Origin of the sequence: Methylophilus sp., from assembly GCF_052437885.1 — a bacterium.
GTDB lineage: Bacteria > Pseudomonadota > Gammaproteobacteria > Burkholderiales > Methylophilaceae > Methylophilus.
The window spans coordinates 1-89653 of the sequence record NZ_JBQVPB010000014.1; the positions used below are offsets into that span (position 1 = coordinate 1).

The 89653-nt window shown below is 53.5% G+C and carries 65 protein-coding genes and 4 tRNA genes; 28 read left to right on the forward strand and 41 right to left on the reverse strand.

Annotated elements, in window-relative coordinates; genetic code table 11:
* Positions 1–216: hypothetical protein (locus ACT6RZ_RS12975; RefSeq protein ID WP_444702518.1), on the forward strand; the 216-nt coding region annotated here is incomplete at its 5' end.
* Positions 217–429: 213 nt separating this feature from the next.
* Here ACT6RZ_RS12975 and ACT6RZ_RS12980 read toward each other — a convergent pair.
* From ACT6RZ_RS12980 to ACT6RZ_RS13005, 6 genes are all read right to left on the reverse strand, one after another.
* A complete protein-coding gene (locus ACT6RZ_RS12980) occupies positions 430–7995 on the reverse strand; it encodes an O-linked N-acetylglucosamine transferase family protein (RefSeq protein ID WP_444702519.1) in 7566 nt (2521 codons plus the stop codon).
* Positions 7996–8343: 348 nt separating this feature from the next.
* Positions 8344–8604 carry a helix-turn-helix domain-containing protein gene (locus ACT6RZ_RS12985; RefSeq protein ID WP_444702520.1) on the reverse strand — a complete coding sequence of 87 codons (261 nt, stop codon included), beginning with the start codon at positions 8602–8604 and terminating at the stop codon, positions 8344–8346.
* 165 nt (positions 8605–8769) lie between these two features.
* Complete coding sequence (locus ACT6RZ_RS12990) at positions 8770–9747, reverse strand: YihY/virulence factor BrkB family protein (RefSeq protein WP_444702521.1); 978 nt, start codon at positions 9745–9747, stop codon at positions 8770–8772.
* 37 nt (positions 9748–9784) lie between these two features.
* Positions 9785–10075: a hypothetical protein gene (locus tag ACT6RZ_RS12995; protein ID WP_444702522.1), complete on the reverse strand. Its 291-nt coding sequence runs from the start codon at positions 10073–10075 to the stop codon at positions 9785–9787.
* Between the two features lie 185 nt (positions 10076–10260).
* Positions 10261–10644 carry a hypothetical protein gene (locus ACT6RZ_RS13000; RefSeq protein ID WP_444702523.1) on the reverse strand — a complete coding sequence of 128 codons (384 nt, stop codon included), beginning with the start codon at positions 10642–10644 and terminating at the stop codon, positions 10261–10263.
* Between the two features lie 143 nt (positions 10645–10787).
* Positions 10788–11174, reverse strand: coding sequence for a hypothetical protein (locus ACT6RZ_RS13005; RefSeq protein WP_444702524.1), 387 nt, complete (start codon positions 11172–11174; stop codon positions 10788–10790).
* A 202-nt stretch (positions 11175–11376) separates the two neighbouring features.
* Between ACT6RZ_RS13005 and ACT6RZ_RS13010 the strand changes: the two genes are divergently transcribed.
* The 5 genes from ACT6RZ_RS13010 (at position 11377) to ACT6RZ_RS13030 (ending at position 16800) form a co-directional block, all read left to right on the forward strand.
* Positions 11377–11607: a hypothetical protein gene (locus tag ACT6RZ_RS13010; protein ID WP_444702525.1), complete on the forward strand. Its 231-nt coding sequence runs from the start codon at positions 11377–11379 to the stop codon at positions 11605–11607.
* Positions 11608–11897: 290 nt separating this feature from the next.
* Complete coding sequence (locus tag ACT6RZ_RS13015; RefSeq protein ID WP_444702526.1) at positions 11898–12620, forward strand: Crp/Fnr family transcriptional regulator; 723 nt, start codon at positions 11898–11900, stop codon at positions 12618–12620.
* A gap of 194 nt (positions 12621–12814) precedes the next feature.
* Positions 12815–15226, forward strand: a complete 2412-nt coding sequence (locus tag ACT6RZ_RS13020; protein WP_444702527.1) for a catalase — start codon at positions 12815–12817, stop codon at positions 15224–15226.
* Positions 15227–15766: 540 nt separating this feature from the next.
* A complete protein-coding gene (locus tag ACT6RZ_RS13025; RefSeq protein ID WP_444702528.1) occupies positions 15767–16411 on the forward strand; it encodes a hypothetical protein in 645 nt (214 codons plus the stop codon).
* 173 nt (positions 16412–16584) lie between these two features.
* Positions 16585–16800: a hypothetical protein gene (locus ACT6RZ_RS13030; protein ID WP_444702529.1), complete on the forward strand. Its 216-nt coding sequence runs from the start codon at positions 16585–16587 to the stop codon at positions 16798–16800.
* 78 nt (positions 16801–16878) lie between these two features.
* Here ACT6RZ_RS13030 and ACT6RZ_RS13035 read toward each other — a convergent pair whose 3' ends face one another.
* From ACT6RZ_RS13035 to ACT6RZ_RS13080, 10 genes are all read right to left on the reverse strand, one after another.
* Positions 16879–17346: a hypothetical protein gene (locus tag ACT6RZ_RS13035; protein WP_444702530.1), complete on the reverse strand. Its 468-nt coding sequence runs from the start codon at positions 17344–17346 to the stop codon at positions 16879–16881.
* Between the two features lie 166 nt (positions 17347–17512).
* The gene (locus tag ACT6RZ_RS13040; RefSeq protein WP_444702531.1) at positions 17513–21613 is read right to left on the reverse strand and encodes a CheR family methyltransferase; all 4101 of its coding nucleotides are present in this window, start codon (positions 21611–21613) and stop codon (positions 17513–17515) included.
* Between the two features lie 546 nt (positions 21614–22159).
* Positions 22160–22244, reverse strand: a tRNA-Leu gene (locus ACT6RZ_RS13045).
* Positions 22245–22323: 79 nt separating this feature from the next.
* Positions 22324–22399: transfer RNA gene (locus ACT6RZ_RS13050), tRNA-Gly, on the reverse strand.
* Between the two features lie 5 nt (positions 22400–22404).
* Positions 22405–22478 (reverse strand) — tRNA-Cys (locus tag ACT6RZ_RS13055).
* 61 nt (positions 22479–22539) lie between these two features.
* A tRNA-Gly gene (locus ACT6RZ_RS13060) sits at positions 22540–22615 on the reverse strand.
* Positions 22616–22722: 107 nt separating this feature from the next.
* The gene (pgsA, locus tag ACT6RZ_RS13065) at positions 22723–23304 is read right to left on the reverse strand and encodes a CDP-diacylglycerol--glycerol-3-phosphate 3-phosphatidyltransferase (protein WP_444702532.1); all 582 of its coding nucleotides are present in this window, start codon (positions 23302–23304) and stop codon (positions 22723–22725) included.
* 51 nt (positions 23305–23355) lie between these two features.
* Entirely contained in the window at positions 23356–25155 is a 1800-nt protein-coding gene (uvrC, locus tag ACT6RZ_RS13070) for an excinuclease ABC subunit UvrC (RefSeq protein WP_444702533.1), read from the reverse strand.
* 53 nt (positions 25156–25208) lie between these two features.
* Positions 25209–25388: a tautomerase family protein gene (locus ACT6RZ_RS13075; RefSeq protein WP_379055124.1), complete on the reverse strand. Its 180-nt coding sequence runs from the start codon at positions 25386–25388 to the stop codon at positions 25209–25211.
* A gap of 46 nt (positions 25389–25434) precedes the next feature.
* Positions 25435–26166, reverse strand: a complete 732-nt coding sequence (locus tag ACT6RZ_RS13080; protein WP_444702534.1) for a cation diffusion facilitator family transporter — start codon at positions 26164–26166, stop codon at positions 25435–25437.
* Positions 26167–26275: 109 nt separating this feature from the next.
* Between ACT6RZ_RS13080 and ACT6RZ_RS13085 the strand changes: the two genes are divergently transcribed.
* Complete coding sequence (locus ACT6RZ_RS13085) at positions 26276–27115, forward strand: 23S rRNA (adenine(2030)-N(6))-methyltransferase RlmJ (protein WP_444702535.1); 840 nt, start codon at positions 26276–26278, stop codon at positions 27113–27115.
* Between the two features lie 3 nt (positions 27116–27118).
* On the opposite strand, the gene ACT6RZ_RS13090 is transcribed toward ACT6RZ_RS13085, so the two are convergent.
* Positions 27119–28249, reverse strand: coding sequence for a DUF2914 domain-containing protein (locus ACT6RZ_RS13090; RefSeq protein WP_444702536.1), 1131 nt, complete (start codon positions 28247–28249; stop codon positions 27119–27121).
* Between the two features lie 291 nt (positions 28250–28540).
* On the opposite strand from ACT6RZ_RS13090, the gene ACT6RZ_RS13095 reads away from it, so the two are divergent.
* Positions 28541–30667, forward strand: a complete 2127-nt coding sequence (locus tag ACT6RZ_RS13095) for an ATP-binding protein (protein ID WP_444702537.1) — start codon at positions 28541–28543, stop codon at positions 30665–30667.
* Between the two features lie 41 nt (positions 30668–30708).
* On the opposite strand, the gene ACT6RZ_RS13100 is transcribed toward ACT6RZ_RS13095, so the two are convergent.
* The 13 genes from ACT6RZ_RS13100 to ACT6RZ_RS13160 form a co-directional block, all read right to left on the reverse strand.
* The gene (locus tag ACT6RZ_RS13100; protein ID WP_444702538.1) at positions 30709–31689 is read right to left on the reverse strand and encodes a crotonase/enoyl-CoA hydratase family protein; all 981 of its coding nucleotides are present in this window, start codon (positions 31687–31689) and stop codon (positions 30709–30711) included.
* 198 nt (positions 31690–31887) lie between these two features.
* Positions 31888–34467, reverse strand: a complete 2580-nt coding sequence (gene acnB / locus ACT6RZ_RS13105; protein WP_444702539.1) for a bifunctional aconitate hydratase 2/2-methylisocitrate dehydratase — start codon at positions 34465–34467, stop codon at positions 31888–31890.
* Positions 34468–34672: 205 nt separating this feature from the next.
* Complete coding sequence (locus ACT6RZ_RS13110; RefSeq protein ID WP_444702540.1) at positions 34673–35005, reverse strand: hypothetical protein; 333 nt, start codon at positions 35003–35005, stop codon at positions 34673–34675.
* Positions 35006–35121: 116 nt separating this feature from the next.
* Positions 35122–36627 carry a fumarate hydratase gene (locus ACT6RZ_RS13115; RefSeq protein ID WP_444702541.1) on the reverse strand — a complete coding sequence of 502 codons (1506 nt, stop codon included), beginning with the start codon at positions 36625–36627 and terminating at the stop codon, positions 35122–35124.
* Positions 36628–36669: 42 nt separating this feature from the next.
* On the reverse strand, positions 36670–38319 hold the full coding sequence (locus tag ACT6RZ_RS13120) for an acyl-CoA synthetase (RefSeq protein ID WP_444702542.1): 1650 nt from the start codon (positions 38317–38319) through the stop codon (positions 36670–36672).
* 194 nt (positions 38320–38513) lie between these two features.
* Complete coding sequence (locus tag ACT6RZ_RS13125) at positions 38514–39644, reverse strand: HpcH/HpaI aldolase/citrate lyase family protein (RefSeq protein ID WP_444702543.1); 1131 nt, start codon at positions 39642–39644, stop codon at positions 38514–38516.
* Positions 39641–39943: an FAD assembly factor SdhE gene (locus ACT6RZ_RS13130; protein WP_444702544.1), complete on the reverse strand. Its 303-nt coding sequence runs from the start codon at positions 39941–39943 to the stop codon at positions 39641–39643. The genes ACT6RZ_RS13125 and ACT6RZ_RS13130 overlap by 4 nt, the downstream gene beginning before the upstream one ends.
* 10 nt (positions 39944–39953) lie before the next feature.
* On the reverse strand, positions 39954–40700 hold the full coding sequence (locus ACT6RZ_RS13135; protein ID WP_444702545.1) for a succinate dehydrogenase iron-sulfur subunit: 747 nt from the start codon (positions 40698–40700) through the stop codon (positions 39954–39956).
* A 1-nt stretch (position 40701) separates the two neighbouring features.
* On the reverse strand, positions 40702–42474 hold the full coding sequence (gene sdhA, locus ACT6RZ_RS13140; protein WP_444702546.1) for a succinate dehydrogenase flavoprotein subunit: 1773 nt from the start codon (positions 42472–42474) through the stop codon (positions 40702–40704).
* Positions 42475–42502: 28 nt separating this feature from the next.
* On the reverse strand, positions 42503–42853 hold the full coding sequence (gene sdhD / locus ACT6RZ_RS13145) for a succinate dehydrogenase, hydrophobic membrane anchor protein (protein WP_444702547.1): 351 nt from the start codon (positions 42851–42853) through the stop codon (positions 42503–42505).
* A gap of 42 nt (positions 42854–42895) precedes the next feature.
* Positions 42896–43285, reverse strand: a complete 390-nt coding sequence (gene sdhC / locus ACT6RZ_RS13150; RefSeq protein ID WP_444702548.1) for a succinate dehydrogenase, cytochrome b556 subunit — start codon at positions 43283–43285, stop codon at positions 42896–42898.
* A 20-nt stretch (positions 43286–43305) separates the two neighbouring features.
* Positions 43306–44505 (reverse strand): malic enzyme-like NAD(P)-binding protein, encoded by a 1200-nt coding sequence (locus ACT6RZ_RS13155; RefSeq protein ID WP_444702549.1) that lies wholly within the window; start codon positions 44503–44505, stop codon positions 43306–43308.
* Between the two features lie 323 nt (positions 44506–44828).
* Complete coding sequence (locus ACT6RZ_RS13160) at positions 44829–45563, reverse strand: GntR family transcriptional regulator (protein WP_444702550.1); 735 nt, start codon at positions 45561–45563, stop codon at positions 44829–44831.
* Between the two features lie 198 nt (positions 45564–45761).
* Between ACT6RZ_RS13160 and ACT6RZ_RS13165 the strand changes: the two genes are divergently transcribed.
* The 6 genes from ACT6RZ_RS13165 to ACT6RZ_RS13190 all read left to right on the forward strand — a co-directional run bounded on the left by ACT6RZ_RS13165 (position 45762) and on the right by ACT6RZ_RS13190 (position 52660).
* Complete coding sequence (locus tag ACT6RZ_RS13165; protein ID WP_444702551.1) at positions 45762–46643, forward strand: HpcH/HpaI aldolase/citrate lyase family protein; 882 nt, start codon at positions 45762–45764, stop codon at positions 46641–46643.
* A gap of 39 nt (positions 46644–46682) precedes the next feature.
* On the forward strand, positions 46683–47741 hold the full coding sequence (locus tag ACT6RZ_RS13170) for a MaoC family dehydratase (RefSeq protein WP_444702552.1): 1059 nt from the start codon (positions 46683–46685) through the stop codon (positions 47739–47741).
* Positions 47742–47743: 2 nt separating this feature from the next.
* Positions 47744–48742, forward strand: a complete 999-nt coding sequence (locus ACT6RZ_RS13175) for an HpcH/HpaI aldolase/citrate lyase family protein (RefSeq protein WP_444702553.1) — start codon at positions 47744–47746, stop codon at positions 48740–48742.
* 198 nt (positions 48743–48940) lie between these two features.
* Positions 48941–49819, forward strand: a complete 879-nt coding sequence (prpB, locus tag ACT6RZ_RS13180) for a methylisocitrate lyase (protein ID WP_444702554.1) — start codon at positions 48941–48943, stop codon at positions 49817–49819.
* A 19-nt stretch (positions 49820–49838) separates the two neighbouring features.
* Complete coding sequence (gene prpC / locus ACT6RZ_RS13185) at positions 49839–51023, forward strand: bifunctional 2-methylcitrate synthase/citrate synthase (protein ID WP_444702555.1); 1185 nt, start codon at positions 49839–49841, stop codon at positions 51021–51023.
* A gap of 176 nt (positions 51024–51199) precedes the next feature.
* Entirely contained in the window at positions 51200–52660 is a 1461-nt protein-coding gene (locus ACT6RZ_RS13190; RefSeq protein WP_444702556.1) for a bifunctional 2-methylcitrate dehydratase/aconitate hydratase, read from the forward strand.
* 117 nt (positions 52661–52777) lie between these two features.
* On the opposite strand, the gene ACT6RZ_RS13195 is transcribed toward ACT6RZ_RS13190, so the two are convergent.
* The 7 genes from ACT6RZ_RS13195 to ACT6RZ_RS13225 all read right to left on the reverse strand — a co-directional run bounded on the left by ACT6RZ_RS13195 (position 52778) and on the right by ACT6RZ_RS13225 (position 69624).
* Positions 52778–60124 carry a retention module-containing protein gene (locus tag ACT6RZ_RS13195; RefSeq protein WP_444702557.1) on the reverse strand — a complete coding sequence of 2449 codons (7347 nt, stop codon included), beginning with the start codon at positions 60122–60124 and terminating at the stop codon, positions 52778–52780.
* Between the two features lie 296 nt (positions 60125–60420).
* Positions 60421–62229 carry a TolC family outer membrane protein gene (locus ACT6RZ_RS13200; protein ID WP_444702558.1) on the reverse strand — a complete coding sequence of 603 codons (1809 nt, stop codon included), beginning with the start codon at positions 62227–62229 and terminating at the stop codon, positions 60421–60423.
* 238 nt (positions 62230–62467) lie between these two features.
* Positions 62468–63148 carry a LuxR C-terminal-related transcriptional regulator gene (locus tag ACT6RZ_RS13205; RefSeq protein ID WP_444702559.1) on the reverse strand — a complete coding sequence of 227 codons (681 nt, stop codon included), beginning with the start codon at positions 63146–63148 and terminating at the stop codon, positions 62468–62470.
* Between the two features lie 5 nt (positions 63149–63153).
* Positions 63154–64566 carry an HlyD family type I secretion periplasmic adaptor subunit gene (locus tag ACT6RZ_RS13210; RefSeq protein ID WP_444702560.1) on the reverse strand — a complete coding sequence of 471 codons (1413 nt, stop codon included), beginning with the start codon at positions 64564–64566 and terminating at the stop codon, positions 63154–63156.
* A gap of 4 nt (positions 64567–64570) precedes the next feature.
* A complete protein-coding gene (locus ACT6RZ_RS13215) occupies positions 64571–66715 on the reverse strand; it encodes a type I secretion system permease/ATPase (RefSeq protein ID WP_444702561.1) in 2145 nt (714 codons plus the stop codon).
* A gap of 153 nt (positions 66716–66868) precedes the next feature.
* Positions 66869–68794, reverse strand: coding sequence for an EAL domain-containing protein (locus ACT6RZ_RS13220; RefSeq protein ID WP_444702562.1), 1926 nt, complete (start codon positions 68792–68794; stop codon positions 66869–66871).
* 155 nt (positions 68795–68949) lie between these two features.
* Positions 68950–69624 (reverse strand): transglutaminase-like cysteine peptidase, encoded by a 675-nt coding sequence (locus ACT6RZ_RS13225; protein WP_444702563.1) that lies wholly within the window; start codon positions 69622–69624, stop codon positions 68950–68952.
* Between the two features lie 214 nt (positions 69625–69838).
* Between ACT6RZ_RS13225 and purB the strand changes: the two genes are divergently transcribed.
* From purB to ACT6RZ_RS13280, 11 genes are all read left to right on the forward strand, one after another.
* Positions 69839–71212 (forward strand): adenylosuccinate lyase, encoded by a 1374-nt coding sequence (gene purB / locus ACT6RZ_RS13230; protein ID WP_444702564.1) that lies wholly within the window; start codon positions 69839–69841, stop codon positions 71210–71212.
* Between the two features lie 221 nt (positions 71213–71433).
* Positions 71434–73170, forward strand: coding sequence for an autotransporter assembly complex protein TamA (locus ACT6RZ_RS13235; protein WP_444702565.1), 1737 nt, complete (start codon positions 71434–71436; stop codon positions 73168–73170).
* Positions 73170–76469 carry a translocation/assembly module TamB domain-containing protein gene (locus tag ACT6RZ_RS13240; RefSeq protein WP_444702566.1) on the forward strand — a complete coding sequence of 1100 codons (3300 nt, stop codon included), beginning with the start codon at positions 73170–73172 and terminating at the stop codon, positions 76467–76469. The genes ACT6RZ_RS13235 and ACT6RZ_RS13240 overlap by 1 nt, the downstream gene beginning before the upstream one ends.
* A gap of 14 nt (positions 76470–76483) precedes the next feature.
* Complete coding sequence (locus ACT6RZ_RS13245) at positions 76484–77272, forward strand: NYN domain-containing protein (protein WP_444702567.1); 789 nt, start codon at positions 76484–76486, stop codon at positions 77270–77272.
* A complete protein-coding gene (gene wrbA, locus ACT6RZ_RS13250; protein WP_444702568.1) occupies positions 77269–77859 on the forward strand; it encodes an NAD(P)H:quinone oxidoreductase in 591 nt (196 codons plus the stop codon). The genes ACT6RZ_RS13245 and wrbA overlap by 4 nt, the downstream gene beginning before the upstream one ends.
* Positions 77860–77880: 21 nt before the next feature.
* Complete coding sequence (locus ACT6RZ_RS13255; RefSeq protein ID WP_444702569.1) at positions 77881–78600, forward strand: HugZ family pyridoxamine 5'-phosphate oxidase; 720 nt, start codon at positions 77881–77883, stop codon at positions 78598–78600.
* Positions 78597–78959, forward strand: a complete 363-nt coding sequence (locus ACT6RZ_RS13260) for a DUF2069 domain-containing protein (protein WP_444702570.1) — start codon at positions 78597–78599, stop codon at positions 78957–78959. Before ACT6RZ_RS13255 ends, ACT6RZ_RS13260 begins: the two co-directional genes overlap by 4 nt.
* 98 nt (positions 78960–79057) lie before the next feature.
* Entirely contained in the window at positions 79058–79807 is a 750-nt protein-coding gene (gene surE / locus ACT6RZ_RS13265; protein ID WP_444702571.1) for a 5'/3'-nucleotidase SurE, read from the forward strand.
* Between the two features lie 5 nt (positions 79808–79812).
* Positions 79813–80487, forward strand: a complete 675-nt coding sequence (locus ACT6RZ_RS13270; protein ID WP_444702572.1) for a protein-L-isoaspartate(D-aspartate) O-methyltransferase — start codon at positions 79813–79815, stop codon at positions 80485–80487.
* Positions 80484–81395, forward strand: coding sequence for a peptidoglycan DD-metalloendopeptidase family protein (locus tag ACT6RZ_RS13275; RefSeq protein WP_444702573.1), 912 nt, complete (start codon positions 80484–80486; stop codon positions 81393–81395). The genes ACT6RZ_RS13270 and ACT6RZ_RS13275 overlap by 4 nt, the downstream gene beginning before the upstream one ends.
* Before the next feature lie 112 nt (positions 81396–81507).
* A complete protein-coding gene (locus ACT6RZ_RS13280) occupies positions 81508–81855 on the forward strand; it encodes a hypothetical protein (protein WP_444702574.1) in 348 nt (115 codons plus the stop codon).
* Positions 81856–81898: 43 nt separating this feature from the next.
* Here ACT6RZ_RS13280 and leuA read toward each other — a convergent pair whose 3' ends face one another.
* On the reverse strand, positions 81899–83599 hold the full coding sequence (gene leuA / locus ACT6RZ_RS13285) for a 2-isopropylmalate synthase (protein WP_444702575.1): 1701 nt from the start codon (positions 83597–83599) through the stop codon (positions 81899–81901).
* 162 nt (positions 83600–83761) lie between these two features.
* Between leuA and ACT6RZ_RS13290 the strand changes: the two genes are divergently transcribed.
* Entirely contained in the window at positions 83762–84226 is a 465-nt protein-coding gene (locus tag ACT6RZ_RS13290; RefSeq protein ID WP_444702576.1) for an Lrp/AsnC family transcriptional regulator, read from the forward strand.
* Positions 84227–84278: 52 nt separating this feature from the next.
* Here ACT6RZ_RS13290 and ACT6RZ_RS13295 read toward each other — a convergent pair whose 3' ends face one another.
* Positions 84279–84650, reverse strand: coding sequence for a thioredoxin family protein (locus ACT6RZ_RS13295; RefSeq protein ID WP_444702577.1), 372 nt, complete (start codon positions 84648–84650; stop codon positions 84279–84281).
* A 227-nt stretch (positions 84651–84877) separates the two neighbouring features.
* On the opposite strand from ACT6RZ_RS13295, the gene sugE reads away from it, so the two are divergent.
* Entirely contained in the window at positions 84878–85198 is a 321-nt protein-coding gene (gene sugE, locus ACT6RZ_RS13300; protein ID WP_444702578.1) for a quaternary ammonium compound efflux SMR transporter SugE, read from the forward strand.
* Positions 85199–85288: 90 nt separating this feature from the next.
* Complete coding sequence (gene yfcF, locus ACT6RZ_RS13305) at positions 85289–85906, forward strand: glutathione transferase (RefSeq protein ID WP_444702579.1); 618 nt, start codon at positions 85289–85291, stop codon at positions 85904–85906.
* A 118-nt stretch (positions 85907–86024) separates the two neighbouring features.
* On the opposite strand, the gene ACT6RZ_RS13310 is transcribed toward yfcF, so the two are convergent.
* A complete protein-coding gene (locus ACT6RZ_RS13310; protein ID WP_444702581.1) occupies positions 86025–86624 on the reverse strand; it encodes a nitroreductase family protein in 600 nt (199 codons plus the stop codon).
* A 24-nt stretch (positions 86625–86648) separates the two neighbouring features.
* Positions 86649–89171: a DNA mismatch repair protein MutS gene (gene mutS, locus ACT6RZ_RS13315; protein WP_444702580.1), complete on the reverse strand. Its 2523-nt coding sequence runs from the start codon at positions 89169–89171 to the stop codon at positions 86649–86651.
* Positions 89172–89653 lie beyond the last annotated feature (482 nt).

The window sequence follows — 89653 nt, forward strand, 5'->3', positions numbered from 1 at the left end:
TTGTGTGGCTTGTCAGGGCGAGTTTCGTTGGACGCCCACGCTGACGAGCAACGCAGGAAACAAGCGGAAGCTAGGGTGCCCTTTCTTTTGGTTACTTATTCTTTGGGCAAGCAAAGAAAAGTAACTCGCCGAGGGGCGAAAAACAACCTGCCAATCATCCAAAAGAATTATCTAATTACAAAGTCCAGCAAGTCCATCATTCGCCCTACTCGGTGAACCAGTTTGGCAAGCAAAAAATTAACCTCGCCTGGGAGCAAAAACAACCTCCCAATCATCCATAGAATTACCTGCCTATGCGATACCTGTTGGTTATTGCAACCAAACTAAACGTGCACCTTCCTTTATCCGCTGAGCTTCATACCCAGCAACCATAAAAAAAGGCCTGCCATTTTGCAACAGCAGGCCTAGCTCACACACACTCTTAATTCATTAAGTGAACAACTGCCTCACCGGCAATGCCGCGCGCGAAAACTCCGCTGTCAAGCCATTCACATGCTGCTCCGGCAAGCCCTGGATCAGGTTCTGCAAACGATTGAATACACTGATGAATGCCTGCAACTCTTGATCCTGGTAGGTATACCCCAGGGTCTCCAGCACAGCCAGTGACAAGCCACCGATATTCGAAGGCGTATTTGCATGCGGCTTGGCGCAGCCCCTGATACGATGCAGGGTCAGGAACAGGCCACGCAAAGCGACGAATGACACCGGCAACGGGATGGCAAAATCCCACTCCAGGTCGAAGAAGTGACCCTGCCCTTGCGCATCCACCACAAAATTGGTCGGGGTGGCGTCAAAATATTGTGAAGGCAACAGATCAGTAGCGCCAGCAAACTCTGGCAGCGTATGCACACCCTGTGTCGTGTTGGCCGCCAGTGCAGTGACCCAGACTTTGGCCCATGCCGAAAGGTCTTCCACACGCCAGTTAGGACGGTTGACCAGCTGTGTCAGCTTGTCCATCCATAAAGTGCCGCCGTGATAAGGAGATTGCTCCCAATCGGCCTGCAACAATTTTGCGGTTTCGCCGGTGCTGCGGGTGCGCGTAGACACAGCCTGGTCAGCATGCACGAATTGAGTCTCTTTGCTGAACACCGCCTGGCGCTGGCAACCATAATGCGCGGCCAGTACATCTGGGTGCTGTTTCGCAGCCTGTTTTTCCGGATAAGCCACAAACATGAACGAGTTGGCCATATCTTCTACCAGGTTGTTACGCGCCAGCACTTTCCAGGCATTTTCCAGCGAGAAGGTAGGATGTCTGGGTGATTGTCTGTCATGCACGACTGAGCCGGCCGCCAGGGCACCGATATCCCAGCCGGCTGCCTTGTGCGCAGTGTTAAAGCCTTCCGGGTAGATCACGGTGACCGGGGTTTTGTAATCCGGCAATGGCACATACAGCTCTGTGGTTTCAAAACCGACGCTGCGGATCAGTGCATCCAGTTCTACGCGGCCGAAAGTGATAGGGCTGGTAGTGCTGTAGGAGTCGTTGATGCCATACATGGCCTGGCCCATATGGTCTTCAGGTGCGCCGTTGAAATATTTCAGGCCCAGCTGGTTCTCGATCGCCACGATCAGCATGCCATCCTCTTTCAGGAAAGCCTTGGCTTTTTGTAGCAGGGTGCGCAATGGATCTGCTTCCTTGACATACACTTGCGCGTATTCCAGCACGCCGATCAAAGTCACGACATCGAATTTTTCATCTGTCTCATACGACTGGATCAGGTCGCAGAAGACGTTGACATTAGGTAATTCGGCGCAGCGCTGGCCTATGATGCGGGCACGGTTAGGGCTGCCTTCGACGACAACGACCTCTCCACCCAGCTCACCGAGGAAGCGCGTGATGGCACCGCAACCGGCGCCCAGTTCAAGTACCTTGCCGCCGGCGATCTTGTCGGCAAAAGGACGCAACAGGTTGGCACGTTGTGAAGTCAGGTGGTAGTAGCTCGGCCAGTCGGTGGCTTTGGCAGCCAGCTCATCGGAAAACACGCTTTTGTCACGCGCCTGGCGGATGATGTCATAAAGGCGCTGCTCGGCATTGCCGGCATCCTGGTAGCCAAAGGCTTCTACCTGCGCGCGCTGGTAGAAGTTATCCTGCGCACGGTAAATATAGCCGCCGACCTTGGCTGGCTTCTGGCTGGCAGCCACAGCCGGGGCCGCGACTGCTGACACTTCGACCGCTGGTGCAGCCTGGGCATAAAATTCCTGGCAGGTCTGGTTCAACTGCTGGATAGCGGTTTCGGCCAGGCCATGCTGCCTGGCGAAGGCGATGACTTCCGTCACTTCTTTCTGGTCTGTAGTCTGCATCAGGGCGTGCACATAGGCGGTCCAGTAATCCTGCGTCTGCGGCGCCAGGATCACAGCCTGCTCCAGCAATGGCACTGCCGTCTTTGCCGATTCCTGCAAGGCGATCAGACCCAGCCCGTAATAAGCCACATCATGTTTGGGGGCGATAGTCAGGATCTCCTGGTATAGCGCAGCAGCAGCGCTGAGCTCGCCTTTTTCCTGGTGTTGTATCGCCAGTTGCAACACTTCTTCAACTGATTGTTCCAGTGTCTGCTGACCTGAAGCTGGTGTGGCTGAAGCTGGTGTGGCTGAAAATGGTACGGCTGTAGCTGTTTCTGCCGGTGCAGGTTTGGTCGCTAAAGTTTCCATGGTGGGTCCTTTTGAGGTGATTTTTTTGGTGCCGGTCATTGGTTTGGCTCCGATTAGTTGTCTGGCAGGCGACGCCATTGCGTCGCTGTCTTCTGCCAGCAATTGCATGTTGAAAGACTGTGCCGGCTGGTGCTGGCACCAGCGTTGCCACATCAGGCGTAATGCATCAGCCAGGGTGGCTGACAATTTGGCAGGCTGTGACAACAATGACTGTTGCAAGCGGTCACGCATGCCGGTACGAACTTGTGCCAGTGCGGCTAGATCAGCGCACAAGGCCGTGCCCTGTTCTACCCAGGCTTGTGCATAGCCAGCGATCCAGTCATGCAAGCCAGCATGCTGCATCAATGCCATGGCACCGCGGCTGCTCAGGCGATCACCACTCAGGCATAAGGTAGGTACGCCCATCCATAAGGCATGCGCGGTAGTCGTCACGCCATTGGACGGGAAAGTATCCAGGCAGATATCCACCTGCTGGTATTGCTGCAGATAGTCAGCCAGGCTGCTGCGCGCAACCAGTGTCAGCCTTGCAGTGTCTATGCCTGCCTGCTCGAACCAGCCATACAGATGGCTGTGATTATCAGCGGCGGCCATGCCACCCAGTAACATGCGGCTATCTGGTACCGCGTGCATGAGTTGCGCCCATAATGCCACCGTCGCCTGCGTGATCTTGTTAGGCCGGTTAAAGCAGCCAAAAGTGATGTAGCCATTGCGCAATGCCGGCAGTGCCGCCACATCAGGCATGCTGGCGTCTGGCATAAATGGCGCATTCACCGGCAGTTGCACCAGCTTTTCGGTGAACTGGGCATCAAACTCACCTGCTGGCGTCAAGGCGTCATCGCTCAGGTAGTAATCCATGGCGCTCAGGCCGGTGGTGTTCATATAGCCCAGCCAGCTGATCTGTACCGGCGCAGGTTTTCTGGCGAAGGTCAGCAGGCGGTTACCTGCGGTATGGCCGGATAGATCGATCAGGATATCGATCGCATCCTGGCGTATGGTGTCGGCCAGCGCCTCATCTGTCAGTGTCGTCACCTCTTTCCAGCTGGCAAAGTACTGGCGCAGTTTGGCGCTGACTTCGTCGCTGAGCGGGTGGTTGTAATAAGCATGCAATTCAAGTTGCTGGTCGCTCGCCAGCCCCAGCAGCAATGGCTTGAGAAAGTGCGGGATAGAGTGTGCCCGCAGATCGGCCGACACGAAGCCTACCCTGATAGGCCTGTCCTGGTCACGGTCATTGTCATGTGGCTGCCAGTGCGCGGCCAACTGTGTCTCATATAATGCAGCATAGGCCTGGTGCGCTTGCAGCAGTTCCTCTGCCGGAATGCCCTGCGCGTGGCTCATGCAAAACAGCAGGTTGCTGAAACAACCGGCATCGCCGGGTTGCAATGCCAGTGCCTGCTTGAAGTGGTCTATGGCTTTATCCACTGCGCCCAGGTCCTTGAGCACTATGCCCAGATTATTGTAGGCAGCGGCGTAATCCGGTTTCAGTGTAATGGCCTGCTCAAAAGCGAGCGCGGCAGCGCTCAACTCACCCTGGGCTTTCAGCACCAGGCCGTAATAGCAATGTTCGACCGGGTCATGCGCATTCAGTGCCAGCGCACGGCTGGCCGGCTCGCGTGCATCCTGTTTCAAAAGCATGCGCACATCACTCAGCATCTTCCAGCCATTCAACCATTCTGGATGCTGTTGCAACAGCTCATCCAGACGTTGCTGCATTTCAGCGTATTGCGCTTGCTCGAACAGTGCCAGCAAGGCGGATTCTTCTGCTTGCAGGGTCTGCACAGCACTGGTGGCTTCGGCCAAGCCCCATGACGACAGCAGCGTATTCAATGCCGGTGTGTGCAGGCCAGTTTGCAATGCCTGCGCCAGCGCGGGCTGTAGGCCAGGGTCAGCTGTAGTGTGCAAGGCATGCAGGTAATTGCTCAGCAATTGCCATTGTTCAGGTGCCAGCGCATAGGCCTGCTCGAATAAGGCGATCGCTGGCGCGTGCTGTTGTTCATCCCAGGCGATCAGACCCAGATTATGTAATGACAAGGCATGCCCGGGATGTATCTGCAAGATCTCCTGGTACAGCGCGCGGGCTGACTGATACTGCCCCTGTTGCTGTTGCTCTGCCGCCAGGTCAAACACCTCGGCGATAGAGGCTTGCAGCGCTGCAGAAGGTGTTTGCTGCGCGGGTTCCCATTTTTGCGCGTATTGCAGGTATTTATCCAGCCAGCGCTGGGTGCCAAACGCACCGCCGCTCTGGTGTGTCATACGCAGCGGCCACACCCCGAGTTGCATTCCGGCAGCCGTGGCAGTACGGCAAAAATCCAGGTCATAAAAGTGAAAGTCAAACTGCGGGTCAAAGCGCACCTGCGTTTCAAGCAGGCGCTTTTTGTATGCAGCCAGAAACACGCCATCCATCAGTTGCGTAGACCCGCTAGCTGCGCCATAGGCTGAAGCAGGGCCGAATGCATGCTGACCGTGGCTGACTGCGCCACGCAGATAAGCGCTGTCATCCCAGGTGAATTTTGTATCTAAAAAGCACCAGCCGGTCTGGCCGGGCTGGATACGCGCATTACCGGCGACACCGATCACGTCATACTGCTGCAAGCCGTCAGCCATGGTTTGCACAAAGGCGTTCTCGTCTATCCACACATCATCATGGATAAATACCAGCAAGGCATCATCGGGGGCAGCGGCAATGGCATCATTGAAGATCTCGGACAGGCCACGCGTATTTTCACAAGCGATGCTGGCGACCAGACGTGCGTCCTGGCGCATATGGCGTTTTAAGGATCTGCCCAGGGCAGCATCACGCCAGAAGGCTGTTTCTGTCATGCGGGTGGCGCTGACTATCCAGACCGGCTGTTCACCGCTGAATTGCGTTTGCACTGGTGCTTGCGCCACCAGCTGATGTTCAGCCAGGCCGGTTCTGGCCTGTTGCCACAGGCTGAATAACAGGGTCTCAAAATCTTGCGCGAAGCGTGCAGCATCCATCAAGGGCGACTGCAGAACTTGTGCGCGCAGGCTTGCGCGTGTGGCAGCCAGAGCCGGCAAGTCGCTGGAAAACACGATTGCTTTTTCTACATACTGCTCGGCACTGCTTGCCACCCAGTCAGCCAGGCCAGCGCAGGTCATCATGCTCGCGCCCTGGCGACCTATCAGGGTATCTCCGAGCAAGGTCAGCGTAGGCACGCCCATCCATAAAGCTTCGCAGGTGGTGGTGCCGCCGCTGAAAGGAAAGCTGTCCAGTATCATATCCACTTGATGGTGGCTGTTGAGGTAAACCTCACGCGTCACCATGCCCAGCAATGCACAACGATCAGCGCTGATGCCTACACTGGCCAGTCTGGCGACGGTTTCTGCCCTGGCGGCATCATCGTTGAATGTCTTGCACTGCCAGCGCAACCTGGCCGCCGGTTGTGCGGCAAAAATGCGACCCCAAAGCGTTAATACTTCGTCGGTCACCTTGGTGTAATTCTGGTAGCAGCCAAAAGTCACTTGCCCGGATCCTTCAGCAGGCAAGGCATTGACGGCAATGTCGAATGGCGGTGGCGTGAAACACAATCTGGTGTGCGGCAGGTAGGCGATCTGCTCGGTAAAGCGTTGTGCCACCTGTGCATTGACGCTGACCGGGTCAGCAATCACATGATCCATGACCGGCAAGCCAGTGGTGCCCCAGTAGCCTAGCCAGGCGGCCTGCACAGGTGCCGGTTTCCAGGCGAACAGTGGCAAGCGTGTGCCGCCGGTCAGGCCGGACAGATCCAGCAGGACATGGATGCCGTCATTGTGTATCAGGCGTGCAGCCTGCTCATCGGTCAAGCCGGCCAGCGAGCGCCATTCGTTGCAATGGCCTTTTAACTCATGGGTGAGCACATCTTCGCGGCCATCGGTGGAATAGCCATACACTTCCAGCTGGCCGGCGTTGAAATGCTTTAGCCAGTTTTCAATAAAATAACCGACCGGGTGGCGTCTCAGGTCTGCCGAAACGATGCCTACGCGCAGGCGCTGGTCATCCTGATGGATGTTCCATGCCTGAAACGGTGTCTTGTCCTGCATCATCAGCTGGCCTAGTCTGGCCACATAACTGTGATGTTTTTCTGGCGTCAGATGATTGACATAGCTGTCCGAGAACAACAGGTTACGCAGCGCCATCACATGCTCAGGGTCTTGTGCCAGCACTTTTTCCAGCAGCTCTATCGCCAGGTCAGCCTTTCCCAGATCCAGGTAGATACTGCTCAGGTTGATATAGGCTGACAGGTGGTCAGGCTTGAGGGAGATGGATTTTTCCAGGCTGGCGATCGCTTCAGGATAGCGGCCCAGCATACGTAAACTGATGCTGTAATTGCTCAGTATCACCTCTGAGTCAGGCAATAACTCCAGGGCTTTTTCAAAATTGAGGCAGGCTTTGTCAAACGCAGAGCGTGCATTTTCGACCAGGCCGAGGTTGCCATAGATATAGGGATTGCCGGGGTCCTGCTCCAGGGCTTTCTTGCAATAGCGCTCAGCCTCGGCATACAGGTTCTGGTCCAGCAACTCGGCCGCCACATTATTCAGCTGCTCGGCGTTAAAGTCCTGCAATTGCATGACCTGATCGACGTAATGCTGATACTCGCGTGTGCGTTGTGTCACCCGGTATAACTTGGCCAGGTTTTTGAGGATGGAAAGCTCTTGTGGCTTGACGGCGTAGCCGGCCAGTAACCATTGCTCGGCTTCAGCGACATTGGCCTTTTTCAGGTAGAGCGCGCCCAGGTGGCTGTAGGCTTCTGCATAATCGGGCTGGTGTGCGATCGCCGTTTCATAGGCCTGTATCGCTTCGCTTTCATTGCCCAGCAGCTCAAGCGCGACTGCCATATTAAAAAAGATGATGGCATTGCCAGGCTCGATAGCCGCTGCCTCGCGATAATACTGTATCGCTTCCAGCGGCTTGTCTGCTTCATGCAGCAAGGTGGCGAGTTCAAAATTGACGCGGCCATCCTGCTGGTGGATATTCAGGCCACGGCGCAATAACTTTTCAGCCTCTTTCAGCTGGCCGGTTTTTTTCAGCACACTGGCCCAGTTGGCATAGGCACGGCTAAACGCCGGGCTGAGTTTGAGTGTGTGGCGGTAATGTCTGATCGCTGGTGCATGCTGCTGCAATTGCGCATGCACATTGGCCAGGTTATAAAACACCTCGGCGTCTTTTTTCAGCAGCCTGGCCGCCTGGGTGAAAGCGTCTACTGCTGCAGTCAACTGATCCTGTTGCTGATACAAGCTGCCCAATAACTTCCAGGCCAGGCCTTCATCGGGGAACTCGGTAGTGATCTTCTGCGCCAGTGTCAGGCACTGGGTCCAGTCGCCCTGTTTCCAGGCTTCCACCAGCTGTTGCATCCAATAGCTACAATCCCTTTGCGGGAAGGGAGCGGACGGCAAGACATCGGACGACTGACGCATAAAAGAAATTCCAAAAAATTTCTCTTATTATTGTGAGTTTGTGCCGTGATGGATTGCAGAAAAAAAGCGGGAAAAACCAGTCAACTTAGCTGTTTCAAACTGGCGGTCATGGTCGACCTGCTCTGCCAGCCCTTGCCTGGCCTCAAAACAAGGCAAAACTGCGGGTCTGCGGACTTTTTATAGCAAGCGCGGCAAGATTAAAGTCAGCCTGAGATCTGCCGTAAACGATAGCGTTTTTGCAAAAACACAGGCGTATGGTTGCCCTGACGGTAATACTAAGGCGGCTTAAGCCACATACTCCTGTAGCGTGGGGCTATCCGGCTCCCAGCGCACCAGGTCATATAATGCGCATTGCAGGTAAGCACATAATTTATTCAGGTGATCAGTACTCGCATTATAGGTCTGATCCTTGAGCATACGGTGCAAGGTCATGCGGCTGATGCCGCTAGCATCGGCGATCTCTGTGATGGTAATGGTTCTACCCCACGCCAATTGTTTTTTAAGAATGACAGATTTTAATTCAACGTAAATCACAAAACTTTCCACTCACTTTAATACCTGGAACGTCCCCGCCAGTTACAGCATAGATCTGTTGCGGTCTGGTCGGCTTGATACAGATCAACCGCCGCAAAGTCATACTCAAGCAGGATAACAGTCCTACATTATACAAGTTTATATAATATTAAAATGACAAAATAACTTCAATCGGCGTTATTTCCTTTTTGCGTATGGTTTACGCGATGGTTTAGTGCTTTTGACGCGTGCGGTTTTAGCCACTGCACTGTCAGCTTGCAGCGACTTGGCGCCATTTTCTGCCAGTGCATCAGTCAGTTCTGGTGGAGTCTCCTTATATTTACGTGAACCGTATATATGCGAATAGGCCCAGGTGAACTCGGCGCCCACCAGAAAGATCTGCGCCGAATAATAGATCCAGATCAACAATGCCAGCAATGAACCGGCAGCGCCATAGCCACTGGAGATGGCGCTTTTACCGATATAGATCCCGATCAGCCATTTACCCACCGTGAACAAGGCGGCAGTCAGCGTAGCGCCTATCCAAACTTCGCTCCAGCGTATGTTCACGCGCGGCATGATCTTGTAAATCATGGCGAACATGCCGGTGGTCAATAAAAAGCTGAAGATAAAGTTAAAGATACTGGCCACCACTATCCAGCCGCCCAGCACTGGCGACCACCATTTACTCATGGCAGATAAACCGGCGCTGAACACCAGAGAGACCATCAGCAAAAAGCCTATGCCCATGATCATGCCAAACGACAGCAACCTCGCCCGAACCAGGTTCCAGATGCCGCTAGTGACCACCACCGGCGCTTTCCAGATGCGGTCTAATGAGCTCTGTAGCTCACCGAATACGGTAGTCGCCCCCACCAGTAACAACACGATGCCGATCACGGTCGCGGTTATGCCCTCGGCTGGCTGGCTGGTGCTTTCGAGCAGGGTCTGCACGGCCATGGCCCCCTGCTCGCCCATCAGGTTATTCAACTGGCCGAAGATCTCGCCACGGGCAGCCTCCTGGCCAAAAATAATGCCGGTGATTGAAATCACGATCAGCAATAACGGTGCAATGGAAAACATGGTGTAATAGGCCAGCGCCGCGCCCATGCTTTGCGCATAATCATCACTCCAGGCGGTGAATGCACTTTTAATCAGTACCCAAACTTCTTTCATGGTCATCTCGGTGTTCGCTTTTTAATGAATGAAGGGATCAAGACTGGTCTGTCGTGATCAATGACGAGGTGCTGGGGGATGAAGTCATGTCTTCCTGCAGAATCAATTCATCCGGCGAGGCTTGCAGCTTGCCTGGCAGCTCGCCATGCAGACAAAGCTCTAAATGCTGCAGGGCGATGACTTTATCGTTGAATACCGAAAATGATCTATCAGGGTGTGTCAGCAGATAGCCCCACTGCGTATAAGCCTGGGGCTCGATTTTGATGAACAACTCAGACAGGGTATAGCCCTGACTTTCAAATAACGGCGTGGCTGATGCTGCAACCATATACGGCTCCTATCCTTGAAACGTAAACGGTGCCATACAGGCACCGTTTGATGCCGCTTTGTCATGAGACCAGCCCATCACAACCAGCAATGTCAGGATAGCGTTTCGCGTGGCACTAAGGCATAAGCCACAGACGTATTCTGTTGTCAGAAATGACTGACGCAACGACTAACAGGATAGTGAAACTAAACCACTGTTGCAGATGCCTGATCAGGCGACTCGATCGCCTTTTTCATTTGCGCTTCCAGCTCCTGCTGCATCTTTTCAACCAGCTTCTGCTTATCTTCACCACTCATGGACTCGAACTCCTCAGGTGAGATGCCATGCTTTTTCAGCCACAGATACTGCATCTTCTGCGCATCTGTCATTTTCATAAAATCACTCAGTTCCTGATACGGGTCCTTGATACTCACTTTTTTGGAAGAGGATTCTGTCAGGAAAGTCTTACTGGCCGGCGTGCCTGGCTCGGTTGCTGGCAGGCCTGCGCTCTCCAGGTCTTTTTTCTCGAACCTGAGCTCGATATTGGTTTGCCCGGCCTTGCCCGCCGCGTTGATATTGTTGAAATTCATGGTCGCCCCCTGTTTTATTTTTTACAGGGTAACTATTTTTCTGGCGATTAAAGCGTTGATTAAACAGGGAAAAACTGTTTATTTATCGCTCAGGCGCAAAGTGGCGAGTGTATGAAAGGCATATCAACTTGAAGACCATATACCTAGAAGATCAGTGTTACCGTCTGCTGATTATCTACAAACACGGTACAGCGCACATCTGTCCATCTATCTGTCACCGCGTAGCCTATGCACGATGCATTGACCTTTTTGTCACGATAAGTGCCGCCACCGATCTCGCCGGAAAAATTGTAGCGGTCTACCGGCCTTCTGACGATCACCTTCTCGTTGCCTATCTGTACCGTCAGAAAAGCGCCGTGATAAGCCCAGTCATTGCCATATTTCTCCAGCAAGCCGGTGATCTTGGTCGGCGCATCGTCACCCTCAAAATGATAACTCTGGGTTGGCGCGACTTCGCGGTTCTTGACCTCAGGCGTGCTGATGCAGGCAGGCAACCACATCGCTAGCAGCAGAATTAAAAGTTTTTTCATAAAGACTCCTGTTGATGAGCTCATCATAACAAAAAAAACCGCAGGTGCAAGGTCGCACGATACTGGTGGTGACCCCCCTTTGATTTAGGAGGATTCCTACATATTTATCAGATATTTCTGTATGGAAATTGCATTTAAAGCGCTCTATTTTTTCAGCTATCAACGCCGCACAGACTGCCATCAAATGTGAAAGGAAAGCTGCATGACTTTGAATCATGATGCACATCACTGCCCTGCACATGCAGACGCTTTTCCTGCGGAATCCGGCAGCCCTGAAACAACGCGTTTCGCTCGCAGGCATACAAATCAAGTCGGGCAACATGCCGAAACCAGCAACCAGGATGCTTACGACCCGGACATCATATTCCCCGCGGCGGAAAGTGTAGAAGAGGACATAGTGTCTGAGTTTTATCCGGCGATATATATCCCTTAAAACAGGGATTTTTTTTAGATAACAGGCCAGATTAAGATCAATAGCGCTTTAAGTCTTGAAGCAAAACAATGAGTGCAGGAAACAGGTCATAAAAAAACTGCCCGAAATGAGTCGATATGCATGTTAACCATTACCGTGAATACTCTCTGAAACATCGATAGACACAGGCGTTTACAGGCATTTTGCAAAAATAAATTCGGGTAACAGCAAGAATCTATTTATGTACGCTATCGCACTTAAGCTGATAGCCGCTTGTAATACTATCGGGTGAAGGGAAAAGGGGGGATACCATGCTGCCATCTCCGCAACAAAACCATTTACTGGAAGCGCTGCCAGAAGCAGAATATGCGCGCATCTACCCTATGCTTGAATATATATGTTTGCCCTTAGGGCAGGCGCTGTATGAGCCGGGCGGCAGTTTGCAACATGTTTACTTTCCCACCACTGCTATCGTGTCACTGCTGAATGTGCTGGAAAATGGCGCCTCCGCTGAAATTGCGGTGGTCGGCAACGATGGCGTACTGGGGGTATCGCTGTTTATGGGCGGTGATACCACCCCCAGCCGCGCAGTCGTGCAAAGTGCGGGTTATGGCTACCGCATGCGGGCAAGCCTGCTCAAGCAGGAATTCAACCGCGGCGGGCCCATGATGCATTTACTGCTGCGCTATACGCAGGCCCTGATCACCCAAATGGCACAAACCGCTATCTGCAATCGCCACCACTCTATTGAACAGCAGTTGTGCCGCTGGTTGCTGCTCAGCCTGGATAGATTAAATACCGACCGTCTGTGCATGACACAGGAACTGATCGCCAATATGCTGGGGGTCAGGCGCGAAGGCGTGACCGAGGCCGCCGGAAAGCTACAGCGCTGCGGCCTTATACGCTACACGCGCGGGCAGATCCAGGTATTAGACAGGTCTACCCTGGAACACAAGGTGTGTGAGTGTTACAAGGTGGTCAAAGCCGAGTTTGACCGTTTACTGCCGCACATGAACAGGCACCATCAGCATTGACTCTGTGCGGCACTAATCATGGCGCGGGCAGATGATCGCTGCCTGAGAAATCAAGGCAGCGATCATCTTGCTTTGTACATCGGCCGGGCTTTATTTCAACGATCTTCCTACAGCAAAATAAGAAAGCACTTATAACTTCAAGCATGCTGCCTCGCCATAATCCCAGCACACTCTTACCACTCTGGAAAAAAATCATGGCAAAAGCAGCGAAGACTCAAGTAGGATCAGGTTCCGTATCATCTACCGTTTCGGGGCCATCTACGCATGAGCCGCCTTATATCGCTAAAGACAATGCGCTGCCTGACGAACTATTAAAAAAATTCGCTGGCTCAGATCAACTGTCCTCCGCCTTCCCCCACAACCAGACCAAAGCATCCGAATATGGCGAAGCGGCACGCTGCCCCCACAGCGGTGCGACGGCTGAAGCGCCGCATGCGAGCGTAGGCGCCAGTACGGTCAGTGAAGCCAACACCAATGAAAAGACCGGGCAAACCCCGCCGGCTGCCGGTGAAAACCGGCAAAAAGGTGAACTGGATAGCGTCAGGGCAGACAGCCAGGGTCAGGTGCTGACGACTAACCAGGGTGTCGCGCTAGGCGACAACCAAAGCTCGCTTAAGATCGGGCTGCGCGGGCCGACCGCGATGGAAGATTTTATCCTGCGGGAGAAACTCACACATTTCGACCATGAACGTATCCCGGAACGCGTAGTACATGCCCGCGGATCTGCGGCACATGGTTATTTCGAGAATTACCAGCCATTATCCGAGTACACCAAGGCCACGCCATTTAGCGAGGCTGGCAAGCAGACGCCGGTGTTTGTCAGGTTTTCTACAGTCGCTGGTGAGCGTGGTTCCAGCGATACGGTGAGGGATGTACGCGGTTTTGCCGTCAAGTTTTACACAGACGCTGGTAACTGGGACCTGGTGGGCAATAATATCCCGGTATTTTTTATCCAGGATGCGATGAAGTTCCCTGACCTGGTACACGCGGTCAAGGCTGAACCGCATCATGCCATGCCGCAAGCGTCATCAGCGCATGACACTTTTTGGGATTTCGTATCGCTGATGCCGGAATCCACCCATATGCTGCTATGGCAGATGTCGGACCGCGCCATTCCGCGTAGCTATCGCATGATGCAAGGCTTTGGCGTGCATACCTTCCGTCTGGTCAACGAAAACAACCAGTCGGTATTCTGTAAATTCCACTGGACGCCGCTGGCAGGCACCCATGCCCTGGCCTGGGATGAGGCGGTCAAGATCTGTGGTGCCGATGCAGACTTTCACCGCCGCGACCTGTGGGAAGCCATAGAAGCGGGGGCCTACCCGGAATGGGAGCTAGGCCTGCAGATCTTTACAGAAGCACAAGCCGCAGAATTCGAGTTTGATGTGCTGGATGCGACCAAGCTGATCCCGGTGGAGCTGGTACCGCTGCTGCCGGTGGGCAAGCTGGTGCTAAACCGCAACCCCGACAATTTTTTTGCCGAAACCGAACAGGTGGCTTTTTGTACCGCGCATATCATCCCCGGTATAGATTTCAGCAATGACCCCTTGCTGCAAGGCCGTATCCACTCTTACCTAGATACGCAGCTCACCCGTCTGGGTGGAGCGAATTTCCACGAGATCCCTATCAATGCGCCATTGCCGCCCGTGCATAACAACCAGCGCGACGGTATGCACAGGCAAAGTATCCCGCGCGGCCGGGTCGCCTATGAACCCAATTCTTTGAGCGGCGGCTGCCCGTTCCAGGCCGGCATGCAGGGTTTCACCAGCTTTCCAGAAACCATCAGCGAGGACAAAGTGCGTGGCAAGCCGGAAAAATTCGCCGACCACTATTCACAGGCCAGCCTGTTCTGGATCAGCCAGTCGCAGGTTGAAAAACAGCACATCATCAACGCCTTCAGGTTTGAGTTGACCCGCGTGCAAGTGCCCGCCATACGCGAACGGGTGGTGTCCCTGCTACTGAACGTGGACAAGACCCTGGCCAGTTCGGTAGCCGATGGCCTGGGCATAGAATTACCTGCCGCCGCGCCATTGGCCAGCGACAGCAAGTTCCCGCTGCTGGACGCATCCCCTGCCCTGTCCGTGACCCATTATCCTGGCGACGGCAGCATTAAAAGCAAGCGTATCGCCATTCTGGCGGCCAACGGCGTCAGTGGCAGCAGCGTCAATGCCTTGTATGACGCCATTCTGGCCCAAGGCGGCGTGCCACGCCTGTTGAGTTGCACACTAGGCAAGATTGAGACCAGTGAAGGTGATCTACTCAATGCAGAAGCAACGCTGGAAACCATGCCTGGTGTATTGTTTGATGCCATGGCGATTGCGGATGGCGAACGCTCTGTGACCAGACTGGCGAGCGATGCTCACACCATTGAGTTTCTGCGCGACCAGTACCGCCACTGTAAACCTATTCTGGTGCCAGCTACGGCAAGCAGCTTACTGGCCAGGGCCGGGATCGAAACCACGCTTGCAGACGGCAGCCAGGATACTGGTTTGATAGTCGCGGATGCCTACGCCGAGGGCAAGGCTACACCAGCCATAGAGGCGTTTATTGCCGCTGCAGGCAAACCGCGTGATCACTCACGCGAGACAGACCCGCCACGGGTTTGACAGCGGCGCCTCCAGTCGCTGTCTGCGATATTGGCTGCTGATAAAAAAATCCCGCCTGAGCGGGATTTTCTCTTTGCGTATGGGTGGGGTGGGCCATCACGCAAGAGTTAACTGATGGTTGGCAACATCACGTGGCTGAACTCAATTGTTGTAAATAAGCACAAGTTTTTTTCCTCTGCCGCAGACGGTTCCGACTTCATGATTGCCTGCTGACCAGAGCTTGTAAGCCGCAGTCTGCGCGGCATGCATGATGTGGTCTGTACGCCAGCACACAAACAATCTGCCTATAGCGCCTGTTTAACGCTTAGGCGCCAGCCAGCAGCCTGTTGCTTGATAATCAGGCGGCATACCTGCAGGTATCAGACCCGCTTGCAGTTTTGTGTATTGCGCAACCAGATAGCATTAGCATAGCCGCCTGATTTGACTAAGTGTCCCAGCGCACAGAATTCGGTTTTTCAATCAGCAATCATGCACTCAGGGCAACTGCCGTCTGATGGGCTGCCCTGCCTAGTCAACCATTCATTTATTAAGGAGCTCGACATGCATTCAAAAGTGAAACTTTCAATGATGGCCCTCGCCTTAGCCGGGGTCATGGGTAATGCGCATGCCACCATACTCGCGGTAGATGTGACAGTGGCGCCGGTGCAGATAGTAGCGAGTTATTTTGGCGGGACCTTGCTTGATAGCGCCACCACAGCCCTCAGCAACCCTGGCTGGAACGGCATAGCCCAAACCGCGGTTTATAAGACAGCTTCTGGCCTGGACTTTTACTATCAGTTCAGCAATGCGGCAGATTCCCATAGTGGCGTCCACAGATTCACTGGCTTTGACTTTAGCAGCCTGGGGGCCTCACTGGTCAATGTCTACCAGACCGCAAACGGCTTTGGCTCATTTGCCAACGGCACGGTAGCCTCGGATAATGCCGACCGCTCACACGGCGGCGTCATCGGTTTCAACTACCTGCCTATCGGGTCTGGAGATGTTCAGCCGGGGACGACCAGCTACATCCAGATCATACGCACCAATGCCACCGAGTATAGCCCCGGCAATTTCGTTATTTCAAACGGGGGTGCAGGCAATGCAGTCGGGTTCGCAACCGGGGTGCCTGAAGCTTCCAATGCCATGATGATGCTCTCGGGGCTGGGCTTGTTCGGGCTGATCGGTGCGCGTCGTTTAAGAAAATAGTGCGTCTGTGGTCTCGTTTCAGCGCTGAGCCTGGCCAGGTAAAACGCCATTCCACCTGGCGTTTTATCTGAGCGCCTCGTGGTCAGCACATTGGTCAGCATGCTGCATACTAGCAGACGGCATGGCATGCTTATCTGAACCTAGCTGCAATATCATGTGTGGAGGCTGCAATCATGGCAAAAGCGCATTCATCAGGCCAGGTACATACCCTTGCTCACCCGGCTGACGACACCAGCCCTGCTGCGCCCAACCCTCCTGAGCCCACCCCTTCTGAGCGCGGGCGCCCTGTGTTATCGGCCATGCTATTGTTGCTGGCCATAGGTGCGATCTCAGTGTTAGTGCCAGCTGTCATTCTGTCACTGATGCTGTTGTTATTGGAATCGGCATGAACAGCGGCCACTGACAAGCGACCGCGACTGTATCATGAGTGCTTCACCTAGGTAGACCAGCCAGCGCCCGCGATAGCGCTACTGTATATACTTGCCTATTTCGCTTTCTTTCCTGATCGGCGTAGTGAAATCCAGCTTCATGGCTGACGGGTTGCTCTGCCAGGCAGGGTTGGAAAAAGTGCGTAAACAGCCCAGTGCATTCGCAATATTGCCAGCGCTATCCTGCTTGCAGATATCCGCTGCGGCGGTCATGCAGCGCGCGCCATATTCAAAACTGGATCTGATCTTGTCTACACATACCGACTCACCTATCAACGGGCTGGTTGCCGGGTCATCCATCTTGTGTTTGATCAGGTCATAGGCATTCAGTTTAGAGGTGACACAGTCTTTAAAAGCGGCGATATTGCCGGCATTGCGGTGATCATGGCAAGTATTCAACTCCTTGGATAACAGGAGTTTTGATGACTTGGCGAACCACGCGCTTTTTTCTGCACTCGCATTGCACGCACAGGTGAGCAAGGTGAGTGCCAGCATCAGAACTTTCATGTTTTACAGGTCCAGACTTGCAGCCATTGGAATCGCCATACTAAAACGCCAACGCTGATTTGTATAGCTCGCAGTGTGCCCGCAGCCGGACAAACACTGTGACTGCGGCAGTTGCGTCAGTGCAGGAATCAACCCGGCAACCACCAGCAGTACAGCCTGCGCGCCATCAGCCAGTGGATAAGATAGCTTGCACTTTTTTCAGCAATTCCGTCATCACCACTGGCTTTCCCAGGTGTGCGGTAAAACCGGCCGCGAGCGCCCTGTTGACGTCCTCTGGCCGGCTGAATCCTGTCAGGGTGATGACAGGGAGGGCCGGCTGTATCTTTTTAATCTCGCCCAGCAGCTGGTATCCGTCCATTTCAGGCATGGCGATATCCGAAATAACCAGGTCAAACTTGTTTTTATGGATCTCCTGCACAGCCTTTTTGCCGCTGTCGACCAGTACGTAATTGGCTTTGTAGGCAGCTAACAGATCACCGAACACCAGCAGGAACAGTTTGTCATCATCTACGATCAGGATATTCCTGCCTTCAATCACACGCTCCAGAGCGTCCACATCAACAGTTTCCATAGGCGAAGGTGCCGGGACCATCTCGGGCACTAACGGTAGCCTGATCATAAACTGGGCGCCTTTGCCCAGGCCGGCCGAAGCAGCAGTGATCGTGCCGCCATGGCTTTCCACCAGTTCTTTAACCAGCGCCAGACCAACGCCCATGCCACCATGGATGCGCGTATTGCCGGTTTCAGCCTGGTTGAACATTTCAAAAATAAACGGCAAATAGTGTTTCTCTATGCCTTTACCAGAATCTTCAACCGTCAACTCGTAGTCGTGTTCACCCTTTAGCAACTGCACATGCAGGTCTCCACCGGGCTGGGTGAACTTGATGGCGTTGCAGATCAGGTTCCAGATGATCTGTTCGAAGCGCGTGCCGTCTGCAAAATAAGGCAGCGAAGCAAGCTGTATGCTTTGCGTCAGCTTGAGATCCTTATTGGCGATGTCTTCCGCAAACGACAGAATGACACGTTGCAAAACCGGCACCAGATCGATCTGTTTTTTATCCAGATGTAATTTGCCGGTTTGCGCACGCGAAAGATCGAGCAGGTCATTGATCAATGTGGCTTGCGTCTGCGCCGCACCGCGTATGATTTCTGCCGCTTCCAGCACTTTTGGCAGCTTGCGCAGTTCGGGAACGCGTTTCAGCATCTCGGCATTCATATTGATCAGATTCAGCGGCTGCTTTAATTCATGCGAAAGTACGGCAAAGAATTCGTCGCGCATTTTGGCGGCGATCTCCATTTTCTTGCGCGTTTCAGATTCCTGTTCCAGCAGGATCTCGCGGCGAGACTCCTCTTCTTTGATCGCAGTCAGATCGCGTGCGATTTTGGCAAAGCCATTGGCCGGGTCTTCCAGTACCGAGGTCACGCCGCTGCAATAGAATTTGCTACCGTCTTTGCGCAGATGCCAGCGCTCATCTTCGGCAGTCCCCTTGCTCAGTGCCGTACGTATCTCTGTTTCCGGGATGCCTTGTAACTGATCTTCTTTGGTAAACAGGATACGTGTAGGTTTACCCAGCACCTCTGACTCGTCATAGCCGAACAGGCTTTGTGCGCCGCAGTTCCAGCTGGTGATGTTGCCGGAAATATCAAACGTGAATATGGCGTAATCTTTTGCACTGGCGGCGATCAGCCGCATGCGCTGCTCTTCTTCCAGCAGCCGTTGCTCAGTGTTGTGCAAGCTGGTGATATCGATAAAAGTCAGCACCAGACCATCAATGCGGTCTTCGTTGGTGCGGTAGGGGATCAGGCGGGCAATAAACCACTCACCCTTGTCGCTGCCAACCTCGCGCTCGATCACGCGCAGTGTTTCAAACACACTGGTAGCATCTGCCACCAGCGACTGATAATGCAGCCTGTGCGTGATGTCTAATAAAGGCCGGCCGATATCAGTGGCGATCAGATTAAAAATGGCGGCGGCATGTGGCGTGAAACGCTTGATACGCAATGAGCGGTCTACAAAGATGGTGGCGATCTCGGTCGATGCGATAAAGTTCTGCAGATCGTCATTACTTTTCCCGGTTTCATCGACCTTGTTCTTGAGCTCCTGGTTCACCGTACTCAGCTCTTCGTTGATCGATTGCAACTCTTCCTTGCTGATCTCCAGTTCTTCAGTGGTAGAACGCAGCTCCTCATTGATCGCCTGCAGCTCTTCATTAGACGCTTTTAATTCCTCTGAAGAGGTCTCATATTGTTCTATGGTTTGCTGTAACTGCTCCTTGGTCAGGGCCAATTCGCCTTCCAGCTGACTGACTATGCTGGATGAGTCGCTGGGCGGCAAGCTGGCAATAGAAGCATCCAGCTCGATCTCATTGAACAGGACCAGGTAGAGCGGGCGGGCTGCATCCTGCTGTTTGATCGCGCGTATGGTCAGCCCTACATGTATCTCTTTGTCGCTTCTGGATAAACGCACCGCCCTGGTTTCGGTGCTGGTCTCAAGTTGAGCCACCTGAAACAGCGCTGTTCTTAACTCTATCCTGAGTTCAGGGATGATCAGGGTTAGCAGGTTGCGTGAGGGCTCTCCGCCGACATAGCGTAAATACTGCCCTGCCCGCTCAGACGAGAAAACGATATTGCCCTCTTTATCGACTAATACACTAGGCGGTGCATACTCCTCCAGCACTTCGCGATGCAATTCTGCGTACCCGGTCGCCGGTTTCGCTTCCTGTTGCGACACTTTTGCCTGAAGAGAAGGCGAGCCGCTGCGTTTGGGCAATGCCGAAGCGTAGTTCAGCACATGGGGAGTGATCAGTGCGCGGTAAATACGGTTTTTCTTATCCACCGCTACAAAATATTTGGATGATACTTCTGCGGACTCTGAATTACCGAGAAAAAGGTAACCGCCTGGTAAGAGCGCGAAATGAAACATCTCGAAAATATGTTGCTGTACATCCCGGTTCAGATAAATCAGCAGATTACGGCAAGTGATCAGATGTACGCGTGAAAAAGGCGGATCACGCAAAATATTATGTGACGCAAACAGCACCTTATCCCGGGTTTCTTTCTTGATCTGGTAATGATGATCTTTTTTGATGAAAAAATTCTTTAACCGGCCTGGTTCTATATCGGCGACTATGGATTCAGGATACAAGCCTTTACGACCCACAGCGATGGCTTGGTCGTCGATGTCAGTGGCAAACACCTGTATATCCACTGACGGTGATTGCTCAGCCCTGTACTCGGCCATCAGCATCGCAATCGAATAAGCTTCCTCACCTGTCGCGCAGCCGGCACTCCAGGCACGGATCTGGGTGCCCGGGTCAGCTTCGGAGAATATTCGCGGAATAATCTCGTGTTGCAGCGCGTCGAAACAATCACGATCGCGGAAAAAGTTGGTGACGCTGATCAGCAAATCCTGCAGCAGATGCCTGGCTTCTTCTTCCTGCTCTTCCAGATATTGCAGATAAGCCGTCAGATTATTCACACAAGTGACTTGCATGCGACGTTCTATACGCCTTAATACCGTGGCTCTTTTGTAATGCGAAAAATCGTGCCCGGTACGCTCTTTCAACAACTCCATGATGGCACTCATGGTGTCATGGCTGTGATCTTCTGCGATCGACTTTTTAGTTAAATGCCTGTCCTCTATCTGCGGCAATTGAATTTTGCTGATGTTTTCTTTTAACTCGATCAGCTTGCGCGGGATCTGTTTCAAAGGCAGGACAAAATCAATGATGCCGGTTTCAACCGCACTCACAGGCATACCGTCAAATTCGGCGTCGCCTGGCTCCTGCACTATGGTGACCCCACCTTGTTCCTTGATGCGCGCGATGCCTACTGCACCATCAGAGCCCGAGCCGGACAGTATGATACCGACCGCATGTTCCATATGCGCATCGGCCAAAGTACGAAAAAACAGATCGATGGCCACATGCTTACCCACAATGCGCGTCAAGTCGCGCACGATCAGCATGCCATCGTCCATCAACAGATCTTTTGATGGCGGGATCACATAGATGGTGTTTTTTTCAATCTTGATCGGTTCCAGGACTTGCCTGACCGGGATATTGGTTGCCTTTTGTAACAGCTGCGGAAAATTGCTTTCGTGCTTGGGAGAAAGGTGCAGCACGATGACAAAGGCCATGTCATTGTTGAGCGGGATAGCAGCAAACAGCTCAAGCAGCGCTTTCAAGCCCCCGGCCGAGGCACCAAGCCCGACAACCGGGAAATCCAGGTGACTCTTTTTAACTGCCTGCAAATTGTTTATGGTCATTTTTGGGATCTTTATTCATTTCAAATCCTAATTTGTCAGATTAAAAATCCAAAAAAATCGAATCAGAAGCTTTTAAATTTGCTAAATCGACGATATTTAGCATGTTTGCTACCATTCGGTGCCTGATGGCCGTGAAAAACAGCAGTGTCATCTATGCTGACGGCAGCCATTCATGTCATTTGCCGCGGAATTCGCATACACAGCGCCTGATGCGATCGCCTACCGCCAGTGTGACATCGAAGGGCTTTGATTGATCAAAACTGCATAAAGCATACTACTTAAAGCTGCATTCGAGAACCATTTACTGCAAACAATAACCGTGAATGTGATGGTCTGGCGCAGTCGCAATCTATGCTGGAGATGTATCAGACCGCTTTATGGCTGGTGTTTCAGATGACTGCCGGCTGACTGTCTGGTAGAAGAATGCAGCAAGCCTGGCAATCACTGCACAGCATGTATGAGAACCCGGGGGAATGCGCTGAATGCTGCTGAGACGGCATGAAAACAAAAAAACCAGCTCAAGAGCTGGTTTTCAAGTAATTGTACTGGTGCCCGGAGCCGGAATCGAACCGGCACACCTTGCGGCGAGGGATTTTAAGTCCCTTGTGTCTACCAGTTTCACCATCCGGGCGGTAGGTCTGACAAGCTGGATATTTTACCACCTTGAAAAGCTTTGCATAGCCTAACAGGCGCCGTGCTTGTGAGAAATTTGGAGCGGGAAACGAGTCTCGAACTCGCGACCTCAACCTTGGCAAGGTTGCGCTCTACCAACTGAGCTATTCCCGCATATCTGGAGGCGCGAGCCGGAGTCGAACCGGCCTAAACGGCTTTGCAGGCCGCGGCATAACCGCTTTGCTATCGCGCCAGAACCAACAACATAAAAACATCTTATGTTAAAAAGGGAAAGCTGTGCTTTCCCCTGAATTTGGAGCGGGAAACGAGTCTCGAACTCGCGACCTCAACCTTGGCAAGGTTGCGCTCTACCAACTGAGCTATTCCCGCGTATTTCCTTGCGCCATGTGTCGTAAGGAAGCTGGCATTTTAATGATTTTTGACCCTGTGTCAAGGAAGATTTATGAAAAAACCAGACTTTATGCAGGGATGCTTTTTTAGATGGTTTCGCGGATGGCAGGCCAGGCTGCGCGCAGGTAATACCCCATGGAAATCAGGGTCAATAATGCAGCGATAACGATCAGCCATTCTCCTAACCACTGGATGTTTAATCCGAACAGCGGGTCGTACCAGAGTAATAAAGTGATAGCCAGCATTTGGGCGGCTGTTTTTACTTTACCCACCACGGCGACGGCGACATTGGCACTTTTACCTATGCTGGCCATCCACTCACGCAAGGCGCTGATGGCGATCTCGCGGCCTATGATGATCAAGGCAACCACTGCCCCTACCCGATTAAGTTCCACCAGTACGATCAGCGCGGCAGCCACCATTAATTTATCGGCGACCGGGTCGAGAAAGGCGCCGAATTTGGACATTTGCTGGTATTTACGCGCCCAGTAACCATCCAGCCAGTCAGTAAAGGCGGCCAGGATAAAGACGGAGGAAGCCGCCAGATTCACCCAGTGCGCAGGCAGGCCCTGCGCTGAGACGGCGTTGGCTGGCAGGTAGAACACGCCTACAAACACCGGGATCATGCCGATACGCAACAAGGTGAGCAGGTTGGGGATAGTCCACATAGATATCTGTTTCTGATTGAAGTCGCTGGTAAGTATGTTGCTTGAAAAGGTTTAATGCAGGCGCTCGTATATGCTTTGTGCCAGCGCCTGGCTAATGCCTTCCACTTGGGCAATTTCATCTATGCTAGCACTTTTTATCCCATCCAGGCCACCAAAACGCATGAGCAGTGCCTTGCGCCGCTTGGCGCCTACGCCTTCTATCTCTTCCAGGCTGGAGGTGATACGCGCCTTGGCACGTTTGGCCCTATGGCCGGTGATGGCAAATCGGTGTGCCTCGTCGCGGATCTGCTGCAACAGGTGCAGGCCTATATTATCGGTGGGCAGATTCAGCATTTCGCCGGTATCGGAAAAGATCATGGTTTCCAGCCCCGGCCGGCGTTCTTCGCCTTTGGCGATGCCTACCAGCAGGATATCGTCCAGGCCGACTTCCTGCATGACTTCTATCGCCACGCCTAACTGGCCCTTGCCGCCATCAATAAACACCAGGTCTGGGCGTTTGCCCTCGCCTGCCGCCACTTTGCGGTAGCGCCGGGTCAATACATCGCGCATGGCGGCATAATCATCGCCTGGCGTGATGCCGGTGATGTTGTAGCGCCGGTATTCACTGTTTTGCATATCGCCGCGATCAAACACCACGCAGCTGCCTACAGTGGCCTCACCCATGGTGTGGCTGATATCAAAACATTCGATACGCTCTGTGGCTTCTGTCAGATGCAGTGCTTCGCGCAGTGCCAGCAGGCGCGCGTGCTGGTTGGCAGAGGTAGCCATGCGTTGCTGCAAGGCCAGTTCGGCATTGGTCTGTGCCATTTTCAGCCAGACTTTTTTGTCGCCTATGGCATTGGTCAGCACACGGATCTTGCGCCCGGCCTGCTCGCTGAGCACTTCCTCGAATTCGTCTTTTTCGACTTCGGCCCCGCATACCAGCAATGGCGGCGTGTTCTGCGAGATGTAATATTGTGTGAGAAAAGCTTCCACGGTTTCTGTCAGCTCGGCATCCTGGCTGTTCTTGGGGAAAAAGCTCTTATCGCCCAGATGGCGTCCGCCACGGATCATGACCAGATTGATGCAGTGCTGGCCTTCCGCTTCGGCACAGGCGATCACATCGGCGTCGCTGACACTGAAATCGCTGACGAACTGCTTGGCCTGCACCTGGCGCAAGGCCTGCATGCGGTCGCGCAGGATGGCTGCGTGTTCATATTCCATGTCTGCGGCGGCCTGATTCATTTCGTCACCGATGGCATCCATCACTTCACTGGTCTTGCCCAGCAGAAACATGGCGGCGTGCCGCACATCATGTGCGTAATTCTCCTGTGAGATCAGGTCTACACAAGGCGCCGTGCAGCGTGCGATCTGGTATTGCAGGCATGGGCGGGAGCGATTGGAGAATACCGTATTCTCACAGGTGCGCAGTTTAAAGACCTTTTGCAATAACTGTATGCTTTCGCGCACCGCCAGCGTATTGGGAAAAGGCCCGAAATACTGATGGCCTTTACGTTGCGTGCCTCTATGAAATGCCAGCCTGGGAAAGGCGTCGCCGGTGAGGCTGATATAAGGGTAGGACTTGTCATCGCGGAACAACACGTTGTAGCGCGGCATCAAGCCTTTAATCATGTTATTTTCCAGCAGCAAGGCTTCTGCCTCCGAGCGCGTCACTGTGGTCTCTATGCCGGCGATCTGCGACACCATCATTTTGGTGCGCGGGCTGTTGAGGTTTTTATTAAAGTAACTGGAAACCCGTTTTTTCAGGTCTTTGGCTTTGCCGACATAAATCACCGTGCTTTCTGCATTGAGCATGCGGTAAACACCAGGCAGATTGGGCAGGTTCTTGAGTATGGGTTTGGAATCAAACATGCGCGTATTTTACACGCATGTGCCGGGGTTTGACGGCGTCAGTGTGAACGGCGTCAGCCAAGCAGCTCGCCACCAATCGCCCAATCTTCGTAGGCGACTTCTTCAAACACGATATAGGTATAGTTGGCAGGTTTCTGGGCGTGCCTGGTCAGGGTTTCGGTGATTTCCTTGGCGATCTGCTTCTTCTGCTCTTTAGTCACTGAACCTGCCAGTTTGATATTCACATAAGGCATGCTGATTCTCCTTCAGATGGATGTGCGGATGGTTAATGAGGGTGATTTAGTGTGAGTGACTTATAGTCCCGCGGCGTATGTCCCTGATCAGATTAAGGGTGACGGCTAGCAGCAAGACTGAGATCACGATAGACAGGATAGGGTCTATGGTCACCCAGCCGGTAAAATAAATCACCACGCCTGCCACTATGGCCGTGACTGAACCCAGCAGGTCGCCAAGCACGTGCAAAAAAGCCGCCCTGTGATTCAGGCTGGCGTCACCACCGTGGTGTGCATGCTGGTGATGCATATGCCTGGCCACATAGATATTCACCAGCAGGCCCAGAACAGCGATGATACTGACGTAGCCACCAGCCACGGGCACGGGATTTCTGAACCGCTCTACAGCTTCTATGATGATCCACACCGCGACCACCAGCATGGACACGGCATTGACCATGGAAACCCGCAGTTCCAGCCGGCTGGCTGACTGACTGTTGCGGGCATGGTGTGCCGCCCACATGGCCAGGCCCAGCGCCAGCACATCGAACAGCATATGCCAGGCATCACTTAACAGCGCCAGCGACTGGGTCCAGATGCCGCCTGCGAACTCAACCACTGCAAACAGGGTGATGGCCAGAAAAGGGATCAGGAACGGGTTGTCAGGTGCATGCTGATCATGGGTGTGCTGATCATGGTCATGCCCATCATGCGAGTGGGCGTGTTCCTCATCATGTGCATGATGCTCTGAACCATCGTGATCATGGCTTTCTGTGTGTTTGGTATGCGCTTTATCCATGTCTGCATGCTAATGCAATTCGGGTGGCCACCACAATAGGCCGACAGAAAAATGCCCGGGGTGACTACCGCATTGTGGCTTATAATAGCGGCTGTTCAAGAGCCATGCCATGTTAAGTTACCGCCACGCCTTTCACGCCGGCAATCATGCCGATGTCCTCAAGCATTGGGTTTACAGCCTGGTGCTGGATTACTTTAACCAGAAAGATAAACCCTACTGGGTGATAGATACCCATGCCGGCGCGGGCATTTACCGCCTGGATAGCGCGGTTGCCAATAAAACGGCCGAGTATCTGGCTGGTATCGCCAAACTGCAGCAGGCCGCTGCGCCCGAGGCTTTTGCCGGCTATCTGCAGGCCATCGCCGCTACGCGTGACACTAGCGGCAAAGATACTTACCCTGGCTCGCCCTGCATTGCCGACCATTTTTTAAGAGCTGACGACAAACTGCGTCTGTTTGAGCTGCACCCTGCGGATGCAGCTTTGCTGGAACAGCAATTCAGCGCGCGAAAAAGGCAGGTGGCCATTCAGGCTAAAGACGGGTTTGAGGGCATTAAAGCCTGCTTGCCGCCACCCAGCAAACGCGCCATGGTATTGATAGACCCGCCTTATGAGGTGAAAGACGACTATCTGCGGGTGGTGGATTGCATCAAAGACAGCCTGAAGCGTTTTGCTACCGGCACTTACCTGATCTGGTACCCGCGTTTACAGCGGCCAGAACCGCAACTCATGCTGGATAAACTGCGCAACCTGAATACCGATTATCTGCATATTTGCCTGGACGTACAACAAGCCAGCGCCGACGGTTTTGGCATGCATGGCAGTGGCATGTGGGTGATCAACCCGCCCTGGACCCTGAGGCGATCAGTTGAACCGCATCTGGACTGGCTGGCACAGACCCTGGCACAGGACGCGCATGCGCGCGCATGGTGTGAAGGCCAGCAACGCTAAGCCTTAATAGCGTATGCGTACGCGGTGATTCAGCGCTGACGGCTCGCCTATACTGACACGAAAGCTACTGACGGCGATGGTCTGCCGGGTGCCAGTCTGTATCCTGACCCGCCACTCGCCGGCGGTGACATTGCTTTTATAGGTATAGCCACGGTAGCCATTATCGCGGCCACCCGCCAGTGAGAACCCCGGCGTAGACACACTGACCCACTGCCCGGCCACTTTTCTCTGCCAGTCATGCACCAGCTTGGTGTGCAAGCCTTGCGGCGCGAACACCGACGAAAAACAGACCAGCTTCTGCCCCGGCGCCAGGTAAAAATGATCATTATCCACCCGCCAGAAATTCCACCACGGCGACTTTTCTACCGTCATCCAGTAGCCCTGCTCCGATTTTTCCAGATCATAAGCGACCACCACCGCCTGCTTGACCAAGGGCACCGGCGGGATCATATCTGCCCGGTAGGCCACCATTAACAGGCCGGCGATCACCCATACCGGCCAAATACGCCCGGCATGGCGCGGTGCACGCTGGTACAGCACATAGGTGATGGTGGCACCCAGCACAGTGCTCAGATAAAACCAGGCGGCATGCACGCTGCCAAACAGAAAAGGGAAAGCAAAATTGCACCAGAGGATGGAACACAGACCGAACATGCTCCAGCATAAACTCAGGCGCCGGTATTCACTTTCCATGAATTCGTTTGCCACCAGCAAGGCACCCAGCAGCAATGTCAGCACCCAGGCCAGGCCGTAACTCGAGCTTTTAAAATAGAGGATGAACAGCGCGCTCAGCACACTGCCAAACAGAAACTGCAGTATCCAGTAAGGCCAGTCATGCACTGCCCAGCTGGATGCCTTGTTCTGCACCCACTGCCAGCCCAGCAACCGCTCACCGACGCGCCGCGCGCCAGAAGAAGGTTCTGCCAGCTGATACATCAGTATCGCCGCCAGCAGCAGATACAAAGCGAAGATCACCATATCCAGCATGGCGACTTTTTTGCCTATGGTGATGGCATCCCATACAAATCCGCCTATGAAAAACGTGATCGGCAGGATCGCCCTGGTGCGGTTCAGACAGCGGGAGAAAAAAGACGCAGGGGCAGTATCAGGGGCGGAGAGTGTGGGATCAGTCATTTTGAGGGCTAAAAATCAGCAAAGCATAGGCTTTTTTACCATATCTCGCAGTTACTGTCACTGCATAGTCTTTATAAAGGTAAACTTTCTTTGATTATCAAATCCAGCCTGTTAAACTTTAAGTTATCTTAAGATGCGTCCGTTATATATCAATAGAAAGATGTCCTGAAGATAGGTATCTGTCCCGATATGACATAACTACGGCCGCCATGAAGCATGCGTGATTTACTCAGACAAATAATTTATAAGTTAAACGAAATCAAATCTGTCAGCAATGAAACTGAACAGGCATTGATACGCGTTACCTTTGTCAGTTTTATCACGCTATACCTGCTATTCAATGGCAGCAGTTTTCAGCCGGTAGGCGTCTGCCTGATCTATCTGTGTTGCGGTTTTTTGATGCTGTTCAATATTCTGCGCAATCCGCAGAAAAATGAAAGACGGCAATGGATCGCCATGGTGATGGATATCACCGCTACCTCGCTGGAACAAATGATCTCCGGCGCCATGGCTGGTGTATTCATAGGCATCTATTTATGGCTGATCATAGGCTATGGCCTGCGCTACGGCACCAAGTTCTTCAAAGGCTGTTATGCACTCAGCCTGATCGGTTTCAGCATCACCTTATACCTCAACCCTTACTGGAACCAGCATCAGCATCTGGCTTATGGCTTCCTGCTGACCTTGTTGCTGATCCCGCCACACACCCTGCGTTTGCAGATCAGCCTGGAAAAAGCCACCAAACAGGCCGGTGAGGCCAACGAGGCCAAAACCAACTTCCTGTCCAATATCAGCCATGAAATGCGTACCCCGCTCAACGGCATTATTGGTGCCAGCGAATTACTGGCGCAATCCAAACTGGATAAAAAACAGTCTGAACTGTTAAAAATGGTCGGCGCTTCTGCCAGCAGCCTGAAAAAACTGATCAATGACGTGCTGGACATCAGCAAGATCGAGAAAGGCAAGATAGATCTGGAAGATATTCCATTCTATCTACCCGACCTGGTCCAGCGCCTGCAATTGATGTTCCAGATCGAGGTCGAGCGCAAACAATTATGGTTACGCTTTAACCTGGACCCCGCAGTTGAACGCCATTATGTAGGCAGCATGCACCATATCGAGCAGGTGCTGATGAACCTGGTGGCCAATGCCATCAAATTCACCCAGCATGGCGGCGTGGATGTGTTGGTCAGTGTGTCACAGCACTATGCCAATATGAGTGTGCTCAAATTCCATATCCGCGACACCGGCATAGGCATCAAGCCAGAAGCGCTGCCGCATATTTTTGACAGCTTCACCCAGGCAGACAGCAGCATCACCAGGCGTTATGGCGGCACTGGCCTGGGCACTTCGATCGCCAAGCAGCTGGTCGAATTAATGGCCGGCAAGATCCAGGTCACCAGTGACGAGAGCAATGGCACCCTGTTTGAAGTGCTGTTGCCGCTGGCTCACGGCGAACCATCTGCACAGCACGTTTCCAATGAGGTCAATATTGAAATGACTTCAAACGTGGTGCCGCTGAGCAGCCATACCCGTTTCCGCAAGAAGATACGCGTGCTGATCGCCGACGACAATGTGGTGAACCGCATGATACTCAATGAAACATTGCAGCGTATGCATTGCGTGGTAAAGGCCGCTGATAATGGCGATGAGGCTCTGGATGCACTGGAACACAACCAGTTTGACCTGATGATACTCGATTACAACATGCCGGAAATGAATGGCCTGGAAGTGTTCAATATCTATCATGCTCTGCCCGGTAGCAAACCGCTACGCACAGTCATACTCACCGCAGATGCCACCAAGACCACCCAGGACCGCTGTCTGAGCGCCGGTGTTTACCAGGTGCTGACCAAGCCGGTGATCTCGCGCCAGATCCAAAGCCTGATAGAAGCCGTTGCGCAAACCATAGAAACAGGCACCAGCGACAAACCGGCAAGTAAACCGGCGACGCGTGTGTCGCGCGCAGCCGCAGCGCAAACTCTGGTCAACACCACCAGCCCGCGCACTGAGCCTGCTACTGAAAAAGTAGCCAGCATGACCCCGCACAGCGAACCGCTGCTGGACAATGACCGCATGGAGCATTTATTGAAACTGGGTGGCAGCGAAGCATTCCTGCACAGACTGATCACCGAGTTCATCGAAACCACCGATGACATGATACGTGCCCTGGGCACCGAATGCCTGGACCTGAAATTTGAACAGGTGCATAAACTGGCGCACACCCTGGCCGGGGAGTCGGCCAATATGGGGCTGATCCCGCTCAGCAAGCGCAGCCGCCGCCTGTTAGGCTTAAGTATGGAAGATGCCCAAACCATTTCCGGCCTTTATCAAGCCGTTGTTGATGTCTATGAAGAAACGCGCACGCAACTGCAGCAGTATCGCAGCAAGCTTTCTTCCAAACGATCAAACAAATGATAGGGCATCGGGTCCTTAAACATCAATAGTGTACGCTAACACTATTGATTCACTGCATGGTGCTGCACCATTTGCATGTCGTTCGCCGGTGATATGTCGTGCCGTTCTGCATCCTGACCCGCCAGTGCCTGTTCAGGGAACAAGCGCGACTGGGCGCGATAAAAACGGTCCATCACTTTCAGGTCGCGCTCAGTCAGACGCAAGGCATTTTCCACCCAGACATTCACGATATCTTCCAGCTCACTATAGGTGAGCGGGTTGATCCTGGCCTTGGCTTTCTGCGCGGATAAAAAGCCTTCTGACTGGCGGCTGTTTTTCTGGATAAAGGCCTGCACTGCCTGTTCGCCCTCTCCTTCATCGACCACCAAATCGATCAGGCCCATTTCCAGGCACTGCTCGGCTGTGAAGCGCTCGCAACCCAGTATCATTTTATCGGCCACTGCCATGCCGGCTTTACGCGCGATAAAGCTATAAGCGCCCATGCCCGGGATCATGTTAAAAAATAATTCCGGGAAGCAAAATACAGCTTGCCGCTCTGCGATCAGCACATCACTGGTCAATGCCGCTTCTATGCCCGCCCCCAGCACTTCGCCCTGCAATAATGATATTTTGGTGACATGCTCCAGGTTGAAGCGGAATGCGCGCTGCGCCACCACATCGATGCTCAGCCTGGCATACGCCTGTAACTGCGCCCTGTCCTGGTTACGTATCGCCAGCGCCATTTTTTGCAGATCGCCACCCATATTGAAATAGCCCGCAGTCGCAGAGGCAAAAATGGAATACTTGATAGGCAACACCTCTTCAGCAGCCGTTTGTACATAGCCGCCGCTGCGCTGTATGTCTTCATGATGGGCATGCAGGTTCAGCAACAACTCGTGGTTGATGCAAGGGATGCGCTGCGGTTGATGCAGATAGCTCCATAAAGCCTGTTGCTTGGCATCAAAACGGCAGAATACCTGACCGTAATCATGTGCCAGTAAACGATGTTGATAATTAACTAATCCTTGGTCAAACGGTGTCATGTGCTTCTCCTTGGCTGTGAAAAAATAGTGAATGAAATCAGCATAATGTGCTGCATAGACAGCAAAATATTTACGCCAATGAACACATCATAATCAAAACTAGGATCAGCACTACAGGTTTTACAGTTGCAAGGATACGTTCTGATAAGAAACAAAAAAGGGAGCCTGAGCTCCCTTTTAATGACCGCACAAAAACGCTTATGCCGTCTCTTGGATAGGAATGATTTTTTTCACATTCTGCAGTGAATCCGCATACTGTGTCATCTGGTCAAAATTGAGGTATTTATAGATCTCGGCGGTATTGGTCAGCCGTGTACCCAGGGTGTCCAGATACTCCTGCACCGTCGGCATCCTGCCCAGCTTGGCGCACACAGCCGCCAGTTCAGCCGAGCCCAGGTAGACGCGGGCATCCTTACCCATACGGTTATCAAAGTTACGGGTAGAGGTAGAGAACACCGTGGCCTTGTCGGCGACACGCGCCTGGTTACCCATGCACAGGGAGCAACCCGGGATCTCGGTACGCGCACCTGCTACGCCAAAGGTGGAATACACGCCCTCGGCGCGTAATTGCGCCTCATCCATACGCGTAGGCGGTGCGATCCACAAACGGGTAGGAATACCGCCCGCTCCTTCAAGCACCTTGCCTGCGGCACGGTAATGGCCGATGTTGGTCATGCAGCTACCGATAAACACTTCATCGATCTTGTCACCCACCACGGCAGATAACGGTTTGATATCGTCCGGGTCATTCGGGCAAGCCACCAGTGGCTCGGTGATATCTTTGAGGTCTATCTCTATGATATGCGCATATTCGGCATCGTTATCCGGCTGCAATAGTTCCGGCTTCGCCAGCCAGGCTTTCATGCTGGCGATGCGGCGCTCCAACGTGCGGGCATCGGCATAACCGTTTTCTATCATGTTCTGCATCAGCACGATATTGGAATTGAGGAATTCGATCACCGGCTCTTTGTTCAGCAATACGGTACAACCATTGGCCGAACGCTCGGCCGACGCATCGGCCAGTTCAAACGCCTGTTCCACTTTCAGGTCAGGCAAGCCTTCGATCTCCAGCACGCGACCATTGAATACGTTTTTCTTGCCTTGCTTGCCTACGGTCAAAGTACCTTCTTTGATCGCCGCGTACGGGATCGCATTCACCAGGTCACGCAGGGTGATGCCAGGCTGCATCTCGCCTTTGAAACGCACCAGTACAGATTCCGGCATATCCAGCGGCATGGCGCCTGTGGCAGCGGCAAACGCGACCAGGCCGGAACCGGCCGGGAAGCTGATGCCGATAGGGAAACGCGTATGCGAGTCACCGCCGGTACCCACGGTATCCGGCAGGATCAAACGGTTGAGCCAGGAGTGGATCACGCCATCGCCGGCACGCAGGCTGACGCCGCCACGGCTGGACATGAATTCAGGCAAGTCATGTTGCAGCTTGATATCGACCGGCTTCGGGTAGGCCGCAGTGTGGCAGAAACTCTGCATGACCAGATCGGCACTAAAGCCCAGGCAAGCCAGTTCTTTCAGTTCGTCACGCGTCATACCGCCAGTGGTATCCTGTGAGCCCACCGTGGTCGCTTTCGGCTCGCAATAGGTGCCCGGGCGCACGCCAAAACCTTCTGGCAAACCACAGGCACGGCCAACCATTTTCTGCGCCAGCGTATAGCCTTTGCCGGTATCCCTGGCCGGGATAGATTTGATGAAAACTTCTGTTTCCGGCAGGTTCAGGGCTTTGCGCGCATTGGCAGTCAGGCCACGGCCTATGATCAGCGGGATACGGCCACCGGCACGTACTTCGTCGGGCAAGGTGATCGGGTTCATTTCAAAAGTAGCAAGCAGCGCCCCGGACTCGGACAATACTTTCCCTGCATATGGCTGGATGACGATCACATCGCCAGTATTCAAGCCGGAGACATCACACTGGATAGGCAATGCCCCGGAATCTTCGGCCGTGTTAAAGAAGATAGGCGCGATCTTGCTGCCTATGACTACGCCACCAGTACGCTTGTTGGGGATAAACGGGATATCGTCACCCATCCACCACTGTACCGAGTTGATCGCCGATTTACGTGAAGAGCCGGTGCCGACTACATCACCGACATAAGCCAGTGGCAAGCCTTTTTGCTTGAGGCTGGCAATGGTGTCCAGACCATCGCTCATGCGATTCACCAGCATGGCTTTGGCATGCAGCGGGATATCCGGGCGGCTCCAGGCGTCTTGCGCCGGGCTTAAGTCATCAGTGTTGGTCTCGCCTTCCAGCTTGAACACCACCAGTTTGATCTCTTCTGCCAGGGCTGGCTTGCTGGTGAACCACTCGGCATTGGCCCAGGAAGTGATCAGGGCTTTGGCGTGCGGGTTACCCGTCTTCATTTTCTCGTCGACGTCGTGAAACGCATCAAACAGCAGTATGGTGCTGGATAAGGCTTTGACTGCATGCGCTGCCATAGGCGTGTCCAGCAATGCCACCAGCGCCTGCACGTTGTAACCACCCAGCATGGTGCCCAGCAGTTGCACCGCCTTTTCAGCGCTGACTAAAGGCGAATTGGCTGTGTTATTCGCAACATCAGCCAGAAAAGCTGCTTTCACATAAGCCGCCTGATCAACACCGGCAGGAATACGGTTTTCAAGCAGATCAACTAGCAAAGCCTCTTGGCCTGCTGGTGGACTTTTCAATAGCTCAACCAATGCGGCAACTTGCTCGGCATTGAGTGGTAAGGGAGGCAGGTTTTGCGCGGCGCGTTCTTTAACGTGGGTATCGTATGCTTGTAACATGTGATCTAGGCTCTATCAATAAAACAAAGTCGGAGGGGATGGGCTGGTGACCTCTTGTCGCAAGAGTGCTATCGTCAACCGAGAGATTTCTTCTCGTTTGATTATAATCCAGTCCATCCGTCAGAATGTTAACTGCTTGTAACATTCCATTAATTGGTCAAAATGACAGCCGTCAACCGCATCAAAACAACACCATGATGCACCATCAGCGTGCACTGTCGCTATATAACTCTTTGGCAAATGGGGTGCTGCAGCTTTTGCCGTAGGCAGCCGATTCCCACTTATCCAGTAATTCTTTCTCGTAGCCTTGACCGTGCTGTTTTTCCAGATACGCACGCACCTCAAACACATCAGCAAAGCCATTGTGATCGGTGTCCATCAAAGCCACCTGATCCTCCAGCGTTGGCCCACTATATCGGCCATTGCTGTCGGTAAAGTACTCCAAGGCTGACTCGGCATGTGCTGGTATACCGGCAACGCATAAAAAGCTGCCATACAGCACTGCCAGCCAGACAACCCCATGCTTTATTTTCATCATACTCACTCCACCTATCCGCTTAGTAGTATGACGAATAATTCATGAATTCGTGCACAGACTCTGTGATTTATCTCACACGAGTGTTAGATGTCTGTATGCATGTCTGTATGCAAGATTCATACCGCCACCAAGGCAATTTTCTTCTTCCATTCTGCCGGGCCGGTGTTATGCACCGATGTACCATCGGCACTGACCGCCACCGTCACCGGCATATCGACCACGTCAAATTCATAGATGGCTTCCATGCCCAGATCTGCAAACGCCAGCACGCGGGATTTTTTAATCGCTTTACTGACCAGATAAGCAGCGCCACCGACAGCCATTAAATACACAGACTTGTGCCTGGCGATTTCTTCTAACGCTTCTTCACCACGTTCAGCTTTACCGATAGAACCCAGCAGGCCGGTACTCAGCATCATATCGGTATAACTATCCATGCGGGTCGCGGTGGTGGGGCCTGCCGGGCCGACGGCTTCATCACGCACGGCGTCGACCGGGCCTACGTAGTAAATAAAGCGGTTATTAAAATCGACCGGCAAGGGCTCGCCCTTATCCAGCATGGTTTTGATGCGTTTGTGTGCCGCATCCCTGCCGGTCAGTATTTTGCCGGTCAGCAGCAAGGTCTCACCGTTTTTCCAGGTGTGTGTGTCTGCGCGCGTCACGCTGGCCAGATCGATGCGTCTGGCTTGCGGGCTGGGTGCCCAGTGCACATCGGGGTAGACATCGGCAGCAGGCGGTGTCAGCTCGGCCACACCAGAACCATCCAGCGTGAAATGCACGTGCCGGGTGGCGGCGCAGTTAGGGATGATGGCGACCGGCAAACTGGCGGCATGGGTCGGGTAATCGAGTATCTTCACATCCAGCACCGTGGTCAGGCCACCCAGGCCTTGCGCACCTATGCCCAGTTGATTGACCTTTTCATAGAGTTCCAGCCGCAATTCTTCGATACGGTTTTGCGCGCCACGGGCTTGTAACTCCTGAATATCGATAGGCTGCATCAATGATTCTTTAGCCAGCAACATGGCTTTTTCTGCGCTGCCGCCTATACCTATGCCCAGCATGCCGGGCGGGCACCAGCCGGCGCCCATTTGCGGCACGACTTGCAGCACCCAGTCGACGATGCTGTCGTTAGGGTTGAGCATGGCCAGTTTGGATTTGTTCTCAGAGCCGCCGCCTTTGGCCGCGATCTGGATATCTACTGTATCACCGGCGACCATTTCTACGTGGGTGATGGCAGGCGTATTGTCTTTGGTATTCTTGCGCGCACCGGCCGGGTCATTGACGATAGAAGCACGCAAGGTGTTCTCAGGATGCAGATAAGCACGGCGCACGCCTTCGTTCACCATCTGTTCCAGCGTCATATCGCCTTCAAACCGTGCCTGCATGCCGACTTTGATAAAAGCCACCACGATGCCGGTATCCTGGCACAAGGGGCGCTTGCCTTCGGCACACATGCGCGAGTTGGTCAGTATCTGCGCGATCGCATCTTTGGCGGCGGCTGACGCCTCTTTTTCATAAGCCGCAGCCAGCGCCCGGATATAGTCTTCCGGGTGGTAGTAAGAGATATATTGCAGGGCATCAGCAACACTCTCTATAAAATCTTGCGTTTTAATCAGGGCCATGGCTTTTGTAAAACAGGCGTTCTTTGAAAGGGTTTGTTATCGTTAGCGGGCATTGCTTTTCATATAGGCAATCGCCGGTCCAACATCTTTACGCAGGATTTTACCATTTTTAGTGCGTGGAAATTCTTTAGCCAGATAAACGGTTTTGGGCGTTTTGTACGCAGCCAGGTGCTGTTTACCAAAAGCGATCAGCTCATCGGCCTGCACTTCGCTACCTGGTTTGGGGATCACATAGATCACCACCAGCAATTTGTCTTTCTCTATCTCTTCACCGATGGCGGCACAATCAGCCACCGCAGGATGGCCTTTGTAAACCCGCTCTATCTCATAAGGCGAGACGCGGTAACCAAAACTCTTGATGATGTCATCCTTGCGGCCCAGGAACCAGATATAGCCATCGGCGTCATATTTGGCATAGTCACCAGTGAAAAAATAGCCGTCATGTTTGTATTTGGCGGTTTCCTGCGGCAGGTTCCAGTAGCTGAGAAACAGGCCAGGGTCAGCCTCAGGCACGCAGATCATGCCCTCTTCGCCGGCGGCTACAGTCGCCAGCGTTTCTGGATTCAATAACAGCAGGTCATGCCCGGGCTGCGGAAAGCCGGCCGACCCGGCACGGATAGGCCGGTAAATACTTTGCGACAGGTAATAGGAGAACTCACTCATACCTACCGCTTCATAGATATCCACGCCAAAACGCTCACGCCATTGCGTCAGCACCTCGTCGGACAAATGCTCACCCGCACTCATAAAGTGGCGCACACTGGGCACATCGGCACTGGTGGCGCTGGTCTTTTGCAATAACTGCCGGTAAATGGTGGGCACACCGATAAAAATCGTGGCCTTATGCTTGGCAATGAGATCCAGCCATTTTTGCGCGTCGTTCCTGCCTTCATGCACGATCACGGTCTTGCCCAGATACAAAGGGTCCATCAAGCCGGTGCCCAGCACATAAGTCCAGTTGAATTTGCCGGAATGCATGATGCGGTCTTGCAGTTCATCACTGTAATTGAACCAGTATTTCGCCGCTGGCTGGCGCCCCAGCAAGGCACGGTGTGCATGCAGCACGCCTTTGGGGTAGCCGGTAGTGCCCGAGGTATACACCAGGTAAGCCGGGTCTTCGGCCCGCGTCGCATACGCAGCCTGCACCTGGCCCACCGCGGCCAGTGCCGCTGGTAATGACAATACATTGACCACGCCAGACACCGGCAGCTCATCACTTAATTGCGTGAGTAAGATATGCTTGAGCTGTGGCGTTTGCGCGATGTTTTCCTGCATCTTTGCCGACATGCCGGCCCAGGCCGCGGCATCGGTCACCAGCACCACGGCGCCGGAATCTCTGGCCAGATAAGCGATCTCCTCCGCGGTCAGCAGCGTCGAGGTAGGCACCGAGATAGCGCCGGTTTTCATCGCACCCAGGAAAGCGATCGGATAATCCAGGCTATTAGGCAAACGGATCAGGATACGGTCACCGGCGCTGACACCCAGCTGCCGCAACACTTGCGCAAACTTATCCGTCTGCGTGGCCAGCTCGGCAAAGGTGATGGTACTGGTGCCAAAGCTGTCATCCTCCACTATCATGGCGATCTCGTCTGCCTTGGCAGTGCCCAGATGGCGGTCGCTGCAAGCGACACCGATATTGAACAGCTCGGGGATATCCCACTGCCATTGAGGGTAAGGCGCTAACTGTGTCATCTCAAACCTTTCTTTCTTTAAGTCAGCACTTGGTAAATTGCTGATTGCAACATTCGCTCTTTTGAAACAAACGTGCCAAAAATTTCAGATTTGCTTTTAAGACTAGGCGCCCGGAACGCAGAAACCGGAATGTACTCAAGTACATGAGGATTTCGAGTACCGCGCAACAACGTATTAAAAGCAAAGATAAATTTTCATAATAGGATGCCGTAGGGCCAGTTTTGGCGGACCACCTGCGCCGGCATCAACTGCAGCACATGCAGTGCAAACTCCATGTCACTGGTCTTCAGTGCCCTTAAGGCATGCGCCCGCAACAAGGTCTGCAACGCCTTGCCGAACATGGGCGGGTCCAGCATCTCGCCATCAAACTTGATCGCCCCGCCGAGCAAGGCATCCGCTTCTATCGCCGCCTGCAAGATCGCCACTTTCTGGTTGATCTCGGTCGGTGACGGCGTATAGGCGGTCTTGCACAAGTGGATATGACCGGGATGTATCACCTGCTTGCCGGTCAGGCCCATGGCGGCTTCCTGGCAGGCATGCTTGTACACCACGCGCGACTCGTTATCACCATGCAGATCCAGCCAGCGACGCACATCGTGTGGCTCGACGAACTTGTCCGGCATGATATTGCTGCCTATCAGCGTTTCCACGCCACCTATCACGCCTTTACCGGCTATCCTGGCTTCAAAGATCAGCTGGTTGATAAAGTAAAACAGCTCTTCTATCCAGTGTTCGGGCGTGATGTGTATGCCCAGCGCCTTGGAGAAGTCGTGAATACCGAAAACCACATGTTTGACGGTGTCGTACTGCATCAGGTCAGGCGCGATCTTGAGTGACTTTGGGTGCTCTATGATGGGCTGTATCGTGATGTGCGGATTCACGCTGATCAAAAAACTGGAAAGGTCGCGCACTTCTGCCGCGCCATACGATTCACCGGCTTTGGCCAGCATCACCACATCGATATATTCGCTCATGTCGCGCACCAGCTTCATGTCCTCTTCGTACTCATCGGTACGGAAAGAGTTGGCACGGATGGCGATAGTCACGCGCTCGTTGACCTTGCGCAGTTTGGGCAGCTCCTGACGCAACAGGGTGCGGCTCATCTCTTTTTGCCTGCAGCCATCTTCGAGGTCAAAGATCAGGGTATGCGCATTAGTGAAATGCGCATGCTTGACCATGCGGTTGGCTGCCTGCTCCATATCTTCATAAATGCCCAGGCTGGGTGCATATTTCACCGGCGGGTAATATAGCTGGATACCCGGCCAGTAATCGCCCAGGGCACTGGCATCCAGCGTGATCGGCTCTTCTCCCATATGCTGAATCATGCTGTTTCCTGTTCTGCCGATGGTCGGCTTTGCCTTAGTTTTTGCAACACTGCCGCGTGCTCTGCCGCCAGCGGTGTTGCCGCTGCTGCCTGCGTGGCCGTCTCTTGTATCAAGTCCCAGAACACGTTATCCGGCAACTCCAGCAACATATCCAGCTGCGCCATCTCCGCCATGGTCAGGCCATTGAAATGCTCGCTGACAAAGCGCTGCAATACGATATCCAGCTCCAGCATGCCGCGCCGGCAGCGCCAGGCCAGTCGCCGTTGCTCTGCTTCGCGTAAGATTTCTGCATTTAACATCATCTACTCCCTACAGCACTTTAATGCCAAAGATCTTTTTACCCGCGGCATCGGGTTTATGTGCTTTGACGTTCTCTATCTTCAGATCCTTGATCGCCGCGATCGCCGCATTCGGGTTGAGTTTTTTCGGGCAGACATCGGTACAGTTCATGATGTTGTGGCAACGGTATAAACGGTAAGGGTCTTCCAGGTTCTCCAGGCGTGCCTGCTGCTCCTGGTCACGGCTATCGGCGATAAAGCGGTAGGCCTGCATCAGGCCGGCCGGGCCCACGAACTTGTCCGGGTTCCACCAGAAGCTGGGGCAAGAGGTGGTACAGGCACCGCACAAAATACATTCATACAGGCCATCCAGTTTGGCGCGGTCTTCCGGGCTTTGTAGGCGCTCGGTCTCCGGCGGCGTGTCATGATTCTGCAGATAGGGCATCACCGAATGATAATGGTCAAAAAACTGCGTCATATCGACCACCAGGTCGCGTATCACCGGCAGGCCAGGCATAGGTCGCAACACGACCGGCTCTTGCAGCGTTTCCAGCTTGGTGATGCAGGCCAGACCATTTTTGCCATTGATGTTCATGGCGTCAGAGCCACACACGCCCTCGCGGCAGGACTTGCGCATGCTTAAGGTGTCATCGACCTGCTTCAGGCGCATCAGCGCGTCCAGCAGCATCTGGTCGCTGTCTTCAAGCGCGATGTCGTAATCCTGCATATAGGGCTTTTTGTCTACGTCCGGATTAAAGCGGTAGATGGAAAAACGCATATCAATACACCCTTTTCTTCAACTCGAAGGACTCAACGCTGAGTGGTTTTAGACGGACAGGCTTGTAAACCAGCTTTTGTTCAGCGGCAAAATACAGTGAATGGCTCAGCCACCTGGTATCATCCCGCTCGGGATGATCTTCACGCGCATGTGCGCCGCGGCTTTCCTGGCGCGCATGCGCGGCATGCATGGTCGCCACTGCCACCTGCATCAGGTTATCCAGCTCCAGCGCTTCCACGCGCGCGGTATTGAACACCTTGCTTTTATCGTTGATACGCAGATCTTGCGCCCGCTCGGCCACCTGGGCGATGGCGCTGACACCGGCTTGCAGCAGATCGGGGAAGCGGAACACGCCGCAATGTTTTTGCATGGCCTGTCGCATGGCATCGCCTGTCAGCGCCACATTCTCACCGGCGCTGCTGCTTTCCAGGCGGTTGACGCGCGCCAGGGTCGCCTCTGCCGCATTCGCCGGTAAGGGCTTGTGCGCTCTGGCGCTGCCTATATCGGCTGCCATTTTGTCACCGGCGGCTTTGCCAAACACCACCAGGTCCAGCAATGAGTTGGAACCCAGGCGATTGGCGCCGTGCACCGAGACACAGGCACATTCACCTACCGCATACAGGCCCTGAATGACACGTTCTGACTGCCCATCATGCACCACCACCTGGCCATCCAGGTTGGTAGGGATACCACCCATCATGTAATGCGCAGTCGGCACCACCGGGATAGGATTGCTGATAGGGTCTACCCCGGCAAAGGTTTTGGCGATCTCGCGTATACCCGGCAGGCGTTTGCTGATGATGTCTTCACCCAGATGATCCAGCTTGAGGTAAACCGCATCTTTATGTTTGCCTATGCCGCGGCCCTGCTTGATCTCGGTCGCCATCGCGCGCGACACCACGTCACGGCTGGCCAGGTCTTTGGCAGTGGGTGCATAACGTTCCATAAAGCGCTCACCTTCGCTGTTGACCAGGTAGCCGCCTTCGCCACGCACGCCTTCAGTGATCAGCACGCCGGCATTGAGCACCCCGGTCGGGTGAAACTGCCAGAACTCCATATCCTGCAGCGGCAAACCGGCACGCGCCGCCATGCCCAGGCCATCGCCGGTATTGATAAAGGCATTGGTACTGGCCTGGAAGATACGGCCGCCACCGCCGGTGGCAAGCATGGTTGCCTTGGCATGGATGACGTGGATATCGCCGGTCTCGATCTCCAGCGCGATCACGCCCAGCACATCGCCGTCGCTGTCACGGATCAGGTCCAGCGCGAACCATTCGATCAAAAACTGGGTATTGGCTTTCACATTGCGCTGGTACAAGGTATGCAGCATGGCGTGCCCGGTGCGGTCAGCCACGGCACAGGTGCGCGAGATCGGCTGCTCGCCAAAGTTGCGTGTCATGCCGCCAAACGGGCGCTGGAAGATACGGCCATTTTCCAGCCGGTCGAACGGCATGCCAAAATGTTCCAGCTCGATAATGGCTTTGGCTGCATTGCGGCACATGAACTCAATCGCATCCTGGTCACCCAGGTAATCCGAACCCTTGATGGTGTCGTACATATGCCACAACCAGTTGTCGTCAGAGACATTGCCCAAGGCCGCGGCGATACCGCCTTGTGCCGCCACCGTGTGTGACCGGGTAGGAAACACTTTGGACAGCACCGCCACATCCGCGCCTGACTCAGCCAGCTGCAAGGCCGCGCGCAAGCCGGCACCGCCGCCACCGATGATGACGGCATCTACCTGGTGATACTGTAATTCGCTAGCTACTGTCATATATTTAAACCGGCCATGCCGCTCACCTTCACTTCATTCCAAACAGAATCCACAAGATCGCCAGCGCATTGCCTGCCACCGCGAGATTCACCAGCCATTGCAGCACAGAGCGGCAGCGCAAATTGGCTACGTAATCACGTAACACATCGCGCACACCCAGCCAGGCATGCATCAGCATGCAGATAAAAAACCACACACTGAGCAGACGCCACCACCAGGGTGAAAATACCGCGACCCAACCCGCATGATCTGCCGGAGCCAGCCACCATACCCGCAGCCAGAACAGCAGCAAGCCCAAGGCCATAGACAGCGCACACAACCGTTGCGTCAGCCATAAGCGCATGCCCGGGTACTTTGCGGTCAACAACTCAAAAAGCATGGCTGAAACTCATTTTGCTGGCGTATTCATTTTTGGGTGTATTTACCAAATCGCATACAGCACGAACAGCATGGTAAAAGCCACCAGGCCCAGCACCACGCGGCTGGAGAAACGCGCCTTTTGCAAGCTGGTCATCCAGTGCACATCCATGGCCAGATGACGGATACCGGCATAAAAATGATGAAAAAACGCCCAGGCCAGCCCGCTCAACAGCAGTTTTACAGGCCATTGCTGCAACTGGGCCGCCACTGCCGAGTAACCCTGCGCATCACGCAGCGACAGGTACAGCGCCCATAGCAATAAAGGCTGCACCAGAAATAACACCACGCCACTGGCCCTGTGCATGATAGACACCACGGCATTGACCGGCAGACGGATGGTGAACAGATCCAGGTTTTTTGGCCGCTGCTTTTTTTGCTTCTTTACTATCATGTATTGCTTTCAGCCAGCCTTTAAACCTGTTTCGCCGCACGGGCGACGGCGCCAGACACATAGGCCATCAGGCGCGGATCGAACGGTTTCGGGATGATGTAATCCTTGCCAAAACTCAGTGACTGCAGCTGATAGGCATCCAGCACCTGTTGCGGCACCGGCTCACGCGCCAGGGCACTCAAAGCGCGCGCGGCAGCCACTTTCATTTCTTCGCTGATCTGGGTCGCCTGCGCATCCAGTGCGCCACGGAACAGATAAGGGAAACACAAAGCATTATTGACCTGGTTGGGAAAATCACTGCGCCCGGTCGCCATGATCGCGTCATCGCGTATGGCATACACCTGGTCAGGCAGGATCTCGGGGTCGGGGTTCGCCAGTGCAAAAATGACAGGCCTGGCCGCCATACCAGCCACCAGCTCGGGCGGCAGGCCATTTTTGGCAGACACACCTATAAATACATCGGCACCCGGCATCGCGTCAGCCAGGGTTTTTACCTGGCCTGAGTCTATCGCCAATCCGCGGTTGTTATCATGCAGATCGTCACGCGCCGTATCCAGCACGCCTTTGCGGTCTACCATGGTGATATCGGTCGCCCCCATCAGCTTGAGCAATTTTGCGCACGAGCAGCCTGCTGCGCCCGCCCCCAGAAACACTATTTTGGCAGCCGGCAAGGTCTTGCCCTGCAGCTCAAGCGCATTCAGCAATGCGGCGGCGACGATCACTGCCGTACCGTGCTGGTCATCGTGAAAAACCGGGATTTGCAGACGTTTTTTTAACTCATTTTCGATATAAAAACAGTGCGGAGCCGCAATATCTTCAAGATTGATGCCACCAAAGGTAGGCGAAATATTCACCACGGTCTGGATAAACTCATCCGGCGTCGCCGCATTCACCTCAATATCAAACACATCGATATCGGCAAAGCGCTTGAACAATACCGCCTTGCCTTCCATCACCGGCTTGCCTGCCAGCGCACCGACATTGCCCAGGCCCAGCACCGCAGTGCCATCAGTGATCACCGCCACCAGGTTGCCCTTGTTGGTATATTTATAAGCATTGGCCGGATCTGCCTCTATCTCGCGTACCGGCTCGGCCACACCCGGGGTATAAGCCAGTGAAAGGTCTAGTTGTGTCGCACAGGGTTTGGACGACTCAACGCTCAGCTTTCCCGGTTTGGGAAACTGGTGGTAATCCAGTGCGCGTTTTTTCAGATCGTCCATATCAACCCCTGTTAGCTTAGGCCTTACTTTACTCGACAAGACTTTTTACATTGCAGATTCAAAAGTCGTTCTATTACGAATGATTTAAACATTCCAGTTCTATCCATATCGAATGATTTAAAAACTTCAGTAGCAAGGTGAATCAGCGCAGACAGTGCAGATAGCACGGCAAACGAGATTCAACGCCGCTAATGAAGATTTTATAATCACCCAAATTCCTATACATCGAATGATTCAAAAACTTCAGTAGCAAGGCGAACGAGCGCAGACAGTGCGATCAGCACGGCAAGCGAAATTCAACGCCGCTAATGAAGATTTTTTAATCATTCGAGTTCGCTCATGTAGTGGTGGTCGTCCGTCAGGCACAACCCAAACCGCCACTCCATAGGTCTGTCACCATAGGTGAATGACACGCGCTCTATGCTCAGCAGCGGATAACCTTCTTTCAGGCCCAGCGCCTTGGCCACTTCGGCATCGGCAGCCACCGCCTTGATGCGTTCTTCGGCACGTATCATGCGGATACCGAATTGCGATTCATACATGCTGTACATGGAACCATTGCTCTCTTCGACCTTGGCGCGGTTCAGGCCTTTGAATGGCGCTGCGGGCACCACTATATGGTCATAGATCAGCGGGCGGCCGGAAAAAGTCAGCAGGCGTTTCACCTCTATAGTGGTCGCTCCGGCCTTGATTTCCAGCACTTTGCCTATGTGCGCGTTAGCCTTGCTTTTGATACAGGAGAGAAATTCATTCTGTAGCAATTCTTTCTGGCCGTTTTCTGCGGTCAGCCGCAAAAAACGTAATTTGACATCATCCTGATTATGCGTGGCGACAAAGGTGCCCTTGCCCTGGCGGCGGATCAGGATATTTTCAGTCGCCAGGCTATCGATGGCTTTGCGCACGGTGCCCTGGCTCACTTTATAACGCTGCGCCAGGTCTATCTCGCTGGGGATCATGTCACCAGGGCGCCATTCGCCTCCTATCAGGCTTTGCGTGATCAACACCTTGATCTGGTCATATAAAGGTCTGTAACTCGCCGATGCAAACTGCTTGTCCATGAGATGAACGCTCCAGATAAACGCTTTATTTATTTCAATATGCGGAAAAACGCCTCCGCCATGCTTAATTAATTTATACCACAGACAAAACTCAGGTGTCCACTGTTTTATATCTTATATAAGACATAAGATATTCGTTGACAGACAAAATTTTATCATCAATAATTCAATGGAAGCTCCTTAAGCAAGGGAATAACAATGTCATACCCACTCAGACCCAGACGCTCCATGCTGTATGTGCCAGGGTGTAACACACACTATCTGGAACGTGCACGCACGCTGGCGGCAGATTCAGTCATCCTGGATCTGGGTGACCCTATATTGATAGATGCCAAACTGCAATCGCGCGACAATGTGGTGCAGGCGGCCAGACAAGGCGGCTATGGCAAACGCGAAGTGGTGATCCGCGTCAACGACCTCGATTCACTCTGGGGCCATGACGATATACAGGCGGTCGCCAATGTCGGCGCCGATGCCATCCTGTTTCCCAATATAGAATCGCGTGAAGATGTGTTGCGCGCACAACAGTTGCTCGATGACGCCGGTGGCAGCAACGTGCCCATGATGGTGATGATAGAAAGCCCGCTGGCGGTACTGAATGCCAAGGAGATCGCTGCCGCTTCCGAGCGCGTGATCTGTATGGTGATGGCGACTTCTGACCTGATCTCGCAGCTGCATGCGCGTGTCACGCATGAGCGTTCGGCTATCCTGACTTCATTATCACTGGTGATACTGGCTGCGCGCGCCTATGGCAAAGGCGTGATTGATGGCATCACCAGCGATTTCAAGAACATGCATTCGTTTGAATATGCCTGCCGCATAGGCCGCGATATCGGCATGGATGGCAAGTCACTGGTGCATCCGGCACAGATCGCTTACTGTAATGATGCCTACACGCCGCAGCGCAGCGAAGTCGAACATGCACGCCTGATCATCAAGGCTTTGAAAGAAGCCAATGAAGCCGGCCGGGGCACGGTGGTGGTCAACGACAAACTGGTAGAGCACCACCATATCAAAGCCGCCCAACGATTGATCCAGCTGGCCGAGGCCATCAGCGAACTTGAAGAAGAGTTTATTTAATGACCCCGCCCCTATTGATAGCTATTAAAGGAGGACACCATGCAAAGTAAAATCCATGCAGGCCGTTTCTTCGAAGACTTCAACCTGCACGAAGTCATCCAGCATGCAACGCCACGCACCATCACTGCCGGCGATAGCGCGCTTTACATCGCTTTAACCGGCGCACGCAACCCGCTGCATTGCAGCGAGCCGCTGGCGCAGGCCCTGGGCTACCCGACAACGCCGGTAGACGACCTGCTGGCATTTCATATCGCATTTGGCAAAACCGTGCCGGATGTGTCGGTCAATGCCGTGGCCAACCTGGGCTACGCCGATGTGCGCTTTCTGCAGCCGGTCTACGTAGGCGACACACTCAGCACTTCTAGTGAAGTGATAGGTTTAAAACAGAATTCCAGCGGCAAAAGTGGTGTGGTGTGGGTGCGTTCGACCACCCTGAACCAGCAGCAGCAACCAGTACTCAGCTGGGTGCGCTGGGTGATGGTACAAAAAAGGAACCACGAGGCGCCAGCACCCGAGACCGTGATCCCCGAACTGCCTGAATTCGTCGCCGCCGAATCTCTGGCAGTGCCGGCCAACTTCAAGTTACACAACAACCTGGGCAGCGCCACCGGCGGCAAATACTGGTGGGATGACTACGAGGTGGGTGAATGCATGCGCCATCCGGCTGGCCAAACCATCAATGAAAGTGACCATACCCTGGCCACACATCTGTACCAGAACAATGCCCGCCTGCACTTTGACGCGCACCTGATGAAAAGCACGCCACAAGGCAAGCGGCTGGTCTATGGCGGCGTGGTGATCTCGGCTTGCCGGGCGCTCAGTTATGAAGGCCTGGAGAACGCCATCTCCATAGTGGCGATCAATGGCGGCACCCATGCCAACCCCAGTTATGCCGGTGACACCATTTACTGCCTGAGCAAGGTGCTGGACAAATGGTCGCTGCCGCACCCCGAGCTGGGCGCATTACGCCTGCGTATGGTAGGGGTGAAAAACATGCCGCCCACCACGCTGGAAAATATCAAGACCACGCAGGGCTACCACCCGCATGTGGTGCTGGACCTAGATTACACGGTACTTATTCCACGAAAAGGAAATTGATTATGGTTGTACATCCGAATCAGGCATTGTTTGGCGGTGAAAAACCGTTTCCAGTGATCCCGGCCTGTGAACATTTTGCTGGCAGTGAAAAACTGATTTTAAAGGCATTGTCTCTGCAAGACCCGGCTAATCCCAATGGTGCAGGCCCGGTATTCGATATCACCTGTGATTGTGAAGATGGCGCTGCCAGCGGCCAGGAGCAGGCACATGCCGAAATGATAGTACGCATACTGAATTCTGATGCCAACCAGCACAAGATGGCCGGTGCGCGTATCCACGATTACACCCATCCGCACTGGAAAAAAGACATTGATATCCTGGTCGGTGGTGCCGGCCAGGTGCTAAGTTACCTGACCATCCCCAAATGCACGGATATCGCGCAGGCGCGTGAAATGATCGCCTATATCCAGCAAGTGGCCAGGCAACATGGCATACAGCGCGAGATCCCGGTGCATCTGCTGATAGAGACACACGGCGCGCTGCGTCAGGTACACGAGATCGCCCAGCTACCGTGGTTGCAGGTGCTGGATTTCGGCTTAATGGACTTTGTCAGCGCACATCACGGTGCTATCCCCGCCAGCGCCATGCGTAGCCCCGGCCAGTTCGACCATCATTTGCTGGCACGTGCCAAAAGCGAAGTCGTGTCAGCCGCGCTGGCGAATGGCGTAGTGCCTGCGCATAACGTCACCCTGGATCTGAAAAATGCCGAAGTGACCTACAGCGATGCCTACCGCGCCCGCAACGAGTTCGGCTTTATGCGCATGTGGAGCATTTACCCGACGCAGATACAGGCGATCGTGGATGCCATGAAGCCTAATTTTGACGAAGTCAGTGATGCCGCCAATATCCTGCTCACGGCACAAGCGGCTGACTGGGGGCCTATCCAGTATGCCGGTGAGTTGCATGACCGTGCCACCTACCGTTATTTCTGGGAAGTGCTGCAAAAAGCCAAGCACACAGGCGTTGCTATGCCGGCAGAAGCCGAAAAAGCATTTTTTTAATACTTTATCCACAGAGACCATTGAGTGCCCAGAGAAAAGATGAAAGAGAAAAGATGAGAAATTCTTATTCTGCTTGATCAGCAAGCAATTAAATCCTGGTGAAATCCAGGCGATTTTACTCAGTGTTTTATTTTTTCTCGGTGTTAGCTTTTTTCTTGGTGCACCCGGTGTTCTCTGTGGCAAAAAAAAGGGTTTAATATGCAACAAACAACTTCAGCAGGCGCACGCTTTCGCGCTGCGCTGGCGGCAGAACAGCCATTACAGATCATAGGCGCCATCAATGCCTATCACGCCATGCTGGCGACCCAGAGTGGCTTCAAGGCCATCTACCTGTCTGGTGGCGGCGTGGCGGCGGGCTCCCTGGGCTTGCCTGACCTGGGCATCTCTACCCTGGAAGATGTGCTGATCGATGTGCGCCGTATTACTGACGCCGTCGATACACCATTACTGGTGGATATAGATACCGGTTTTGGCGGTGCTTTCAATATCGCACGCACGATTAAAAGCGTAGCCAAAGCAGGCGCGGCGGCTGTGCATATTGAAGACCAGGTCAGCGCCAAACGCTGCGGGCACAGGCCGAACAAGGCGATTGTCAGCCTGGATGAAATGGTAGACCGCGTAAAAGCCGCTGTGGATGCCAAGCCCTATGATGAGTTTGTGGTCATGGCACGTACCGATGCGCTTGCCGTTGAAGGCCTGCAATCTGCCATAGACCGCGCCAGTGCCTGTGTAGAGGCCGGTGCCGATATGATATTCCCCGAAGCGATGACAGACTTGAAGATGTACCAGCAATTTGTTGAGGCCGTCAAAGTGCCGGTACTGGCCAATATCACAGAATTCGGCTCTACCCCGCTCTTCACTGTAGATGAACTGGCCACGGCGGGCGTGGGCATGGTGTTATATCCCCTCTCCGCTTTCCGCGCCATGAACCAGGCTGCGCTCGCGGTCTATCAGGGCGTGCGCCAGGATGGCACGCAGAAAAACGTGCTGGCCCTGATGCAGACGCGGGCCGACCTGTATACCCATCTTGGCTATCACGCCTTTGAAGAAAAACTCGACGCCCTGTTCAAGCAATAAGGGCCTGCAGGAGATCATGATGAATACCCCTACTGATACCATCAGAACTAATGATACTAGCACCGCCACTGAAGCGCCCAAACGCAAGAAAGGCGTCGCCCTGGCGGGTGTGGCGGCCGGCACCACTGCCATTTGCACGGTTGGTCACACCGGCAATGACTTGCATTATCGCGGTTACGATATTATCGAGCTGGCAAAACACGCCAGTTTTGAAGAAGTCGCCTATTTGCTGATCTACGGCGAGCTGCCCACCCAGGCACAACTCACGCAATATCATCAAAAGCTCAAAAAGCTGCGCGGCCTGCCCAGTGCACTCAAAGCCGTACTGGAACAGATACCTGCCGGTGCACACCCTATGGATGTGATGCGCACCGGCTGCTCCATGCTGGGCACACTGGAACCGGAAGCCACGGACAGGGATGCTGCCGGCGCACAGGCGCTGGGCGACCGCCTGATCGCCTGTTTCGGTTCTATGCTGGTCTACTGGTACCATTTCAGCCAGCGCGGCGTACGCACAGAGGTTGAAACTGACGATGACTCGATCGCTGGGCACTTTCTGCATATCCTGCATGGCAAAAAACCTTCAGACCTGCATATCAAAGCCATGAATACCTCGCTGGTGTTGTATGCGGAACATGAGTTCAATGCCTCTACATTCACCGCACGCGTGATCGCCGGCACCTTGTCTGACCTTTACTCGTGTATCACAGGGGCGATAGGCGCCTTGCGCGGCCCCAAACACGGCGGCGCCAATGAAGCAGCCATGGAGATCATAGAGCGCTACCGCGATGCAGATGAGGCCGAAGCTGACATCATGGCGCGCATGGCACGCAAGGAGATCATCATAGGTTTTGGCCACCCGGTGTACACCATTGCCGACCCGAGGAACGAATCTATCAAGGAAGTCAGCCGCTCACTGGGGCAGGACGCCGGCAATATGCAACTGTTTGATATTTCAGCGCGCATTGAAGCAACCATGTGGCGCGAGAAAAAGATGTTCCCCAACCTGGATTGGTACAGCGCCTCCAGCTACCACCTGATGGGCATCCCCACCGGCATGTTCACGCCTATCTTTGTCATCTCGCGTACTACCGGCTGGGTGGCTCATGCCATTGAGCAGCGCATAGATAACAAGATCATTCGCCCGAACGCTGAATATAACGGGCCGGATAACAGACCGTTTGTGCCGATTAGACTAAGGTAAACGCGCATTTCTCACATTAACTCATTGCGTTTTATGCCTTTAGCGAGTGTTTTAAAAGATGAAGCATAAGGCGCCCGGAGCACAGAAACCGGAATGTACATGTAGTACATGAGGATTTTGAGCACCGCGCAACGTAGTGATTCGCTTTTAAAACATTTGATAAAGGTATAAAAAACATGTCAGCCCATATTTCTAACGTACGCCCGGACCCCGACCAGGTCATCGTCGATATTGCCAACTACGTGGCAGATTTTGAGATCGACTCGGCCGAGGCTTATGACACAGCACGCAATTGCCTGATGGATACCCTGGGCTGCGGTTTTGAAGCGCTGGATTACCCGGCCTGTACCAAATTGCTGGGGCCGGTGATCGCAGGCACAGTGGTGCCGAATGGCGCCAAGGTACCGGGCACCGCTTATCAGCTGGACCCTATCCTGGCGGCATTCAATATCGGCGCCATGATACGCTGGCTGGATTTCAACGATACCTGGCTGGCTGCCGAATGGGGGCACCCTTCAGACAATCTGGGCGGCATCCTGGCATCGGCCGACTATATCTCACGTAAAAACGTCGCTGAAGGCAAAGCCCCGCTGACCATGAAACAGGTACTGACTGCGATGATCAAGGCCCACGAGATCCAGGGAGTGCTGGCGCTGGAAAACAGTTTCAACCGCGTCGGGCTGGACCATGTGATCCTGGTGAAGATCGCCTCGACTGCCGTGGTCACCAAACTGCTGGGGGGTAACAAACAGGACATCATCAACGCGGTTTCCAATGCCTTTGTCGATGGCCAGAGCTTGCGCACTTACCGCCACAGCCCGAATACCGGCTCACGCAAGTCGTGGGCCGCTGGCGATGCCACTTCACGCGCTGTGCGTCTGGCCTGGATGACCCTGCAAGGCGAAATGGGCTACCCCAGCGCACTCACCGCCAAAACCTGGGGCTTTTATGATGTGCTGTTCAAAGGCAATGCGTTCAAATTCCAGCGCCCTTACGGTAGCTATGTCATGGAGCAGGTATTGTTCAAGATATCTTTCCCGGCAGAGTTTCATGCGCAAACAGCAGTCGAAAGTGCTTTCCAGCTCAACCACGAAGTCGGGCAGCGGCTGCAATCGCTGGATGACATAGCCAATATAGACAAGATCGTGATCACCACCCATGAATCAGCGATACGCATCATTGATAAAAGCGGGCCCATGCACAACCCGGCTGACCGTGACCACTGCCTGCAATACATGGCGGCAGTCGGCTTGCTCAAAGGCAGCCTGACCGCACAGGATTATGAAGATGCCGCCGCGGCTGACCCGCGTATCGATGCCCTGCGCGACAAAATGCATTGTGTAGAGAAAGCAGAATATACGCGCGATTACCTGGACCCGGAAAAACGCTCTATCGCCAATGCGATCCAGATCTTCTTTAAAGATGGCAGCCAGTCCAGCAATATCGCTGTGGAATACCCTATAGGCCATAGACGCCGCCGTGAACAAGGCATCCCGGAACTGGTGAAGAAATTCAAAGTCAACCTGGCGCGCCGTTTTAACACCGCAAAGCAGGCCGAGATCCTCGATCTGTGCCAGGACCAGCCGCGGCTGGAAAACACACCTGTGCACCAGTTTGTGGATCTGCTGGCGCTTTAATCAACTGGCTATCAAACCAGTATATTTGGGCACCTGCGGGTGCCCAAACTTTAGGTATAGGAAATAGAGAGCAAAAAAAAAGCGACCCTAAGGTCGCTTTTTTAACATCGTCAGAGATTAGTCTGTGATGAGTTTTTGCTGTGCCAGCAGGTTGGTAATGATCGCTGCATCATTAGATTGACCAGTGACCAGGTCTACCCCTGTCAAGACGATTTGCTGCGTTGTCTGACCATTGCTGAAATTGCTTGCATAGCCACCACTTGAGCTGATGTGGATGATGGTATCGCTACCAGATTTCTCAAAGTGCAAGTAGTTGGTCAGGTTGGCGTTGTTCTCACCTTGCAGTAAGTCACGCACATCCAGAACATCACCGCCTCCTGCAGCAGTTGGTGCACCCATTTTGAAATCAGTGATTGTGTCACGTGCTGGGCTACCAGCAACGCCATCATCACCTCTATCCCATTTGAACACATCAACACCAGTACCGCCAGTCAGGGTATCGTTGCCTTTACCACCGATCAGGATGTCGTTGCCAGCCCCACCGTTCAAGGTGTCGTTACCGGCACCACCGCGCAGGATGTCATTACCGGCACCACCATTCAAGGTGTCGTTACCAGCTAAACCGTAGATGATATCGTTACCGTCAGTACCGTTGATCTGAGCATCGTTGCCATCAGTGCCCCTGATGATCGCGCTGCTGCCACTGGTCAACAGATCGATATTGATCAGGTTGCCAGAAGATGCGCTATCGTGCAGGTTGGTGCTATCAGTTGCCGTGATCTTGAAGTTATCCAGCACATTCACGCCGATAGTACTGTCTGTTCTGATTGTGGACAGGAACTCGTTCAGTTTCAGGTTATCGATAGTACCGCCATCCAGCGAAGTCACTTCCAGCTTGCCATTGGCAAACAAACCAAGCAGACCGTTATCTTGCGCATAAGTCACTTTGAGGCCTAACTCACTCGCAACAGCCGCAGAGTAGTTAAGGAAGTTGCCACTCAGAGCGATCAATGCACCGTAAGTGATGGTGACATTGGTGATGTTGTTGTTCACATCGCTGGCACTGAATGCCTGACGGCTGTTGAAATTCAGCAAGTCTACATTCAACAGACCAGGGATAGTCAACAAGCCGGCAGCGTTGATACCTGTGCTGACATCCGGCGCCACTTGCGGGATTGCATTGACCTTGGTCACGTTCACGCTCAATGTGGCAGTGCTGGTATCGCCATCTTTATCACTCAAGGTGTATTGGAAATCAGCCACACCAGAAACCGTGGTGTTTTTTGGTGTGAAGACGAAAACGCCGTCATCCATATCCAGTACCAGTACGCCTTTTGTGGTCGTGATGGTCAGCTTGTGGCTTGCTGAATCGTAAGTGCTGTTATTGGTACCACTCACAGTGATCTTGCCATCAGCCGCGTTGAAGGTGTATGTAGTGCCATCGACAACCACTGATTTCACATAACCACCATCTGCACCAAAGCCGCCATTGGTTACCAGGCTGCCAGACACAGAAGCTGCCACTGTTTGGTTCAATACACCATCCAGCTGGTCAAAGTTAGTCACTTTGATACCGTTGGTGTTCGCACCAGCCTGGCCATCATAAGCGATAGGGTTCAGCTGATCTACACTGGTATTTCTGCCCAAGCCCAGCGCATATGACTTGATGTTGTAAGTTTCCAGGAACTGGATCCATGCTCTTTCTTCAGCAGCCTGGATACCGGCATCGGCAGAGTTTGAGTTCTCACCGCCGCTCAAATCATTAATGCCACCCAGACCGCGGTTAGGTTCACCATCGGTAAAGAAGTAAGACACAGTCTGCGCATTATCCAGTTTACCTGCAGAACCATACGCTTTCATGGCTGTTTCAAGCGCTGAATCGTAGTTTGTGTTGCCACCAGAAGACAGAGTATTCAACAGCGAATTAGCTTCAGCCACAGTCAACCAGGTAGTGCCTAATTGTCTGGTCTGTGCATCACCGGCAAATACAACCAGCGCCACTTTGACATCGCCCAGGTTATCGTAGCTGGCCAGCAGTGTTTTGATCGACTGGATAGCACTTGCCAAACGTGTCTGGCCATTCACACCATCGTTACCATTCATACTGCCAGAAACGTCCAGTGTGATCATGACATTGGTGTTGGCAGAGTTGGTCGCATAAACCGTCTGGTTGCTTGCCACTGGAGAGTCATCTTCAATGGTGATCGGTAACTTATCAACCTGTGTTACACCATTTGCAACTACTTTTATACCCAGATCGATCTTCAATGTATCTTCGATCGTCTTATCGGGATGATCAACAGGTGCGTTCAGTGTTACTTTATAAGCACCATTATTATCGATAGTAGCAGTCAGTACTTTTAGTGACCCGGCTGAACCAACCAATGTCTTACCATCAGCAGATAGTGCCCATGTCACAGCGACGCCACCAGAAGTCAGTGTTGATGTAGTTGGTGCAGTCAAGGTCCATACAGCACCGGCACTGCTATCAGTTGCTTTCAAGCTGAATGCACCTGCTGCCAACACGGAATCAGTGGTATCACTGCTGCCGGTAGAATCTTTAATACCACCTGCCAGACCTTCTTCAGAAACAGTAAACGTACTACCGGCAACAATATTAATACCACTATCGTTGTCATCGATGTAGCCTGTGCCAGTGACACCGCCAATTTGCAGTGGCAATGACTCACGGACTTCAATGATTTTGTCGTCCACTGTAGGTACAGTCACGGTGAAGCTGCTGACACCCGCCGGTACGGTGATCGTACCGTCTGCATTACGCACCACGTTGTTGCTGAATGTAGGTGTACCGTAATCAGCGGTAGAAGCTGAGCCACCACCCAGGTTAAAGCTAAATGTAGTTGGGCCGTTGGTGGTCGCATCCAGTTTCACTGTGTAAACCAGGTTGTTGCCTTCAACCACTGCGTCATCACCCACACCAGGTTTGCCTGGTTCGACTTCGATCACTTTCGCTTTGTCATTGTCATCGATGTAACCTGTGCCAGTCACACCGCCCACTTGCAGTGGCAATGATTCTCTGACTTCAACCTCAGTGTCATCCACTGTAGGTACAGTCACGGTGAAGCTGCTGACACCAGCTGGGACGGTGATCGTTCCGTCGGCATTACGCACCACGTTGTTGCTGAATGTAGGTGTGCCGTAATCAGCGGTAGACGCTGAGCCACCACCCAGGTTAAAGCTGAATGTAGTTGGGCCGTTGGTAGTCGCATCCAGTTTCACTGTGTAAACCAGGTTGTTACCTTCAACAACTGCGTCATCACCTACACCAGGTTTGCCTGGTTCGACTTCGATCACTTTCGCTTTGTCGTTGTCCAGAATAAAACCAATACCAGTGGCTGTGCCGCCAATAGTCAGTGGCACGGTTTCAGTCAACTCAACTATGCTGTCGTCCACTGTCGGCACTGTTACGGTAAAGCTGGTTACGCCTACTGGCACTCTAATCATGCCTGTAGTGGCATCGTAAGTGACATTATCGCTGAATGTAGGTGCGCCATAATCACCTGTAGAAGCCGTGCCTCCGCCAAGTTCAAACTTGTAGGTCGCAATTGCAGCCGTAGTTGAACTCAGAGTGACTGTGTAGACCAGGCTATTGCCTTCAACAACACTGTCATTACCTGTTCTTGGGTCTACCGGGTCAACTTCAGTGACGGTCGGCTGACCGCTACCATTGAATTGCACGATATTAGAAGCAGTATCGCCATCGTTATCCACCAGGGTATAACCCAGGCTGGTGCTTTCGCCTTGAGTTAATGCACGGTTGCCACTATAGGTATAGGCACCGGTTTCCACGTTAACAGTGATGGTTTCACCTTTAGCTGTGGTCACGCTCAACTGTTTGCTGGCGGCATTATAGAAATAAGTGTTGCTAGAAGCCGGGGTTGCATTGTCGCTGACTGTGTTGCCAGTGGCATTGTAGGTATAAGTCACGCCACCTATCAGTATGCTCTGTACATGGCCACCATCAGCACCGAATGCACCCAGGCTGCCGGATGCGCTAGCTGCGACCGGATCAATCGCCAGATTGCCACTGCCGACCAGTTCGCCCAGGATCTGGGCACTGTCTGTGGTGCCATAAGTTGTTTGCAGGTTGATGCCTTGCAGTACGATGGTTTGATCTTCAGCATTGGCATTGAAACCGCCAGAGAAACCACCGGTGCTGCTGATATGCAGGATGGTGTTGCCGCTTGCATCTACAGTCACGCGCACAAAATTAGACAGGTTTGCCAGGTTCTCGCCTTGCAGCAAGGTTCTCAGGTCGATCACATCATCAGCCAGGGTGAAGTCGGTGATGGTATCGACTGCTGGACTGCCAGCAGTGCCTGCATCGCCTTTTTCCCAGCGGAAAATGTCTCTGCCCTGATCACCGGTCAGCGTGTCGTTGCCGGAACCACCCACCAGGATGTCGTTACCTGAACCACCTTCCAGTTTGTCGTTGCCATCGCCACCGCGCAGGATATCGTTACCCGCGCCACCCTTGAGGGTGTCATCGCCAGCATAACCATACAGCTGGTCATCGCCAGAAGTACCAGTCAGGTCATTAGCACCACTGCCGCCTTCTATCAGGTTAGGGTTTGGTCTGGTGCTGCTCAATACATTCGCATCAGCCAGTGTGGCCACAGATGCGGAAGAAGAGGCACCTTGGGTATCAGTCACCGTGATGGTGGTCCCATTCAATACTTCGGCACTGATGGCACCACCGTTCAGGCGGGCAGTAGCCAATAATTCGTTGATCGCCAGATTGTCGATAGGGCCGCCATCCAGTGAAGTGATCACGACGTGGGAGGATGGTCCGACCAGACCCAGCAAACCAGCATCATTTGTGATTTGTACTTTCAGACCCAACTCGGCAGCCAATGCTTGTGAGATCGTGAATTCACGCGCACCCAGCAAACCACCCAGGGAGATCAGTGCCTGGTAGTTCAGTTCAACTTTGCTGATATTGTTGTTCGCATCCGTCGCACCGAATGCAGTACGTGTGCTCAGGTTGATCAGGTTGGCTGCAGACAGACCAACCAGGCCTAACAGGTTGCCAGTGTTGGCCACTGTGGCTACTGGTGCCACGTTAGCTGCATTGGCATTATTCACCACCACTACGCCACCTGGAGCCACTGGGCCGTCATCTTCGATAGTGACCGGGATTTTTGTTGTTTGTGTGACGCCATTAACAACCACTTTCACACCAACGTTTGCCAGCACGGTATCTTCTACACCAGCTGTTGGATGATCCACCTGACCATTCAATACGATCTTGTATTCACCGCTATCGTTGATAGTCACGGTCAACACTTTTTCGCTACCGGCAAAACCAGTCAGCGTCTTGCCGCCATCGGTCAATGTCCAGATGACATTCACGCCACCTGATGTCAGTGTCGTGGTCGGCGCAGTTAAAGTCCATACCGCACCGGCACTGCTGCCATTCAGGGTAAACGAACCTGTTGCTTCTACTGAATCGGTAGTGTCTGTGTTACCAGTATTGTCTTTGATACCGCCAGGCAAGCCTTCTTCAGACACTCTGTCCTTGCTGCCAGCGACCAGGTTGATACCACCATCATTGTCTAAGATAGTACCTGTGGCAGATTTGCCACCAACGGTCAGTGTCAAAGTCTCATCGTTTTCAACCAGGGTGTCATCTACGGTTTTCACGCTGATGGTAAAGCTCTGCACACCTGGTGGCACATTGATCTTGCCACTAAGCGCATCGTAAGTGACACCATTGCTGAATGATGCATTCGTTAAAGGATTGACATAGTCATCGGTAGAAGCAGTATCTGTTGGTTTGCCGAATTCCAGTTTAAAAGGCGTGTCTTTGTTGGTGACGTCGCTCAAAGTAACCGTATAGATCAGTGTACCGCCTTCAGTCACTGAGCCGGCAGCCGGGCCAGCGGTGACGCTGTCTACTGTTGCCAGATCATTATCCAGAATAGTACCTTCTGCAGATTTACCACCCACAGTCAGGGTCAACTTCTCATCTGCCTCAACTAAAGTGTCATCGATAGTGACTACATTGATAGTGAAGTCTTTGACACCGGCTGGCACAACGATTTTGCCAGTGGTCGCATTGTAGGTAACACCGTTGCTGAATGATGCATTGGTCAATGGGTTGACGTAATCAGCGGTAGAGGCCGTGTCGCCAACCTTGCCGAGTAGCAGGTCATAAGTGGTGTCTTTGTTGGTCACATCGCTCAGGGTGACCGTATATGTGAGTGTGCCGCCTTCAACGACTGAACCGCCAGCCGGGCCAGCAGTCACGGTATCTACCGTTGCTCTGTCATTATCTACAATGGTACCTACACCAGTGATACCACCAATGGTGAGTGGCACGGTCTCATCAGGCTCAACCAGCGTGTCATCCACTGTAGGCACGGTCACGGTAAAGCTACCGACACCGACAGGGATAGTGATCAGGCCAGTCACAGCGTTGTAAGTCACGCCATTGCTGAATGTAGGGGTACCGTAATCAGCTGGAGAAGCACTACCACCACCCAGATTAAAACTGAAAGTGGTGATGACATTGGTAGGCGCGCTCAAGGTGACGGTATACACCAGATCTGTACCTTCGATCACGCTGTCGTCACCCGGGCCAGGAGTGCCTGGCTCTACGGTGATGACGGATCTGTCGTTATCTTCAATAATGCCTACACCGATCACACCACCGATATTGAGTGGCAAAGTCTCGTTTGGCTCGATGATAGTATCGTCAACGGTAGGCACAGTCACGGTAAAGCTGCTGACGCCGGTAGGCACGGTGATCGTACCATTAGCCGGGTTGTAAGTGACGCCATTGCTGAATGTAGGGCTGCCGTAATCAGCAGGCGAAGCTGTGCCGCCACCCAGAGCGAAACTGTAAGTCGCCGGAGCTTGAGTCGCTGTACTCAGTGTCACGGTATAGACCAGGTTATTACCTTCGATCACAGTATTGCCACCAGGGCCAGGCACGCTAGGCACCACTGAATCTATGCTAGGGTCTTCAAAATACTGATAATTCGGTATAACTGAAAAAGCAGCTGTCCCTACAGATCCATTTCCACCATCATAAATTGAACCGGTCACGCTTTCAGAGATACGCTCCAGGTTAACAAAGCTTGCATTACCATCACTGCCAGCCTCACCAGCAGCAGGAGCATCAAGCACTTCAGTGATATCACGGCCTTCATTCAATGCAACCAATACTGCATCAAATACTGCCTGGTTGACTGCATTCTCAGTGACATCCGAGACATCCACCTGCGCCAGGTTGTCAGTGATCTTGACTGTTTGTGCTTCAGCGAAATTCACGGTCTCGCCGTTCGCCAGTTTTACCGATACGCTTGCGCCGCTGGCGGTGATGACTTTATCACCTGCATGCAACACCTCGCCTACCTGTAACATATGACGGTTGCCATTGGCATCCACCACGATAGCCATACCTTGAACACTTGTAACAGTACCAATCACTGTAGCCATTTTTTTGCCCCACTTATAAGTTGAGAGATATTCAGTTCAGAAAAACACTGTCAGAACATTTCAGTTATGTCAGGTTTTTTCAGATAGTGACGTATTAAACTGCAATACAAAATGGAAAGCTATTGTACCGAAGTACAATATTCGCACTTTTATAGGGGGAAATTCAGCCGCTGCGGACTGTTATTCAGGCACTGGTGAAGAATAAAGATAAAACTCTGGCACTGAATAGAAAAAAGCGAAGCTGTCACCAGCTTCGCTTTCCTTACATCTCCTGCAGTCAAGCAGGCTACTAAGTGTTACTCAGCGACTGACTGAAAACGAATGACTTCAACGCGACGGTTAGCGTCGTTACCGTTGATCGGGTCATTTTCAGCGATAGGCTGTGAGTAGCCATAGCCTTTGACAACGATACGGCTGCCATCCAGGCCTTTTTTGGCCAGATAGTCAGCAACCGCTTTCGCGCGTTTTTCTGACAGCAGCAGGTTGTACTTCTCTTTTGAGGTATTACGCTTGTCAGTGTGGCCAGCGATCTCGATCTTGTCGTTGCCCCACTCTTTGACTACGTCATAAACGATGTCCAGATCAGCGTAAGACTCCGGCAGGATGATGGCGCTATTGGCCTGGAACAGGATGCGTGGAGTAAACTTCATGGTCGCTTTTTCAGGACCTTTAGGTTTAAACGCTTCGCCTTCCCATGGTTTGGCATTCGCCAGCAAAGCTGCTTTATCTACGACAAGCTGTGCTGGAGCAATAGCCTTACATATATTTTCCCTATCAAGATACTCTTCACGCGCATACTCACCGACGTCAGCACGCGTTACACCCAGCTTACGCAGCAACAGACCTTGTCCGGCATAGGTTCTGGCATATGAGGTGCTCAGATCCATTTCAGCATTGGTAAAGTTACGACGTGACTGGAAATATTCGTTTTCGGTATCCAGCAAGTCAAGCAAGGTACGTTGACCGATATCATATTGCTTACGGTAAGCCAGACGCGCATTCTCAATCGAATCCTGGTGCTGTTTACGATAAGCGACTTGCTCGTTCAACTGTTTGATATTGTTATAAGCAATAGACACCAGCTGACGGGTATCGATACACGCCTTATCGCGTAAATCGTGCGCACGATTAAGCTCTTCCGAAGCAGAATCCAGGTTGTTCTTATCAGTAAAACCGTTGAAAATATTCCAGCTAGCGGTCACTTCAAGTGTATCTGCAGCCAGTATGCTGTTTCTGCTTGCATCATTCACATCAAGGACTTTACGGCCCTGCAGATCCAAACGTGGCATAAAAGGGGCTTTACGTCCGGACACAGATTTCTCTACTGCAATAATGTTTTCAATAGAAGCCAGGATATTCGGGTTTTGTTTGTAGGCCGCATCAAGCACCTGATCAGAGCTTTCGGACAAGCCATCACCTGTCATCTGCACTTCAACAACGTTGGCTGGAGGCAGTTCACCTACCAGACGCTGGAATCTTGCAGACACATCATACAGATTGGTTGTTTCTGTCAGCAGGTTGGCTTCAGCCAGTGCCAGACGGCCAGTGGCCTGTTCGAGGTCGACTTTCTTGCCCACGCCGGCATCTACACGAGACTTGATTTTTTCGTGTACTTGCTTGTGTACAACATAGTTGTCTTCAGCGTAAGAAACCAGACGGCGATAACGCAACAGATCAAAGTAGGCAGTCGCAGTATCCAGTGCAATGCCCTGCATCTGGCCTTGCAAATCATAAAAACGGGACTTGGCCACGTGGTCAAGACGGCCAACCTCTGCCGGGGTCGCCAAACCATCAAAAATCATTTGACGTAATGTCAACGTGGATTGCTGGTTGGGAGAGTTAGTATTATTCGGATTGCCAGGAACCACTCGCTCCTGGTTTCTAAATACTTGATCAACTGTCAAATTAGGCAGGTATCTACCTTTAGCAGCAGCTTCATCAAATTCCGCGCCCTTATAAGCATGAAAGCGGGCCTGAACCTCAGGGTTCTCGGACACCGCTTTTTCGATTATCTTTTCCAAAGTTTCCGGACTAGCACCCCAGGAGACTGAAGAGTAGGAAAAGACTCCTATTATTAATGCAGAGGCAATTTTTTTTAGTTTCATGTGCAGACTCTTAACAAGTTATTTTAAAGATTCATCCTGAGCTGAGTATAACGACAGTATTGTCAGGTTACAAGTGTTATACCCTACCTATAACCGCTTTAAATATGCGGTTTTAGGGGAAAAAGTCACAAAAACTGACTTTTACTGACTTTTGCGTTGTTTATCCTACAAAAAATCCCCTGAATATATTGCTTCAGGGGATCAATGATGCAGCGACAACAGCCGGATGAGGGTGGATTCAGGAGTTCAGGTGTGATTTACCAGAAGAACCGTTCTTAACCCCGGCTTCAAGACCAAAGTGTCCTTGCGGGGACTGCCCTTGCAATACCAGGGCCAGGTGCAACCTATCCCTTACTTTCAGGGTATCGAATACCGAGGTCAGGTGTGCTTTGACAGTACGCTCGGAAATAGACAGCGCTCTGGCGATCTCTTTATTGCTGTTGCCTTTGGCGGCTTCCAGCGCCACTTCACGTTCACGCTTGGTCAGTCCTTCCAGTACTTCTTCCAGCACATCGACTGTCTGGCGTGAGCCACGGGCAGTCAGAGTGATCAGGTGTTTCAATAAATCGCGTCCCAGCCAGATACCGCCGTGTGACACCACGCTGTAAACCTCTTTCAACACCTGGTCATGTGCATAAGCGTGCAAATAACCCACTACACCTAGTTCCAGTGCCTGCATGGCTTCTGCCTGCTCGGGGTTATTCGACAACACGATGACTTTGGCCGAAGGGATCAGTGACAACACCTGTTGCACCTGTGTGCGCCACTGGTTGCTGCTTTCCAGCTGTGCATGTACCCAGACTACCGTCGCCCCGGCCACATCGGCAGAAACCACTTCTGCACTGGTGATCAGTTTAGGGAAGGCTTTCAGCCAGGCTTCGACAGGCTGCTTTAATGACGTAATAAAAATATGTTTCATAGTGATTAGCGCTCGGTTAATGCATACGATTTAGCCTTAAGCACAGGTTTTAGCAAGTAAGACATCACAGTTTTCTTGCCAGTCAAAATATCTACCTGTGCCACCATACCAGGAATAATTGGCAGATGGTCGCCGATATTATTCTTAATTGTTCTCACTTTAACGACATAAAAAGCATTTCCTTTATCGTCTATGGTCGAATCTGCTGCAATATCTTCAACTTCGCCATCCAGACTGCCATAAATACTGTAGTCATAAGCTGTCAGCTTGACGATAGCAGGCTGCTTGGGACGGATAAACGCGATATCCTTGGTCTGTACCTTGGCTTCTATCACCAGCGCATCATCCGAAGGTACGACTTCCATGACTTCTTTGCCGGCCTGGATCACGCCGCCTACCGTGTTGTAATACAGCTTGCTGATCTTGCCGTTAACTGGCGACAGCAGGGTCGATTGCTTGACTTTATCTGACAGCGCCAGGCTGGACTGGGTCAAACTATTGATTTTTGCCGTGGTCTCGTTCAGCTCGGTACGCACCTTGCTGGTGAAGGACTGCTGTGCCTCGGCGATCTTGCGACGCGCTTCTGAAATGGAGGCAGTGATACGGCCCATTTGCGCCGAAGCCTGGTCTATATCACCTTTGGCCCGGTTGGCTTCACGTTCCAGACGCAGGATCTCGATCTCGGACACGGCACCACTGTTGAGCAGGGGCCGGTTGGCGGCCAGCTCGCGGCTATTTGAATCATAGGTCTTGATCGCGACTTCTTTTTTAAACTGCACCTCTGAAAGCTCGCGCTCACGCTGCGACAATTGATCCCTGGCGATATTCACCTGCGAATCCAGCTCGGCACGCCCGGCATTGAATAACTGCAGCTCCTGCAAATAGGTGTCAGGCACTTTGAGTTGGACCTCACTAGGCGGATTAAACGCGCCGCCATTGGCCAGGGCTTTTAGGCGTGACTCCTTGGCTCTAAGTGACAGATACTGGCTTTCATTTTCTTTCAGCGAGGAGATCGCCCTGGTCTCATCGATCTTGATCAATGGCTGGCCGCGTTTTACCGTATCGCCCAGTTTGACCATGATATCGGTGACGATACCGCCATCCAGAGATTGCACCAGCTGTATCTGGCCCGAAGGGATCACGCGGCCTTCACCGCGCGTCACTTCATCGACTTCGGCCAGGTTGGCCCATATCAGCAGCACGATCAGAATGACCAGGATGGCGTACATGATCAGCTTGGCATGCAGCATGCTGTCCTCAACCATGACATCATGTGCCTGCTCGGACCAGGTGCGGTTCTCTGCCGTATCGGTTTTGATGATCTTGTCGACCAGGGCATGCACAGGTTTACCCAGCCGCACCCAGATACTGTCGTTCTTGGTAATGTCACCATATTTATCAAATATTTTTTGTGCCATGATGTTACCTTGCCTTACCTACTTTACCCGCGCGCAATGCGGCGGTGACGTCTTCTTTAGAGCCGTCTGCAACGATCTGGCCTGAATCGATCACGATCAGGCGTTCTGCCAGTTCCAGCATGCCATTCCTATGGCTGATCACGATCAGGGTCTTGTTTGCTGAAGCTTCAGCGATCCGGTTTTTAACCGATTCTTCACCGGAGTGATCCATGGCACTGGTAGGTTCATCCAGCAACACGATCTGCGGGCTGGTGACAAAGGCGCGCGCGATGCCTACGCCCTGGCGCTGGCCGCCGGACAGGGTATCGCCCCGCTCTCCTACTTCCAGGTCAAAGCCTTTAGGGTGCGCATTGACGAATTCGGCGATACCGCCGACCTGGGCTGCATTAAGCACAGCCTGATCATCTGCGTGCTGGTGGCGCAAGGTGATATTGTCACGCAGGGTGCCATAAAACAGATGGTTATCCTGCTGCACATAACCGATGCTGCGGCGTAATTCGGCCGGATCGATCTGGCGCGCATCGATACCATCGATCAGGATAGCGCCTTCAGTGGGCTGGTAGAGGCCAAGAATCAATTTGTTGATGGTGGTCTTGCCTGAACCCATACGGCCTATCAGGCCTACATGCTCGCCGGGACGGATTTTGAAAGAGATGCGGTTGAGCGCCAGCTCATCGGTGCCCGGGTATTTGAAAGACACACTTTTGAATTCTATCTCGCCCTTGAAGGCAGGACGCGACAGGAAACTCGCCCCTTTGCTGCGCTCCTCAGGTTTTTCCATGATGCCTTCTAGCGACTTCAGGGAAGTCGCAGCGGTATGGTATTGCGTGAACAGGCTGGCGATCTGCGAGATCGGTGCCAGCGCGCGGCTGGTCAGTTGCGAACAGGCGATCAGTCCACCCATGGTCAGGTCCCCATTCGAGATCAGGTAAACGCCAAGGATAATGATAGCGACACTGATGATCTGTTGCAGTGCATACGAACCGTTAGTGATAGAAGAGGATAACAACTTGAGTTTGCTGCCCACCTCGGACAGGAAGATGGCACTGCGTTCCCATTTACCCTGCATCTGCCCTTCTACGCCCATGGACTTGACGGTCTCAAGACCGACCAGGCTTTCGATCAGGGTGGCATTACGCTGGGCACTGGCCCGGTACATGGTCTCGGATAAATCGTGCATCTTGGATTGCACGCTCAGCGAGTAGATCAGCACCACAGCGCCACCTATCAGCGCTGGCAACACCATAAAAGGACTGATCCAGGCGATCACGATCAGGAAAATGATGCCGAACGGCAAATCGATCAGTGTCACCACCGTGGCTGAGGTAATAAAATCGCGCACGCTTTCGAACGAACGCAAGTTAGAAGCAAAAGAGCCAACAGAGGTAGGCTTGGCTTCGTAGCGGGTGCCGAGTACTTTCTCCATGATCTGCGCACTCAGCTTGACATCGATGCGCGCACTGGCCCAATCGAGGAAATAAGCACGCATGGAGCGCAACAGCAGGTCGCCAAGTACGATCAGCGAAACGCCTATGCCCAATACCCATAAGGTCTCTACCGCCTTGTTGGGTACTACACGGTCATACACGTTCATGGTGAACAGTGGCATCGCTAGGGCAAATATATTGATGAGCAAGGCGGCGACCATCACATCGCGGTATATGCCCTTGTTCTCGGCGATGGTTCCCCAGAACCAGTGTCTGACCTTGACCCGGCCCACTTCAGGCGTGCGTGCGTCAAACAGATAGGTTTGTTTGGTGACCAGCGCATAGCCGGTATATTGTGCGGCGAGATCGGCCAGGCTGATGGTCACCGCTTCGGATGACAGGTCAGGAAAAACCACCTGGGCAAAATGCTGGCTGTCATCTATCTTCAACAGCTGGCAGGCGCGGTGATTATTCAGCAGCAAGGTCACATCCGTCTGCGGCTGCAACAGTGCGGTGATGGCACTTTGCTGGACCGTGACCGCCAGGCGCAGTCTTTCGGCAGAGCGTTTGAATAACTCGGGGTTGAGCTTGCCATCTTCAAGTGGCAGGCCGGAGGTCAACGCGTCGCGAGTGGTCGCCAGCCGGTTATGACGGCAGATATACAGCAGACACTCGAGCAAGACGTCTTTGTCAGTTTGGTTGAAATATTGCGTCGTTTCCATGGCTAGTCTTATTATTGTCCTTATCAACGGCTCAAATACTTGTTTTCAAAGTATCTATAGTATGGGTATCGGTATTATATGCAGGGTCCAGCTCAGGCAAAGCATTGAGTATATGGCAAAAATCCCCTGAATTACAAAGATTGACAATCGGCTCTAACTGCCGAATTGCAGGGTTTCCTGCACAAACGGGCCGGTCACTGCCTCTATACCTACCGAGTTCAGGCTGTCCAGTTCCTGCTGGTCCTGCACCCCTTCAGCGATAGGCATGATGCCCATGGTGCGCACCATCATGCACAGGCCGCGCAACAGCGATTGCTGCTGTGGCCGCAGGTGTATGTCGCGTATCAGCGAGGCGTCGAACTTAACGAAGTCCAGGCCGAGTTCATGCAGGTCACCCAGTTGGGCAAGCCGCGTGGCCACATGTTCCATACCGACGATGCAGCCCAGTGATTTCACCAGATGTACAAACTGTTTGAACTGCACAAAGTCACTGAAGGCGGCTTCTTCCGATATCTCAAAACTCAATCTTGAGGGCTGGGCCACGGTCAGGATCAGCGCTTGCAGTTTGTCACGGTATTCGTCGCTGCGGATCGCGGCCGCGGACACATTCACGCTCAGGTTGGCGTTATTCTTACCCAGCATATCGACGGCATATTCCAGCGCCAGCCCGTCCAGCGTCTTGATCATATCCAGCTGGCTGGCCCAGTCGATAAAGGCACCCGCAGCCAGCCATTGATCGCCTTCATCAATATGCAGTCGCAGCGGGCACTCGTAGTGCAGCAACTGCTGCTCTTTGAGCATGACAGGATAGCAGGCCAGTTTGATCTGCTTATGCTCTATCGCATGCAGGAACTGCTCTTTCCACTGGTTGAGGTAATTCTTTCTCGATGTCACTATGCTATTGGCGTTCATCACCCGCATAGGCACGGCTGCCTGGTCACCGGCCAGGTCGAGGATGAATTGCATGACGCGGTGTATATCGACGAAATCATCGCCTTTTTTGGTCTTGGTATGCGTGACCACGAACTGGAACTGCACGATCTGCTGTGCCGCGTTGAGTTTTTCCAGCACCAGTTTAAGTTCTGAGGCTACGGTGAAATCATCCAGTGGCTGGCGGCTGAAAATGCCGAACTCGCTGCCGGAAAGCCTGCCACACACCACATCTGCATAATGCGCCATCTGTTTTTCAAGCGCATCGCCGACTTTCTTGATCAGCTGATTGGTGACGCTGTAGCCCAGCTGTTTATCGATATCCGACAGATTGCGCAATTGCACCAGCGTCAGCATGCCTTCGACAAAACTCTCGCTCTTGAGGGCGACCGAAGCGGTATTGGTGAAGTGTGACTGATTCATCAGGCCGGTGACTTCATCATAGTTGATCTGCTGGTTGAGCACATTCAGGCGTTCAGATTCTGCAGTCACCATGGATTTGACACGGTCTGACAGTATATTCATGGTGCGCACCAGCTTTTTGAATTCCTCTGTTTGCGGCTCAGCTATGGTGATGTATTTACGCTCACCCAGGGCTTCGGCCTGTGCGATCACATCATCCAGCGGTTTCAGTATCTTTTTCAGCCAGAAGCCGGAAACCACATAGCTTAAAAAGGCTACGATCAGCGTCCACAATACGGCATGGCGCGAGGTTTCCCACAACTGGTCATATGCCAGCGAAGGCTCGCTCTCCAGCACCAGCGTGCCATATTGCTGCCAGCCTGACTGAATATTGGCGATACCCGGATGTATGCTGACGGAAAACAGCGACTGGAACCAGGATGGCGCCACTGAATGCGGCTCGCGGTTGATACGCTCTATCATGGTTTTGTTATCAGGCGAGATAATGGCGATGCGCCTGTAGTTGCCCATGTCGAACTGGGCACTGATGATCAGTTCGACCGTGACATTGTCTTTCTGGATATTGGAAAGGGTGATCGCCAGGCCATTGGCATTGTCGTTGTTCTTCTTCTGTAATTGCTCGGCCATGAACCTGTGGTCATCATAAACCCCTAAAAACAGGCAACCCGCCGCCACCATCAAGATAATGACAGAGATCGCAATGCGTATTTGTTTTATTAATGACATGTTCTAAGCCCTCTTTTTTCTTGGGGTAAAATCATCCACAACCCGGCGTCAATGCAGGCTTTATGCATAAGCCTAGCACTAAGTTTCCCTGTTAACCATATCTTAGCTAAGGTTTTCAAAGATTCAGTCAGATTCTGTTGTTTCAGTGTTTTCATTTATTCCAGTCCGTCCTGTCGCATGCGCGTCAGCACATCCCGCCACTTGGAAATATTGTTTGGTGAACCGGCGCGCATATTCGGGTTGTTGGCGACAAACAGGCCTTTATCGTTAAAACTGAACACCGGGAACAGGTCACTGCGCCGGGAGGCAGGCAATATCTCAAAATTCAGGTTATCCAGGATCAGGGGGTCGCTGGTCGGCATCGCGTAATAAGCCAGCACCATATGCGGCCTGATGTTGCCACTGGCCATGCGTGCGCGTACATAGGTCAGACGTAATTTATCCTGCGGGATGCCCAGTCGTTTGAGCAAGGTGTATTTGGCGATGCTGAAGTCTTCACAGTCGCCCGCGCCTTTGCCAAAGGTTTCCAGCGGGCTGGCCCAGTAATCGTCCACCCCCCACAGATTGATATCATCGACAAACAGCACATGCTGGTTGGTAAAGTCATTGACCATGCCTATCTTGGTCATCTCGCTGGCGCTGCCAAGCTGGTTGAACAGCTCGTTCAGGCGCATCACATTCTGGTAGGCTTCTTCGCCATAACGCTGCCTGACCTTTTCCAGCATCGCCAGCACGTAGTCATCCGCCAGTATCTGCGACCATAGCAGACTCAGCGTCAGGCACAGGCCGGTCGCAAAAGTGATCAAGGTTGAAGAAACGGGGCGTCTCATGTGCAATAGATTTCCAGTGAGCGATTATGTCACGGCACCAGCAAGCCTTATCTGCCAAACAAAGCGGTTTTCATCTGCAAATTCGGCCATCGCTAAGAATACCTTATATTAAGCGGCCAGGTTCACGCACAGCAGTGCATCACAGAATAGAAAAACACAAGCGCTGCTGGATTGGGTAAAATGTCGACTTTCGAATCATCACCGCTTTATATTCATGACGTCTCTTACCCCCCTCAATGCACTCTCCCCTTTAGATGGTCGTTATCAGGCCAAACTTGACCCCTTGCGCCCTTTCTTCAGTGAATACGCACTGATCAAACATCGCGCACTGGTCGAAGTAGCCTGGCTAAAAGCCCTGAGTGCCGAACCGCAACTGGCAGAGATCGCTGCTTTCAGTGCCGACACCATAGCCGAGCTGGATGCTGCCATCGAGGCCTTCAGCGAAGATGATGCCATGCAGGTGAAAGCGATAGAATCGCGTACCAACCATGATGTAAAAGCGCTGGAATACTGGCTCAAAGAAAAATTCGACGGCAACCCCGATATCAAGAAAGCCAGCGAATTCATCCATTTCGCCTGTACTTCAGAAGATATCAACAACCTGTCACATGCCTTGATGCTTAAATCAGCGCGTGACAGCGTGATCTTGCCCAACCTGGCCGCCGTGGTCGCCAGACTCACCGAACTGTCGCACGCACTGGCTGAACAACCCATGCTGTCACGCACACATGGCCAGACCGCCAGCCCGACCACCATGGGTAAAGAATTAGCCAATGTGGTCTACCGACTGCAACGCCAGCTCAAGCAACTGCAGGCGAACGAGATACTAGGCAAGATCAACGGCGCTGTCGGTAACTTCAACGCGCATCTGTCGGCCTACCCGGATATAGACTGGGAAAGCTTTGCCCAGACCTTTGTTGAATCACTGGGCCTGACTTATAACCCCATGACCATACAGATAGAGCCGCATGACTACATGGCAGAGCTGTATGACACCATGTCACGCATCAATACCATACTGATAGACCTCAACCGCGATATCTGGGGCTATATCTCGGTCGGCTATTTCAAGCAAAAGGTCAAAGCCGGCGAGATCGGTTCCTCGACCATGCCGCATAAAGTCAACCCGATAGACTTTGAAAACTCCGAAGGTAACCTGGGCCTGGCCAACGCCATCCTGCGCCACCTGGCAGAAAAGCTGCCTATCTCGCGCTGGCAGCGCGACCTGACCGACTCCACCGTGTTGCGTAATATGGGCGTCGCGCTCGGCTATTCGCTGCTGGCTTATGACGCCTGCCTGCGCGGCCTGAACAAGCTGGAAATCAATCCGCAGCGTTTGCAGGAAGACCTGAACAACAGCTGGGAAGTACTGGCCGAGCCTATCCAGACCGTGATGCGTCGCTACGGCATTGAAAACCCGTATGAGCAGCTGAAAGAACTGACGCGCGGCAAAGGCGGTATCAACCAGCAGTCACTGCATGCCTTTATAGAAACACTGCAGATCCCGGCAGCAGCAAAACAGACCTTGCTGGCGATGACGCCTGCAACTTATACCGGCAAGGCAAGTCAATTGGTAAAACATATTTAGTGACTTGATTCAGGGATAGGTCTGTTTTTAACTTCGCACTCAACGCTATAAGGCAAGCAAACACTGGTTTGATTGCCGGTTTTCGCCAGGCCTGCCTATCGGCCTGGTTAAAGTGCGTTTTAGCGCTGCGCTTAAGGCGATTGAAGTGCAAGCAATGGATATACAAGCAATCGATATATAGGTTCGCCAGCCTGATCTGCATCGCCCCTGTGCTGTTGCCCGTGACTGCAGTCCAGGCACAGCAAGCTGACTGGTTCCAGGTCAAGCAAGGCAGTTACCAGACGCGTTTTTCCCTCAATAGCGACACTCCCCCTGAAAACAAACAGCAACTGCGCGAGTTGCTTGAACAACACCTGACGCTGCATGAATCTATGCAAAACCCGCGCATGAATGAAGGTGAGTGGCGGCGGCTGGTGCAGAAGACACCACAAGAGATCGCCGACCTGCTGGCCACCCAGGGTTATTTCAAAGTCAAAACGCTGGCCTATCAGCCGGCCGCCAAGCGGATCGAATTCCGTGTCAACCTGCCGCCGCAGGCCAAAGTCAGCCAGGTGACACTGACCCTGAACGGAGAGATACAGCAGCCAGCGCACAGTGAGATACTGGCGCAAGCCAATAAAAGCTGGTCACTGCCAGCCAGCCAGGTGTTCACCCAGCCAGCCTGGGCGGCAGCCAAGCGCGACCTGCTGGCCTCACTGCTACGGGCTGAGTTTCCCAATGCCAGAATCACGCAGTCGCAGGCCATGGTACAACCACAGACACAGCAAGTCGCTATCAATATCGCCGTGGATTCAGGGCCCGCCGTGCGCTTTGGCAAAGTCAATATCCATGGCCTGCAGCATTACCCCGAAAGCCTGATCCGCCCGTTGAACACCCTTAAACCTGGCGAGCCTTATAGGCAGTCAGAATTGTTGCTGTTGCAAAACAGCTTTATGAGCACCGGCAAATTCAGCCAGGTGGATGTAGTGGCTAACACGCATGCCCTCAACCCCGACCACAGCGCCGATGTAGATGTCACCGTGCGCGAGACCGAAGAAAAATCCTTTCGCATAGGCGTGGGTGCCAGTACCAATACCGGCGCGCGCATCGTGTTCAACTATACCGACCGCAACCTGTTTGAGCGTGGGTTGCTGTGGGATAGCAGTATCCGCCTGGAACAGCGTTTGCAGGCCGCCACCTCTAACATCACCTTTCTCACCGATGATAAAGGTTACCGCGACAGCATACAGAACAGCCTGACCCGCACCGACCTGGAAGGCCAGGTCACCACCGCCTTTCAGAACGGCGTACGGCGCTACTGGGGCCAGCCGCGCAAGTTTGAGCAATTCGTAGGCGCCAACCTGCTGTATGAATTCCTCGAGGTGGATGACGTCACCTCCCAGTTCAACAAAGCCGCCACCGTCACCTATGGTTTGAATATGCGCGAGCTGGATCACCAGCAGGCACCCACCAAAGGCTGGATACTGAATACGCAGTTCCAGCTTTCGCCGTTTGAACGTATTTCTGATGGCCGTTTTTTGCAGACGCAAGCCAGGGTACAGGCGTTTTACCCGCTCACCAGCTCCACCCAGTGGCTGGGCAGGCTGGAAGTCGGCAGCGTCAACGGTTCTGCCAGCAAGGTGCCGGCGACCTATTTGTTCCGCGCCGGTGGTGACCAGTCTGTACGCGGCTATGCTTTCCAGTCGCTGGGGGTCAATGAAGGCGGCGCCACGGTGGGCGGGCGCGTATTGCTGACCGGCAGCAGCGAAGTGGTGCAATGGCTGACGCCATCGTGGGGCGCGGCAGTGTTTGTGGATTTCGGTAATGCCGCCAATAGCTGGAAAGATTATGACCCGGTGCTGGGCTATGGCCTGGGCGCACGCTTCCGCAGTCCGATAGGGCCGGTAGGCGTCGATATCGCCTATGGCGAAGAAACCAAGGAATACCGTTTGCACTTTAACCTGGGGGTGAATTTCTGATGTCATTGCTGCACTGGCTGTCACGACTATGCAGGTTAAGCCTGGTGAGCATGCTATGCCTGAGCCTGGCCATCACGCCACAAATGGTCTGGGCGGCCAATGTCATGGTGGTCACCAGCCTGAAAGAATTTGAAACGGATTTAGCCAACGCCACACTCAAGGTCGAAGGCATTGCTTCTGATATGCGGCTGGGAGTGACGCCGCGTGGCGAGCTGACCGTCTCCAGTTTCACTGCCAAACAAGTCACCCTGCAGTTCAAGACCCAGCCTGAACCACCCGCCAGCAATACCAGAACGCCGGCTGGGCCGCTGCCAAAACGTATTAACATCCCGCTGCCCTTTCATCTGCTGTCAGGCAATATTGAGCGCCTGACCATCATACAGGGGCAGGCGACTTACCAGATAGAGCAGATACGCTTTGACCTGGATGCCGACAACCAGGCCATGCAGTTCCGCATTGCGCAGGCACACAGCCCGTGGGGGGAGATCAGCACCCATTTCCAGATGCAGAATAGCGCGCCGTTCCCCTTGACTGGCTGGCTGGATGTACAGCAACAGCAAGGCAGCCTGCCCTATCATTTGCACACCGAGTTGCGCGGTGATTTGACCAAGGTGGAGATTGCTGCCAGCCATCACTACCAGCCTGATGCGCGACCTTTTGCCATAGTGCCTGCCACGCAGCAGGACGCTGATATAGTGACACTCAAAGCCAGCATAGGCCTGGATGAGGCGCGTAACAGCCACTTTCTCTTCCACCTGCAACAGTTCCAGGCCAGACATGTGCATCCGCAACTGGCGGGACATATGGATTTAAAAGTGGTGGCAGATGGCAGCCTGACCGACCAGGGAACCATACAGATCAAGGTGGATGCCGGAGACAGCCGTTTGCAGGCGCTGCCACTGATCGTGCGCGGCACGGCGACACTGCAAGGACAGCAACTCACGCAGATGGATCTGCTGGCGCAACTGGATAAAAACACTTTCACGATACGCAGCACTCAGCCTGCCGCATCTGCTGGCACCCAGCTGAACTGGCAGGCCGATATGCCCAATCTGGCGCAATTTATGCCGGGCTTTTCCGGCCAGGTTAAAGGTGACGGTACGCTACAACATTTGGTGGATGGCTTTCATGCCAGCTACCGTTTGGCTGGGCAACAATTGCAATTACCCAAAGGCCTGGTCATCGCCGGCTTTGAGGTGCAGGGGCAAGCCTCTGACAACCTGCAAGCGTCTATAGACCAGCAGATCAAACTGCATGGTCTGTCGCAACAAAATAGCCAGGGCACAGACAGCCCGCCGATTGAGGCAGAACTGAATTTAAAGGGCACCCTGGCACAGCATCAACTCACGTTACAAATCAAGGATACGGACCCATCATTGCAACGCAATATCCAGCTGGCCCTCAACGGTGCCTGGCAGAATGACAGCTGGCAGGCCCAGCTGACGCAATTGCAGGATGCCAGCGCTCAAGTCTTCCAGCTGGCAAACCCTGCAAAAATGTCATGGAGCGCCGCACAAAGCTTCGACTTGCAACAGCTGGCGCTCAATGTGTTTGCCGGGCAATTGCAACTGGAAAAACTGCATTACCGCCCGGCACAGACTGCATCCACGTCCGGCCAACCTGCACAGATGATGCAATTACAATCGCGCGGTGCTCTTAAGGATTTCCCGGTGCAGGCCTTAATGGCCTGGCTGATTCCCGACCAATCAACGCCGTTACCGGCAGACCACCTGCAATTATCCGCGCTTTGGGATATGCAACTGGGGGATATGCAACTGGACCAGCGCCTGAATGGCTTTCTGCAACTGCAACGCAGCAAAGGTGACTGGCAGGTGTATGACATCAATAATGCCAAATGGCAGGGCTTAGGTTTGCAAACACTGTCGGCTGGTATCAAAGCTGAAAATAATAAGGTGAGCGTTGAAAGCACGATCAGCTCCGCTGAAGCCATTAACCTGCAACTATCAGCCAACACAGTCGTGACACCCACGCCTACAGGGTTTGTGATCAAAAACACTGCCCCGGTCTCTGCCAGCCTCAAAGCAGATATCAAACAACTGAACTGGTTTGCCAAACTATTCTCCGACATGCAACCGGCAGGTAGCCTGGCGGTAGACGCACAGGTCAGCGGTGTAATGGCAGACCCGCAACTGAATGGCACTATTCAAGGTGACTCCCTTGCATTACAAGTGCCTTCACAAGGGGTATGGCTGGAACAAGGGCGTTTAAACGCGACTATGGCGGGCGACAAGCTGACTTTCAACCAGATTCACTTTGCTGGTAAAAGCGGTGAACTGAATGCCACCGGGGTATTGGCTTTAAAGCAGCCTGACTGGCAACTGGATCTATCCATGCAGCTAAACAAGCTACAAGCACTTTCCAGGGTTGACCGCTGGGTGCAGTTGAGTGGTGATACCAAGTTACATCTCACCAGTGCAAACACCAATATCAGCGGCAACCTTAAAATCCATAAAGGCCTGTTTGAACTACCCAAGGGGGATAAGCCACAGCTGGATGAGGATGTCATTATCGAATCAGCGGAACAGGCCACTGCAGAGAAAAAGTCGCAGGTCAGTTTCCAGGATTTCGGCCTGGATTTTGGCGATAAACCCGGCCTCCCGTTCAAGGAATCCGAACAGTTCATGCTGCGCGGCCAGGGCCTTAACGGCGCGCTGAGCGGTAAAATGCGGCTGGATGGCGCGCTGGATGACCTGGGCGCCACCGGCAGCCTGGAAGTGACCGGCACCTACCTGGCGTATGGGCAGTCGTTGAATATAGAAACCGGCAGGCTGATCTTCAGCGGCAAGCTGCCGAATATAGGCCTGGATATCCTGGCCACCCGCCAGGTAGAAGCCACCAAAGTCGGCATACAGATCAACGGCAGCATGCAGACGCCGCAACTGAAACTGGTCTCCACGCCGGAAACCAGCAATGAGAACAAGATATCGCTGCTGGTGCTGGGGCAGCCTATGTCGGCGGTCGGCAGCAACGATATGGCCATGCTGTCAGTGGCCGCCAGTGCCTTGTTATCACAGGGCGATTCGGTGTCATTACAAACCAAGATCGCGCAGACCATAGGCCTGGACAGCATAGATGTGCGTGGCTCGGGAGCCACCAACTATGCGGTCAGCGTCGGCAAACGCATCAATAGCAAACTGGTGGTCGGCTATGAAAAAAGCATTGTCGGGCTACTAAATGTTGGTAAACTCACCTACCAGTTAACCAACCGTATCTCGATAGAGACCAGGACCGGTTCGGATAACGCGCTGGACGTGTTCTACGGTTTCAGCTTTGATTAACCCAGGAGGATGGCATGCATCAGGACAATAAAAATCCCCGGCTGGCAGTCTTGATCGATGCTGACAACACCTTTAAGGTCATTCCTATCATAGACGAGCTGTTTGAAGAGATGTCCAAGTTCGGTGATATCAGTGTCAGGCGCATTTATGCCGACTGGACCTCGGACCATGTCAAACAGTGGAAGCCGGTACTACCCAAACACGCTATCCAGCCTATACAGCAATATGCCAATACCAAAGGCAAGAATGCCACTGATAGCGCCCTGATCATAGACGCCATGGATCTGCTCTACACCGCGCCGCTGGATGGCTTTTGCATAGTCTCCAGCGATAGCGACTTTACGCGGCTGGCGATACGTTTGCGTGAAGCCGGCAAATTCGTCTATGGTTTTGGCGAGAACAAGACGCCGGAATCACTGCGGGCCGCCTGCAACCAGTTTGTTTATTTCGAGATCCTGCTGCAGGAAAAGAACGAGGAGGAATCCTCTGCGCAAGCGGAAGCCGCCAGCAAAGCCAAGCCGGGTGAAGAACAAGTCACGCTGGTGCCGCTGGGCAAAAAAAGCAAACAGCAACTAGCCATGGATACCAAACTGGTGTCACTGATACGTTCTGCCATCGAAGGGCTGTCGGATGAGACCGGCTTTGCCGCCATGGGCGCGGTTAAAAACCATATCGTCAAAAACTTTTCAGCCTTTGACTCACGCAATTACGGTTATACCAAATTCAGTGAACTGGTGAATGCGATAGGCCTGTTCGAGTTAGACGACCAAAAACAGAAATTACGCGACAAACGAAAAAAATGACTGATATCCTGATCCTTTATTACTCCCAGGGCGGTGCCGTGAAAGACATGGCGCAACTGATCGCGCGCGGTGTAGAAAGCGTGCCTGGCGCCAAAGCCCGAGTGCGTACCGTGCCAAAGATCTCAGCCAATCATGAAGCGACCGAGCCGGATATCCCGACTTCTGGTGCGCCATATGCCACCCTGGAAGACCTGGAACAATGTGCCGGCCTGGCCCTGGGCAGCCCTACCCGTTTCGGCAATATGGCCGCGCCTATGAAATACTTTCTCGATGGCAGCACCAGCCTGTGGCTGAAAGGCGCATTAATAGGCAAGCCGGCCGCCGTGTTCACCTCTACCGGCTCCATGCATGGCGGTAACGAGATGACGCTGCTGACCATGATGATCCCGTTGCTGCACCACGGCATGCTGCTGCTGGGCCTGCCTTATTCCGAACCGCAACTGGGCACCACTACCACCGGCGGCACGCCTTATGGCGCCAGCCATATAGGCGGCGCCAGAGATGACCAGCCCATCTCCGACGATGAAAAAAAATTGTGCCTGGCCCTGGGCAAACGTCTGGCCGAAACCGCACTCAAATTGCAATAACCGTTTACTGAGGAAACTTGTATGTCCGCCGCTCTCACCCGCGAAGCCCGCCAATTTCTATTTGCCACCCGCCATGCCGTGTTGTCCACCTACTCAATGAAATATCCGGGCTATCCGTTCGGCGCCATCGCGCCGTTTGTGTGTAACCAGCAGGCCGAGCCGGTGATCCTGGTCAATGCCAGCGCCGAGCATGCCAAGAATATGCATGAAAATGCCAAAGTCTCGCTGCTGGTATTCGCCGAGGCCGAAAACCGGCAGGCACAACTGACTTTGATAGGTGAAGCACTGCCCTGCGAGAAGAATGACGCTGATTTTCGCGCCCGTTACCTGCGCTATTTTCCCGATGCCGTGACTTATTATGACCTGGAAGAATTCCACCTTTACCGCATACGCGTGGAACATGTGCGCTATATCGCCGGCCTGGGCCGTGTCGACTGGTTTGAGGGTGACAGTTTGAATGAAGACCTGTCGGCCAGCATGCTGGCGGCGCAGGAATCCGGCATCGTCTCGCATATGAACGATGACCATATAGACAGCATGCTGGAATATTGCCAGCATATCCACGGCATCAGCGCCGACCAGGCAGAAATGACAGGGCTGGATGCCGAAGGCTTTGATGTCAAATATACCCAGGGCGAAGAAAACTACGGCCAGTTACGCTTTCAGTTCGAAAAGCCGGTATTGAACGCCATGGATGCGCGCAAAGCCCTGGTCGCCCTCGCACAAGCCTGCAGATCATGAGTACGACCATTTTAAAATGGGGCCGTCTGGGCGCCAGCTTCAGCCTGCTGGGTCTGATCGTATTATGCCTGGGCTGGGAGATATTCTGGGCGCCCTTGCGCAGCGGTGGCAGTCTGCTGTTTTTAAAGACCCTGCCTTTGCTGGCACCGTTGTTCGGTATCCTGCGCGGCAAACGATATACCTACCAGTGGTCTGGCATGCTGATCCTGTTTTACTTTACCGAAGGTGTGGTCAGGGCCTGGGCTGAATCCGGGATCACGCGGGCACTGGCATGGACAGAGATCCTGCTGAGCCTGGTATTCTTTGCCAGTGTGGTGGCTTATGCCAAATACAGCGGGCGGCGTTACCAGGCTGGCTGACGCACAGGCAGACGGCTGCGCCACCACTACGCTGAAATGCATAAATTCTTTCGTCTGCTGGCATAAACAAGCGCACTAAACCTTATATAATATCCGGCATGAAAATCCTGTTATCCAACGACGATGGCTACCTGGCTCCTGGCCTGGCAGCACTGGCACAACACCTGAGTAAAATTGCCGATATCACGGTGGTAGCACCGGAACGCAACCGCAGCGGCGCCAGCAACTCGCTGACACTGGACAGACCCTTGAGCGTCAAACAGGCAGCCAATGGCTTTTTTTACGTCAACGGCACCCCTACCGACTGTGTGCATATCGCGCTGACCGGGCTGATGCAGGAGATGCCGGACATGGTGATCAGCGGCATCAACGACGGCGCCAATATGGGTGACGACACGATTTATTCCGGTACCGTAGCGGCCGCCACCGAGGGTTATCTGCTGGGTATTCCTTCTTTTGCAGTGTCCATGTCGCAGCACCAGCCCAGCCATTTTGAGACAGCGGCCAGCATCATGGTCGACCTGGTCAAGCGCTTCAATCACAGCGAGATCCTTGAACCCACCTTGTTGAATGTCAATGTGCCGGATGTGCCCCTGAGCGAGATCAAGGGCCAGAAGATCACCCGCCTGGGCAAACGCCACAAGGCCGAGCCGGTGATACAGCTCAAGACTCCGCGCGGCGAGACCGTGTATTGGGTGGGCGCGGCCGGGCAACCGAATGATGGCGGCGAAGGCACGGACTTTCATGCCGTCGCACAAGGCTTTGTCTCGATTTCACCGATACAGGTAGACCTGACCAAACACTCCCAGATCAACACCATGCAACAATGGTTACAAGCCAAGAATTAAGCACCATGGCAATTCCCAGAACTTCCAATAAAACCGGCATAGGCATGACTTCTTCGCGTACGCGCGAGCGCATGCTGACCCGTCTGCGTGAACAAGGCATACAGGACGAAGTCGTCATCAATGTCATGGCCGAGATCCCGCGCCATATCTTTGTCGACGAGGCCTTGTCCATCCGTGCCTATGAAGATGTCTCGCTGCCTATAGGCTATGGCCAGACTATCTCACAGCCTTATATCGTGGCTAAAATGACGCAGATACTGCGCAATGGCAAACAGCTCAACAAGGTGCTGGAGATAGGCACAGGTTGTGGCTACCAGACCGCCGTGCTGTCGCGCGTCAGCAATGAAGTATTCTCGCTGGAACGCATACGGCCGCTGGTCATGAAAGCCAGGACCCATTTGCGCGCATTGAAATGCACCAATGTAAAACTGGACCATGCGGATGGCAGCATAGGCCTCAAGGATTACGGTCCGTTTGATGCCATCATGGTCACGGCCGCTTCCAGCCATGTGCCGCAGGAACTGGTAGACCAGCTGGCCGTGGGTGGCCGCATGGTGATTCCCGTCGGCACCTCGGAACAGGTATTGCACCTGATTGAAAGGACCGCGCAAGGCGTGCAGAAAACCGCACTGGAACCGGTCAAGTTTGTACCATTATTAGGGGGAACCGCTTTATCATGAGATTACGCTCGCTGCTGATTACCGGATTGACTGCCACCACCCTGGCAGCGTGTGCGCTCAACTCCCCCATGCCGCGCGCACCAGTCAGCAGCAGCACCAAAACGCCGGACAGTAAACCGGCAGCGCCAGTGTCTGTCGGCCCTAACCAGTACCTGGTGCAAAAAGGCGACAACCTGTACAGCATAGGCAGAAAATTCGGCGTGCCGCACCTGAAACTGGCCGAGATCAACCAGTTGCAGACGCCTTACGAGATACACGTAGGCCAGGTGCTGAATATCAACCCTAAAGCAGTGAACAGCGCCAGCAATAGCAAAGCCACAGATAACAAAGCCATAGACACTGCAGACGACGCCGAAGTAGTGACCTCTGCCATCGCGCGCCCGGAACTCGCCCCTGCCGGTGATGCAGCCAGCACGGCTGCAGCCAGCCCGGGCTTTGTGACTGAGACGGCAAAAACCACGGCTGAGGGCCAGGACATTGAAGCGGTCGCCGACAGTGATATCCAGTGGCAATGGCCGGTGACCGGCAAAGTCAGTGCCGGCTTTGACCCGCAAATGAACAAGGGCTTGAACATCACAGGTGCCGCCGGGCAGGCGATCAGCGCCGCCGGCGCTGGCAAGGTGATCTACAGCGGCATGGATGTACGCGGCTACGGCAAGCTGATCATCGTCAAGCACAACAGCAATCTGCTCTCAGTCTATGCGCACCAGGGAAACTCTCTGGTCAAAGAAGGCGCTTTTGTCACACAGGGTGAAAAACTGGCGACACTGCCAGCAGCAAGCAATAACAAGCCACCCATGCTGCATTTCGAGATCCGGCAAAAAGGCAAACCGGTAGACCCGGTCAGCTATCTGCCTGGCAATCCGGGCGCCAGCCCGGGCACGGCAGCCAATAGCAGCAATAGCTGACTCTGCGCTAGCAGGCCCGGGGCGGCCGTAAGGCCAGCCTTGCAGCAGGCAAGTATCAAGCGGACAATCGCACAGTGTGCATCATGGTTGAGTTTGCGAAAGGAAGATCGCTATGGAACCTGATCAGTTCGACAAGAACCGCGACATTCGCCCGGATAGCCCGTGGCAGGTATTGCAGGCCCTGGTCACCGTCGCCCTAATCATCTGCGGCCTGTTAGGCATCGCCGTGCACCTGTTCGGTTCCGGCGTGACGCCCTATGACTGGTGGTACTGGCTCTCTGCCTCGGTTTTCAATAGTGCGCTGGCCGTGCTGGCGGTAGTGGCGGTGATCATATTCCACCGTTACAACTCTCATATCAGCAGCCAGAAGCGCCGTTACGCCAGCAACCTGCCGGTCTATCTCATGATGGCAGTCGGTGTGTATTTTGCCTACCGCCTGCTGACCACCGGCCACTGGTAAAGCGCTGGTATCAGCCAGCTGCTGGCTGGCTGATACCCTATACTCAGGCGACCTTGACCTTGGCATAGCCCATGGCGGCTGCCGATACCACACCACAGCGATTGATACCGCTGATGATGGCCTGGATAGAAGCGGTCACGATATCCGGGTGTATGCCCACGCCGTAACACACCTTACCCTCGCAAACCACCTCGACGAATGCACAGGCCGAGGCCTCGCCGGCCGACGCACTGGCACCAATGGAACGCTCCTCGAAGCTGCGTACCTGTGCATGCACGCCTATGCTTTGCAATGCATGGATGGCAGCATCCACCGGCCCGTTACCCTGCCCGCTCAGAACGCTGGCTACGCCATTCACAGTCACTGTCAGCCGGATGGCCTGGCCGCCGTCCTGTGATTGCAGCTGATAGTCATTAAAACGCAGCGGTGACGCGGCTTCAGTATAAGTGCGGTTAAACAGTTGCCAGATATCGGTGGCCGTCACCTCGCTGCCATGCGCATCGGTATACTGCTGCACCACGCCGGAAAACTCGACTTGCAGGCGGCGCGGCATCACCACGCCATACTGGCTTTCCATCAGATAGGCGACGCCGCCTTTGCCGGACTGGCTGTTGACGCGGATGATAGAGTCATAACTGCGCCCCAGGTCTTTAGGGTCTATGGGCAGATAAGGCACATTCCACAGCGCATGCGCCTGCTGGCTGGCGAAACCTTTTTTAATGGCATCCTGGTGCGAGCCGGAAAAAGCCGTGAACACCAGGTCACCGGCATAGGGGTGACGCGGGTGGATATCGATCTGCGTGCACTCTTCAACCGTGCGCCCCACTGCATTCATATCAGAAAAATCCAGCCCCGGATGCACACCCTGGGTATACATATTCAATGCCACGGTGACCAGGTCGACATTGCCGGTGCGCTCGCCATGACCGAACAGGCAGCCCTCGACGCGATCGGCGCCAGCCATGATGCCCAGCTCAGTCGCCGCCACTGCCGTGCCTCTGTCATTGTGCGGATGCAGGCTCAGGATCACGCTGTCACGCCTGGCCAGGTGGCGGTGCATCCACTCTATCTGGTCTGCGTAAATATTCGGGGTCGCCACTTCTACTGTCGCCGGGCAATTAATGATCACTTTGCGTGCTGGCGTCGCGCCCCAGGCTTCGGTCACCGCGTCACAGACCTCTCTGGCGAACTCAAGCTCGGTCGCGGTAAAGGTTTCCGGGCTGTATTGCAGTATCACTTCTGTCTCTGGCATCTCCGCCGCCATGACTTTGACCAGTTTGACCGACTCCACCGCCATGGCTTTGACCTCGGCCTTGCTCATATTGAAGACCACCTCGCGGAAAGTCGGCGAAATGGCATTGTAAATATGCACGATCACCCGCCGCGCACCGCGCACCGATTCCATAGTGCGGCGTATCAGGTGCTCGCGCGCCTGGGTCAGTACTTCTATGGTCACATCGTCGGGGATATGCTGCTGCTCTATCAAGGTGCGCACAAAATTGAAATCGGTCTGCGAGGCAGAGGGAAACGCCACTTCGATCTCCTTGAAACCGATCTGGCATAACATCTTGAACATGCGCATCTTTTTATCGGCATCCATAGGCTCGAACAGCGATTGATTGCCGTCGCGCAGATCGGTACTCATCCACACCGGCGGCTTGCTGATCACGGCCCCCGGCCACTGGCGATCTTTAAGCTGCACCGCAGGGAAAGGCTGATATTTTTGTGAGGGTTGTGCGTGCATGTTGTCATCCTGACCTGTAAATTCGATACCACCCATGATAGGGGTTTTAACAAAAATATTATTGCGAATTTTGGTTTAAACCACCAAATATTGAAATTAAATTTCAATTTAATTAAATAAAATGTAATATTGTTTCAATTTAAAAATAAACGCGCAAATTATATGAAACTAGACCGTTTTGACAGGCTTATCCTGGACATCCTGCAAACAGATGGCCATATCAGCAACCAGGAGCTCGCCGAACGCATAGGCCTCTCGCCCGCCCCCTGCCTGCGCCGTGTCAAAGCGCTGGAACAGGCCGGCCTGATCACCGGCTACCAGGCATTGATAGATGCTAAAAAACTGGGGCTGAGCCTGATGGCGTTGATAGGTATTTCTATGGACCAGCATACGCCTGAACGATTTGCCAATTTTGAAGCCAGCATCGTCAATGTGCCGGAAGTGCTGGAATGCCTGCTGATCACCGGCCAGCAATCTGATTATTTATTGAAGGTAGCAGTCAAGGATATGGATGATTACCAGCATCTACTGCTGCATAAGATCACCAGGATAGCCGGCGTGACTGGCGTGCACACCAGCTTTGTATTGCGCAATGTGATCGCGCGCGCCAGATTGCCTATCGTATAAAAAACAAAAAGGCCATGCAGCGCATGACCTTTTGTTCACTGTTGAATACGGCTTATTTATTCTTTGCGTCTTCTTCAGCATAGTGCTTGCGCACCTGTGTCATATCAAACTCGCGCGCCCATTTGATGATTTCATCAAAGGCAGGAGCGCCGATCTCACCCACTTGTGCATGTATGCCTGCACGCTCGCGTATCACCAGCAAGCCAGGGATCTGTTTCACATCAAAATAATCGGAGATCTCGGGGTCGGTTTCGGTGTTGACCATGCCGAATACGATATCCGTATGCTTGGCTGCGGCGGCCTCAAAGGTAGGCGTGAACGCGACACAAGGGTCACACCACGGCGCCCAGAAGTCTACGATGACAAAATCATTACTTTCTATGGTTTGTTTAAAATTCGCTTTAGTCAGCGTGATGACTGCCATGATATTTCCTGTTCCTGTAGATTGGTTTTTGTGCCGTTATTGTAGCAGAGGATAGCGCTGCCATTACCAATGCAGACAGCAAACAGCATGCCCGCATGTAGCGTTGCCGCCAGGCAGCACTTGAATAACATTTCACCTGAGGTATGATGAAGCCAGGAAGTGAGGACGACCCCACCGCTCCATTTTATGCAGGGACGGCCCTGATTCACAATTGAAAGGAATGTAGTATGGCTTGGGTGATTCTTGTGATTGCAGGATTGTTTGAAGTGGGTTGGGCCATAGGCCTGAAATATACCGAGGGGTTCAGCAGGCTATGGCCTACAGTGGGCACAGTCACGGCCATGGTCATCAGTCTGGGCTTGCTCGGCCTGGCGATGAAAACCTTGCCGGTAGGCACTGCCTATGCCATCTGGGTAGGCGTAGGCGCCATAGGCACCGTGATATTAGGCATGGTGTTGTTTGGCGAACCGGCGACGCCGTTGCGTATCGCCAGCCTGGTGCTGATCGTGGCAGGCATAGTCGGCCTGAAAATCGCTACCCTGGTTTAAGTTTTCAGGCTCTGCAGCGCAGTGGGTGCAGCCGCACTCACTTGCGCGCTAGCATCTAACAAGCGTTGCTATACTGAGGATGGATGACAGATGATACTTTACGTGGATGCCCATTATCTTTCGCCTTATGCCCTGTCGGCCTTTGTCGCGCTGCGTGAAAAAGGCCTGAGCTTTGAGTTGCGCCTGCTGGACCTGCAAAAATCCGAACAGTCATCACCCGTCTATGCCGGGATATCTAATACCCAGCGGGTGCCGGCGATCGTGGATGATGATTTCAGTTTATCCGAATCTTCAGCCATCAGTGAATATATCGATGAATGCTATATAGGCCCCAGACTTTACCCGCGCGACCTGCTGGCAAGAGCTCAGGCAAGAGCGCTGCAGGCCTGGCTGAGAAGCGATCTGCTGCCTATCCGTGAAGAGCGCTCGACCGAGGTGTTATTCCTGGACAGCTCGCCCATGCCCTTATCGGCCAGAGCGCAGGCCGCGGCCAACAAGCTGTTTCATGCGGCGGCACAGTTACTGCAACCGGGCCAGCAGCATTTATTCGATCACTGGTGCATTGCCGATACTGACCTGGCACTGATGATCAACCGCCTGGTGCTGGCCGGAGACCCGGTACCTGAGCACCTGGCCGATTACGCGACATCGCAATGGCAACGCCCCAGCGTACAAGACTGGCTCCAGCTGCCGAGAACCATCGGCTAGGCCTATATAAACTGCCGCTCAGGAACATAACGCCAGATAAGACCAGATAATAATAAAAGTGCGCCAGGCAGCCACCTGACGCACTTTCAAATTTCAGAGCCAGTGACCAGGCTGGCGATCAAATAATCGGTTTTTCCCAGGCACCATCAAAAAACAGTTCGCCCAGTGGCTGGCGATTGCGCGCAGCCAGTTCGCGCTCTTTCACCTCGTCAGACAAGGCATCTACTGGCGCCTGATAACCTACGGTCACCATAGGCAGTATCTGGTAGCGCTCTGGCACTTTAAAGCTGGCACGCGCTTTATCGGCGTCAAAGCCGCCCATCTGGTGCGCCATCAAGCCTGATGCAGCGGCCTGCAGGCACAAGTTCTCAGTCGCAGCACCAGTGTCATACGGCGCCCATTTGTTAGGCTTGCCATTCGCGCGGAAAACAGTATCTGCGCAGATCAGCAGCAAAACCGGCGCATTGACCGCCCAGCCCTGGTTGCCCGGCACCAGGCAATCAAAAGCGGCCTGCCAGGCCTGCATGTTATCGGCCTTGTTACACACCACATAACGCCATGGCTCATCACCAAAACAGGAAGGCGCCCAGCGTGCTGCTTCCAGCAGGCTGATGATCTGTTCCTTGCTCACTGGCTTGCTGGCATCATAAGCCCGGCCGCTCCAGCGGTTGGCAATGATTTCATGGATAGGCTGTTGGGTGGTCGCTGGCTTAGATATGGTCATAGATCCTCACGGTAGTTGTTACAGTTGTTTTTTTAAAGTGTAAAGCAGCTCTAAAGCCTGCTTGGGCGTTAAATCATCTGGTTGTATGCGTTCTAAAGCTGCGACCACGCTATGCAATGGCGGTTCCTCGACCGGCGCTGCGGCGGCAAACAAGTCATTTTGTGGCGTGGCAGCAAAATTCTGATTCTCCAGTTGCTGCAACTTGCGCTTGGCCAGTTGCACCACTGATCTGGGGATACCAGCCAGTTGCGCCACCTGTATGCCATAACTCATGGTCGCCGCACCCTCTTCTACCTTGTGCAGAAACACGATGCCCTGGCCATGTTCCACCGCGTCCAGATGCACGTTCGCCGCGTGTTTGGCCTCATCGACGATGCGCGTCAGCTCAAAATAATGCGTGGCAAACAGCGTCAGTGCCTTGTTTTTCTCGAGCAACTGCTTGGCGACCGCCCAGGCCAGGCTCAAGCCATCGAAAGTGCTGGTGCCACGGCCTATCTCATCCAGCAGCACCAGGCTGTTGGCACTGGCATTATTCAGGATATTGGCAGTTTCCGTCATTTCCACCATAAAGGTAGAACGGCCACCGGCCAGGTCATCCGAGGCACCGATACGGGTGAAGATGCGGTCTATCTCGCCTATCACCGCCGTTTGCGCAGGCACAAAACTGCCACAATAAGCCAGCAATACGATCAGCGCGGTCTGCCGCATAAAAGTGGATTTACCACCCATGTTAGGCCCGGTGATCAGCAGTAGCTGGCGATAAGGGTTGAGCGTCACATCATTGGCCACATAGGGCTGGGCGATACTCTCAACCACTGGATGGCGGCCAAGCTGGATGTCCAGGCCAATATCACTGCGGAACTGCGGTTGCACGTAATTCAGCGCCCGCGCCCGTTCGGCAAAGCTGGCGATCACGTCCAGACTGGCGACTGCCGTGGCGATACGCTGCAAGGCCGTGATATGCGGCAACAGCGCGTCCAGCACCTGCTCATACAACATTTTTTCACGCGCCAGTGCGCGCTCGTTGGCACTCAGCACCTTGTCCTCAAACGTCTTCAGCTCAGGCGTGATAAAACGCTCCACATTTTTCAGTGTCTGCCGGCGGCGGTATTCTGCCGGCGCACTCTCTGCCTGCAGGCGGCTGATCTCGATATAAAAGCCATGCACGCTGTTATATTCGACCTTGAGGTTGGCAATCCCGGTCCTGGCTTTTTCTGCCGCCTCGAATTGCAGTAAAAAGTCGCCGTGGTCGGTTTGCAACGCACGCAACTCATCCAGTTCGGCATCATAGCCATTGGCGATCACCCCACCTTCACGCAAAATAGCAGCAGGCTCGGCCTGTATGGCCTGCACCAGTATCTGCAAAGCTTGCGCAGGCACCTGCAGCTCAGCCAGCAGGCCTAGTAGTAAAGCGGATCGCACCTCAGGCAACACTTGCGCCAGTGATGGCAATTGCAACAAGCTATCGCGCAGCCCGGACAAATCACGCGGCCGCGCACTTTTCAGCGCCACGCGCGCAGTCATGCGCTCAATATCGCCTATGGGGTGTAAAGCCTGCTGTAAAGTGCTATCCAGAAATCGCGTCAACAGCTCGGCGACCGCCAGATGGCGTTGCTGTATCACCTGCTGATCGCGCAAGGGATGATGTAACCAGTGGCGCAGCAAGCGTGCGCCCATCGCTGTTTGCGTAGAGTTCAGCAAAGAAAATAACGTCGGGCTGGCCTCACCGCGTATGGTGGTATCGATCTCCAGATTGCGGCGGGTAGCCGCATCCAGTTGCAGATAATGATTGGTCTGTTCTACCCGCAAGCCCGTGATATGCGGTAATGCCGTGCGCTGGGTGTGTTTGACATAATCCAGCAAAGCGCCTGCCGCAGCTACCGCCACCGGCATCTCGCCACAACCGAACCCGGCCAGGTCATGCGTATTGAACTGCTGGGAGAGGCTACGCTGTGCCGATTCCTGATCAAACTGCCAGGGCGCCAGCCGCTTCTTGGCACAACGTGCCTGCTGTAACACCTCAGACACATGGTCATCGCCGGTGATCAGTTCAGCCGGATGGATGCGCTCAAGCTCCTGTGACAAATGCCCGGGTGCGATCTCGCTGAGAACGAACTCGCCGGAAGCCAGGTTAAGCCGTGCCAGCCCCAATACGCCATCGCCTTTGGCGATACACAGCAAGGTGTTGTCGCGCGTCTCATCCAGCAGCGCCGCATCGGTCAGGGTGCCTGGCGTTAAGATGCGCGTCACTTCGCGCGCCACCGGCCCTTTGGAAGTCGCCGGATCGCCGACCTGCTCGCAAATGGCGACCGCTTCGCCCATTTTTGCCAGCTTGGCCAGGTATTGTTCCGCTGCATGGTAAGGCAAACCGGCCATTTTGATAGGCTCGCCATTGCTGGCGCCGCGACGGGTCAGGGTAATGCCCAGCAAGCGGGAGGCTTTTTCGGCGTCTTCAAAAAACAGTTCGTAAAAATCGCCCATGCGGTAAAACAGCAGCATATCGGGATACTGTGCTTTGAGCGCCAGGTATTGGCGCATCATGGGAGTGTGGTTTTCGAAGGCCATGCGGGAGGATAGATTTATATAATGATGTGTAGGAAAAGCTGTTGTATCTTACAACAAAAGCGGCATTTTTCAGCGGGAGATTGCTTGAATAACTTCTCACAATTGTTCGTTATTCCGGCGTTGGCGGGGAAATGTGGTGGCTAGCGGTGATTTTAAGGATGGCTGTCCAGGTGTTAGCTTGTTGGCGAGGGAGAACTAATATTGCAGTTGCTGGGAGGTTCTAGTTAGTATTTCTTTGGATGATTTGAACGTTACTTTTCGCCTGTAGGCGAGTTACTTTTCTTTGCTTGCCCAAAGAATAAGTAACCAAAAGAAATGCACCCTAGCTTCCGCTTTTTCCCTGCGTTGCTCGTCAACGTGGGCGTCCAACGAAACTCGCCCTAGCGGCTTGCACACTGCGCAAGCCACCGCGGAACTCGAACAGACGCTGGCCGACCCCTCCCACGCTGACTGCGCTA

Excerpts from the sequence above, each read along its gene's own strand:
- ACT6RZ_RS12980 (WP_444702519.1), bottom strand. The coding sequence starts at position 7,995 with ATGCAACAGCTGGTGGAAGCCTGGAAACAGGGCGACTGGACCCAGTGC.
- ACT6RZ_RS12990 (WP_444702521.1), bottom strand. The coding sequence starts at position 9,747 with ATGAAAGAAGTTTGGGTACTGATTAAAAGTGCATTCACCGCCTGGAGT.
- ACT6RZ_RS12995 (WP_444702522.1), bottom strand. The coding sequence starts at position 10,075 with ATGGTTGCAGCATCAGCCACGCCGTTATTTGAAAGTCAGGGCTATACC.
- ACT6RZ_RS13000 (WP_444702523.1), bottom strand. The coding sequence starts at position 10,644 with ATGAATTTCAACAATATCAACGCGGCGGGCAAGGCCGGGCAAACCAAT.
- ACT6RZ_RS13005 (WP_444702524.1), bottom strand. The coding sequence starts at position 11,174 with ATGAAAAAACTTTTAATTCTGCTGCTAGCGATGTGGTTGCCTGCCTGC.
- ACT6RZ_RS13010 (WP_444702525.1), top strand. The coding sequence starts at position 11,377 with ATGACTTTGAATCATGATGCACATCACTGCCCTGCACATGCAGACGCT.
- ACT6RZ_RS13015 (WP_444702526.1), top strand. The coding sequence starts at position 11,898 with ATGCTGCCATCTCCGCAACAAAACCATTTACTGGAAGCGCTGCCAGAA.
- ACT6RZ_RS13020 (WP_444702527.1), top strand. The coding sequence starts at position 12,815 with ATGGCAAAAGCAGCGAAGACTCAAGTAGGATCAGGTTCCGTATCATCT.
- ACT6RZ_RS13025 (WP_444702528.1), top strand. The coding sequence starts at position 15,767 with ATGCATTCAAAAGTGAAACTTTCAATGATGGCCCTCGCCTTAGCCGGG.
- ACT6RZ_RS13030 (WP_444702529.1), top strand. The coding sequence starts at position 16,585 with ATGGCAAAAGCGCATTCATCAGGCCAGGTACATACCCTTGCTCACCCG.
- ACT6RZ_RS13035 (WP_444702530.1), bottom strand. The coding sequence starts at position 17,346 with ATGAAAGTTCTGATGCTGGCACTCACCTTGCTCACCTGTGCGTGCAAT.
- ACT6RZ_RS13040 (WP_444702531.1), bottom strand. The coding sequence starts at position 21,613 with ATGACCATAAACAATTTGCAGGCAGTTAAAAAGAGTCACCTGGATTTC.
- pgsA (WP_444702532.1), bottom strand. The coding sequence starts at position 23,304 with ATGTGGACTATCCCCAACCTGCTCACCTTGTTGCGTATCGGCATGATC.
- uvrC (WP_444702533.1), bottom strand. The coding sequence starts at position 25,155 with ATGTTTGATTCCAAACCCATACTCAAGAACCTGCCCAATCTGCCTGGT.
- ACT6RZ_RS13075 (WP_379055124.1), bottom strand. The coding sequence starts at position 25,388 with ATGCCTTATGTGAATATCAAACTGGCAGGTTCAGTGACTAAAGAGCAG.
- ACT6RZ_RS13080 (WP_444702534.1), bottom strand. The coding sequence starts at position 26,166 with ATGGATAAAGCGCATACCAAACACACAGAAAGCCATGATCACGATGGT.
- ACT6RZ_RS13085 (WP_444702535.1), top strand. The coding sequence starts at position 26,276 with ATGTTAAGTTACCGCCACGCCTTTCACGCCGGCAATCATGCCGATGTC.
- ACT6RZ_RS13090 (WP_444702536.1), bottom strand. The coding sequence starts at position 28,249 with ATGACTGATCCCACACTCTCCGCCCCTGATACTGCCCCTGCGTCTTTT.
- ACT6RZ_RS13100 (WP_444702538.1), bottom strand. The coding sequence starts at position 31,689 with ATGACACCGTTTGACCAAGGATTAGTTAATTATCAACATCGTTTACTG.
- acnB (WP_444702539.1), bottom strand. The coding sequence starts at position 34,467 with ATGTTACAAGCATACGATACCCACGTTAAAGAACGCGCCGCGCAAAAC.
- ACT6RZ_RS13110 (WP_444702540.1), bottom strand. The coding sequence starts at position 35,005 with ATGATGAAAATAAAGCATGGGGTTGTCTGGCTGGCAGTGCTGTATGGC.
- ACT6RZ_RS13115 (WP_444702541.1), bottom strand. The coding sequence starts at position 36,627 with ATGGCCCTGATTAAAACGCAAGATTTTATAGAGAGTGTTGCTGATGCC.
- ACT6RZ_RS13120 (WP_444702542.1), bottom strand. The coding sequence starts at position 38,319 with ATGACACAGTTAGCGCCTTACCCTCAATGGCAGTGGGATATCCCCGAG.
- ACT6RZ_RS13125 (WP_444702543.1), bottom strand. The coding sequence starts at position 39,644 with ATGATTCAGCATATGGGAGAAGAGCCGATCACGCTGGATGCCAGTGCC.
- ACT6RZ_RS13130 (WP_444702544.1), bottom strand. The coding sequence starts at position 39,943 with ATGTTAAATGCAGAAATCTTACGCGAAGCAGAGCAACGGCGACTGGCC.
- ACT6RZ_RS13135 (WP_444702545.1), bottom strand. The coding sequence starts at position 40,700 with ATGCGTTTTTCCATCTACCGCTTTAATCCGGACGTAGACAAAAAGCCC.
- sdhA (WP_444702546.1), bottom strand. The coding sequence starts at position 42,474 with ATGACAGTAGCTAGCGAATTACAGTATCACCAGGTAGATGCCGTCATC.
- sdhD (WP_444702547.1), bottom strand. The coding sequence starts at position 42,853 with ATGCTTTTTGAGTTGTTGACCGCAAAGTACCCGGGCATGCGCTTATGG.
- sdhC (WP_444702548.1), bottom strand. The coding sequence starts at position 43,285 with ATGATAGTAAAGAAGCAAAAAAAGCAGCGGCCAAAAAACCTGGATCTG.
- ACT6RZ_RS13155 (WP_444702549.1), bottom strand. The coding sequence starts at position 44,505 with ATGGACGATCTGAAAAAACGCGCACTGGATTACCACCAGTTTCCCAAA.
- ACT6RZ_RS13160 (WP_444702550.1), bottom strand. The coding sequence starts at position 45,563 with ATGGACAAGCAGTTTGCATCGGCGAGTTACAGACCTTTATATGACCAG.
- ACT6RZ_RS13165 (WP_444702551.1), top strand. The coding sequence starts at position 45,762 with ATGTCATACCCACTCAGACCCAGACGCTCCATGCTGTATGTGCCAGGG.
- ACT6RZ_RS13170 (WP_444702552.1), top strand. The coding sequence starts at position 46,683 with ATGCAAAGTAAAATCCATGCAGGCCGTTTCTTCGAAGACTTCAACCTG.
- ACT6RZ_RS13175 (WP_444702553.1), top strand. The coding sequence starts at position 47,744 with ATGGTTGTACATCCGAATCAGGCATTGTTTGGCGGTGAAAAACCGTTT.
- prpB (WP_444702554.1), top strand. The coding sequence starts at position 48,941 with ATGCAACAAACAACTTCAGCAGGCGCACGCTTTCGCGCTGCGCTGGCG.
- prpC (WP_444702555.1), top strand. The coding sequence starts at position 49,839 with ATGAATACCCCTACTGATACCATCAGAACTAATGATACTAGCACCGCC.
- ACT6RZ_RS13190 (WP_444702556.1), top strand. The coding sequence starts at position 51,200 with ATGTCAGCCCATATTTCTAACGTACGCCCGGACCCCGACCAGGTCATC.
- ACT6RZ_RS13195 (WP_444702557.1), bottom strand. The coding sequence starts at position 60,124 with ATGGCTACAGTGATTGGTACTGTTACAAGTGTTCAAGGTATGGCTATC.
- ACT6RZ_RS13200 (WP_444702558.1), bottom strand. The coding sequence starts at position 62,229 with ATGAAACTAAAAAAAATTGCCTCTGCATTAATAATAGGAGTCTTTTCC.
- ACT6RZ_RS13205 (WP_444702559.1), bottom strand. The coding sequence starts at position 63,148 with ATGAAACATATTTTTATTACGTCATTAAAGCAGCCTGTCGAAGCCTGG.
- ACT6RZ_RS13210 (WP_444702560.1), bottom strand. The coding sequence starts at position 64,566 with ATGGCACAAAAAATATTTGATAAATATGGTGACATTACCAAGAACGAC.
- ACT6RZ_RS13215 (WP_444702561.1), bottom strand. The coding sequence starts at position 66,715 with ATGGAAACGACGCAATATTTCAACCAAACTGACAAAGACGTCTTGCTC.
- ACT6RZ_RS13220 (WP_444702562.1), bottom strand. The coding sequence starts at position 68,794 with ATGTCATTAATAAAACAAATACGCATTGCGATCTCTGTCATTATCTTG.
- ACT6RZ_RS13225 (WP_444702563.1), bottom strand. The coding sequence starts at position 69,624 with ATGAGACGCCCCGTTTCTTCAACCTTGATCACTTTTGCGACCGGCCTG.
- purB (WP_444702564.1), top strand. The coding sequence starts at position 69,839 with ATGACGTCTCTTACCCCCCTCAATGCACTCTCCCCTTTAGATGGTCGT.
- ACT6RZ_RS13240 (WP_444702566.1), top strand. The coding sequence starts at position 73,170 with ATGTCATTGCTGCACTGGCTGTCACGACTATGCAGGTTAAGCCTGGTG.
- ACT6RZ_RS13245 (WP_444702567.1), top strand. The coding sequence starts at position 76,484 with ATGCATCAGGACAATAAAAATCCCCGGCTGGCAGTCTTGATCGATGCT.
- wrbA (WP_444702568.1), top strand. The coding sequence starts at position 77,269 with ATGACTGATATCCTGATCCTTTATTACTCCCAGGGCGGTGCCGTGAAA.
- ACT6RZ_RS13255 (WP_444702569.1), top strand. The coding sequence starts at position 77,881 with ATGTCCGCCGCTCTCACCCGCGAAGCCCGCCAATTTCTATTTGCCACC.
- ACT6RZ_RS13260 (WP_444702570.1), top strand. The coding sequence starts at position 78,597 with ATGAGTACGACCATTTTAAAATGGGGCCGTCTGGGCGCCAGCTTCAGC.
- surE (WP_444702571.1), top strand. The coding sequence starts at position 79,058 with ATGAAAATCCTGTTATCCAACGACGATGGCTACCTGGCTCCTGGCCTG.
- ACT6RZ_RS13270 (WP_444702572.1), top strand. The coding sequence starts at position 79,813 with ATGGCAATTCCCAGAACTTCCAATAAAACCGGCATAGGCATGACTTCT.
- ACT6RZ_RS13275 (WP_444702573.1), top strand. The coding sequence starts at position 80,484 with ATGAGATTACGCTCGCTGCTGATTACCGGATTGACTGCCACCACCCTG.
- ACT6RZ_RS13280 (WP_444702574.1), top strand. The coding sequence starts at position 81,508 with ATGGAACCTGATCAGTTCGACAAGAACCGCGACATTCGCCCGGATAGC.
- leuA (WP_444702575.1), bottom strand. The coding sequence starts at position 83,599 with ATGCACGCACAACCCTCACAAAAATATCAGCCTTTCCCTGCGGTGCAG.
- ACT6RZ_RS13290 (WP_444702576.1), top strand. The coding sequence starts at position 83,762 with ATGAAACTAGACCGTTTTGACAGGCTTATCCTGGACATCCTGCAAACA.
- ACT6RZ_RS13295 (WP_444702577.1), bottom strand. The coding sequence starts at position 84,650 with ATGGCAGTCATCACGCTGACTAAAGCGAATTTTAAACAAACCATAGAA.
- sugE (WP_444702578.1), top strand. The coding sequence starts at position 84,878 with ATGGCTTGGGTGATTCTTGTGATTGCAGGATTGTTTGAAGTGGGTTGG.
- yfcF (WP_444702579.1), top strand. The coding sequence starts at position 85,289 with ATGATACTTTACGTGGATGCCCATTATCTTTCGCCTTATGCCCTGTCG.
- mutS (WP_444702580.1), bottom strand. The coding sequence starts at position 89,171 with ATGATGCGCCAATACCTGGCGCTCAAAGCACAGTATCCCGATATGCTG.